Origin of the sequence: Micromonospora sonneratiae (genome assembly GCF_042679305.1) — a bacterium.
GTDB classification, from domain to species: domain Bacteria; phylum Actinomycetota; class Actinomycetes; order Mycobacteriales; family Micromonosporaceae; genus Micromonospora_H; species Micromonospora_H sonneratiae.
In genome coordinates, this window is the sequence record NZ_JBHTMP010000010.1 from 55365 (window position 1) to 162000 (window position 106636).

Sequence of the window (106636 nt, forward strand, 5' to 3'; positions counted from 1 at the left end):
CCACCAGGGCGACGTCCGCAGCCGCGCCACCGTCGACGTAGACGACCTCGGCACCGGTCCGGGGGCCGTGACCGGCCCCGAGCTGCCAGGGCAGCAGCAGGGTACGGTCCAGGTCGAGCGCATCGGCGAGTACGGCGACCACGCGTAGTCGTACCTCGGTGCCGTCGGCCAGCCACACGCGGACCGTCTGCCCGTGTCGCCAGCCCATCGAGCGGCTCACCGCCACCGTGTCGGTGCCGTGCAGGTCGTCGATCGAGCCGGCCACCGTCGGCAGTCGGAGCACCCGGTCCACGCCCGTCCCGACGTACATCGCGGGGAACTCCTCGGGGTAGGTGCCGTCGTTGACGTACACCTCGGTGGTGCGGGTGGGGACGGCGGCCCGGACACCCGGCAGTTGCCCGAGCGCCGCGACCGTCGGGTCGGCGATGCCGGCCGCGCCAGCCGGGACGGCCAGCGTGGTGGCGCTGATCCGGTCCCGGGCCGAGGTCTGCTCGGCCCGGCGGAGGGTCTCGGTGGCGGCCAGGACCGAAGCGGCGATACCGATCGTGACCAGGATCGGAGCTGCGGTGGCAGCGGTCCGTCGGACGGCGGTGAGCGCGCCGGACCGGGCGAGGGTGCCCATGCACCCACGTAGCGGCCAGGCGACCGCCCGGATGATCACCGGGATCAGCACCGGGGCCAGCAGGGCCGCGGCGATCAGCGCCAGTTGCGCGTCGACGAGGATCAGGGCGAGACCGTCCGTGGCACCCAGGGCCGGCATCACCGCCAACAGGACGGCCGCGCCGACGAGGAACAACAGACCGAAGACCCACCGGCCGGGCGTCATCGTGCGCTGGTCGACGGACGCCTCGCGGAGCGCCTCGATCGGCCGGACCCGGGCGGCCCGGCGGGCAGCCACCCACGCGCCGAGCAGTGCGACCAGCAGACCGACACCGGCTGCCGCCAGCAGTGGCCAGAGGATGAACCGTGCGGTGAAGTTCTCCGGCGCGAAGCCGGACCCGGCCAGCCAGTGGGCGAACGGCGGCGCGGTGAGCGCGCTCAGCCCGCAGCCGGCGACCGAGGCCAGGACCCCGACCACCATCGCCTCGCCGAGGACCAGACGCCGTACCTGACGGGGCGTCGCGCCGCTGGTACGCAGCAGCGCGAACTCCCGCCGGCGTTGCGCCACGGCGAAGGAGAAGGTGCCCGCGACCACGAAGATCGAGACGAAACCGGCGAGGCCGGCCGTGGTGCCCAACAGGGAGGCCGTCATGGCCAGCGCGTCGGAATCCGGGTTCGGCTCGGCCGTGCGTCGGGCGTCGCCGGTGAGCACCCGTAGCCCGGTCGTCGTGGCGCGGACCCGCTCGGCCAGCGCGCGGGCCGGCTCGGCCCCGGTGCCGACGAGGGCTATCGCGTCGATCCGGCCACCGGCCAGCTCCGCTGCCGCTTCGTCGGTCAGGTACACCGCCGGTACGTCCGCCGTCAGCACACCACTGACGGTGAAGGTTCGTGCTCCGTCCGGTCCGTGCAGCCTGACGTGGTCGCCCGGTACCCGGTCGGTGGGGCCGGTCAGCACCACCTGGTCGTTCGCCGTCGGTGCCCCACCGGCCAGCAGGGTGTAGGGACGCAGCCCGGCACTGGACCAGGGGGCTGCGGTGGCGGCGGTGCCCTCGACGTCGACCGGGATCCGCCGGTCCACCACCACGCCCGTGACCCCGGGCAGTTCGGCCAGTCGGGCCGGCAGTTCCGCCGGCAGGGACGCCGACGCCAGGGTGACCCGTCGCTCGGTCACCCTGTCCTCGCCGGAGCCGCTGGTCACGGCCACGCTGTTCGTCCCGGCAACCACCACGTCGGCGGCCGGATACCAGAGCGGTGTCCGGGGTCCGCCCCCGATGGTCGAGGCGAGGGTCAGTCCGGTGGTGGCCAACAGACAGACACCCAGGCACAGCGCGACGAAAGTGCCCACGAACGCGGACCAGCGGGCCCGCAGGGTCTGCCAGGAAAGGGTCAGCATGGTGCGCCCAGTTCCAGACCGGTCATCCGTTCGGCGACGGAGTGCGCGGTGGGTGCGCGTAGCTCGTCGGCCACCCGACCGTCGGCCAGGAACACCACCCGGTCCGCGTACGCGGCGGCGACCGGGTCGTGGGTGACCATGATGATCGTCTGCCGGTGCTGATCGACCAGGGTACGTAGCAGTCGGAGCACCTCACGGCCGGTGGTGGAGTCGAGTGCGCCGGTCGGTTCGTCGGCGAACAGCACCTCCGGTCGGGTGACCAGTGCCCGGGCGATGGCCACCCGCTGCTGCTGGCCACCGGAGAGTTCGGCCGGGCGATGCCGGGCCCGACCGGCCAGCCCGACCGACTCGAGTACGGCGTGAACCTCGCCACGTTTCGGCCTACGGCCCGCCAGCCGTAGCGGCAGGGCGACATTCTGTTCCGCGGTCAACGCGGAGAGCAGGTTGAACGCCTGGAAGACGAAGCCGATCCGGTCCCGGCGCAACAGCGTCAGCTCGGTTTCGGACAGGCCACCCAGGTCGATCCCAGCCACGGTCACCGAGCCGGACGTCAGGCGGTCGAGGCCGGCGGCGCACTGGAGCAGTGTGCTCTTGCCCGACCCGGACGGGCCCATCACCGCCGTGAACGTCCCCACGGCGAAGCCGACGGTCACGGCATCGAGCGCGGTGACCGTGTTGTCGCCCGATCCGTACCGCTTGTGGGCGTTGTTGAGCTGAACCACATCCATGGTCCAAGCCAACCCGCGCGGGCGGGCCAGCACATTGCCGCTGGCCGGCCTCTTCCCGGTAGGGGTCTCCCTACCGGGTCCTTCCGCGAGAGGGCAGGGTCAGACGGCGAAGGTGGCCGGGCGTTCGGTGGCCGGCGGAGGCGGGGTTGCCTTCCAGATCTTCGTCTTCTGGGCGGTCAACCGGGTCAGGTAGGCCGGGTTCAGCACGATGTACCGGTGCCAGAGCCGCTTCGGTTCCAGGCCGAGTCGCCAGAGCCACTCCAGGCCGGCACGCTGCATCCACGGCGGCGGCTTGCGCAACAGGCCGGCGTGGTAGTCGAAGGCGGCACCGACCGCCATCATCGGCATGTCCAGCAGCGGGCGCATGGCGTGGGTGAAGATCTCCTGTCGGGGGCAACCCAACCCGACCAGGACCAGTCGGGCACCGGAGGCGCGGATCCGGTTCGCGATCTCGGCGTCCTCGCCGGGGCGTACCGACCGGAACTTCGAGGACTCCACACCAGCGATCTTCAGTGCGGGGAACATCCGCTCCAGGGCCGGGATCAGCCGGGACAGGGTGTCGTCGGTGGAGCCGTACAGGTAGACCGGAAGGCCTTCCTCGGCGAACCGGGCCAGTACGCGCAGCGTCAGCGTGGGCCCGTAGACCCGATCGGTGAGCCCGACGCCGTGCAGCAGGTTGAGTGCCCAGCGGACCGGCTGGCCGTCCGGGGTGACCAGGTCGAAGGAGTTGAGCCGCGCGTTGTGTTCCCGGTCCAGCACACCGGTCATCACCCCGTGTACGGCCAGCGCGGTGAGCGCGAACGGGCGGTGCTGACGCCCAGCGGCCACGACCTGCTCGGCAGCGGCCTCGTAGTCCACCGCGTCGACCAGGACGCCCAGCACGTTCCGCTTACCGTGGGAGATCACGGCATCTCCTCGCTGCGCTCGTCGTTGCCGTGATCTGTGTTGCTGAGCTGGCTGGTTCGCTCGCTCCGCTCGCTCACGGCATCTCCTCGCTGCGCTCGTCGTTGCCGTGATCTGTCTGGCTGAGCTGGCTGGTTCGCTCGCTCACGGCATCTCCTCGCTCGCGGGGCTCGCTCATGCCTGCGGGACCCACTTGTCGACGTTCGCCTCGTAGATCTCCTGGAGGATCATCGGCACGTCGTAGATCTGCTTCCAGTCCGGGTAGTCCCGCTGGAACGCCTCGTTGGACCCGATCCACCACTGGTGGTCGCCGATCCGGTTGGCCTCCCGGTATTCCGTGATCATCTCCACACCGGTGATCTTCTCGGCCAGCGCGAACGCCTCCCGGTTGGAGACGTTGGAGTGCCGTCCGCCGCCCAGGTTGTAGACCGCCGCCGAGCGCGGGTTACGGAAGAACGCCTCGAACGCCGACACCACATCCGAGCTGTGGATTGCGTCACGTACCTGCTTGCCCTGGTAGCCGAAGATCTTGTAGGTCCGGCGCTCCATGTTGCAGCGCATCACGTACGCCAGGAAGCCGTGCAGTTCGGTCGCGGAGTGTGCCGGTCCGGTCAGTGTGCCGCCCCGGAAACAGGCGGTCTTCATGTCGAAGTAGCGCCCGTACTCCTGCACCATGACGTCCGCGGCCACCTTCGAGGCACCGAAGACCGAGTGCAGGCAGGCGTCGATCGACATGTCCTCCTTGATGCCGTTGTAGTACGGATGGCTCGACTCGAGTTCCCAGCGGGTGTCCAACTCCACCAGGGGCAGGCTGTTCGGCCGGTCGCCGTAGACCTTGTTGGTCGAGCAGTGGATGACGGGTACCTCGGGGCAGTGCTCACGGACGTTCTGCAGGACGTTGAGGGTGCCGCCCGCGTTCACGTCGAAGTCGGTGAACGGGTCGCGTACGGCCCAGTCGTGCGACGGCTGGGCGGCTGTGTGGATGACCACAGCGATGTCGCGGCCGTAGTGCCGGAAGATCTCCGCCAGCGCGTCCCGGTCGCGGATGTCCACGTCCCGATGGGTGTACGCCCCGCCGAGCTCGCTGGTCAGCCGGAGCACGTTCCAGGCGGTGGACGCCTCGGCACCGAAGAACTCCCGGCGCATGTCGTTGTCGATGCCCACCACGTCGAGGCCGAGTCCGGCGAAGTGCCGAACCGCCTCGGAACCGATCAGACCGCCAGATCCGGTCACCAACGCGACACTCACACGCCACTCCATGGGTTTCGGGCCGGAAACTATCGGAGCATAGCGCGACGGTCAGGGAGTCCTGGAACGTAGGAAGACCTCGAAAGAAGGAAGGGCTCCGCGTTTCCGCAGGAGCCCTTCGATCTTGGTGGGGAAGGGGGGAGTTGAACCCCCACGCCCTTTCGGGCACACGGACCTGAACCGTGCGCGTCTGCCATTCCGCCACTTCCCCATGTCTTCACATGGTGAAGCCCACCAGCCCATGTCGAGCATGGGTATATCTAAACTTGTGTCCTGAACCTGCCCAACGGCGGGTGCGGGAACATATTACGCTGTACCCTACTGCCGCCGCGAGTGGCTATCACTTGCGGCGGGAGGAACATTAGCACGACGATTTCGGCCCGCAAGGACGGGTCGGCAGTAGGGCGGTCGAGCGGCGTGCGAGCTGCACGGGCGACGGCCGGATACCATCATGTCCTCGGGACCCGAGGAGGAGCCGGTGAGCGTGCTGCAACGCTTCGAGAAGCGTCTGGAAGGCCTGGTTGAGGGGGCCTTCGCAAAGGTGTTCAAGGGTGTTGTCCACCCCGTCGAGATCCTCAACGCGATGCAGCGGGAGGCAGAGGCGCACAAGGCTATCCTGGCCGGCGGGCGCACTCTCGTACCCAACCGCTACGTGATCGACCTGTCGCCGTACGACCACAGTCGGTTGGCGCCGTACGCAGCGGCGCTGGCCCAGGAGCTGGCGCAGTCGCAGGCCGAGTTCATCGGTGAGCAGGCGTGGACGGTCTACGGCGACGTGATCGTCGAGATCGAGCGGGGCGACGGGCTCGACACCGGCATGTTCCGGGTCACCGCCGAGGTCTACACCGGCGGCGAGGTCGCGCCGGCGCCGTCCCCCTACGACGCCCCCGCCCCGGGCGGCTACCCGCACTACGACCAGGGCGGCGGCTACGGTCCGCCCCCGGGACACGTCGGTGGTCGCAACATCCGACTGGTCTCCGGAGACGGTCGGACCTACCCCCTCCAGATGGGCTCGACCGTGATCGGCCGTGGCGATCAGGCCAACCTCCGCCTGCCCGACGTCGGCATCTCACGGCGACACGCCCGGCTCGACTTCGACGGCGCCCAGGTCGTACTCACCGATCTGGGGTCAACCAACGGCACCATGGTCAACGGCCAGCGTGTTTCGGCCGTGGCGCTCAACCCCGGTGACATGATCCAGCTCGGGACGACCACTCTCACGTTCCGAGTGGACGGCTAACCACCTTGCACCCTTTCGTCATCACCGTCGCGCGGTTCGGGTTCATCATCCTGCTGTGGATCTTCGTATTCACCGTGGTCGGCGTGATCCGGCGGGATCTCTTCGCCGGGGCCAGATCCAGCCGCCTCGTCGCCGCCCCCCGGGGAGTCGGGGTGTCGCTGGTGCACGGGAAGCCGGCGAAGGTGAAGAAGGGGCGGGCGGCACGTCAGCTCGTCGTCACCGCTGGCCAACTGGCCGGCACCCGGATCACGCTCGGCGAAGCGCAGATCACTATCGGTCGGGCAGAGGATTCCACCCTGGTCATCACCGACGACTATGCCTCGGCCCGACATGCGCGGCTGGTTCCCCGCGCCGGGCAGTGGTTCGTGGAAGATCTCGGCTCGACTAACGGCACCTATCTGGATCGCGCTAAGGTCACCGGACCAACCCCCGTCCCCCTCGGCGTGCCGATTCGGATCGGCCGCACTTCTCTCGAGTTACGGCCATGACTCTGACCCTGCGCTATGCGGCCCACAGCGACCGCGGTCTGATCCGAGACGGTAACCAAGATTCCGTCTACGCCGGGCCGCGGCTTCTCGCCGTTGCCGACGGCATGGGCGGCATGGCCGCCGGTGACGTCGCCAGCAACATCGTCATCGGTGCGATGGCCCCGCTCGACGAGGACGTCCCAGGTGACGCCCTCGTCGACGCGTTACGGTCCGCCGTCGACACCGCCAACCAACAACTACGGGACACCGTGGATGCCAACCCTCAGCTAGAGGGCATGGGCACCACCCTGACGGCGATCCTGTTCTCCGGCAGCAAGATCGGCATGGTGCACGTCGGTGACTCCCGCGCGTACCTGTTGCGCGACGGTGAGTTCGCCCAGATCACCAAGGACGACACCTACGTCCAAATGCTCGTCGACGAGGGCCGGATCAGCCTCGAGGAGGCCAGCAGCCATCCGCAACGGTCGCTGTTGACCCGGGCGCTCGACGGTCGTGACATCGACCCCGAGTACTCCGTCCGTCAGGTACGACGCAGCGACCGTTACCTGATCTGTAGCGACGGACTCTCCGGCGTGGTCAGCGCGGAGACCATCGCGGACACCCTGCGCGAATACCACGACCCGAGGCAGTGCGTCGAGCGGCTGGTACAGCTCGCGCTGCGTGGCGGCGGCCCGGACAACATCACCGTCGTCGTCGCCGACGCCACCGACCAGGACATCGTCGAGGCAGCACCGATCGTGGGCGGCGCGGCGGCCCGGGATCGCGGCATGGCGACCTCGGCCGACGACTCGACCCCGGCCGCCCGGGCCTCCGCACTCTCCGCGCCCAGGCCGGCGAGTCCGGAGCCGGAAGACGACCCGGCCAACGGTGACGACGAACCCGATCGTCCCCGTCGACGTCCGTTACGTACCGCGGTCGTCCTGGTCGTCCTGCTCGGCATCATCGGTGGCGGACTCTGGGCCGGCTGGGCCTACACCCAGCAGCAGTACTACGTGGGCGCGACCGAGGAAGGACAGCTCGCTGTCTTCCGCGGCGTACCCGGCCAGATCGCCGGGCTGGACCTGTCCACCGTGGCTTCCACCAGCGAGGCCAAGCTCGACGACCTGACCGCCGCCGCGCAGGAACAGGTCAAGCAGGGCATCCAGGCTGACAGCCGGCCCGACGCCGAACGGCGGCTGGCCGCGTTGACCAACGACGATCCGAGCAACCCGAACCTCAAGCCGATCTGCCCGCCGAGTGACACGCCGGCTCCCAGCCAGCCCACCGGCACCCCGGGCAGCCGCTCGCCGGCCGCCGGTACCACCGCGACCCCGACCCTGGAGGCCAGCCGAAGCGCGAGTCCCGCTCCGGAGAACACACCAGAAGCCATGCCCTCCGACACCGTCCCGCCGGTTACCGACCCTGCGGGATGCCGGTCGCCGGAGTGAGCATTAGCTCGAACGATCCGAGGTATCGACTGTGACCGCTCCAGCTGGCTCGGTGGCGTCGCCCGCACGTACGGGCGAGATGCCTCGCGTCCGGCTGCCCAGGTCCAGGCGAAACGCTGAACTGGCCCTGCTGCTGCTGGCCATGGCGTTGGTGGCGACGTACTCGGCCACGGTCGAGGCCAACCTCTTCGACACGGTGACGGCCGACTTCTGGGTGCCGACCGCACTGCTGACCGTGATGTTCCTCGGCCTCCATCTGGTGAACCGCTTCCTGGCCCCGTACGCCGATCCGGTGCTGGTGCCGGCGGTCGCCCTGCTCAACGGATTGGGCGTGGGCTTCCTGCGCCGGATCGACCTGGCCAAGGCCGACCCGGACGATCGCATCAACCTCCCGATCTTCGCCGGGACCGGCGGAATGCAGTTGGTGTGGAGCCTGGTGGCGGTGGTCCTCGCCGCCGTACTGCTGATCGTGATCCGGGACCACCGGTCCGTTTCCCGCTACGCGTACACCCTGGGCCTGGCCGGCATCGTCCTGGTGATGATCCCGGCGGTGCTGCCCCGGGCCTACTCCGAGATCAACGGCGCGAAGCTGTGGATCCTGATCGGCGGCTTCTCCATCCAGCCGGGCGAGTTCGCCAAGCTCGCCCTGCTGGTCTTCTTCGCCTACTACCTGGTCCGCAAGCGCGAGGTCCTGTCGCTGGCCAGCCGCCGGTTTCTCGGCATCGACTTCCCGCGTGGCCGTGACCTCGGCCCGGTCGTGGTGGTCTGGCTGATCAGCGTGATGGTGCTCGTCTTCGAGAAGGACCTGGGCACCTCGCTGCTCTACTTCGGCATGTTCGTGGTCACCCTCTACATCGCCACCGAACGGGTGAGCTGGTTGCTCATCGGTCTGGTGCTCTTCTTCGGTGGCGCGTTCCTGGCGTACTTCCTCGGGGGTGCCTTCCCGGGCAGCCCGTTCGCCAACTTCTACGTACGGGCGGAAATCTGGCTCAACCCGTTCGAGGACCCGTACGAGAAGGGCTACCAACTCGTGCAGGGGCTGCTCGGCCTCGGTACGGGTGGCCTCTTCGGCACGGGCCCGGGCGGTGGCCAGCCGCTTGAGGTGCCCGAGGTACAGAACGACTTCATCTTTGCCGGAATCGGTGAGGAACTCGGGCTCTTCGGCCTCTCCGCCCTGCTGGTGATCTACCTGCTGATCGTCGAGCGCGGGCTGCGGGCGGCAATCGCCGTACGGGACTCCTTCGGCAAGCTGCTGGCCGGTGGTCTGGCCTTCACCCTCGGGTTGCAGGTCTTCGTGATCGTCGGCGGCATCAGCAAGCTCATCCCGCTCACCGGCCAGACCACGCCGTTCATGTCCGCCGGTGGTTCCTCACTGATGGCCAACTGGCTGCTCATAGCGTTTCTTCTACGGGTGTCCGATGCGGCCCGGCGGCCGGTCGCGGGTGCGGAAGCCCGACCTGGTGGTGGGCGGCCGAGTGGGGTGCCGGAACAGTTGCACGGCGCTCCGACGGAGGTGATTCGACCGTGAACGCGCCGCTACGCCGGGTCGGCGTGGTTGTCATGATCTTGTTCGGCCTGCTCTTCGCCAACCTCAACTGGGTTCAGGGCTACAAGGCCGACGAGTACCGCAACAGCGACTACAACGGCCGGGTCCAGGTCGCCGAGTACGACCGCAAACGCGGCAACATCGAGGCCGGCGGTACGGCCGTGGCGGTGAGCAAGGAGACCAGCGGAAAGCTGAAGTTCCTGCGCACCTACCCGAAGGGTGAGATCTACGCCCACGTGCTGGGCTACCAGCCGGTCAACCTCGCGGCGGTCGGCATCGAGCGGAGCGAGAACGACTTCCTTGCCGGCAACAGCGTCCAGCTCTTCGGCGACCGGATCGAGGACATGTTCACCGGCGAACAGACCGCCGGCGGAAACGTGCTGCTCAGCCTGTCCCGTACGGCGCAGGAGAAGGCGTTCACCGAACTGGCCAACAACAAGGTCGGTGCCACCCGGGGAGCGGCGGTGGCGATCGACCCGGCCACCGGTGCCATCCAGGCCCTGGTCTCCATGCCCAGCTTCGACCCGAACCCCCTGACCAGTCACAACAGCGACGAAGCGGAGGCCGCGTACCGGAAGCTGGAGGCTGACCGGAACGGCCCGCTCAAGAACCGGGCGCTGTCCGAGGTACTGCCGCCCGGCTCGACCTTCAAGGTGGTCGTCGCCGCGGCGGCGTTGGAGAACGGCTACACGAAGGACCGGCCGATCCCGGCCGGTCCGGTCTACCGGGCCCCGACCGCCGGTACGGACATTCGCAACGCCGCGCCCTCCATCTGCCCAGAGTCACAGGTGACGCTGATCGACGCCCTCACCGAATCGTGCAACACCGGGTTCGCCCAGCTCGGTGTCGCCCTCGGCTCAGCGAAGATCAAGGAAAAGGCCCGGCAGTTCGGCTTCGAACAGGAAGGCATGACCTGCGGCCGACTCGACGAGGGCGGCCTGCCGGTGGCGGCCAGCCGTACCGGTGCCATGCAGAACCCGGACGGTAGCGAGGACAAGGCCGCGCTCGCCCAGTCGTCGATCGGCCAGAACAACGTTCGCATGACTCCGCTGCAAGGAGCCATGATCGCTGCTGCGGTGGCCAACGACGGCAAGCAGATGCGTCCGTACCTGGTCCAGCAGTTGCTCGGCCCGGACCGGACCACCCGGCACTACACCGCCTCGCCCAAGCAGCTCCGTCAGTCGGTCAGCGACACGGTCGCCCGCGACCTGCAGGAGATGATGATCAGTGTCGTCCAGAACGGCACCGGCCGGAACGCCAAGATCAACAATTACACGGTCGGTGGCAAGACCGGTACAGCTCAGGCCGGCGAGCAGACCGACGACCACGGCTGGTTCATCGGTTTCGTGATGAAGGACGGCAAGCCGATCTCCGCCGTGACGGTCATGTTGGAGTCGGCCGGTGAGGGCGGGAGCGCGGAGGCCGCCCGGATCGCCGGGCAGATCATGCGCGCGGTGATCCAGGACCGGGGAGGCAAGTGACATGCTCAGCCCCGGGGTCGAGCTCGGCAACAGATACCGGCTCGACGAGCGCATCGCGAGCGGTGGCATGGGTGACGTGTGGCGCGGCACCGACCAGGTGCTCGGCCGTACCGTCGCGGTGAAGAGCCTGCTGCCCGCGCTGCTGGACGAGCCCGGCTTCGCCGAGCGGTTCCGGGGCGAGGCCCGCACGATGGCGACCATCAACCACCCGGGGGTGGTCGATGTCTACGACTTCGGCAGCGACCAGCAGGTCGCGTTCCTGGTCATGGAGTACGTCGAGGGCGATGCGCTGTCCCGGACCCTGGGTCGGGTCGGTCGGCTGACCCCGGCCCGCACCATGGCACTGGTAGCCCAGGCGGCGGACGCCCTACAGGCGGCACACGACAAGGGCATCGTGCACCGCGACGTCAAACCGGGCAACCTGCTGGTCCGGCCCAACGGCACCCTGGTGCTCACCGACTTCGGCATTGCCCGGTCGGACATGGTCGGTCAGCTCACCGCCGCTGGTTCGGTGCTCGGCACCGCGTCGTACATCTCTCCGGAGCAGGCATCCGGCGCCGTCGCGACACCGGCTTCCGACGTGTACGCCCTTGGTGTCGTGGCCTACCAGTGTCTGGCCGGCCGCCGCCCGTTCGAGGGTGACAATCCGCTCGAAATTGCCATGAAGCATGTCCGGGACGCGCCTCGGCCGCTGCCCGGCGACATTCCCCCGACCATCCGGGGCATCGTCGAACGGGCACTGGCAAAGGATCCAGCGGCGCGGTGGTCGAGTGCATCCGCGTTGGCTGCGGTCGCCCGACAGGCTGCGGCAGCCAAACCTGGCAGCGCGCCGGTGGTCGTATCCGGTCCGCCGGCCATCCAGCCGCGCCCCGGTCAGCCCGGCACACCGGCCCGGCCCGGTCCGGTGGGTGTTCCGCCAGCGCAACCGGGGCGGGTCGGTCCAGGAGCACCGCCGGTCAGCTCGCCGCCCGGCCGGCCGGGAGCGGGCACTCCGGGTTCCCCGATGGGCTTGCCGACCCAGGGGCGGGCCATCCCGCCGAGGCCGCCGGTCCGGGCTGTGCCGCCGATGTCGGCTCCGCCGGGGATCCCGCCCCGGCCGCCGGCATCCGCGCCGGGCATGGCGCATTCTCCGGCCAGTCCGGTTGCCGGCGGTAGCTACTCGCGTGGCGCGGCGGCGGTGCCGTCCGCGCCGCCCCGGCAGGCGGCCGGTCCGGGATACGCGGCACCGCTGGCAGCGAGTTCCCCGGAACCGGGCGGGTTCGCGAATCGCCCGTTGGTGATCGTCCTCGTAATTGCGTTGGGCGTGCTGGTGATGGTCTGCGCGGGCATGATTTCCTATCGGATGTCGCTCGACAGCAATGCACAGGATCAAAGCTTCCGAGCGCCGTCAACGGTGACAGCTAGGTTGCAGACTGGGAGCGAAGGCGACGATTCGCGGGTTGGGCCGTACCGTCAGGTGGAGCGCACCGTGCAGGCCGGCGGGGTGACCAGATGAGCGAAGGACGAACGACGAGATGACTGGGCAGGCCCGCCTGCTGGGTGGCAGGTATCAGGTCGGCGAGCTGCTCGGCTACGGTGGCATGGCCGAGGTGCACCGGGGTCGTGACCTCCGGCTGGGCCGGGACGTCGCGATCAAGATGCTGCGCACCGACCTGGCTCGGGACGCCACCTTCCAGATGCGGTTCCGTCGTGAGGCGCAGAACGCCGCTTCGCTCAACCACCCGGCGATCGTCGCTGTCTACGACACCGGCGAGGAGATCGCCCCCACCGGCGAGACCCTGCCGTTCATCGTCATGGAGTTCGTCAACGGCCGGACCCTCAAGGAGGTGCTGGCGGCCGAAGGCCGGTTGATGCCGCGCCGGGCGATGGAGATCACCGCCGACATCTGCGCGGCGCTGGAGTTCAGCCACCGACACGGGATCATCCACCGGGACATCAAGCCCGGCAACGTGATGCTCACCCTCACCGGCCAGGTCAAGGTCATGGACTTCGGCATCGCCCGGGCGCTGGCCAGCGGTGCGACGACGATGACCCAGACCAGCGCGGTCATCGGTACGGCCCAGTACCTGTCGCCCGAGCAGGCACGCGGCGAGGCGGTGGACGCCCGTTCGGACGTCTACGCGGCCGGTTGTGTGGTCTTCGAACTTCTCTGTGGTCATCCGCCGTTCGTCGGTGACAGCCCGGTCAGCGTCGCCTACCAGCACGTACGGGAAGACCCGCCGACGCCCAGCGACATCAACCCGGACGTCACCCCGGCGATCGACGCGATCATCCTCAAGGCACTGTCGAAGAACCCGCTCAACCGCTACCAGAGCGCCGCAGAGATGCGGGCCGACCTGCTGCGGGCGGCGGCCGGCCGGCCGGTGATGGCCACCCCGGTCCTCCGTCAGGACGAGACGGTTCCGATGCAGCCGTCCGCGTCCCGTCCGGCGGCTGGCGCCGGTGCCCGTCCGGCCCCGGCCCGGGTCGTCAACAACCGACGGCGTACCTCGGCCTGGGTGCTGGCTACGCTCAGCGGCCTCGGTGTGCTGGCGGTGATCGCGCTGGTTGCCGGCATCGTGCTCTCCCAGCAGGGCGAGAAGGCGGTTCAGGTGCCCACCGTCGTGGGCAAGAGCCAGGCCGAGGCAGTCACCGAACTGGAGAAGGCGAACCTCACGTACAAGGTCGGCGAGGCGGACTTCAACGCCACCTGCAAGACCGGCGAGATCACCCGGCAGGACCCGGAGGCGGGCCGCGAGGTCGACGCGCAGTCCCAGGTCACCATCCACGCCTGCGGTGGCGCACCCCAGGTGGAGATCCCGACCGGCCTGGTCGATGGGCCTTTCGAGTACGTCAAGCGCCAACTGGAAGACCGCAAGCTGGTGGTCAACCGCAAGGACGTGGAGAGCGACAAGCCCGAAAATACCGTGATCAAGATTTCCCCGGAACCAGGCAAGATGGTGGCCGAGGGCACGGAGGTCACCGTCGAGGTCTCCAAGGGCAACCTCAGGACGGTGCCGGACGTGGAGGACATGACCGAGCAGGAGGCCAGGGACGCGCTGGTGCGGGCCGGGTTCAGGGTCAACGTCGAATACAAGAACTCCTCCGCGACGCCGGGAACGGTGATCGACCAGAACCCGAACGCCGACCAGAAGCGACGGGCCAACAGCACGGTCACGATCATCGTTGCCAAGGAGGCCCAGCCGACTCAGGAACCGAGCGGTTCGCCCACTACTCCACCGTCCGGCTGAGCCGGGCCGGTGGCTGTCAGTCCGCTCCGTAGGCCGAGCGGGCTGGCCCGGGAGGGTCCGACCCTCAACGATCCTTCAGAGGCTGGCTGGCCTGATCAGCCGGCCGCGAAGGCGGCCCGCCGTCGGGCGTCCACCTCGGCGGCCAGGGCGGGTGCCCGGTCCAACGCCGACGGTAGGCCACAACTGGCCAGCCAGTTGGCCAGCATGAGATGACCGCCCTCGCTCAACACCGACTCGGGATGGAACTGCACCCCCTCGATCGGCAGCGTACGGTGACGGATCGCCATCACCACGCCGGACTCGGTCCAGCCGGTGACCTCCAACTCGTCCGGCAGGGTCTCCGGCAGTACGGCCAGCGAGTGGTACCGGGTCGCGGTGAACGGATCGGGCAGGCCGGCCAGCACCCCGCCACCCTTGTGCCAGACCTCGGACGTCTTGCCGTGCAGCAGCTCGGGTGCCCGGGTGACGGTGCCACCGAAGGCGGCACCGATGGCCTGGTGGCCGAGGCAGACGCCGAAGATCGGTAGCCGACCGCCGTACTCCCGGATCACGTCGAGGCAGATGCCGGCGCGTTCGGGCGTACCCGGACCGGGGGAGAGCAGCACACCGGCCACCTCCAGCCGGTCGATCTCGGCAGGGTCGATCTCGTCGTTCCGCCGTACGTCACACTCGGCACCGAGTTGACCCAGGTACTGCACGAGGTTGAACACGAACGAGTCGTAGTTGTCGATCACCAGGACGCGCATCGGTTCACCTGTTCGGCGTACTAGGGGGCGGGGCATTGTTCTGGTCGGTGTCGTACGGCAGGTCGTGGTCGTCGCCACCATGGTCGTCACCGTTACCGGGGGCGGTTCCCCCGTCCGGGCCGCCACCTGGACCACCGTCCTGCTGGGTCACCTGCACGTCGTCGAAGGGCAACAGCGGCTCGGCCCACGGGAAGACCACGTACCACAGCAGAGCCACCAGCGCGGTAGCGATCAGCACCGATCCGGCCAGCTTGCCGGGCAGCCCGAAAGGCAGGCGTCGCCAGATCCAGCCGTACATCGTCGGTCAGCCCCCTAGCTCGGCCGGCCGGCCGGCCGACTTCGGCATGGTACGGACGAGTTCGGCATGGATGATCAGACGCTCGTAGTTGTCGAACTTCGGGTTGCAGGTGGTCAGCGTCAACATGGCCTTGGTGGGCTTGGTGCGAGGCTTGCCCGGCACCGGTGCGACCACCTCGACCTGGTGCGGCTTGACGATCCGTGACTGTGAGACGTGGTAGATGTACCAGTTGCTCTTTGACTCCGCGACGATCACGTCACCCTTGTGCAGTTCGTCGAGTCGCCAGAAGGTGGCCCGGTTCCGGTGGCCAGCTACCGAGAAGTTGCCCACCTGGCCGGGCAGGGCACTGTCCGGGTAGTGGCCCGGGGCGTACCGGATGTCCTTCTGCGTGACCCCCTCCACCACGATCCAGTTCTTTTCGAGCTTGGGGATGTAGAGCCCGGCCATCGGCTTGCCGGTCACCGGGGGCTTGGGGGAGGTGCTGGCGGTGGGCGTCGGACCCACCGTCGGATCGGTCTCCCCGCCCCACTCCTGTGCCAGTTGCTGGCCCAGATCGTCCTGGTGGGCGCTGACCGCAGCCGACTTGCCCCAGACCTCGTATCCGGCGAAGAGCAGTACGACGAGACCGAAGGTGATCATCAGTTCGCCGCTGACCCGGATACCGGACCGGATCCGGGAACCGATCGTCGGGCGGGTCAGCTCGGAGTAGACGCTCTTGTAGCCCTCGTCGGTCCGCTCCGGACGAAGCTTGACCACGCGTTCGCCGCGTCGGGGGCGTGCGGCGGGATCGGCTGGCGTCGGTTCTTCGCGTCGACGTCGACGCGGAGTGGTGGCCGAGGCGTCGTCGGTGGCCGGCTTTCCGGCTGGTACGGCCGGGATCAGCGCGGTCGACTCGTCACGGTCGTTCCGGACAGCTGGAATGATCTGGGTGAAGATCTCGGTAGGCGCGGCAGCCGGCGAGGTGTCGGGGCGTCCCGCGTGCCTCGGTTGCGGACCCACCTCCCTGGCCTGGCGACGTGGCGAGTCCGCAGTTGGCCGGCGCGGTGGTTCACCGGTCGACCAGTGCTGTGGCTGCCCCGACTGTCCCGACCTGGGCTCAGGTCCCCGTGGGTGATCGGGGGGCGTGGGGCGCGCGGACTGGACCCGAGGGATCTGGGCGGTCGGTTCGTCGGTGGGAAAGCCGTGGTGACCTCTGCCCCGGTCCGCTGGCGGTTCGTCCCTCATCGGCCTCACCTGGGTACCTTGGCGGAGCGCAGACCGGTCGACCCGTCGAACGCCGGCACGTTGACCGTGGAGATCGTCTCGCGGTATCCGAGTTGGTAGTGCTCGACAGCGTCCCGGAACAACTGGACTCCCTGGGAAGCGGCGAGGGCTCGCTGCATGGCAGCGGGGTCGCCGATTGCTGTGATCTTGAAGGGGGGCGAGTAGACCCGCCCGTGTAGCAGCAGGGTGTTGCCCACGCAGCGTACCGCGCTGGTGGTGAGTACGCGGACGTTCATGATTGACATGGCCTCGGCGCCACCGGCCCAGAGGGCGTTGACGACCGCCTGTACGTCGCTCTGGTGGACGACGAGGTCGTCGTTGGTGGCGCCTTCCGGCAGCGTGTTGTCGCCCTGTCGTGGGGCGTCGTTGAGCTCGACGGTGATGCCCGGCCCGGTCAGCGCGGTGAGGCCAGCCTTCTGCCGGTTGACCGCGGCCCGGTCACGCTGGGCGGCGATGGGCGCGTCGGAGCCGGCCAGTGCCTCGGTCTCGCTCTCGACCTGGGCGCGTAGTTCGGCGGCCCGTGCCTCGCTGGCGGCCAACTGGTCGTGGCGGTTCTGGATCAGTTGAGCGAGCTGTGGCCGACGGTCCTCACGCAACGAGGTACCGCCGGCGCTGGTCGCCGTAGTGGTGAAGAGGAGCCCGGCGGCGAGGGCGATCACCGGTACGCCGATGGACCAGCCGGAACGGCGTTGCCCGGGCCGTCGGGGCAGCAGGCCGACGGCAGCCCGCCGCAGAACCTTGCGCCAGGATGCCGCGCCGGACGTGTACTCCACCGACCCTCCTTCGCCTGAGGCTGCTGAGCCCCTGGACATCACGAGTGCTTAGCCGCTATTGGTCCGATATGGGCGTTTTATCAGCCCGCCGTGCTGTAATCGTGACGCCTATTCTGCTCACCGTACGCACTCGGGTGGCGCTATTCATGGCCTGATCGGTCTGTCGCGACTACGCTAGCTGTCGAACATTATTGGCCATGGACCGTCGCCCCGCGCCCGGTTGTCAGGCCGGACGAGGAATGCCACCCCCCGCAGGAGAGCGTCGTGCCCAAGTCTCAGGTCCGTAAGAAGAAGGTGTACACCCCGCCGACGGATGTCCGCCCGACGGCGACTGCGGCAACGCGTAAGCCTAGCCCCATCTGGGTGCCGATCGCCGCCGTCTCGTTGATCGTCTTCGGCATCGGCTGGCTGGTGGTCTATTACCTGTCCGAGACCGCCTACCCGGTCGCGACCTGGCAGTACTGGAACCTCGCCGTCGGATTCGGAGCGATGGTCGCATCGCTGATCCTGCTGTCCCGCTGGCGTTGACCCGTTCCTCCGGCGTCGTCCGACCCGTCCGTCGGGGTCGTCGACCGACCCGCCGACGTTGACAGCGGCTTCGCGGGATGTCAAAACTGATCTAGCCCGTACCGGCTCGGCGACGTGACCGCAGAGCCGGTGCTCAGGGCTATGTTCGACGCAACCAAGGCTGTTCGAGGGGCAGTGTGACGTAGCTGCGACGTTAGTCACGTTACTGATCGGTAACCTAGCGCGTAGGCTGCACCCAACGACCGGTGCCGCCGGTCACCCAGCCGCTCGCCCCGCAGATCGGGAGGCCAACGCATGGGCAGCCTACAGATTGTCACCACGGTCCTCGCGGCCGCCATCACCGCAGTCGCGGTGTGGCTGGCGGTGCGGGCCGTCCTGCGTATGGTGGCGGTCGTCCGTCAGGGCCAGCCCGACCCGGAGCGCTTCAACGACAAGGGCACCCGGACGAAGACGATGCTGACCGAGACCGTCGGTCACACCCGGATGCTGCGGTGGAGCGTCGTCGGCGCGGCGCACTGGTTCGTGATGATCGGCTTCATCGTGCTGTCCACGCTGGTGCTCGAGGCGTACTTCGAGGTGGTCAGCCCGACCGCCGGACTGCCGCTGATCGGCCACTGGGTCGTCTTCGGGCTGGTCACCGAGATCATCGGGGTGCTGGGCACAGTCGGCATTCTGGTGCTGATCGGGATCCGCCTGGCCAACCGGCCGGCCAACCCCAACCGGCGGTCACGCTTCACCGGGTCGACCATGTGGCAGGGCTACTTCGTCGAGGCCGTGGTGCTGGCCGTACTGGTCTTCGGTTTCGTGATCCGGGGCTTCAAGGTCGCGACCGACCACTTCGAGTACCCGCTCTGGGCCACCCCGGTCAGCCACGCCGTCGGCGCGGTGCTGCCGGCCTGGGAGGGCGGGATCAGCGTCGCCGCCCTCATCAAGATCTGCATCTCGATGACCTGGCTGATCGTCATCGCGCTGAACGTGACGATGGGCGTCGCCTGGCACCGGTTCTCCGCCTTCCCCAACATCTTCTTCAAGCGCAACCCGGGCCAACCCGGCTCCGGCCTCGGCGCCCTCCGGCCGATGATGAGCGACGGCAAGCCGCTCGACTTCGAGGAGGCCGACCCGGAGAAGGACCAGTTCGGCGTCGCCCAGGTCGAGCAGTTCACCTGGAAGGGCCTGCTCGACTTCACCACCTGCACCGAGTGCGGCCGGTGCCAGTCGCAGTGCCCCGCCTGGAACACCGGCAAGCCGCTCTCGCCGAAGCTGCTGGTGCTGTCGCTGCGCGACCACGCGTACGCCAAGGCCCCCTACCTCCTGGCCGGGGGCGGCAAGGACCTCACCGGCGAGGAGAAGGCCACCGCCGCCCAACTCGCCCACGTGGACGTACTCGCCCTAGCCGAGGCCGACCGACCGCTGATCGGTGGGGCCGAGGAGGGCGGCATCATCGACCCGGACGTGCTCTGGTCCTGCACCACCTGTGGTGCCTGCGTCGAGCAGTGCCCGGTCGACATCGAGCACATCGACCACATCGTCGACATGCGTCGCTACCAGGTGCTGATCGAGTCGAGCTTCCCGTCCGAGGCCGGCGTGATGCTGCGCAACCTGGAGAACAAGGGCAACCCGTGGGGCGCGCCGCCCAACACCCGGGAGGACTGGACCAAGGGGCTGGACTTCGAGGTGCCCCGGGTCGGCGAGGTCGAGGACTTCGAGTACCTCTTCTGGGTCGGCTGCGCCGGGGCCTTCGAGGACCGGGCGAAGAAGACCACCCGGGCGGTGGCCACTCTGCTGCACGAGGCCGGAGTCGACTTCGCCATCCTCGGTGAGGGCGAGACCTGCACCGGTGACCCGGCCCGGCGACTCGGCAACGAGTTCGTCTTCCAGATGCTGGCCCAGCAGAACGTGGAGACCCTCAACGAGGCGTTCGGCGACCGTGAACCGGCCAAGCGCAAGATCGTCGCTACCTGCCCGCACTGCTTCAACACGCTGGGCAACGAGTACGGCCAGGTCGGCGGCCACTTCGAGGTCGTACACCACACCCAGTTGCTGGCCCACCTGGTCGCCACCGGCAAACTCACCCCGGTCCAGCCGATCGACGGCGGCGTCACCTACCACGACCCGTGCTACCTGGGTCGGCACAACCGGGTCTTCTCCCCGCCCCGCGAGGTGCTCGACAGCGCGACGCAGGGCGTGACCGAGATGCCGCGTAACAGCGAGCGCTCCTTCTGCTGCGGTGCCGGCGGTGCCCGGATGTGGATGGAGGAGCGGATCGGCAAGCGGATCAACGTCGACCGGGTCGAGGAGGCGCTCTCCACCGGAGCGAAGACCATCGCGGTGGGTTGCCCGTTCTGCACCACGATGCTCAGCGACGGCGTCACCGGCAAGGGCGTCGCCGAAGAGGTCGAGGTGATCGACGTGGCGACCGTACTGCTCCGCTCGGTCAAGCCCGAGGCGCAGAGCCAGCCCGAGGCGGCCACCACCGCCTAGGGCCGGGGTCGAGTCGACATCGAAGCCTGGCTGGCCTGAGGGTTCTCGGGCGAATACTCGGCTGCGGGTGACGCTGCCTCGACCTAGACTCCGTCGGCGGGCCGCTGGCACCCTGTCGGCAGTGGTCGCACCGGACCGAATGGCAGCGACAGCCGTCTCGATCTCGAAGGTCAACCGATCGGAGATGAGCAGCAGAATGACCTGTGAACTCTTTGCGGTCAGCTTCGACGCGAGCCAACCTCAACGTCTCGCCCGGTTCTGGTTCGGGGTCCTGGACTGGCAGCTGATCGACGATCCGGACGGTGCCGCACTCCTGCCCAGTGACGACACCGGGTTCCGGATCCGCTTTCTGCCGACGCAACGGCAGAAGGTCGGGCAGAACCGGATGCACTTCGATCTGACGAGTACCTCCCTGGAGGGCCAGCAGCAGACGGTGGCCAGGGCGCTGGAACTTGGTGCCCGGCACATCGACATCGGCCAAGATCCTGACGATGGCCATGTGGTGCTTGCCGACCCCGAAGGCAACGAGTTCTGCGTCATCGAGCCGGGCAACAACTTTCTTGCCGACTGTGGATTCATCGGAGCGCTGGCCTGCGACGGTTCCCAGGAGGTCGGATACTTCTGGAGCGCGGCGCTGGGGTGGCCGCTGGTCTGGGACCAGGACCAGGAGACCGCGATCCGGTCGCCGTTCGGCGGTCCGAAGATCACCTGGGGCGGTCCACCCCTGATGCCGAATACGGGCAAGCAGCGACTGCACTTCGACCTCACTCCATCTGCCGACAGCGATCAGCAGACCGAGGTCGACCGGCTGCTCTCCCTCGGGGCGACCCGAATCGGCATCGGCCAGGGTGAGGTCGGCTGGGTGGTGCTGGCCGATCCCGATGGCAACGAGTTCTGTGTGTTGACGTCCCACTAGCGCGGCAGGCCGGGTCCTGCGGATCATGGGTGTGCTGACGGGCCGGCCACGCCACCTAAGACAGCGGAGCGTTGCGCCCAGGCGTGATCAGCGACAAGCGGTCAGCAAGATCCGGATAAACCGGGCCGGATGGGTCCTGACGTAGCGTGCGACCGGGTACCGGGCCCGGATGGGTGCGGAAAACCACACCCGCTGACGGCGGGGTCCCCCATGGTCGCCGGAGCGGACCGGCCCTAGCGTCGGTGCCATGATGACTGTCCGGACGAGAATGCCCCGATACCGGCCGGCTCGGCTGACATGAAGATGCTGCACGCCTGGCTCCGTGCGCTCTACCGGATCTGCGAACCGATCAGGGTGTTCACCCTGGCGGCCGGGGTCGCGTTGGGGGCGGCCACCGCGCTGGTCGGCCTGCTGTACCTCGCCGTAGCGGCGCTGGCGTACGCCGTCCTGGGATTCGTGCCACGGGTGCGGCAGCGGATCACCGGGGTTGCCCGCCGACTCGCCGAGTACGACCGGCGCCGGGTCGAACGGTTCCTGGGCGGGGCTCCGGCCGGCGTGGTCACCGACGCCCGGGCGGTGGGCTACCTCGCCGTCCGGGTGCCGCTCGGTGCGCTCGGCGGGACGGTGCTGCTGCTCCTGCTGTACGGCGCGCTGACGGGGTTCGCCGTCGTCGTCGGCTGGATCGTGGGCCGACCGGTCGACGACATCGAAGCCACTCCGTTCATTGTGGTGTACTTCGCGATCCTCGGTGTGGTGCTGCTCTTCCTCGCCGTACAGGGGATCGTCGGGGTGGCCGCGCTCGATCGCCGGCTCACCCGGGCGCTGCTCGGGCCGACCGAGAAGGCGCACTACGAACAGCGCATCGCCGTACTGTCGGCGGCCCGGGCCGAGATCGTCGCCGCCGTCGACGCCGAACGCCGCCGCATCGAACGGGACCTGCACGACGGGGTGCAACAGCGGCTCGTCGCCCTCGGCATGCTGCTCGGCCGGGCCCGTCGTGCCACCGACCCGGTGAAGGCGGACGACCTGCTCCGGCAGGCGCACGAGGAGTCCGCCGGGGTACTGGCCGAACTGCGCGAGGTCGCCTGGCGGGTTTATCCGTCGGCGCTGGATGACGGGGGTCTACCCGCCGCGCTGGAGATCGTCGCCGAGCGGTCCCCGGTGCCGGTACGGGTGGCGTTGGACGTGCCGGTCCGGCCCGACCCGGCGGTCGAGACGGTTGCCTACTTCGTGGTCTGTGAGGCGGTCACCAACGCCGCCAAGCACTCCCGGGCGAGCCGGGTGGAGGTCGGGGTGGCCTGCCTCGGCGACGTCGTACACGTGCGGATCCAGGACGATGGGGTGGGCGGGGCCGATCCGACCGGTGGCGGCCTGGCCGGCCTGCATCGGCGGGTCACCGCCCTCGACGGGCAACTCCATGTCCACAGCCCGGTCGGCGGACCGACCACGATCACCGCGGAGCTGCCATGCGCCTGATCCTCGCCGAAGACTCGGCCCTGCTGCGCGAGGGACTGGTTCGGTTGCTCACCGACGAGGGCCACGAGGTGCTGGCCGCCGTGGGTGACGCCGAACAACTGCTGGCCGCCGTCGCCGCCACCCCACCCGATCTCATCGTCGTCGACGTACGGATGCCGCCCACCCACACCGACGAGGGTCTGCGGGCCGCGTTGGAGATCCGGCGACGCTGGCCCGACGTCGGGGTGCTGGTGCTGTCCCAGTACGTCGAGAAGCGCTACGCCGCCGAACTGCTCGGTGGCACCGCCAGCGGGGTGGGATACCTGCTGAAGGACCGGGTGGTCCAGGTCGGGGAGTTCCTGGACGCGCTGGACCGGGTGGCCGCGGGCGGTGCCGCCTTCGACCCGGAGGTGGTACGCCAACTGCTTGCCCGTACGACGCGGGTGGACCCGCTGGCGGCCCTCACACCCCGGGAACGGGACGTGCTGGAACACATGGCACAGGGATGCACCAACGCGCACATCGCGGCGAAGTTGCACGTGTCGCAGAGTGCGGTCGAGAAGCACGTGAACGCCATCTTCGACAAGCTCGACCTGGCCCACGTCACCGGCTACAGCCGTCGGGTGCTCGCCGTGCTGCGCTACCTCGGCACCTGACGAGCCACCGGGGGCGGTTGGGTTGCCGTGGCCCGGAAACTGGTACTCGTGTCGATGCGTTCCGTCGTGGAACAATCGGCCCGAGGTGAACCGATCATCGACGGCTTGCTATTGACCACCGTATTGCCCCTTGTCGGCTTCGTCCTGCTGACCGGCGGCAACGCCTTCTTCGTGGCGGCCGAGTTCGCGCTGGTGACCGTCGACCGGGCGGAGATCGAGCAACGGGCGGGCAGCGGTGACCGCCGGGCGCGGACGGTCCGCGACGCGCTACGGGAGCTGTCGTTCCAGCTCTCCGGCGCGCAACTCGGCATCACCATCACCGCCCTGCTCACCGGCTATCTGGCCGAGCCGGCGCTGGCCAAGATCTTCGCCCCGGTGATCCGCCCGATCACCGGAGCCGCCACCGACAAGGTCACCCCGCTGCTGGCCCTGGCGTTGGCCACCCTGCTGTCGATGCTCTTCGGTGAACTCGTACCGAAGAACGCGGCGCTGGCCCGGCCGATGCCTACCGCGCTGGCCACCGCGGCACCCATGCGGGCCTTCTCCGCAGCGCTCGGCTGGCTCATCCGGGGTCTCAACAACTCAGCCAACTGGCTGGTCCGGAGGTTCGGGATCGAACCACAGGAGGAGCTGGCCAGCGCCCGGTCCCCGGACGAGCTGGGCCTGCTGGCCGCGATCTCCGCCCGGGCAGGTGCCCTGCCACCGGACACCGCCCGACTGCTCCAACGGACGATCCGGTTCGGTGACAAGCGGGCCGCCGAGGCGATGACCCCACGGGTGGACGTGGTGGCGTTGCGGTCCGGTGCCACGGTCGCCGAACTGCTGACCCTCGCCCAGGAGACCGGCCGCACCCGCTTTCCGGTGTACGAGGAGACCGTGGACCTGGTCACCGGAGTGGTCGGCGTGCCCGACGCGCTCGGCGTACCGCTGAACCGGCGATCGACCACGACGGTGGCCTCGGTGGCCCGCGAGCCGGTCTACGTGCCGGAGAGCCTGGATCTGGACGGGGTCCTGGCGGCACTGCGCGCGGCCGGCGCGGACCTGGCGATCGTGGTCGACGAGTACGGCGGCACCGACGGAGTGGTGACCGTCGAGGACCTGGTCGAGGAACTGGTCGGGGAGATCACCGACGAGTTCGACCCGAATCCGGTGGCCGACAGTGAACGGATGGAGCTGACCGCGCCGGGCGGTGAACGGACCGTCCTGGTCGACGGCGTGCTCCGGGCGGACGAACTGGCCGAGTGGACCGGATTCCGGCTACCCGACGGGCCGTACGAGACCCTGGCCGGCTTCCTGCTGGCCCGGCTCGGACACATTCCGGTCGCCGGGGAACTGGTGGTCGAGGAAGGGTACGAGTTCACCGTGGTGGAGGTGGAACGGCACCGGATCGAGCAGGTGCGGGTGGTCCGGCCGACCGATCCCGGCGGGACCACATGACCGAGCTGCTCGTCACGGTCCTGCTGTTGCTCGGTAACGCGTTCTTCGTGGGCAGCGAGTTCGCCCTGATCGCGTCCCGCCGTACGGTGATCGAGCCATTGGCGGCGACGTCCAAACGCGCCCGGTGGGCACTGTCGGCGATGAACCAGATCCCGCTCATGATCGCCGGAGCGCAGCTCGGCATCACCATCTGCTCACTGGGCCTGGGGGCGATCGCCGAGCCGGCCCTGGCCCACCTGCTGGAAGAGCCGTTCCGCGCCCTGGGGGTGCCACAGCGGGCGGTGCACCCGGTCGCCTTCGTACTCGCCCTGGGGCTCGTCGTCTTCCTGCACACGGTGGTCGGCGAGATGGTGCCGAAGAACATCACCCTGGCCGGACCGGAGCCGTCCGCGCTCTGGCTCGGTCCGGCGATGCTGGCCTTCTGCCTGGCGACCAAGCCGCTGCTGCTGGCGATGAAGTGGGCGTCCCGGCGCGTACTGCGGCTGTGGCGGATCGAGGCGACCGACGCGGTCAAGACGGTCTTCACCGCCGACGAGATGGTCGGCCTGGTCGCCCAGGCCCGCACCGAGGGGCTGCTCGGTTCGGAGGAGCATGCCCGGATCACCAACGCGTTGGCGCTGCACCGGCGGACCGCGGCGGACGCGTTGCGACCGTGGGCGGTGGTGACGACAGTCGCCGAGGACGTCTCACCGGCGCTACTGGAGGTGCTGTCCACCCGTACCGGTCGGTCCCGGTTTCCGGTCGTGCAACGGTCCAGCCGTCGGGTGCTGGGCTTCGTGCACGTCAAGGACATCCTCGGTTACCGGGGACCGGGCCGGCTGGCCCCACTGCCGGCCGGGTTGATCCGCCCGCTGGCCGTGGTGCCGCCGGAGCGTACGCTGGCCGACCTGTTGCTGGTGATGCGCCGGGAACGCTGGCACATGGTGTTGATTAGTGACGGACGTTCGCCGTTGGGTGTGGTAACCCTTGATGATGTGCTCACCGCGGTGGTCGGCAATTCGACCGAGCCGGCTGTGTCGGTGTCGGTACCGACAGTCGCGGATTCGAGTTGAGTCGGATCAGCGGAGTTGACGCCTATCTTGATTCGTCGAGAATCCTTCCCTAATGTGGGGCACCGACCGTTTGCGGGTAGTCGACCTCCCACTTCCCCTTTCAAAGGCGCCCCGGCGGTCGGTCACAAAGGAGTCGCGCCGGTGGCAAGTCGGCCATCCCATTCTCGTACGCCGGAGCAGCCCCATATCCCTCGCAGCGGGATGCGCCGTGCCTTCCATCGCCTGGTGGCCATTGCTGCCGCAGTGTGTGTCGGGCTGGTGCCCGCCGCGCAGGCACAGGCCGCGCCCACCGCGGAGGAAATCGAAGCGCAGATCGACAAGCAGTGGGAACAGCTTGAGCCGGTCATCGAGCAATACAACAAGGTGCGCGTCGACCTGAAGAACAACAAGAAGAAGGCGGAGGATCTGGAGAAGCGGATCCAGCCACTTTCGCAGGAAGTCGATCATGCGCTGGATCAGGTCGGCGTCCTGGCGGTCAAGTTCTACAAGACCGGTCCGTCGGGCAACCTGAACGCCCTGCTGGCCAGTGGGAAGCCGTCCACCCTGACGGACCAGCTCACCTATCTCAGTCGGCTCGCCGAGCACGAACGGCAGCAGGTTGCCGGCGTGATGGCGGTCCGTGACCAGTACGCCGCCGAGAAGGCCCGGCTCGATACGCTGATCGCCCAGTTGACCAGGCAGGAAGCCGAACTGGCCGCCAAGAAGAAGCAGATCGACGCGGAGATCAAGCGGCTTGAGGCGGCCATGCCGAAGACGACCGTCAAGGTCGCCAACTGCCCGACGATCAACGGGATCGAGGGCGACGGTGCCCGGATCGCGATCCAGACCGCCTGCGCCCAGGTGGGCAAGCCGTACGTGTGGGGAGCCGCCGGGCCCAACTCGTTCGACTGCTCCGGACTCACCCAGTACGCCTGGGGCAAGGCCGGAGTGTACCTACCACACTTCACCGGTGACCAGTGGAAGAAGGGAACCCGGGTCAGCGCCTCGGCGGCCAAACCGGGCGACCTTGTCTTCTTCTTCGACGACCTGCACCACGTCGGCCTCTACATCGGTAACGGGCTGATGGTGCACGCGCCCCGAGCCGGCAAACCGGTCCAGGTGACGCCGGTGCGGTACATGCCGGTGGCGGGGTACCGCCATCTGTAGCTGAGGTGTGTCAGGAAGGGCCTCTTGCCATCGCTACTTGGCTGGCAAGGGGCCCTTCCTGACGTGTGGGACGCAGGTCAGCGGGGTGCGCCGACCGGGGACGGCAGGATCAGTACATCGTCGAGGTTGACGAACATGATCCGGTGCCCGAACTGGATCTGGACGTACCGGTTGTCGCCCCGTACCACCGTGAAGTCGCCGGGGGACGTACCGGCGAACGTCGTCGCCCGGTAGTACTCGCCGGGCAGCACGTCACCGACGGCGTACCGCTGACCGGCGGAGAGCGTGTACTGCAACGGAGAGATCGGCTGGTACGGCACACCGGCCGGGTAGGCGGCCTGCTCCGGGTACGCCCGCCCGTAGACCGGGATGGTCGCCCTGCCGGGCTTCGGCGTCACCACGAAACCGACCGACCACTTGGCGGTGGGAGCCGACGCCGGGTTGTGGAACCACGCCTTCTGACCGAGGTACCAGATCGCCGTCCAGTCACCCTGCCGGTCGGCGATGGCGTACGTCTGACCGGCCGAGCCCCGGGCGCCGTGGTCGGAGATCTGCATGGTGTTCGGGGTGCCGTCGGGCCGTAGCGCGATGTCGTTGACCAGCGGTGCGTCCGGGCTGGGTGCGCTGCGCAGGATCACCGACGAGGAGCCACGCGACGGGCACGGCTCGGTCGGCGGGGCCGGCGGCGACTTGGCGCAGCCGTAGAAGTTCGGCCGGTTGGTGGCGAAGTCCGGGTCCAGGGTGACCAGCCCGGTGTGCGGGGTGCCGGTGCCCCGGATGGGGGCCTTCAGCAGGTCGAGGTAGTGCGACCAGTTCCAGTACGGACCCGGGTCCCAGTGCATGCCCCGGACGGTGCCGGCGACGGTGCCGGGGACGTTGTCGTGCCCGATGATGTGCTGCCGGTCCAGCGGAATGTCGAACTTCTGGGCGAGGTAGCGAACCAGCTTCGCCGAGCTGCGGTACATCGCCTCGGTGTACCAGGTGCCCTGGGCGGCGAAGCCCTCGTGTTCGATGCCGATCGCCTTGGCGTTGACGTACCAGTTGCCGGCGTGCCAGCCGACGTTCTTGGCCTTGAGGTGCTGGGCGGTGTGGCCGTCGCGCGAGCGCATCGTGTAGTGCCAGCTCACCCATTCGGGGTCCTGCGCCAGCCGGGTGGTGCTGTCGAAGTAGCCCTCGGCGTCGTGGATGACGATGTACTCGATCTTCTGCTGGGCGGGTCGGTCGCCCAGGTCGTGGTTGCCGTAGTTGCCCGGGTCGGAGCCGTCGCCGAGCAGTTGGTAGGGGGCCGGGAGCCACTCACAGGAGATCGTGGTCGGGCATTCGAGCCCGTCCGGGCGCTCGGGCTTGCGCAGGCCGAGCCGGTCCAGCCAGGACCGGGCCGGGGCGAGCCCGGGGTGCGCGGCGAGGCTGACCCGGTGCCCGTCGTCGGTGACCCGACTTGTCCCCGTACGGATGGTGTCGTACACCTCGTCGGCGAAGACCGCGGCGGCTTCGGTGGTGTCCGCACCGGAGTACCGGGCCACCGCGCCGTACCAGGCCGCAGGGTCGCTGGTGCTTCCCGTCGGTCCGGCCAGGGCCTTCTGGTACGACGACAGCAGCGCTGCGCCGCCCCGGATGTTCGCCTCGGCGTCGGACCGCAGCGACTCCTCGCCGGTGCCGGTGAGCGTGGCGGCGGCGTCCAACGTCTGTAGTGCCGTGCTGCTGGGCGCGCCGACGCTGGGGTGCTGTGCGGTCAGCCTGGGCCGGGAGTCGTCACCCCGGGGGTCCTCGTCCTCGGAGTGGTGATGGCCGTTCGCGGGCAGGCCGGTCACGTACCGGGCGTCGGTGAGGTGCATCGGGCCGTACCCGCCGCCGGTGCTCGGGGTACCGGCGTTGGTGTCCCAACGGGACTGCAGGTAGGAGACGCCGAGCAGGACGCTCTCGGGTACGCCGTACTCGGCGGCGGCTGCCGCGTACTCCTGTTGGCGGGGGCTTGCGGTCGGGGTCGCGGCAGCGGGACCAGCCGGCACCACCACCGTTGCGGCCCCCACCACGACGGTGCTGAGCAGTATTCGCCGGCCTACCGGCACTTTCGGACGGTGCATCGAACCTCCATTCGGTGGATCGTTCTGGCCGTCACCCTCACCCCACACAGGTGCATCCGTCAATAGGTGCCGCAATCTATGGGTGAGTTGCAAGAAACTTTCAGATAGCGAACAGTCCGTGACCAGGGAGTGCACGTAGCGAAGTAGATGTGGTCGCGGGGTTGCGGCCGATGTGCGAAGCTCCCTAGTGTTGAGGATCGTCGAGACGGCGGCAGTTCGCCTAACCGGGGCGGCACCGGCTCGATACCGCCGAATCGTTGTCTGCGCATGAATGAGCCGGGGACCCAGGGCAACACCGGGGTGAATCCGCGATCACGCGGTAGGGCGCATCTCTTCCCGCCCGAACCCGTCAGCTAACCCGGTAGGCGGTAAGGAAGAAGGAGTACGGACGCCCGGTGGCACCTCAAGCCTCCCGGCTACGGCCCGCATCGTCGGCGCACGCCGACGCAACGGCGGCGAAGCCGCGTAACCGCTGGTCCCCCCTCACTGCCGCCCTGGCCGCGATCGTCGGCGTCGCCGTGGTGCTCGTCGGCTCGACGCCGGCGATCGCCGAGCCGTCGGTGACCGAGATCGAACGGCAGATCGACGAGGCGTGGGAGAAGCTCGAACCGATCATCGAGAAGCACAACGCCACCCGGCAGGACCTGGCTGCGAAGAAGAAGCAGGCCGATGCGCTGGGCAGGAAGATCCAGCCGCTGGAAGTCCAGATCGAAGCCGCACTGGGCAAGGTCGGGCAGATCGCCGTACAGGCGTACAAGGGCAACGAGGTCTCCGCGCTCAACGCGATCCTGACCAGTGGTACGCCGACCACCCTGATGGACCAGCTCGGCCTGCTCGACCAGATCGCCCGGGGACAGCAGCGGGACATCCAGGCGGTGGTCGACCTCAGGAACAGCTACGCGGCGCAGAAGGGTCCGCTGGATGTGCTGGTGGCACAGCTCACCCGCACCGAGGCCGAGTTGGCTGCGAAGAAGAAGGAGATCGACGCCGAGGTCACCCGGCTGCAGAAGCTGCGGCTGATCGCGTACGGAAACGGCGCCGGCGGTGCCCTCCGACCGGCACCGTGCCCGTTGGTCTACCCGGGCGGTGCCGTCGGTAAGGTCGTCAAGTTCGCCTGCGCCCAGATCGGCAAGAAGTACCAGTGGGGATCCGACGGCCCGAACACGTTCGACTGCTCCGGCCTGACGATGCGGGCCTGGGAACAGGCCGGCGTCTCCCTGCCGCACAACGCAGCCCGGCAGCGGGCGACGATCCCCAGCGTCAGCCGAGCCAACCTCAAAGCCGGTGACCTGGTCTTCTACAACAACCTGGCGCACGTCGGCATCTACGTCGGCGACGGCTGGATAGTGCACGCCCCGCAGACCGGCGACTGGGTCAGGATGCGCAAGGTCGACGTCGGCAACATCCACAGCTACGGCCGGCCCGGCTGATCCGGGCCAGCCCGCTCCGATCGTGGATCAGGCCCCTTCCGTCGCTCGTCGCGGCCGGAAGGGGCCTGATCCGTTGGCGGGTGGGTGTCGCCTTCGCGGGTGGGCTGTCGGTCTGGCAGGTAGGGTCGCCCTACCGGGCCGCAGGCGGCAGGACCCTCAGCGGGTCGGCCAGGTACGCCAGTTGCGCCAGGACCGGCTCGGCGTCGGTCCGCGTTGCCCCTGGTAGCGCGATCCGTACACCTCCGAGCCGTACGGGTGCTCCGCCGGCGACGAGAGTCGGAAGATGCACAACTGGCCGATCTTCATCCCCGGCCAGAGGGTGATCGGCAGGTTGGCGACGTTGGACAGCTCCAGCGTGACGTGGCCGGAGAAGCCGGGGTCGATGAACCCTGCGGTCGAGTGGGTGAGCAGGCCCAGCCGGCCGAGGCTCGACTTGCCTTCCAGGCGGCCGGCAAGCTGGTCACCGAGGGAGATCACCTCCAGCGTGGAGGCCAGTACGAACTCGCCGGGGTGCAACACGAACGGCTCGCCGTCCGGGACGTCGACCACCGAGGTCAGGTCGTCCTGTTGCCGGGACGGGTCGATGTGCGTGTAGAGATGGTTGTTGAACACCCGGAACAGCCGATCGAGGCGTACGTCGATGCTGGACGGCTGAATCAGCGCCGGCTCGAACGGATCCAGCGCCAGGGCGCCCGCCTTGATCTCGGTGACGAGGTCACGGTCGGAGAGCAGCATCGTGTCACCTTAGCGACTCCCCAGCTGACGACCTGTGTCGCACTACCGATCTCGAACATGTGTTCGATAGAATCGTCGCATGGCTTCCTGGTCCGAATTCGCCGCCGACGATCCCCGACTCGCCGAGGCGATCCGAGCTCTCATGCAGCAGTACGGGCCAGGCTTCGGCTATCTGGCAACCGTGCGAGCCGACGGTGGCCCTAGGGTGCACCCGGTCTCCCCGGTGATCACCGACGACGGGCTCTACTGTTTCATCATCGACTCGCCGAAACGGCGTGACCTCGAACGCGACGGACGTTACGCGTTGCACTCGTTCCCGCCCGAGGAGAGCGACGACGAGGCGTACGTCGCCGGGCGCGCCCGGCCGGTGACCGACCAGGCCAAGGTGGCTCGGCTGGCTGACACACTACGGGCCGGGTCGCATGTGGACTGGCGCCTGTTCGAGTTCACCGTCGACGTGGCGATGCTGTCCCGGCATGGTCACGCCGAGCGTCCCGCCGTGCAGGTGTGGCTCGACCCGGCCGGTGCCGCCAGTCGCCCGAGTTCCGCCGGCACGCTGACCCGACGCATTCGTGGTTCCTGGCGGCACGCCGCTGTGGAACACGAACCGGTGCCGGTCCGCTGAACCGGACCGGCACCGTTCTGCCGTGCTTGCTGATTTCGGTTACGGGGCGCGGTAGCTGTTCCAGGCGTTCAGCATCCGGGTCGCCTGCCCGGCGGTGAACTGGTACATGCAGGAGTCGTACGTGTAGTCCATGAAGTTGTTGATCGGGTCCAGCCCCGGGGAGGAGCAGGTGTTCCGCCCGGTCGGGCACTGGTACGCCGGGGACGCCTCGGCCGGCGTGTCGGAAACCTGGTCACCGGAGCCGGAGCAGCCGCCCTGGAAGGTGTGGTACAGGTTCAGCCAGTGGCCGACCTCGTGGGTGCCGGTGTCACCCTGGTTGTAGTTGGTCGCGGTGCCACCCGGCAGCGACTCGTTCAGCACCACGACGCCGTCGTAGCTGTCCAGGTTGTTCTTCGGGAAGGTCGCCCAGCCCAGCAGGCCGTCGCTGAGCTCGCCGAGGTAGATGTTCAGGGTCTCCTTGCCGCCCCGCCGCAGCTGGCTCTTCATCTGACGTTCCGCGGAGGAGCCGTCGACGATCGGGTACCAGGCCGGGTTGGTGACGCGGTTGATGCTCTGCAACTGGAAGGCGAAGGCAGTGGCCGCACCGCCGGTCGACCCGGCGTACGCCTGGTTGAGCACGCTGATCTGCGAATTGATCATCGAGTCGGGGATGTTGCCACCGGCCCGGGTGCTGTTCTCCTGGATCACGTGCACGACCACCGGGATGGTGACCGTGGCCTGGATGGTCGGACCCATGGCAGCCTTGCTGGCCCGGGTACGCATCGCGGCGGCGAAGTCCGCCTCGCGCTCGCTGATCTGAGCGGCGGTCAGGTGGTTGGGGTCGTGCTTGCCGGGCGCGCCTGGCTTGGCCTTGGCGGTCGAGTCGTGGACGTCGACCGGCTCTGCGCACTCGACTTGTGGGCTGCTGCTGGCCATTGCGGCGGTCGGGGCGATGGTTGCCGCCGTCGCGCTGATCAGCAGGGCGAGAGAGGTGGATGCGACTCCGGCTTTGCGCCAGGTCAGCGGGTTGGAACGCAGCCCCATAGGTCTACCTCTTCCTCCCAGCGGCGTGACCGGGGGTATGTCACGCCGGGCTCTTGAACGTGGGGAGGACCGTAACATCTTCATCGATAAACTTGAAGACATGGATTTGTTTCGGAAACGTGAACGGTTGGCAGGCAAAGTGCCGTGGGCCGGTCCTGGTTGGGCAGACATCACCGTCAGGGGCGGGCGGACCGCCTACGTCATGGCCCGGTCCCTCTTCCGATGCGGGCAGCAAGCCGCCGTGAGGGTCGGCCATCACAGCCGGCCGGCCCTCACGGAACCCTGAAACGGATCTCTACCTGAGTGTCGGGGCGGCTAATTTCCCTAGGACGCCTGGCGGATGGGCATGTCGGCCAGCCATGCGTCGGCCAGGCTGCCGAGGGGGACGTCGAGGGCCTGGCTGAGGCAGACCACAGTGCCGAACGCCGGTGCGGGAAGGCGGCCCGCCTCGATCTTGCGCAGTGTCTCGGGGGAGATGCCGGCTGCCAGGGCCACCTCGACGAGGCTGCGGCCGGCCCGCGCGGACCGGAGGGCGACTCCGAGGCGCTGGCCCGCTGCGATCTGTTCGGCGGTGAGTGGTTGGCGAACCATGTCAGCAGGATACCCCTCCTGAGGTTCCGACCTGGCGTGGTATAAAAATACCCGAGCGTGGTATAAAAATACCGCACATGGAGGGGGAGGCTGTCGTGATCGAGCTCAAGTCCGCCGAGGAGATCGGCCGGATGGAGGTGACCGGCCAGTTCGTCGGCGAGCTGCTGGCCGAGCTGAGCAGCGTCGCCGCAGTCGGCGTCAACCTGATGGACCTCGAACACCACGCCCGCCGCCGGATCAAGGAACGCGGCGCCGAATCCTGCTACTGGGACTACGCCCCTTCGTTCGGCCGCGGCCCGTTCCGCAACGTGCTGTGCCTGTCGGTCAACGACGCGGTGCTGCACGGCCTGCCACACGACTATGTTCTACGCGACGGTGACCTGCTCAGCATCGACATGGCGGTCGGCATCGACGGTTGGGTCACCGACTCCGCGCTCTCCGTCATCGTCGGTACCCCCGACCCGGCCGATCTGAAGCTGATCGAGGCCACCGAGGTTGCGCTGGAGGCCGGCATCACCGCCGCCCAGCCCGGCGGCCGCCTCGGCGACATCTCCGCCGCGATCGGTGAGGTCGCCCGCTCCTACGGCTACGGCGTCAACGCCGAGTTCGGCGGCCACGGCATCGGCCGCACCATGCACGAAGCCCCGCACATCCCCAACAACGGCCGGGCCCGCCGGGGCCTGAAACTCCAGCCCGGCCTCACCATCGCCATCGAGCCCTGGTTCTGCCGCTCCACCGACAAAATCAAGTTCGACAACGACGGCTGGACGATCCGCTCCGCCGACGGCTCCCGCACCGCCCACTCCGAACACACGGTCGCCATCACGGCTTCCGGCCCCCAGATCCTGACCCGCCGCCCCACTCACGGCGTCGTTTCGGCCGACTCCACCAGCAAGCCCGCTACAGCCTCCTGACCCACTGCCGGCGTTCGGGCGCGCCCCAGGGCTTTTCGGGGATGGGCCTGCCGCACCTTCCTGAGCAGGTCCCAGCCGTACGCCTCAGTCCACCACTCAGGCATGCGCGCCGTCCGGCTCGACCGTGTTTCCCAACTCGCCGAACAGCTCAGACCGTCACTGGGCGTCCACTCTGTAGGCGGTAGCCACGGCCGTATCCCGGGTCCACGATTTTCGATAGTCAGCGGTCACCCTCCTGATGTCCACGGACATCAGGAGGGTGGCCGCGAGGCCACCGACCAGACCGCTCCGCCACGGATCTCCCCGGGTGCAGTACTAGCGTGCGCGGAACGCCCGCCACGCCTTGACCATGCGCTGCACCTGGCCGGGGGTGAACTGGTACATGCAGGAGTCGTAGGTGTAGTCCATGTAGTTGTGAATCGGGTCACGGCCCGGCGCGGCGCAGGAGTCCTGCCCCTCGGGGCAGGCAAAGCTCGGCTGCGCCTCGGCCGGGGTGTCCGTTACGGCGTCACCGCTGCCTTCACAGCCGCCCTGGAAGGTGTGGTACAGGTTCAGCCAGTGGCCGACCTCGTGAACGGCGGTGTCGCCCTGGTCGTAGGGAGACGCCGTACCGCCGGGCAGGGACTCCGCGAGCACCACGACGCCGTCGTACTTGTCGAGCCGCTTCTGCGGGAACGTCGCCCAACCGAGCAGATTGTCGTCGAGATCCCCGGTGTAGATGTTCAGCGTGCGGGCACCGCCGACCCGCAACTTCCTCTTCATCTGCTGCTCGGCTCGGCTGTTCACGACAATCGGGTACCAGCCCGACTTCACCACCCGGTTGATCTTCTTGAGTCGGAACCTGAACGGTGACGGGGCGCTATTGGTGCCCTTGCCGCCGGTGTATGCCGTGTTCAGTGCCCGGATCTGGGCGTCGATCATGGCACGCGGGATGTTGCCACCGGACCGGGTCCGGTTCTTGGCGATGACATGTACGACCACCGGGATCGTGTAGATCGCCCGCTCCGCAGGAGCGTACGGACCCGGACCCATCAGGCGCGCGTACTCCGCATCCACCTCGTGGTCGCGCCGCGCTGCCTCTGCCGGGGGCAGTTCGTTCGGGTCGTGGGCGTCGGATCCGCCCGGCCGCGCCCTGCCGTTGGCAGGCGCTTCGACCGGGTCGGTGCAGGTCTGCCCCGAAGCGTGGGACAGGTCCGGGGGTACGGCTTCTGCCGGGCTGATGCCCATGATCGTCGACGTGGCCAGCAGTACGAGAGAAGCGCCCGCCGCGAAAGTCGGACGTAGTGGTAGTCGGATACCTTGCCAGTCCATTAGTTCACCCCTTCGATCCCGTGAAGCGACACGAGGGGTGAACGTGGCGCAACTAGGCGTGTGGCGGACGTTACTCGCCGTGGCTCCCTTGCTCAACGACGTACCTCGGTGTGGCCTCCCGTGGCCTGTCGTGATCCGGATGGGCTCCACAAGCCGGGGGTACGTGAGTGCGCTCCCGGCAAGGACGAGGTACAGTGGGGACCGCTTGCGGGTGTAGTTCAATGGCAGAACATCAGCTTCCCAAGCTGACAGTGCGAGTTCGATTCTCGTCACCCGCTCCAATAGCTGAGGCCCAGTGTCAGGAAGTATTTCCCGACACTGGGCCTCAGCTTTTATCGATCCCTATTTGGCCGCCGTGCCCCCTGCGTGCCCCTCCGGCTCAGCGTGCCCTTCCGTGCCCCCGCGTGCATCCTCGACGAGCTTGCTCAACGCATCCGCGATCTTGCGATCCCGCCCGGCGGTCTTGTGCAGGTAGATCAACGCCGCCCGGGTGGTCGAGGCTGGTCCATTTAGTCCGCTAAGTCGCCTTGCTTCTCCAATCTGAAGCGGCGATGTAGGTGCCTTTTGGGGTGAGTAGCGAAGTAGGCGGCATGCTTGACCACGGCGAAGATCGAGAACCCTTCGGTCATGCCTGACCTCAACTAACCATTCACATTTGCATGCCCGCAGCGGCTATCTCCATGTTCGGTCGATTCAGGTTGTCTAGTTCGCCTGGGATGTGCTCATTTGACGACGTGAAAGTCCGGGTGAGCATTCCAGGCGAGCGTCGCCGCCGCATCGAGGTAGACAGCATCGCTGACGCGGATGCCGCGGCCCGCGTTGCTTAGATGATCAAGTAGGTCTGCGGTAGGTGGGGTGTGGAACTCCACGAACACCCATCCGTCGGTTTGCCGCGCCACTCGCTGAGCCATCCGTCCCAAAGCCGGGCGGCCAGTGACGTCGCTGACAAAGATGTGAAGCCCGATGTCGCAACGCATCGTCACCCCAGCAGCCCGCTCGACAAGCTGTAGCTCTTCGGGATCGGTCTCAAAACCTGCTTCGTCGATGGAGTAGCCGTAGGGCAGGCCAGCGGCGGAGTACCAGGAAGTCGGGTCGGCTTCATGCGGGGCCAACCCCTCGCTGATCATTGCCCCTACCACGATCGGCCCGACGCGTTCGGGAGCGTACGGACTCAAGATGCTCAACGCTGTTCCACCCATAGCCGAGGAGTAGACAGCATCGGCTCTTCGGGGCCACGCCTGACGCCTCGGCTACCGATCGGAGAAGCACCAGATGCGGACCGACCGCCACCAGCAACTACGGCAGCAGGGATCCCAGGGCGTGTGCGCGGGCTTCGATGATGCGCATGCGGGCGGCGTGTTCAGTGGGTTCGCGGTGGGTGGCTTGGCCGGTCATCTGGCCGGGCCACTTGCGGTAGAGGAGCCCTGGTTCGGCGGTGAAGTAGCCTTCGCTGACTGTGCTGGCGGCGAGCAGTAGGCCGGTGTCTTCGGAGGCGGGGAGGGCCATCCAGCCGCCGAGGGCGAGGAGCAGGTCACGGCGCATACACAGGGTCGCGGGGTGCACCGGAGCCCGGTAGTCGTTGGCTTTCCAGAAGGCGAGCACGGCACCTCGGCCGATCGGCCCGTCGGGTGGGTCCATGTCCCAACTGTGGGTAGTACCGTCGGGGAGCAGGTCGAGCACCCGCGACGTGGTCCAGCCAACCTGGGGATTGTCGGTGAGTACGGCGATGTCTCGGGCGAGCGCACCGGGTGTTAGCTGGTCGTCGGCATCGAGTACCTTGACGAACTCACCTTCGGCACGGGCCAGAGCGAGGGTACGGGCCACGCCTGGGCCGCCTGGTCGTCCGCTGCCAGCGCTGATACGTGGGTCGGCATCGGGTAGCCGGTCGATGAGGAGGCCGTCTTGCCCGTCTTCCTGGACCAGCCATTGCCAGTCCCACCCGTCCGGTAGTTCCTGCCCGGCCAACGACTCGTAGGCGTCGGCGAGGTAGCCGACGCTGGGCCAGTGCACGGGTGTGATTACCGAGACGAGTCGGGTCAAGTTGTCCACCGTTTCAGGTCGGTCGTGTAGACAAGCTCGGTCCGGTCACCGGGAAAGACGATGTCGGCGACTTCCACGACCCGGTCGGTGATGTCGATCGAGGTCTTGCGTAGGGCCAGGACCGATACCCCGGGTTCGATGTCGAGTAGTTCGGCCTCGTCCGGCGACGGCGGTCGTGCCCGTACCTCGTCGACGATGCGGGCCAGTTCGACGCCGACGGTGAACAGTTGGTGTTGTGTCCCGCCCGGCCAGGGTTCGTTCTCTGCGTCGAGCAGCTCAGGGTTCGCCGCCACCAGGTCGTACGGCAGGTATGAGTACGACACCGACAGCGGAGCGCTTTCATGCCGGGAACTCGTCCAGTACAGGCGACGCAGTAGCAGCGTGCCGGTCGGCAGGTCGAAGGCGTTGGCCATGTCGTCGTCGGCGGGCACCTGGGCGTACTCGGCGTGGAACTTCAGGTCGTCAACGGTCAGACCGGTGTCGTGTTCAGTTCCGCCGGTCTTACGCCGCTGGCCCTCGTCGAGCAGCGCCCGGTCCTTCTCCCACTGGTACCGCTCTGTGTTATGCCGCCGTATCCGTTGGCGGGGTGCACGTACGTAGGTGCCGCGCCCCTGTTCTGCTCGGACCAGGCCCCATTCGCGCAACTGGCGGATGGCGTTGCGGACGCTGGTACGCGACAGCCCGGACGACTCAGCCAACTCGGTCTCACTGGGCATGGCAGCGCCCTGAACGAGCTTTCCACTCACGATCTGGGCGCGCAGCTCCTCAGCGAGCTGTAGGTAGCGCGGACGCCAGTCACGAGGGATCACGCCGCTAACGCTACCGCCTAGACGTTGAGACGTCTGCCGGGTGGTCCCTTTCCGGCCCCGGTCAGCCATCGGTCCGCCCTGACCCACCTCGTTGACCGCCCGACGTCGTACACATGGCCTCGACCCCGGACGTCAGTTCTTCGATCACCTGGGCTGCTTGCGCGGCGGACAGCACCACCGTCTGGGTCGCGCCGTACCGGGTGGCGTCGAGCCTGAGCCAGGGCTGTCGTCCAAGGAAGCGATCCACGACCAGGTGGAGACTCAGCCACCCCGTGCCTTCCCGCCCCACGGTCACCGGTGCGCTTCGATGCAGCGGATCATTGGGACCGCAGCCCCGACACCAGGGCGGACAGGTAAACGACGGCTGTGAAGCCCTTGGCGCATTGGACGCGTGGCGGTCATCGGCGGCCATCGTCGGCCACTTCCTGAGCAGTAAACCCTGCCTGGGTCAGCAGCGCATCCAGGTGCCGAGCAAGCTGCCACGCCTCAACGAGCCGCAGTTCCGCCAAGCCGTGACCACAAGCCCGTGACACGGTATGCACCGCGACCAACGGCGGCTCATTGATCGTCCCAATCAGGTGGGTTACCGCGATGCCGCCAAAACGGAGATTCCCGGCACGGCACAGCACTCCACGATGCCACGGCAACATGCTCGTCAGCCGTGGCGGCACGACGTAGCCGCATCGTTCCTGTACGCACCACGAAGGATGGTCGACCACCTGTGGCCACCGACCAGCATTGTTAGCCATCACAGCCACCGTCCGGCGGTGCATCGACGTTCCTGCCCGAGCGTCAGCAGCGGAGCGCTCTGCAAGAAGGGATACGCGCGAGTCGGGCACAGCGCCCAGGGCGATGTGGCGACCTCGGACCGCGCCATGCTCCCGGGCGCCCGACCAACCGCAAATCCAGAGGTACGACTGCGGCGACGACAGGGCCGCCAAGACAGGACCAGTCGGAAACGTGAACGGACCACTGCAACCTCCACGCCAGACGGTGGAACCGGTGGTCGACCCTCCGCCCCCTCAAACTCGAAGAGCCAACCACCGGTCCAGCGAAGGCACGGCGAACCTCACGGGGGAGAACCTGGTACGCCGTGCCGATCCAGGCCCGCGTGGGTGACCGCCTCGGACTTGCCGATCCGAGGGCACGCGGGACTGCCGGTGTGCGACCGAGGCCAGCGGGGTGCCAACCCCTTGTCACGGTCCGCTACCTCGGCCGCACACCGAGAAACGTATCTACAACTAGAAGACTCGTCTAGATGTCTCAAGGACTCAGATTGGTTGTCGGTTGAGAACCTGACAGACAGGTACGGTGACCCAGTGCCAGCCCCGCACTACGGTCAGCCTCGCTACCGCTCGATCGCCGACGAGCTACGCCGCCGCATTGCCGTCGGCGCGATACCCCCGGGTGCCCTCCTTCCACCGGAGAGCACGCTCAAGTCAGAGTTCGACGTCGCCCTAGGAACCATCCGGAGTGCGCTTGACGTGCTCCGCGCCGAGGGCCTGGTCGTCACCGAACACGGCAGAGGCACCTACGTCCGCCCCACCTACCCAGTACGCCGGCTTGGCCCCGACCGGTACTGGCTCCAACCCCAGCACCCAGCTGACGACCATGCATCAGCGAAGCCGAGTGACGGCGCCAGGCCAGAACCCGTCGACCAGGTCGACGCCGACTACCGCGAGCGGCCTGCTACGGCAGAACTCGCCGAGATGTTCGGCGTTCAGCCCGGAACGATGCTGCTCGAACGCCGCTTACTCAGCCGCAGCCATGGCATACCGCTGCAACTGACCACCTCGTACTACCTGCTCGACATGGTCGCCGCTACACCCGTAGCTGACCCCACCCTTGAGCCCTGGCCCGGCGGCCACGTCGCCCAACTCGCATCCCTCGGAATCACCGTTACCAAGATTCGCGAAGTCATACGCGCCCGAATGCCCACCACCGACGAAACCAGCGCCCTGCGCCTACCGGCCGGCGTACCAGTCGTCACCGTTAGCCGGAAGACCTATGTGCGTGAACGCGTCGTCGAAGCCGCTACCAACCTCGTACTACCCGCCGACCGAACCGAACTTGAGTACGAGACACGACTCTGCCTCGGCTAGTCGGTCACCCCGATTACTGTCGGTGACGATAAAATGATGATGTTGACGCACTCACATGCCGAGATGAGAGTGTCGTTCAACGATTGGCTTGTTGTTCAGAATTTCTGATGCTCTTGTGTGTCGAAGGCGAGGCGGGATCTTTCGATCTCCTCAATATTCTCGTGTGCCCAGGAGCGCACCGCGGCCAAAGCTTCCAGCACCGAGTGGCCCAGTGGTGTGAGCATGTACCAAACCTGCGGCACTTTTTCCGCGTCCGACCGGCGGGCGACAAAACCGTCACGTTCCAGACTTCGCAATGTTTGGGTGAGCATTTTCTCGCTGATCCCGTCGGCCGCATCGCGCAATTGCCCGAACCGCAGCGGTCCGTTCTCCAGCTGGCCTATCAGTACTACCGTCCATCGATCGGCCAGCCGGTCGAGTGTTTGGCGCGTCGGGCAGGTCAGAGTCGGCGGCGCAGCATCGGATCGACTACGAGCCGACCGGCGACTGCCTGGCCGCGGTCGGGTTCTCGGCTGTGGCGACATGGCGTGAGACTAGCGCGCACTTACAAGTACGTACTTGACCCAGTGGCTCTGCTTGCCGACCGTAGAGACGACCGTGGACACCAAACATAGGAGAAGTCGTGGCGGAGCCCGCACCGCGCAGTAGCGTCCAGTTCGGTGGGACCACCGTTACCTACCTTCCTGATGGCGTGGTGCGCGCGAATCCGCTCGCAGCGTTTCCAGGTACGACGCATACCGACTGGGACTCATATTCGGATCTACTCGACAACGACGAGTGGCTGGTAGTCAGCGTGGGCTCGTTCCTGATCCGCAACGACGCCGGCGTGACCCTGATAGACCTGGGCTTGGGCGAGGTGCACTTCGAGGTCCCCGCTGCTGCCACCTACGACGGTGGTCAGTTGTTGACGAACTTGAGCGCAGAACACCTGTATCCGGCCGACGTCGACTTCGTCCTGTTCACCCATCTACACCGTGACCACGTCGGCTGGGTCAGCGATGGAGCGGGTGGGTTGACTTTCCCCAAAGCCCGTCACATCGTCAATCAGGAGGAGTGGAACCACTGGTGGTCCTTCGGTGACCCGACCGGGCCGGATCCGGAGACGGTCCTCGCGCCGCTGACCCCGGCAATCGAGTTCTTCGGCACCCAGCCACCTGTATCCGGGATCAGCGCGCTGCCGACACCCGGCCACACGCCCGGCCACACTAGTTTTCTCATCACCGATCCGGCGACCGACGATAATGTGCTCATCCTGGGCGACGCGATACACACCCGTGCCCAGCTGGAAAACCTGGACTGGACGTTTCGATCCGACTACGATAGCCGCCTCGCGCTCAAGCGTCGCACCGACCTGCTGTACCGACATGGCGAAAGCGAGCCCTTAATTGCGAACGGCCATTTCTCCGGTAGTGTTTTCGGTCACTCATGTGTCCACAGATAATGGCAAAGTCCGACAATAAAAGGAGAATCGACGAAGGTGAACGTGCCCTCTTGACCCGTTCCCAGGCGCGGCGCAGCGGCCGGGACCGGTCGCGGCCCAGCTCGGCGGCCCGCAACGGGGTCGCCGTCCGCCGGATGAGTTCGGCGTCGCGGGTGCCGGGGAACTTCTGGGCCCGGAAATAGTGCTCGGAGGTCGTCCACCAGTGGCCGTCGAGGTCGAAGCCGTGGCCGGAGAATTTGGAGAAGCAGCCGTACCGAACCTCGTTGGCACCGTAGAAGTAGATCGTCATCTGGGCCTCGGAGCAGGGGTCGGGGATCTGCACCGTGTCACAGACATCGATAGAGCGGCAACCGAGCTCGCTGGCCACCATCCGAATCTGCCGCGATCCGCGCGTCGATTGCGGACCGTAAGCATCCTGCCCAGCCCCTTAAGGATCATGTCAAGCATCCGGTGGGACGCGCCTGTCAAGCATCTACCGGGATACGACACATCGGGCGCAGGTGTGTTGCCGAATAGCTCTGTATTGGATCAAGACGCCGCGCGGAGCGCGGCGTGTGAGCGGTAGGCCGCCCGGCGGAGAGCCGCCCCGGACCGCTACGCGGCCGGGGCGGGAAGCCACCGACACCCGCCGGGTGCCGCTCACACGCCGCGCCAGTTGTCACCGCGCGGCAGCGATCAGGCCAAAGTGAAAGCCCGGCGCATTCACGGGATTTGGTCAACTCCGAAGCCAGCAGCGGGGCGAGCCGGGGGTGCTGGTTGGGATATCAGGATGACCGCTGGGATCCTGGTTCTCGATGCGAGATGTGCGTCTGGAACCAGGCAGCCGCTGCGACCGCTGCGTCGTACGGACCAAGGTCGTCGAGGTGTAGACCCTCCGGAGATGCGGTGCTGATCAGGGCTTCTTCGGCCCGTACGCCGTCATCCCAGTTGAGGCAAGCGGGGCTCCATCCGCCACGTAGCTTTTGTCCGTCGTAGTCGACGCGGAGTGTGGCGCACACGGCGTTGTTGGCGGTGAAGTCGTAGGAGGCCATCATCCACAGACCGCCATCGTCGTCAGCGTGATACCAGTCATCGAGTCCGGGCACGAGTGCGGACAGGTGGTGGAAGAAGGTCGTCTCGTCGGGCGTTGGCTCGCTGTCGCGCATAGCTGGGAGTGTGCCATTGTTCCACGTATGCGCTTCGGCGTGTCAGGGCTCCGACGGGCAACGACAGCCGGACGCTGGACGGGTTGTTGTCCGGCCGCCGGTCGGGGCGGTACGGAAGCCGGCGGGGTTGGCCGCCGTCGTGGTCGGGGCTTCCGTCTGCCGCGCCAGTGCAAACCCCGCACTGGCTTGCCACCGAGTCGCCCGGTCGCCGTCCGTCGTGGCCGTCCAGACGTACCCGGCCGCCACGCGTGCCCCTACGTGCCCGTAACACGGGGAAGCATCGGGCAACCGCGACCAACCACAGGCACCGCCACCAGGAGCGCGACCGTCTGAACTGGTCAGGAGCGGATGCCCGCGCGAGTTCCCAAGCTGACAGTACGGCTTTAACCCATTGTCACCTGCCAAGAGAGAAAGCCCAGGAAAAGGCCGTAGCCCGTAACAGGGTGAGGAGTGTGGCGACGTGTCAGATTTGGCGGTCGTGGAAGTAGACCGTCGCGGACCACCAGTCGCCGTCCGCCGTGACTTCGTTGTGGAAGACTACGTCTTGAACCTCGATTGGCCCGATCGCCTCCAGGGTGTCGGCAAGCCGCCGCAGTAGCGCCGGAACGTTGTCCTGCCCTTGCCCAGCCGGGTTGGCCTGTGAGAGGTGCCGGACAGTCCAAGATTCGGCTCCTGATGCCATCAGGCGAGCGTGCCAGAGGAGTGCCGGGCGACACGGGCCGGGCCATCCGCAGGCCACAAGCCGGTGTAACGCCAGGCCAAACCAGGCCACCTGAGACCGTGCCGACCAGGCAAAACGCCGTGACAGGGCCCGGTCTTGTGCAATTCCCAAGCTGACAGTGCGAGTTCGATTCTCGTCACCCGCTCCAATAGCTGAGGCCCAGGTCAGGAAGTACTTCCCGACACTGGGCCTCAGCTTTTATCGATCCCTATTCGGCCTCAGTGCCCCTGCGTCCCCGGTCGAGTACGACTCGACGTAGCCCTGTTCATCACCGGCCGAACCCGTGCCCACCGCCGTTGAGGAAGGTGAGAACGGCGAGGACCCGGCGGTGGCCGCTGTCGGTGACGGCGAGGCCCAGCTTGTTGAAGATGTTGCCGATGTGCTTGTGCACGGCATTGTCGGTGATGACGAGCCGGTCAGCGATGGTGCTGTTGTCGTGCCCCTGTGCCATCAGCGCGAGTACCTCGCGTTCACGGGGGGTGAGGACGGCAATCGGGTCCCTGCGGTGGGCGAGGAGTTGGGCGATGACTTCGGTGTCCATGGCGGTGCCACCGGCGGCCACCCGGCGCAGCGCGTCGATGAATTCGTCCACCCGGCTGACGCGGTCCTTGAGGAGGTAGCCGACGCCGCCGCCGGTGGTGGCGAGTAGTTCGGCGGCGTACTGCTGCTCGACGTACTGCGACAGGACCAGGACCGGTAGACCGGGGTGTTCTCGCCGGGCCTGTAGGGCGGCTCGGATGCCCTCGTCGCGGAACGACGGCGGTAGCCGGACGTCGACGATGGTGACGTCGGGCCGATGGTCCCGTACGGCGGTGAGGAAGCCCGCCGCGTCGTCAGCGATGGCTGCGATCTGGAAGCCTGCGCGGGTGAGCAGCAGTTCCAGTCCGGTGGACAGCAGCACGTTGTCCTCGGCGATCACTACCCGCATGGCAGCTCCATGGTGATGGTAGTCGGGCCGCCGGACGGGCTGTCGACGTCGACGGTGCCGTCGAGCGCGAGCACCCGGCGGCGGATCCCGGCCAGGCCGGTGCCTCGCCGATGGTCGGCGCCGCCGGTGCCGTTGTCGGTGATCGCCACCGACAACCGGTCTGCTGTCCGACTCACCTGGACGCCGGCCGTGGTCGCGTGGCTGTGCCGGGCGACGTTGGTCAAGGCTTCGGCGACGGCGAAGTAGACGACGGCCTCCACGGCCGCTGGTACCCGGTCGAGGTTGCCGATGTCCAGTCGGGTCGGCACCCCGCAGCGGGCGGTCACCGCGGTCAGTGCGCCGGCGAGGCCCCGGTCGGCGAGGATCGGCGGATAGACGGTTCGGATAACGTCGCGTAGTTCGGTCATCGCCTCCTCGGTTCCCTCGTGTGCGTCCCGAAGAAGTCCTTCCAGGAACTGGTCGTTCCGCGGATTGTCGGACAGTGCCTGCCGGGCCACGGCCAGCCGCATGGCGATGGCCACCAGCCGGGCCTGGGTGCCGTCGTGCAGATCGCGCTCGATTCGGCGCAGTTCCGCGCCGTGTGCGTCGAGCACGTCCGCCCGGGTGCGGGTCAGGACGGCGACCCGGTCGGTGAGCTGTTCGGCCGCCGAGGGCGACAGCGTCGCCAGGCAGATCCGGGCGTGGGCACGTGCCATCGGCGGAAGGAAGAGGTACGTCAGCGCGGTGAGGAGGAGGATCTGTAGGGGGCCGAGGGTGAGGGCGGTAGTCCAGCCGGTTACCGGGATGTCGATGAACAGCCGTGGCCGGTCCGCCGGCTCGAATGCCCACCACAGTGGTGTGGCGACCGCGGCGGGCAGCAGGTTGCCTATGCACAGCAGTGCGGCGAGGCCGAGCGTTACGCCGGTTGCCGCGTTCACCGGTAGCCATAGCAGGGCCCGGCGGGTGGCCGGATCGGCCCAGGCCTGACGTGCCGTGGCGGGCGGGGCAGAACGTGGTGCGCTGGGCAGGTCGAGTAGCCGCTTGGCGCGGTTGCGGTGCCGGTCCGCCCAACGCCAGGCAAGCCTCGGATGACAGAGCAGCGGCAGTGCGAGCACCGTGACGATCCCGGAGCCCAGTGACCCCAGCAGGTAGACCCCGCCGCGCCACGCCTGCGACCACCGCCGACCCGACGTCACACCGCGCCCCTTCGCGTACCCGTTGCGGCCTGGGCCCGCCGCGTGTCCCGACACGAGATCAAGTCTGCGGTACGGCCGACCTTCGGGCACTACAGCCAGCTGTAACTCACATCCGGTGGTACGTGGTATCGGCATCCGACGACGTGGAACCTAGCGTCGGGCGCATGAGGTTGAGCAGCAGAAACCCATCGAGACGACGCATGGCGCTGGTCGGGGCCACCGCGACCGGCTCACTGTCCCCAGGTTCGACATTTGCGACACAGTCGTACGCAGTGCAGTTGGATTCGGTGTCGAAAACATACGGGTCGGGGAAGAACGAGGTACGTGCTCTCGACGGGGTGACGGCTGGATTCCGGCGCGGTACGTTCACCGCTGTCATGGGCCCGTCCGGCTCCGGCAAGAGCACGTTTCTGAACTGTGCGGCAGGTTTGGACCGGCCGACGTTGGGCCGGGTCGTGCTGGGTGACACCGAGCTTTCCGGCCGGTCGGAGACCGAGTTGACCGAGCTTCGGCGGGACCGGATCGGGTTCGTCTTCCAGGCGTACAACCTGCTCGGTGCGCTGACCGTGGCGGACAACGTCACGTTGCCCGCCCGGTTGGCGGAGAGATCGGTCGATTCCGCGCAACTGGCGAGTGTCCTTGCCGCAGTCGGGCTTGCTGAGCAGCACGACCGACGCCCGAGTCAACTCTCCGGTGGCCAGCAGCAGCGGGTGGCGATCGCCAGGGCGCTCATCAACCGGCCCGACCTGGTCTGCGCGGACGAGCCGACGGGCGCGCTGGACAGCCGCAGCGGCCGTCAGGTCCTGGCACTGCTCAGGAAGATCGTCGATGACCTGGGGCAGACCGTGCTGATGGTCACGCATGATCCGGTCGCGGCTGCGCAGGCCGACACCGTGGTGTTCCTCGCCGACGGCCGGTTGGCCGGCGAGATGATCCGACCGTCCGTCGAGCAGATTGCCGAGCGGATGACTCACCTGGGGGAGCCGTGACCCGCCGCGTGATGTCGAAGCGCATGCTGGCGCTGGCCTGGAGCACGGTCAAGGGACGGAAGGGCGGGTTCGTCGCGGCGTTCGTCGCGGTGCTGTTCGGTTCGGCGGTGATCACGGCCTGCGGGATTCTGTTTGAGAGCAGCCAGCGCTTGGGCGTGCCGACCGAGCGCTACCAGGCTGCCGACGTGGTGGTGGGCGCCCCGCAGGCACTGCCGGTGGCCGACGACGTGGACCCCAGGTTCGGTGAGCGGGCCACCCTGCCGGCCGACCGGGTCGGCGACATCGCGCGACTGCCCGGCGTCCGGGCGGTGATCGCCGACGTCAACGTCCCGGTTAGCATCGTGACAGCGAACGGCGAGGTGCTCGCCGGGCCGGACGGCACCCCCGCGCTCGGGCATGGCTGGCGGTCGGCCGCGCTCGGTCCGTTCACCATGAGCGCCGGCCAAGCCCCGACGGGGCCGGACGAGGTGGTGCTGGACTCCGCGCTGGCCGAGCGGGCCGGCGTCACCGTCGGCGGGTCGGTTCGACTTGTGGTCGGCTCGAACACGTCCACCTACCGGGTGACGGGCATCGCGAGTCTGTCTGGAGGCAAGCTCGCGCGGCAGTCCGTACTGTTCTTCACCGATGACCGGGCTCGGGAACTGACCGGCCAACCGGACCGGGTGGATGCGATCGGCGTACTGGCCGCAGCCGGTGTCAGCACCGACGAACTGGCGAGCGCCATCGAGGCGGCAGTCTCCGGTGTGGTCGTCTACACCGGCGGTGACCGAAGCGAGGCCGAGTTCCTCGACATCGGCAGCACGCGGTCGTTCGTCAGCGAGCTGTCCCTGGCGTTCGGCAGCAGCATGGTTTTGGTGATCATGGTTGTCGTGGCGGGCACACTCGCGCTGTCCGTTCGGCAGCGGCTGCGGGAACTGGCGCTGTTGCGGGCGATCGGCGCGACCCCGAAGCAGGTGCTCGGCATGATTGCCGCCGAGACCATGGTGGTGGGCACGCTCGGGGCAGTGCTCGGGGTGATCCCCGGCATCGGGCTGAGCTTCCTCCTCCGCGAAACCTTCGCCCTGGTCGGCGCGATACCAGACGACTTCGAACTGTCGATCAGTCCGCTGCCGGTACTCGCGGCGATGGTGCTGTGCCTGATCGGCGCCCGTCTGGGTGGCTGGATAGCCGCCCGACGCGCGGCGAGGCTCAGGCCGGTGGACGCGCTCGGTGAGGCCGCGGTGGAACCGCCCAAACTCGGGTGGCTTCGGTCGACTGTCGGTGTGCTGCTCGTCCCTGCCGGTCTCGCCACCGCATTCGTGCTACCTCTTGTGCTGCCCGGTGAAGGAGCCGCTGAAAGCGCGGCCTTCTCGGCGTTCCTACTCGTCTTCGCCGTCGCGCTGCTGGGGCCACGGCTGCTCGGTGGTGCCGTCACCGTACTTGGCCCATTGTTGAACCGCAGGTCGGGCGTCAGCGGGTTCCTCGCGACCGCGAACGCGTACGCCAACTCGCGGCGGCTCGCCGCAGCGACCACTCCGCTGATCATGGGTATCACCCTGGCCGCCGGGCAGCTCTTCAGCGGGACGACCGCGAGCGCGGCGGCACGGGATCAGGCTGAGGACGGCCTGCGCGCGGACTATGTCGTCACGTCCATGTCCGCCGGCGTGTCGCCCGAGGTCGCGGACGTGCTCCGGGACGTCCCCGGCGTCTCGGTGGTGTCCCCGGTCGTCCGCACCCGGACGTTGGCGACCTTCACCTCCGAGGACAGCCTTCAGATCAGGACGTACGCGGCGCAGGGAGTCATCGGCGACCGGCTTGCTGAGACCATGGATCTCGCCGTTCTCGAGGGCGATGTCGCGGACCTGCGGGGCGACACGGTGGCGTTGAGCCGGATCGCGGCCGGCACGGTAGGCGCTGCTCTCGGTGACACCGTCGACCTCCGCCTCGGTGACGGCACGCCGATCAGACCCAGGGTGGTGGCGCTCTACGAGAGAGGGCTCGGCCTCGGTGACGTCACGCTGCCGCACGACCTCGTCCTCGAACACACCACCGACCGGCTGGACTTCGCGGTGCTGGTCACAGCGGCCAGCGGGACCGACGTCGGAGCACTCGGCGATGCATTGCGATCCGCCGTCCAACACCTCCCGACCGTCCAGGTCGACAACCGCGAGTCGTTCGTCGCCGCACAGCGCGACGCCGCCGCCGGTGAGTCGGCGGTCGGCCTCATCCTCAACGCGGTCCTGCTGGGCTACCTCGCGATCGCCGTGGTGAATACCCTGGTGATGGCGACCGCCGCACGCTACCGCGAGTTTGCCCTGCTCCAACTGGTCGGCGCCACCCGTCGGCAGGTCTTCGCGATGATGCGCAGCGAGGCGCGGATCATCGTCGTCGCGGCTGTGCTCATCGGTACCCTGGCCGCGATCCCGTCGTTGGTCGGTACCAGCATCGGACTCACCCGGACGCTGATTCCGTCCATCCCACCGCTCGGCTACCTGGGAATCGTCGCGGTCGCCGCGCTGCTCGGCTGGGCCGCCATCATGTACTCGACCCGGGTCGCCATGCGTTCGCAGCCGGTCGACGCGATTGGTGTTCGCGAGTGAGGCCGGCGGCACTACAGCCAGCTGTACCACATATCGGGTGGCACGAGGTATCGGTCCGCGTCGACGCGGAAACTAGCGTCGACCGCATGAGGTTGAACAGCAGAAACCTATCGAAACGGCGGGTCGCGCTGGGTGTGGCAGCGGGACTCGTTGCCCTCACGGTCACGGTCACCGGGCTCGATCCGGCCGGAGGATCGGTGACCGGCTCCGACCCCGCCGCCACCCGGTTGCAGCGGGACACCGACGCGATCCACGCCCTCGGGGTGACCGGCGTTCAGGCCCGGGTGACCACCTCCGACGGCCGGCAACTCGTCGCCACCAGCGGCCTCGCCGACCGTGGCACCCGCCGACCGGTGCCGCCCAACGGACGCTTCCGGATCGCGAGTACCCGTAAGGCGTTCGAAGCCACCGTCATCCTGCAACTGGTCGGGGAACGCCGACTGTCCCTCGACGACACTGTCGAGCGGTGGCTACCCGGGTTGGTCCGCGGCAACGGCAACGACGGCCGACGGATCACCGTACGTCACCTCCTGCAGAACACCAGCGGCATCCACGACGACCTGCCCGGCTACACGACGCCCGAGGAGTATCTTCAGCAACGATACGAGGTGTACACCCGCGAGCAACTCGTGGCACGGGCGATGAACCACCGGCCGGACTTCGAACCCGGAGCGGGCTGGGCCTACTCCAACACGGGCTTCGTCCTGGTCGGCATGATCATCGAGCGGGTCACCGGTCGGTCCCTGCAACAGGAGGTCACCGACCGGATCGTCGGTCCGCTCGGGCTGCACCACACCACCTGGCCCGGGACGTCGCCGTTCCTACCCCAGCCGCACGCTCGGGCGTACCAACTGTTCGAGACCGGTGAGCTGGTGGACGTCACCGAGCAGGTTCTGGTGGACCCGGATTCCATGGTCTCCAGCACCCGGGACCTCGACCGGTTCTTCCGTGCGCTGCTGGGCGGCCGGCTGCTGCGCCCCGCGCAACTGGCCGAGATGAAGCGAACGGTCGAGATCAACGAGGACATCAACGTGATCTGGCCGGGTGGCCGCTACGGGCTCGGCCTGGCCAGCCGTCCGCTGCCCTGCGGTGGCGTCTACTGGGGCCACGACGGCGGCGACGGCGGCTACATCACAGTCAACGGCGTCACCGACGACGGGCAGCGCAGCGCCGTGGTGTCCATGTCCGCCTCGCTCGGTGATTCGCTGGAGAGTCAACTCCAGCAGCAACGTGGCGCTGACACGCTGATCCAGAACGCTCTGTGCGGCGGGGTGTAGCCAAGCCGTACGGCGTGTAACGAACGAGAGCCCTGACCGGCGATGGCCACTCCGGTCAGAGCCGTTCCGGAGGAAAAACCCGGCAGGACGCCTCTTCGTCGAACGGTGCCAGAGGGGCGACTGCGCAGGGCGGGCCGGATTCGAGCCTGGCCGGCGTCAGGGCTTCCACCGTTTCAGCTCGGCCGGGTAGACAAGCTCGGTCCGGTCACCGGGGAAGACCACGTCGGCGACTTCCACGATCCGGTCGGTGATGTCGATGGAAGTCTTGCGGAGGGCCAGGACCGACACCCCGGGTTCGATGTCGAGGAGTTCGGCCTCGTCCGGGGATGGTGGCCGTGCCCGTACCTCGTCGACGATGCGGGCCAGTTCGACGCCGAGGGTGAACAGTTGTGCTGTGTCCCGCCCGGCCAGGGTTCGTTGTCGGCGTCGAGCAGGTCAGGGTTCGCCTTCACTAGGTCGTACGGCAGGTAGGAGTAGGACACCGACAGCGGTGCGCTCTCCTGCCGGGAGCTGGTCCAGTACACCCGACGTAGTAGCGGTGTGCCGACCGGCAGAACGAAGGCGTTGGCCATGTCGTCGTCGGCCGGCACCCGGGCGTACTCGGCGTGGAACTTCAGGTCATCGGTGGCCAGGCCGGTGTCGTGTTCGGTCCCGCCGGTCCCGCGCCGATGGCCCTCGTAGAGCAGGGCCCGGTCCTTCTCCCACTGGTACCGCTCGGTGTTACGCCGCCGTATCCGTCGGCAGGGTGCGCGTACGTAGGTGCCGCGTCCCTGTTCTGCTCGGACCAGGCCCCATTCGCGCAACTGGCGGATGGCGTTGCGGACGCTGGTACGGGACAGTCCGGACGACTCGGCCAGCTGGGTCTCACTGGGCATGGCCGCGCCCCGGGCGAGCTTGCCACTCATGATCTGGGCGCGCAGCTCCTCAGCGAGCTGTAGGTAGCGCGGACGCCGGTCGCGAGAGACCACGCCGCCAACGCTACCGCCGGGATGTCGACCTGTCTGGCGGGTGGGAACAGGGGGTACGGCGGTGTGGGCTGGTCTGCGGTCGCTGGCGGCCTGCGCACCTCGACTCCGTGGCCCGTGACTCGTGACCGAGGCGGGCCGCCTCGTGGGTGCCGTACGGGCCGACGGGGCGGCAGCATCCCCGGCCCGGCAAAACGAGGTATTGACGATCGTGTGTGCGCTCTATAGCCTGCACTGAGCGCAGTCGTACAGCTACTTACCGTGATCATCGTTCGATGTGGAGGTCAAGTTGGCAGACTACCAAGTTCAAACCAAGACCGGTGATGTCCACAATGGCGGTACGAACGCCAATGTCTTCATCACCTTCCACGGCAGTGACGGTGCCAGTGGACCCTACGAGTTGGACACCCCCGGTGAAAACAACTTCGAGCAGGGCGACCTGGACGCCTTCACGCTCCACGTCGACAACGCTGGTGCGCTCGAGAGCATCGACATCCAGATGGACGACACGGGTACGGCCAGTGGATGGTATCTGCAATGGGTCAGGGTCACCGATCCCAGCAATACCCAGTTCTGCTTTCCCTACGGCGGTTGGATGGGCGGCGGTGACGGGCCGACCCAGGTCAACCTGAAGCCGTCCGACTCCGGCGACTGCAACTGATTCTGCTGTTCCGACAATCGGTCGTACGCGGAAGTCAGCCCGTAGCGCGTACCAGCGTTACGGGCTTTCCTGTTCTGTGGCCCACCCGGTCCCGGGTTGAGCGTGAAGCTTCCGATATGCGGCTGCCAGACGGGTGGCGCGGGATGGTCTCCGTTTTGTTGTGTCGTCACCGATCCGTGATTCGCTTCGCCATGCTGGCATCCGGCTTTCTGGGCTACCTCGTTGACGCGGGGCTGAGTTACCGACACGTACCGCGACCAGGCCCATCGCTGTCGCAGACGGGAACGTCGCCGTAGGCGGCGCTTGTGCTGGTTTGGTCTGTCTAGCCCGCGCAGGCGTCCTAGCACATCTGTCCACAATTGCAGAAGATCCCGTTCCGGCAGGATCTTCGGCCGCCACGCTTTTGATCAGGGCTGACCGGGCGGAAGTTGGTTCCGAATGATGCGATTCGCCGTTTGAGCTGGCAGGCTGCTGCGACGGCCAGGTCAAGTGTCACACTGGGCGGCATCTGAGGCACGGCCCAGCGTCTCGGAGTGAATATATTGCCATCGTGGAAAGGAGCGTCAATGGTTGCGGAGCCTCACACCCTGCCCCTTGAGGCGATGGTTGTCGGGGACGCATCCTTCCGACGCAAGCTCAAATCCACAATGGACGTATTGACGACTGTAGGCTACCGCCCGATCGGCTCGGACCCGGGGGTGGCCGGACCCGGGGTTCGCCGTCAGTCGACGGTCGACATGCGGCCCGGAGCCGGACGAAGTGGTTGTCACCGCCATCGTGGCGGTGCACGGTTCCGGTTGCAGGTGATGATCGATCCAGACGTACGGATCATCGAAGACTGCTGTGCGGCCCGGCCTTCGATGTCGTCTCGTGATTCCGCTGGGCGAGGCCAACTTCGGGAAGGCTCGTCTCTCCGTCAACTCCTCAAGGTACGTGGGGGTACGGTCGGGATGAACCGATCCGGATCGTGCGGTGCCACCCGTGGTTAAATCTGGCCGGATCCGCGCATTATCCAGTGCTGCCATGAAGCTACTGCGTGGCACGGATGCGACAGCTGTGCAATCGGGCGACGATCAGCCGGATCAATCGACCAGCGACATCATCATAAGTAGTGAGGAACAAGTGTCCGACATGAGTCTCTCTCAGATCGTCATCAACGCCGTCAAGAGCTTCCGCAGTTCCGTACCTGACTGCGTTGCTGCTGGTGTCGTCGACATGTCAACCGGCATGCTCCTGTCCGTCGAGACGACGGACAGCCACCCGCAGGAGGTCCTGGACCTACTCGCAGCGGCGACCTTCGACCTCTTCCAGGGCCGGAACGTCACGATGATCGAGGACATGTTCAAGGCCCGGCGCGGGGTGAGCGGTGGGGGACACTACTTCCAGGAAATTCTGGTGAACAGCCAGAACCTGACCCACCTGTTCCTGCGCAGTACGGTCAGCCCCAACATCGTCGCTGCGATCGTCTGCCGACGCTCGGTCAACATCGGCATGATGTTTGCGCAGGCCCGACTCGTGATGCGACAGATGGAAGCCGAGGGGGTGTGAGTCGGCCGGTACGTGCACACACGTAGGGCCGAGACGATCCACGAGGCCGTGGCGCTGGGATGGAGCGTTCGCAGACATCCCTGACGCCTGGGCGTCGCCGCTGCTGTGCGATAGGTAGCTCGAAGGGCGCACGAAGATGTCCGGGCGGTTTGATGTCCTCCGCAAGGCCATGCAGATTCTCGGGGCGCGTTCGGTCACGGTGTTCTCGATCGCGCCAGGATCCAAGGTTTGGTCGGTAGCCGAGAATCGGGCGACGATCGGCGATGAACCTGCCGCTGCCGCGGCCGATGTGGTCGCGACAGCCCAACGTCTGGTGGAGTTGGCCGACCCAGGCAGCCCGCTGGACGAGGTTTTCGCGCTGGACGAGGCCTGGTTTCATGTGCTGTATCTCCTTGGCAGCCAGGAAACCGGGCCTCAAGTGGCACACATCCTGCTCGACCGGAACCTGGCGAATCTCGCGGAGGCCCGCCGCGAGTTTCTGGCGCTGGTCGAGGCCGAGCGGGCGGCGCAGCAGGACACCGAGGAGTCAGGGCAGCGCGACGCCGACGAGCCGGCGCAGCAGGACACCGACGACTCGGGGCAGCGCGACACCGACCGGTCGGGGCAGAGTATGGCCGACCGGGCGGTGCAACCGGACACCGACCAGTCGGCGCAGGACGTTCCGATGCTCACGCCCCACGAGGTGCAAGGGGCATCGGCTGAAGCGGAAGCGGCACCTTCCGTAGCCGGACGGGTCGACTTTCCAAGGCGGATAGCGACGGTACGGAGAAAGCCGCAACCGCTACCCGGGGACGGAGCACCTGCCGGCCCCACCGTGTGGATGAACCATCTTGCGGGGCCGTTCGTATCAGATGAGCCGACGCTGCGTCGTGTGCTTGACGCGCTGCGCCGGCTGTAGTGGGCGCACTTTGAGACCAGACCCTTCCCCGCCGGGGAGGGGCAGGCACAAGGGATCGGCGTGTATCTGGACGAGGAGAGCAGTCGGGCCATGCTTGCAGAGCTGGCCGCACTGCGTGATCGGGTGTCGGGCGTACTTGGCTGCGTTCTTGCGGGCGTCGACGGACTCCTGATTCTCAATGATGCTGGCCCGGGCATCGAGCCGCACGACGTCGCCGCGATGGCTGCGGCGACCGTGGGCCTCAGCCGGCAGTTCGGCCGGGCACTACATCAGGGGGTGTTCCAGGAGTGCACCGTCCGCAGCACCCAGGGACACTTCGCCGTGTACAGCGTCGGTGAGTGGGCGGTACTCGCCGTACGGGCCACCGAGGGGTTGAACATCGCGCGGCTCCATCTGGAGGCACGTGCCATGGCGTCCCGCCTCGCCGACGCGCTGCCGACCAACCAGTGGTACGCCCAGACCTGGCCACCGTCGTAAGGCATCCCACCGCTCGGAGCACCGCTCGGTCTACCGCTCAGGCCTCGGCTCGCTGACCGCGTAGCACCGACCGCGTACGAATCGAGGTCGAAAAGTCGGCCGCGTCCGGGTACCGTCCGGGCGCACAGTGGACACGAGGGGTGAGGACGGCATGGACGGTGGCGACGGGACGACGATGCTGTGGCGTCCGACGGGCCCCGAGGAACTGGAACTCGTACGCCAGTCGGGCTGGCTGCGCTGGCCGCCCCGCCTCCCCGACCAGCCGATCTTCTATCCGGTCCTCAACGAGGACTACGCGATCATGATTGCCCGGGACTGGAACGTTCCGAGTTCCGGCGTCGGCTACGTGACCAGGTTCCGGGTCGAGTCGGAGTTCCTGCGCCGGTACCCGGTACGGCAGGTCGGCGGCAAGGCCATCCGTGAGCTGTGGGTGCCGGCGGAGGAGTTGGACGAGTTCAACCAGCACATCGTCGGACTGATCGAGCTGGTGCACGAGTTCCGCTAGTTGGCCCGTGCCCGGGCCGGTACGCGCCGGTACGCCGATCCGGGGGCGATGGTCGGGGGCGGAACGGTGGCCGACCGAACACGGCGGGATCCGGCAACTAGGCTCTGATCATGCGCGTGGGGATCGTGATTCTTGCTGACCAGCGGTGGTCTGTTGGTGAGCGCCGTTGGCGCCAGGCCGAGGAGTGGGGTTTCGACCACGCCTGGACGTACGACCATCTGGGCTGGCGGGACCTGGTCGACGGCCCGTGGTTCGACTCGGTGCCCACATTGACCGCTGCGGCCATGGTCACCTCGCGGATCAGGCTGGGTACGCTGATCGCCTCTCCGAACTTCCGGCATCCAGTGCATTTCGCCCGGCAGGTGACCGCCCTCGACGACATTTCGGGTGGGCGGCTGCTGCTCGGCCTCGGAGCGGGCGGGATCGGGTTCGACGCGCATGTGCTCGGCAACGAACAGCTGTCGCCACGTCGCCGCGTCGACCGGTTCGGTGAGTTCACGGAATTGCTGGATCTGATCCTCAGCGGGGACCGGGTCACCTGGCGGGGGGACTACTTCGCGGCGGTCGACGCCCGGAGCAACCCGGGCTGCGTACAGGATCCACGGGTGCCGTTCGTGCTGGCGGCGAACGGTCCACGGTCGATGCGGCTGGTCGCCCGGTATGGCCAGGGGTGGGTGACGACCGGCGACACCTGCGAAGAGCTCGACGACTGGTGGCGTTCGGTGGCCAGACTGCGTGACCGGATGGACCGGGCCCTCGACGATGCCGGTCGTGATCGTGCCACTCTTGATCGTTACCTGTCCCTTGGCTCCGCCCCGGTCTTCTCCCTGTCCAGCGTCTCGTTCTTCACCGATGCGGTCGGCCGGGCCGCCGAGTTGGGTTTCACCGACGTGATCACCCACTGGCCACGTCAGTCGAGCTGGTACGCGGGGGACGAAGCCGTACTGGAGAAGGTGGCGGCGGACGTGTTGCCCCGGTTGCCGGGGCGCGGCTGATCAGAACCAGAACCAGAACCAGGGACGGGAGCAGGGCCGGGAGCCGGCGCCGGAGTCAGGCGCGGGAGCAGGACCAGGAGCAGGGGCGGGAACAGGGCCGGGGCCGGGATCAGGACCAGACCGGGGTCGGGGCGGACCGTTCACGGTCCGAGGTCGTTGCCGGCGAGTATGGCGCGTACCCGTAGCTCGGTCGCCAGCTCGGCGGAACAGTCGGCGACGACCGCAGCGGTGCCGACCGGCTCGGCGGCGCGGGCGGAGATTACCTGATAGAGGGCGCGGAGCTGGGCGCCGGTGGCCACCCAGTCGTCCACCACGAGCACCCGGTCGCCGGGGCCCAGGTGCCGGTCCCGTACGCCCAGCGCCAGCGTCCGGCCCCGGTAGTCCGGGGGCGTGGTGCCCCAGGTGGTCGGTTCGGCGATCATCCGTTCACCCTGACCCTTGTACGCCGGCACGAAACCGACGCCGAGCGCCACCGCCACCAGCGGGCCGAGCATCAGTCCGGTCACCTCGGGGGCGACGACCACGGTCGGGCGCTCGGCCCGGAAAAGTTCGGCCAGCGCGGGACCGACCCGGGCCAGGATCTCCCGGTCGCGCCACCAGCCGGAGACGTCGCTGACCAGGTGGGTCGCCTGCGGTCCGGGGTCGATCCAGCGGAACTGTTCGAGCAGACGTTTCCTCAGCTCATCGGCCATGTTGACCATCGTCCGACAGGGGGAACGATCAACCCAGCTCGGGTCGGATGATCGGCTACACGTTTCATGGCAAATGCGGGCGAAGCGGATTGATCACGTTGACCTCCGAAGCGCGTCGCTGGCTACGGTCCGCACCGGTCTCCTAGTCGATCGAAGGGACGGGTCGGTGACTGGCAAGCATTTCCGAACTCGGACAGGCAGGCTGCGCGTCGGCCTCGTCTCCGGTGCGGCGGTGGCCGTCGTACTCGCGGTGGGTGGCACGGTGGGGGCGGTGCAGCTCGCGGCCCGGCCCACAGCGGGAACGCCCGCCGGGAACGGGACGTCCCTGTCGACGGCCGGCACTCCCGTCGAGGCGTCACCCAGCCCGTCGGCGGTCTCCGCCGAACCGACCGGCTCGCCCACGGCCAGCCCGACGGCGACGAAGTCGACGCAACGCGCCTCCCGGAGCAACACCCGGACCGCCGCCCCGAGCCCGACCAGTGCCAAGAAGACGGCGGCCAGCCAGGTGGTCGGTAGCGGTAGCTGTGGCGCTTCGTTCTACGCCGAGGGACAGCTCACGGCCAACGGCGAGACCTTCGACCCGGAGGCGCTCACCGCCGCCCACAAGACCCTGGCCTTCGACACCAGGGTACGGGTGACCAACCCCGCCAACGGCAAGTCCGTCGTCGTACGGATCAACGACCGGGGGCCGTACATCGACGGTCGGTGCATCGACCTGTCCCGGGCGGCCTTCCGGGCCATCGCCTCGCTCGACCTTGGCGAGATCAACGTGCGGTACGAGATTCTCGGCTAACTGTTGGACCGGTCGACCGGTGACCGGCTGGCGGGTATCCGATGTCCAATGCGCCGGGTGGCCAGAACCGTATCGGACGAGGGGCCAACTTCGTTCAATCGCCGTGCTCGATCATGCATGCTGTTCGGCGTACCCATGCAACTTTTGTCGCCGGGCCGACGCCCGCTGAGCCCTGGATCCCGCGCCGGCCTCGGCGCGGCCATTGTGGTGCTTGCACTCGTCTCCGCGGTCGAGATCGCGGACGGTCCGAGCGCCAACTATGTCGGCCTGGTGGCGGCGGCCCCCCTCCTCGCCGCCGCGTTCGCGTCCTGGCGCATCGTCGCGTCGGTGGGGGTGCTGGCGACCGGGCTCGGCGCCGCGTTCGTGTTGAAGGGCGGCCTGCTCACGTTGGCGATGGTGGTCAACGTGGTGGGTATCGCCCTGGCCGCGGGCATCGCCGCCGCCGTGGCGGTGATCCGTCAGCGGCAGGCTGAGCGGATCGCCGAACTGTCCAAGCTCGCCTCGGTGGCCCAGCAGGCGATCCTTCGGCCGCTCGGACCGCAGGTCGGAACGCTGGCGGTGGCCGGGCACTACATCTCGTCCACGGCCGCCGCCGACATCGGCGGTGACCTCTACGAGGCGATCGACACCCCGTACGGCGTACGGATGATCATCGGCGACGTACGGGGCAAGGGGTTGGACGCCGTACGGCTGGCCAGCATCGTGCTCGGCTCCTACCGTCACGTCGCGTACGAGCGGGCCGACCTGCGGGCGATCGTCGCGGACCTGGACCGGGCGGTCGCCCGTAGCGTCGGTGACGAGGACTTCGTGACCGCCGCTCTGGTGGAGGAGCGTGGCGGCACGCTGACGATCGTCAACTGTGGCCATCCGGCGCCGCTGCTGCTGCGGCGGGGCAAGGTGATCCCGCTGGAACCGCCCGCACCGGCACCGCCACTCGGGTTCATGCCGGTCGTCGCGCCACGGGTCGAGCGCCTGGAACCGGGTGACCGATTGCTGCTGTTTACCGACGGTCTTGGCGAGGCTCGCCGGGATGGCGAGTTCTTTCCCACTGCTGATCGGGCCTGGCAGTTGCTGGGGCACGGTACGGTCGCCGACGGGCTCGCATCGCTGGAGACCGCACTGGTCGAGTGGGTGCACGGGCAGCTCGACGACGACATCGCCCTGGTGTTGATGGAGTACTCCGGTCCGCAGCCGGTGACGACGGCGGCGGTGCCCAGCTGGGAGGTCGGCACCCCGGGCACCTGATCCGGGTGCCGCACCGGTGGGTCCACCGACCCCGCACGTCGTCGGCGTGTCCTCGATATGTCACTGGTTAGTTTGGCTACGGACTTGTTGCTACCTACCCACGAGTAATATAGTTCGGAGTTACTGATCGGTAACTGGTGTGGAAGCGGGGCCAGCGAGCATGACCCACTACAAGAGCAATCTTCGGGATCTTGAGTTCAACCTCTTCGAGGTCTTCGGCGCAGACCGCACGTTCGGGCAGGAGCCGTACACCGAGCTGGACGTCGAGACCGCCCGGAGCATCCTCGCCGAGGTGGACCGGCTTGCCCGCGAGGATCTCGCGGCAAGCTACGTCGAGGGCGACCGTAACCCGCCGAAGTTCGACCCGGCGACCCACTCCGCGCCGCTACCCGAAGCGTTCAAGAAGTCCTACAACGCCTTCATGGACTCGGAGTTCTGGCGGCTCGACCTGCCGACCGAGCTGGGCGGCACCAGCGCCCCGCGGGCCCTGTGGTGGTCGCTGGCCGAGTTGGTGCTCGGATCGAACGCCCCGATCTGGATGTACGCTTCCGGCCCGTCCTTCGCGCACACGCTGAACCTGGAGGGCACCGAGCGGCAGAAGCGCTGGGCCAAGCTCTTCGTGGAGAAGCAGTGGGGCTCCTCGATGGTGCTGACCGAGCCGGACGCCGGTTCCGACGTCGGTGCCGGTCGCACCCGGGCCATTCCCCAGCCGGACGGCTCGTGGCACATCGAGGGCGTGAAGCGCTTCATCACCTCCGGTGAGCACGACCTCACCGACAACATCGTCCACTACGTCCTCGCCCGCCCCGTCGGTGTCGAGGGCGTCGGGGGTCCGGGCACCAAGGGCCTGTCGCTCTTCATCGTCCCGAAGTTCCACTTCGACGAGGAGACCGGCGAACTGCTCGACCGCAACGGCGTCTACGCCACCAACGTCGAGCACAAGATGGGCCTGAAGGTCTCCAACACCTGCGAGCTGACCTTCGGCGAGCACGGCGTACCGGCCAAGGGCTGGCTGATGGGTGACGTGCACGAGGGCATCCGTCAGATGTTCCTGATCATCGAGTACGCCCGGATGCTGGTCGGCACCAAGGCCATCGCCACGCTCTCCACCGGTTACCTGAACGCCCTGGAGTACGCGAAGAACCGGGTGCAGGGCGCCGACATGCTCCAGACCGACAAGTCGGCCCCCCGGGTGACCATCACCCACCACCCGGACGTACGCCGGTCGCTGATGCTGCAGAAGTCGTACGCCGAGGGGCTGCGTGCCCTGGTCTGCTACACCGCGACCTGGCAGGACCGGGTCAACCTGGCGGTGGCGGCCGGCGACGAGAAGGCGGCGAAGATCGCCAAGAAGGTCAACGACCTGCTGCTGCCGCTGGTCAAGGGCGTCGGTTCGGAGCGGGCCTACGAGTTGCTCGGCCACGAGGCGTTGCAGACGTACGGCGGGTCCGGATTCCTCCAGGACTACCCGCTCGAGCAGTACGTCCGGGACGCCAAGATCGACACCTTGTACGAGGGTACGACCGCGATCCAGAGCCTCGACCTGTTCTTCCGCAAGATCGTCAAGGACGGCGGCAAGGCCCTGATGACGGTCGCCGGTGAGATCCAGGCATTCGTCGAGTCCGAGGCCGGAAACGGGCAGCTCAAGGAGGAGCGGCTGGCGCTGGGCAAGGCGCTCGTCGAGGTGCAGACCATCCTGGGCGTCATGACCGGCTGGCTCGGTGAGGTGCAGGCCGGCGAGCCGCGTGCGCTCTACAAGGTCGGGCTGACCAGCCGTCGGCTGCTGCTGGCCGTTGGTGACCTGGTCGTCGGCTGGCTGCTCCAGCGGCAGGCAGAGATCGCTCTGGCCGCGCTGGCCGGCGAGGTTTCCGATGCCGACCGGTCGTTCTACACCGGCAAGGTCGCAGCTGCCCGGTTCTTCGCCCACGAGATTCTGCCCCGGATCGGCGCTGACCGACGCATCATCCAGTCGACCACCCTGGACCTGATGGACCTGTCCGAGGACGTCTTCTGACCTCCCACCCGATCCTCGTGATCAAGATCCTCGTGATCGGGGACTGACCCGCGTGTCGACGGCGTGGTGCGGGGTATACCCCTGGTCACGAGGATCTTCGTAGACGCTGGCGGTCGGCGAGCGATGCTGCTTGCCGACCGCCGAGCTATTCTTTGAAGAGGAGTGGTTCGCCCGATTTGAGAAGGAAGCCTTGCTTCGGTTGTCAGGAATCTGGTGACAGGAGTCCTTGGTAATCGGAAGCCCAGAAGCCATCGCACAGGGGGAGTGCAGCGGACATGGGCATCGGCAGCGGAATTTTCCTTATCACAATAGGTGCGATTCTGACATTTGCCATCAGAGCGAACGTCTGGTGGATCGATCTACGTGCGGTTGGCTGGGTCTTCATCCTGGCGGGATTGGCCGTACTACTGACGACCCTGTGGTTCTGGCAGGACCGTCGACGTCGCGCCCGTACCCTGATCGTCGAAGAGAACCGGCTGTCCCATCCGACGGCGATGATGCCGCCACCGCCGGATCCGCCACCGCCGAACGCTCCACCAAGCTGACAGTCGTCAGCTGAGGCGGTGAGCTGTGCGGTGGATCTGGCGATCAGGCGAGGGTCGTGGGGTGGCGATCGATGACCGGCGCCCCACCCGAGGCCAGGTCAGACCAACCGCCGGGCACCCGGTGTACGACCATCTCGCTGGTGCCCAGCCCGTCCGAACCGGGGCGCGCCGGGTCGAGCAGGTACGACAGCTGCGAAATGCTCGGATTGTGCCCGATTAACAGCAGTGTTCCGGGCCCGGAGTCGACGGTACGGAGAAGTTCCAGCAGTTCTTCGGCTCGGCTCTGGTAGATGACGGGTTCATAGCGTACGTCCGGGGCGTCCGGTGTCGACGATGTCGAGCCGGACGCCCCGGTCTGCGTGTCGGGTGGTGTCACGCCGGCCAGGCCCAGCGCCACCCCGTGCCAGGTCTGCCGGGTGCGCCGAGCGGGAGAGCAGATTACGGCCGTTGGGGCGTACCCCTGTTTGGCCAGCCACTCGCCCGCGGCGAAGGCGTCAGCTTTCCCGCGGGCCGTGAGTTGGCGCTCGAAGTCCAGCAGGCCGGGGGCCTGCCCTGCCTGGGCGTGGCGCAACAGTACGACTGCGTGCTCAGCCGATGGAGGATGCTCGATCTTGTCGCCCGGTTCAAGCCGCTCGGTCATTCGCTCAGCTTGCCTGATTGGCGGCGGAACCACCTGGGTAAGTCGATGGATGCCACAACCTCACATAGCTGGCGCGGCAGGTGGATGCCAGCTGACAGCCAAGGAGGCGACAAAGTGGGCATCGGTGGAAGCATCTTCCTAATCGCCCTGGGCGCGATCTTCGCATTCGCGGTGGAGTTCGAATTGGGGTGGCTCGATCTGAGTGTCGTCGGCTGGGTGCTGATGATCGCTGGCGTGGTCGGGCTGATCATGACCACCTGGTTCTGGAACCGTCGCCGTACGGTCGTCACCACTCCCGTGAACCAGCGGCCGACGGTTCCGACGCAGGATGCGCGGGTGGTCGAGGAGTACCGCGAGGTGCGGCACCCGGGTCAGCAGGCCCGTTGACGTATGCACCCCGTCCCCGCCGGTTCTCGTACCTTTCAGGATCCGTGATCAGGGGCCCGGCGTCGCGACTCGCCGTCGACACGCCGGAGTTGGTCCCTGATCACGGGGATCCTGGGGCGAGGGGTCAGGCGAAGAGGGCGAAGTAGATGGCGATGTGGTGGCAGATCGCCGCGACCAGGGTGCAGGCGTGGAAGAACTCGTGGTGACCGAAGACCGTGGGCCAGGGGTTCGGCCGGCGCAGGGCGTAGAAGACCGCTCCGACGCTGTAGACGGCACCGCCGATGATCAGCAGGACCAGTGCGGTTACGCCACCCTCGCGCAGGATGTCCGGCAGGACCGCGACCGCGACCCAGCCCAGTGCCAGGTAGAGGGGCGCGGAGACCCAGCGGGGCGCGTGCGGCCAGACGAGCTTCAGCGCCACGCCCGCCAGCGCTCCACCCCAGACGATCGAGAGCAGGATCGTCGCCTTGCGGTCCGAGAGCAGCAGTAGGCAGAACGGGGTGTACGTACCGGCGATGAATATGAAGATCATCGAATGGTCGAGCCGGCGCATCACCTGATAGCCGCGCTCGGTCCAGACCCGCCGGTGGTAGAGGGCGCTGGTGCCGAAGAGTCCGCAGACGGTGAGGCTGTAGATGACGCAGCTGACCAGCGGGGCCCAGCCGGACTGGGCAGCCGCGAGCGAGCAGAGCACGATGCCGCAGACGGCGGCGACGAAGAAGGCGTAGGTGTGGAGCCATCCACGCATCCTCGGTTTGCCGATGTCGACCGGCTTCATCCGTAACGGGGCAGAGGTGGTCACGCGACCAGGTTACGGCACCGTAGGTTACTTCTGAGTAGTGGAGGGCGTGGAACGCATCACGCCCGCGAGAGACCCGACCGGCCGCGAGGTCCCACGGCAGGCAGGTGCTGTCCTATTCGTACTCCGGTGACCTTTCCCACTACGATTGCCCCGTGGTCACCCCGTGGGATCCCGCCGCCACCAAGACGTTGCGCCTGCCATCCGGACGGCTGGTCAGAGGCCGTGGGCTGCGACATCCGCTACCACCCGGACCGACCCCCACCTTTGCCGTCTACCTGCTCGGCGAGGAACCGCCGGCCGTCGACTGGGAGACCCGCTGGTTGCGTTGGCCCGACTTCTGGCTGCCCAGTGACCGGGCACGCGCCCGCGAAGTCCTGCACGAGGTCTGGGAACGCGCTGCCACCGAACGGGTCGAGATCGCCTGTTCCGGTGGCCGGGGCAGGACCGGTACCGCCATGTCCTGCCTCGCCATCATCGACGGAGTGCCGCCGAAGCAGGCCGTTGCCTACGTACGGCAGCACTACGACCGGCACGCCGTCGAGACCCCCTGGCAGAAGCGATACGTCACCCGGTTCACAGCGGACGCTCCCCGCCCCGCCAGCAGCTGAAACTGGCGGTCGGCCAGGTCGGTCGGGCAGGATCCTGGGCCATGCGAGTACGGCCGTTCGGCAAGCACAGCCTGCTCCTGGAGTGCGCCGACGCGTCCCAGGTGGAGGCGTGGCGGGCGGAACTCTGGCGGCGGCGGGCAGCCGGCGAACTGGCCGCGCTCGAGATCGTCCCCGCCGCACGTACCGTGCTGCTCGACGGGGTGCCCGATCCCGCGGCGACAGCGGAGCTGATCGCAAGCTGGGTTCCCCAGCCGGTGACCAGTGGCGGCGACGGCGTGGAGGTGGAGATCCCCACCAGGTACGACGGTGAGGACCTGCCCGATGTCGCCGCGCTCTGGGGTGTCACCGTCAGCGAGGCGGTCGAACGGTTGTCGGCCGTCGAGTTCCGGGTCGCGTTCTGCGGGTTCGCGCCCGGCTTCGCCTACCTGACCGGCCTGCCTGACGCCTGGGCGGTACCCCGGCTGGCCAGCCCGAGACCGAAGGTGCCGGCCGGCTCGGTCGCCCTGGCCGGGGCGTACCTGGGGATCTATCCGACCGCCTCACCGGGCGGCTGGCGGCTGGTCGGACGTACCGAACTGCCCCTGTTCGACGTGCACGACGACCCGCCCGCCCGACTCGTCCCCGGTGCCCGCGTCCGACTGGTCCGCGAACCGTGATCGGGATCGTCCGTGCCGGTGCGCTGACCACCGTCCAGGACCTTGGCCGCCCCGGCTACGCCCACCTGGGCGTACCCCGATCGGGTGCCCTCGACCCGTCAGCGTTGCGGCTGGCCAACCGGCTGGTCGGCAACCCCGAACAGCACGCCGGCCTGGAGACCACACTCACCGGGTGCACCGTACGGCTGCGGTCCGCTGGAACGGTCGCCGTCACCGGGGCGGACGCGCCGGTACGCGTGGCGGGGCGGGCCGCCGATGTGGGCAAGCCGATCGCCGTACCGGCGGGTGGCCTGGTGGAGGTCGGACCGGCCCGGTGGGGCGTGCGGTCGTACCTGGCCGTTGCCGGGGGCGTCGCCGTCGAGCCGGTGCTCGGCAGCCGGGCCACCGACATGCTGTCCGGCCTCGGTCCCCGACCACTACGCGACGGCGACGAACTGCCGACCGGACCGGTCACCGCCCTGCCCGCCCCGGTCGACTTCACCCTGTCGGCGGCGCCACCGACCGTCCTGCACCTGCCGGTACGCCTCGGACCCCGGGACGACTGGTTCACCGACGAGGCCGTCGAACGGCTGCTCGGTACGACGTACACGGTGACCCCGGTGAGCAACCGGGTGGGCGCGCGGCTGGCCGGCGCGACCCTGCCCCGCGCGGAGGCCGGCGAACTGCCCAGCGAGGGAATCGTGCTCGGGGCGGTACAGGTGCCGGCCAACGGCCAACCATTGATCTTCCTCGCCGACCATCCCACCACCGGTGGATACCCGGTGATCGCCGTGGTCACCGACGTGGCGCCGCTGGCCCAGGCCCGCCCGGGGACTACCGTGCGATTCCATGGACCTCAACGCTGACCTCGGAGAAGGCTTCGGCATCTGGCAACTCGGCGACGACGAGGCGCTGCTCGACGTGATCACCTCGGCCAACGTCGCCTGTGGCTTCCACGCCGGTGACGCCCCCACCATGCGACGGATCTGCATTGCCGCAGCCAAACGCGGGGTCGCCGTCGGGGCCCAGGTCGGCTACCGGGACCTGGCCGGATTCGGCCGGCGGCGGATCGAGTACGCCTTCGACGAACTGCGCGACGAGGTCATCTACCAGATCGGTGCGCTGGACGCCTTCTGCCGGCTGGCCGGCACCGCCGTCCGGTACGTCAAACCGCACGGCGCGCTCTACAACACCGCTGCCCGGGACGAGTCCCAGGCGGCGGCGGTGGTGGCGGCGGTGGTCGACTACGACCGGAACCTGCCGGTGCTCTGCCCGCCCGGTTCGGTGCTGGCCCAACTCGCCACCGGTGCCGGGCTGCGGGCCGTCGCCGAGGGGTTCGCCGACCGGGGCTACCAGTCGAGCGGGGCGCTGGTGCCGCGTACCGCCCCGGGGGCGCTGGTCACCGACCCGGACGAGGCAGCCGACCGGGCCGTACGGATGGCCGTCGAGCAGCGCATCGTGGCCGTGGACGGCACCTCCGTACCCGCCCCGGTGGAGTCGATCTGCCTGCACGGCGACACCCCGGGTGCGGTGACGGCAGCCGGCCGGGTACGTGCCGCCCTCACCGGTGCCGGGGTCACGCTCGCCCCGTTCGTGGGTCAGGAAGGCCCCTTTCGTATGGAGGGCCCTTCCTGACCCCCAGTGCTTCAGGCGTCGAGGCCGCGCAGGATCAGCGGTAGACGGTTCAGGCCGTCGGCGGTGACGCGTACCGGCACTCCCCAGTCCTGACGGGTCAGGTGGCAGGCCGCGTGTTCCTCGTCGACGTCGCAGGTCGCCGCCTGGGCGGTCACCTGGAGCACACCGGCGGACACCCCGGTGTTGATGACCAGGCGGCGGGACAGGTCGGTGGTCACCCCCAGACCGTCGAGCAGCAACTCCGGCGGGGAGGCCGACACCTCCAGCCGGGTGGACGGCCCGAACGTCTCGTCCAGCTTCTGGCCGGGCGCGGGCGTGAAGATGACGTCCAACGTCACCTCGCCGGGGGCGAGATCGGTCGGTGGGCGCTCGACGCGGTGGCGGTCACCGTCGACCGTCGTCGCCCCGGCGGCGGTCAGCGCGCCCGGGGCGAGTCGGGTCAGCCGGTGTGCCGCCGATTCGACCACCAGCACCGAGCCGTCGGAGGTCAGCACCAGGTCGCTGGGTTCGGCCAGGTCACGGGCCACGGTGGAGACCAGTCCGGTCTGCGGGTCGAACCGGCGTACGGCACCGTTGTAGGTGTCGGCCACCAGCACCGAGCCGTCGGGCAGCGCACAGACCCCGAGCGGGTGCTGGAGCAGCGCGTCGGCGGCCGGGCCGTCGACGTGACCGAAGTCGAACAGTCCCTGCCCGACCGCCGTCTGCATCACCCCGTCCTCGACGTAGCGCACGGCGCTGGTCTCGCTGTCCGCGATCCACAGGCGAGTGCCGTCCGACGCGACGGACAGGCCGGACGGCTGGGCCATCCACACGTCCGGCAGCGGTCCGTCGCGCAACGCCTCGACGGTGGTGCCGGCGTAGGTACCGACGGTGCGCTTCACCGGGTCGAACCACCAGAGCTGGTGGATGCCGGCCATCGCGATGATGACCCTGTCGTCGTACCAGGCGAGGTCCCAGGGGGAGGAGAGGTCGATCGAGAGCGCGTCGTGTGAGTGGTCGTCGACCGTCGAGCGCCACTGTCGGCCCGTACCGGCGACCGTCGTCACCTCGCCGGTGGCCAGACGGACGCCGCGCAGCAGGTGGTTGACGGTGTCGGCGACGACCATGTCGTAGCCGGCGATCCCGGCGACGTGTTCGGGCAGCAGGCACAGACCCTGCGGCTCCGAGAACGTCGCCCGGTCGGCCGGGCCGTCGGACCGGCCGCGCTCGCCGGAGCCGATCCGGCTCAGCACCGTCTCGCCGTCGGCGGCCAGCTCCACCAGCGAGTGCCGGGCCGAGTCCGACACCAGCAGGTTTCCGCTGGCCAGTGCCACCGCCTTGCCGGGGAAGCGCAGGGTGGTCGTCGGTTCGGCCGGTGGGACGTACGGCCCGCCGCCCCGGTGCAGGGTGCCCTTGGCCTCGTGCACCTCGATCAACTCGTCGAGGAGTCGGGCCAGTCCCTCGGCGTGACCCTCGCCGGCCATCGTGGCGACGACGTAGCCCTCCGGGTCGATGACGCACAGGGTCGGCCAAGCCTTGGCGGCGTACTGCTGCCAGGTCTTCAGCTCCGGGTCGTCCAACACCGGGTGGTGGACGCCGTACCGCTCGACGGCAGCGACCACGGCGGCGGCGTCCCGCTCGTGCTCGAACTTGGGTGAGTGCACGCCGATGACCACCAGCACGTCGCCGTACTTCTCTTCGAGCGGACGCAGCTCGTCGAGTACGTGCAGACAGTTGACACAGCAGAAGGTCCAGAAATCGAGAATCGTCAGTTTGCCGCGGAGGTCGGCGAGCCTGAGGTCCTGTCCGCCGGTGTTCAGCCACGCGCGGCCCTGGAATTCGGGTGCACGTACCCGTGGTGATGCGTCCATGCCCGCTAGCCTGCCACGACGGCCGCCCGGGCTGCCGGGGTAGTCCCTCGGCAGAAGCCGTGGGACCACCCCGGGTGGGCCGGTTTCCGACCTCGGTGGGTGGGCCGGTTCACCGTGCGGCGGGGCCTGTCGAGCTGCTGGCGCCAGCGAGGCGCAGGTAGGGCGCGGGTCAGGCGCAAACGGGCCGCGAGAACGGGCCGCGAGAACGGGCCGCAGGTGACGCGCAAACGAGCGGCAGGTGCGGCACGAACGAGGCAGGTTCGCTCGTGTCGACCTGCCCTGACGCCCCTCGGGGTCCTTCTACCGGGCGTCGGGCCGGGCGAGTTGGGCGAGGCAGATCCGAGCCTGACTGAGTCTGTGTTCGGCGGTGAGCGTCGCGTCGCCAACGGCGGTCAGCCGCCTCTGCCAGGTCGGGAACTCGGTGACCATGAGGTCGGCCAGTATGCCGATCAACTGCTGGGTGAGCAGGTACGCGGCCAACGCCTCGTGTTGCGCCTGCTGGATCGTCGCGCGCACGACGCCGGTCGGGCCGGGCAGCGCTGTGGCTGGGCCCGGGACCTGATCTTTCGTACGCGCTGCGTGGCGACGGCGACGAACCGACTGCATCCGGTCGAGGGATCTTGCCGCCAGGTGCAGAGCCTCGACGGCCGCATGGGCGGCTAGCTGGTCGTGGCGGGTGGAGCGGGTCAGACTCGCGGCGTTGCGGGCGTGGCTGGCGGCGAGTCCGGCGTGGTCTACCAGTCGGGCGAGTACCCCGGGCAATGGTGACGCTGTGAGGCTGCCCGGAACTGGTCGGCCAATGGTGGTGAGAAGTCGGGGTCGTTTCAGGTAGAGCACGAGACAGAGCCCTTCAGGGGAACGGGCAAGGTCAGGGGGGACAGCGGTGGTGCGGCCGGTCGCCACCTCGGGTGGATGGTGTGCCGGCTGGGGAGGGGATCGGCTCGGGGGTGCTGGTGACGAAAGGCGAGTGGTCTTGTTGCTGGTACGCGGCCGGGGCGGGATACGCCCGTACCGGTGGAACCACACAGCGGCTGCGGTTATGCCGCCATTGTTATCAGTGATGACGTCGATTTTGCCGAAGAAGAGGGCGTGTTCGACCCGGATTCGGGCTACCCCGGTCCGCATGGCGGCCTATTGCCCCAGGGGGTATCAGCCAGGTGACGATGGGTAGTTCCGAACAGTGTCGTCTGCCGGCAAATTCGATGGCTCATCGATCTTGTGCTGTGGCACGCTCCGGTCATGGCCAGCCATCTCACGCGTGACGTTCTCCGGGATCCGCTCGTCGCGAACGACGTGGCCTACGCCGTCCTGAAGCCGGACGGATGGACACGCGACGAACGACTTCCACTGATCGTCCTTCTGCACGGTGCGAATTCGTCCAGCGAGGTATTGGCCGCTTTCCAGCCACTCATCGACAGCATGTGGGATGACGGTTCGCTGCCCCGGTCGATCATCGCCAGTGCCTCGACCCCTACGACGGGCGGCTTCTACCTCGATCACGAGGCCGGCGACTGCTGGGAGAGCTTCATGGCCGTCGCGTTCCTCCGACTGTTGGAGGACGAGTACGGAGCCGATGGGAGCCGGGTCTCGCTGCTGGGCTCCTCGATGGGAGGCTACGGCGCGCTCAAGATTGCCTTTGCCGACCCGGCGCGATGGCAGGCGGTCGCCGCGATTGCTCCGGCCCTCCTGCCCGCGACGACGCCCGAGCAGCTCCGACCGCGTAACACCCTCGGTGTGCTGGCACAACTCGGCGAGGAGATGGCGGGCGACGGCACCGACCAGCGTTTCGCTGAGAACAGCGTCCTTCACCGGCTGAGGGTCAACGCCGATGCGATCCGGGCGAGTGAACTGCCCATCTTCCTGCGCTGCGGCGACAGCGACGTGTTCAAGCTGCACGACGGCACCGAGCAACTGCACCGAGCGCTGTGGGATCTGGACATCGGCCACGAGTACCACCTCGTCTTCGGCGGGGACCACATCGGACCTGAGGCGATGGCCGCGCAACGGGCCGCTCTGGCGTTCATCGGCGCAGCACAGCGGGCGCGGGCCGGCGAGGACCGGACAGCGGCCGACCGGGAACTAGAAGCGGCCTGGCTGAGCTGGTCTGCCGGGGGACGAAAGGGAACTCCACCAGCACTCGACGCTCACGGCATCACCGGTCCCACTGCCCTTCGCGTGCTGCTGGAACCGGAGTTGGCCGAGGCGGCACGGCGCGATCCGACCGCACTGCGCAGATACGGAATCATCTCCCCGGAGTAGCCAGCGTGGGTCGCGGTGGGTGGCAGGGGGCCGTGCCCACCGACACCTGTGCCGAAGTCCTAGACGAGTAGTTCGAAGTCAGAGGTCGATGTTCGGGCAGGGAGAGGCCTGTCGAGCTGGGCGCACAGGCGGGGCAAGCCGTTGCGCCATCGGTGGTCAGGATTCGCACGAGGCGGCCGACCGCTACGGGATCGACACCGGGGCCGGCTGCTGGCATCGGCGTGCGTCGTCTCGGGAGGTTCCTTGTCCAGGGCGATGTCCGTCCGCGAGAGTGCCCGCCAGGTGCCGGGGCAGAAAGGCGGGAGCGTGGGCGAGGCAACTCGACAGCCTCTGCGGCGGCCTCCCCTGACCGCCGGGAACCGGCCAGATTTCGGAACTACTCGTCTGGTGAACTCCGCTGTCAGGTCGCGGAGCCCTGGTAGCTGCCGGTGGCGATCATGAACACGATGATCGCGACCGAGAGCAGAGTTCCGATGCAGCCGAGCACCAGGGCGATCCTCGACATCGTGTCCTTCGCCTTCAGCCCCGGCAGACTCAGGGCAATCCCGCCGAGACCGAAGAGGACCCCCGCCCCGAGGCAGATCGACAGCGCTATCGACACGGCGGAGAGGGTCAGCGCGACCTGGGACATCGGGTTGCGTTTGCCGGTCACCAACTGTGACGCTGGCGGGGGAACCGGAGCGGGCTGATGCTGCGGCTGCCACCGGAACTGGTGCGGCAGGTCGGCCGTCTGGCCGGTCAGGTCCCCGACGGTTCTGGCCGACTGGATGGCCGCCATCCGGACTTCGTACTCGCCCAGCTCGATGTATCCCTGCTCCAGGGCACGGGAGAGCAGGTCCAGGACAGCGGTCCGCTGGGCCGTACCCACCCGCTCGGTCGACGGGACCTGTGGTCCCCCTGCGGGACCAACACCGTAGTTCACCATGCGCCTCGCCAATCCCAGTGCCGCCGGTGGCAGAAGGCGCTCATTGTAGAGCGATCCGCGAAGCCTGGTCTGTGTGAATGTCCGGCTGGACGTGTCGTGGCCGACCTTGCCAGGGCTTCTCGCTAGTCGAGGCGTAATCCTGCGACGAGGAGCCCGACCATGCGGCGCGCGTCGTAGCGCGGGTCGCGGCCCGCGCCGATGCAGAGATTGCCGACGCCGCGCATCAGTTCGTAGGCCTCCACGCCGGGGCGGATCTCACCCGCGGTGGCGGCGGCGTCGAGTAACCGGGTGCAGACGGGGACGAGGCGGTCGAGGAAGTAGGCGTGCAGGGCCTCGAAGGTGGCATCGTCGGACTGGAGTGCCTCGGCGAGGCCGTGCTTGGTGACCAGGAAGTCGACGAAGAGGTCGATCCATCGAGCCAGGGCGGTGTGCGGGGTGCCACTGGTCGCCAGCAGGGCTGGACCTGCCTCGGCGCAGGCCTCGACCTGGTGCCGGTAGACGGCGACGACGAGATCGGCTCGGGTCGGGAAGTGGCGGTAGATCGTGCCCACGCCGACGCCGGCCCTGGCGGCGATGTCACGTACCGGCACATTGACGCCGGCGGCGAGGAAAGCCGCGCCAGCGGCGTCGAGCAGGGTCTGCTCGTTGCGCCGGGCGTCGGCGCGCTTCCGTGAGGCTGACGCCCCCGATCCGCTGTCTGTTCCGGCCACTGCCGTCACTACCTCCGTCGCACAACTTGCTAAGCGGAACAATGTTCCGTATCGTCTTAACGGAACGCGGTTCCGCTTGTTCATCATGTCAGGGCAGGCGTCGCATGTCCAAGCCGCGCATCACCAACTCGGTTCACCCCTCAAGGAGACACCCATGTCCCACCCCAACGAAGGCGTCGGCGCGCCTACCCCGGTCGTCTCGGTCAGTCCGGTGGTGCTACCGGCACCCGGCCGTGGCGAGGACCTACAGGTACGGGTGTCGGCCCCCGTGGCCGGGCATGAACTACCCGTCATCGTCTTCTCGCACGGCTTCGGCTGGTCGATGAACGGCTACGCCCCGCTGGTCGACTTCTGGGCGGCCTGCGGCTTCGTGGTGGTTCAGCCCACGCACCTCGACTCCAGGACGCTGAACATCACGCCCGACGATCCCCGCCACCCCGAGATCTGGCGGTTCCGTGTCGCGGACCTGAGGCGCATCCTCGATCAACTCGATGTCGTCGAAGCTGCCGTTCCCGGTCTCCGTGGGCGCCTCGATCGAGGCCGCATCGCCGCAGCCGGACACTCCTGGGGTGGCCAGACGGTGAGCGCGCTGCTGGGCGCACGGGTTCTCGATGCCGACGGCGTCCCCGGCGAGGACATGTCCGACCCACGGGTCAAGGCAGGTGTGCTGTTGTCCACGACCGGCACGGGTGGAGCCGACCTGAGTCCGTTCGCCGCCGAACACTTTCCTTTCATGAGCCCGAGCTTCGCCGACATGACCACGCCGGCTCTCGTCATCGCAGGGGACCGGGACCAGTCCGCCCTGACCCTCCGGGGACCGGACTGGTTCGCCGACCCGTACCACTTGAGCCCCGGCCCCAAGAGCCTGCTCACCCTGTTCGGGGCAGAACACTCCCTTGGCGGAATCGCCGGTTACACCGTCACGGAAACGACCGACGAAAACCCCGAACGCGTCGCCCTGATCCAGCGGATCACGTGGGCCTACCTGCGCAGTGCGCTCTATCCCACGGACGTCAGTTGGGCCGTGGCAAGCACCGAGTTGATGCAGAGCGCTGATCCACTGGGCCGGATCGACTCCAAGTGAAGCGCTGATCCGGCCACGGGCCGCCCGGTCGGCAGCAACGGTTCGGCCAACGCCCACCCTGCCCGGTCGGCGGAACCCAGCTTCGACGGGACCGGCACCATCCGGTGCCCGTCGTGCGCATACCGCGTTCGTAGTACGTAGCAGCCCCGGTCGATTCGTACAGTTCCGTCATGCGGCGGTGGCTGGTGGACGTGGCACTCGCGGTCGGGGCGGGCGGCATCACGGTGTACCGGGTCTCGGTGGCGACGGTGACGGGGGTGGACCGGCCGCCGGACGAGTGGGCGTACCTGATCGGCGTGCTGATGGCCCTGGCCCTGTTGGCCCGGCGGCGGTGGCCCGCCGGGGTGCTGGCCCTGGTCGGTGGTCTGTTCCTGCTCTACCACGTGCTCGAATACCCGGGCGGTGCGCCGGCGGTGCCGCTGTGGGTGGCGCTGTACTCGGTGGCGGTGGCACCCCGACGCCGGGCCGGCCTGGTGCTGGCCGGCACCCTTCTTGTGATCGACGCCTACAGCCGGATGCTGATCAATCGGGTGGGACTGCTCGACACGACACTGGACAGTTCGACCATTCTCTTCGTGTCGATGCTGCTGCTCGGCGAGGTGGTACGCGGTCGGCGGGCCCGGCTGGCGTTGCTGGCCGCCGATCGGGACCGGGTCGCCGAACTTCGGGTCAGCGAGGAACGGATGCGGATCGCCCGGGAGTTGCACGACGTCACCGCCCACACCCTGGCCGTGGTCAACGTGCAGGCCGGCGTGGCAGCAGAGGTGTTGGACGACGATCCGGCCCAGGCCCGGGCGGCCCTGGAGAACGTACGTCGGGCCACCCGGGAGGCGATGAACGAACTGCGGGCGGCGGTAGCGACGATCCGCGACGGGCCACCACCGACCGGCGAAGCGATCGCGGACGGGGCACCACCCGAGCCGCCCGCACCGACCCTCGACCGGCTGCCCGAGTTGGCCGCGTCGACCGGAGCGGTGGTGGTGTACGACGGACAGCCCCGTCCACTGTCCCCGGTGGTGGAGTTGACGGCGTACCGGATCGTGCAGGAAGCGGTGGCGAACGCGCTCCGGCACGCGGACGCCCAGCGGATCGACGTACGGCTGAACTACCGGCCGGCGGGACTGCTGCTGACGGTACGCGACGACGGGCGGGGTGCCTCCGGTCCGCCCGGAAACGGGTTACGTGGCATGGCGGAACGGGCGGCCGGGCTCGGCGGGTGGTTGCGGGCGGAACCGGTCGTCAGGGGTGGTTTCCAGGTCCAGGGGTGGCTGCCAGACTGCCGGACCGATGGGACGACGGACCGACGAGATGACGAGATGACGAGATGACGAGATGACGGTACGGGTTCTGCTGGCCGACGATCAGACCCTGGTCCGGGCCGGTTTCCGGGTGCTGTTGGAACGTGCCCCGGACATCGAGGTGGTCGCCGAGGCGGCTGACGGGGACGAGGCGATCGCGTTGACCCGGGTGCACCGGCCGGACGTGGTGTTGATGGACGTCCGGATGCCCGGCACCGACGGGTTGACCGCGGCCCGGCGCATTCTCGCCGACGACCGGTTGCCGAGCGTACGGGTCGTCATGCTGACCACGTTCGAACTCGACGAGTACGTGTACGCCGCGCTTCGCGCCGGTGCCAGTGGCTTCCTCCTGAAGGACCTGGAACCGGACGAACTGCGGCGTGCGGTCCGGGTGGTGGCCGCCGGTGATGCCCTGCTGGCCCCGGCCGTGACCCGACGGCTGATCGCGTCCTTCACCGGCGGACCGCCCGTTCCCGGGGTGCACACCCTGACCTCCCGGGAGCGGGAGGTGGTGGCCCTGGTCGCGGACGGCCTGTCCAACGCCGAGATCGGTGACCGGCTGGGGATGAGTGCGGCGACGGCGAAGACCCATGCCAACCGGGCGATGGTGAAGCTCAGCGCCCGGGACCGGGCCCAACTGGTGGTGTTCGCCTACCGCAGTGGGCTGGCGGGCCTACCGCGTCCGCGGTAGTCGACCGTCCGTAGCTGACGGATTTCCCGGGCGTCAGTTGTTCGTAGCTTCGGATCATGTTTCTTATCTTGGGTCCGGCGATCAATCTACTCGCCGGCTTCTTCTGGGAAGACGACAGTCAGGGCATCGTCGCCGGCACGCTCATCGTGCTCTCCAGTGGGCTGTGGCTCATCGGCCTGATCGGACTGTACGACCGGCTGAAGGTCAACGCGCCGAGATACGTCGCGGTGGCACTGCCGGTGGCCGTATTCGCGACCGTCGGCGGACTCGCATTCGGATTCCAGGGCATCTACGAAGGCCTATTCGATGTGTCGCACGCCGAAGCCATTGTGCAACTGAACCAGCATCCGCTCACGGCCGTGTCGCTGTACTGGATTCCTGGACCACTGTTTCCCGCCACCCTGTTCGCGCTGGGGTTCATGGTGGCCAGGCTTCGCCACGCCCCGAGGACCGTAGGGGTATTGATCATGCTTGGCGCGCTGGCGTTCCCGCTGAGTCGGATCACCCGCGAGCCGCTGATCGCGCACGTGGCGGACGTTCTCCTGCTGCTCCCGTTCCTCTATCTGGGAGTGCGGTCGTCGTGGCCGCGCCGGGCGATCCGCCGATCGGAAGAGCCGTCAGTGTCAGGGTGATCCCCTAGCGCGCCGTCCCGGAATTGCAATGGGGGTATGCGGGGTGAATGCGACCTCAGCACGATGTGGCGGCGGTCGATGGCTGACAGGGTCGTCCGGGACGGCCGGAATCCCGGCCGTGGGGGAAAGGAGTTTCTGTTGGCGTCACGAAGTCGTACCAGAGTGGCGGCGTTCGCCAGCGCGACGATGCTCGGAATGGCAGCGGTCCTGGGCGGTGCGCCGGTGGCGGCAGCCGCGCCGGAACCTGCCGTCGTACCCGGCAACACCGGGCTGGACGAGCGCACCGCGACCCGGGTGGACTGGCAGCCCTGCGCCGATGCGCCGGGCGTGCAGTGCGGCACGCTCACCGTACCGATCGACTGGAACCGACCCGACGGTGGAACCATCGACCTGGCGTTGGCCCGTCGGCCCGCCACCGACCCGGCCCGCCGGATCGGTTCCCTGGTCATCAACCCCGGTGGGCCGGGGGGCTCCGGTGTCGACGTGGTCAAGTACGACCACGCGTTCCCCTCCGCCGATCTCCAGCAACGCTTCGACATCGTCGGTTTCGACCCGCGTGGCGTCGGCGCCAGCAGCCCGCTGCTCTGCCCGGCGGTGCCGTCGCTGCCGGCGCCGGCCGAGTTTCCCACCACGCCCGCCACATTCGCGGCGCTGAAGCGCTTCAACCAGGTGTACGCCGAGGACTGCCGGCGACTGACCGGGCCGGTGTTCGGCTACCTGGACACCCTGAGCGTGGTGCAGGACCTGGACGCGATCCGGGCCGCCGTGGGCGACTCCAGACTCACCTACTACGGGGTCTCCTACGGCACCCTGATCGGCCAGCAGTACGCCCAGCGCTACCCGAACCGGGTCCGCGCCCTGGTGGCGGACAGCAACATGGACCACAGCATCAGCTCGGCATGGCGGTTCATGCGTACCGAGGCCACCGGTGTGGAGGAGAGCTTCGACGAGTTCGTCGCCTGGTGCCAGCGCTCGACCGAGTGCGTGCTGCACGGCCAGGACGTACGACAGGTCTTCCGCCAGGTCCGGGCGAAGGTCGCGGCCGGTGGTGTGGTCTACCCGGGTACGGACCTCACCGTGACCCCGATACTGCTGCTCAGGGTGGTCACGAGCGCGCTGTACGGGCCGGAGTGGCGCGGCCTGGCCGAGTTGCTCGTCGTGCTGCGCGACGATGCTGCACCGACCGCCGCCGTTGCCAGGTTGGCTCCGGAGTCGACGCCGACCGTCACCGCCCGGGGCGGGCAGGCGGCGGTTCCCGACCCCCTGCTGATCCTCTGCCACGACTGGCGGTTGCCGGTACGCAGCGCGGCGGAGCTGGCCGGCTACCGTGCCGCGTTGCGGCTGGTCGCACCGGACATGACCCTGTCACCGCTGGGCTGGCTGGTGCCGGTCTCCTGCGTCGGGCTGGAGGACCTGCACCGCAACCCGCACGGTCCGCTGAGCCTCAGCGGCAAACCGTCGGTGCTGATGCTGACCAGCCGCTACGACCCGTCCACCCCGTACGAGTGGACGATGACCGCGGCCCGGCAGAGCGGGGTGCGGGTACTGCACTACGACGGGTGGGGGCACGGCGCCTACTTCAAGAACAGCTCGTGCGTGGTGTCGGCCACCGACAATTATCTGATCACTACTCGGTTGCCCAGTTCCGGTACACACTGCCCGGCGGTGGAACCGGCTAACGGGTTGACAAAGCAACTTCCAGTCGTTCCGATCGCACCCCGCATGTGGGGTTAATTGATTGACCGGAGTGGAGGTTGGAAGTCATTCCAACCTCCACTCTCCGTATACCCGTGAGTAGCCGGGAATTCACGTTGATCTCCTCTTGCCTGACCGGTCACCGGTCCGGAAAACTGACGGCGTCTCCTCTTTCGGGCCGACCACGACGAGCGGCCCGGACGGTGGGTGCGAAGGAGCTGAGTCAGGTGCGGACCGGGGTAGCGGGGCGGAGAGAGCCCGATGACAGCTGGTAGCGTCGGCGCAACCGGCACCATGTTCGCGATGCTCACCCGGGGAGCGGTCGCGGGCTTCTGGCGGATGACCCGCGAGCCGTTGTTCACCCGACGACGGCCACTGGCCGAGACCGGCCCGTCCTGGACCGCCGCCTGCGCCACCATCCACCGTCAGGCGTTCCGGAGCCTACTGCTCGGCGCGCTGGCGTTCCGGGTGCTCGTGCTGCTGGCGATGCCCGTACTGCTGGCGTTGCCCGCGACCCTGGCGGCCGACGTCGACCTTGCCACGCTGGCCTGGCTGCTGCCCGCCGGGACACTGCTGCTGGCCGGCAACCTCGCCGCGCTGGCCTCCGCGTACCGGCACCCGACCGTGGACTTCGGTCGGGTACGCGGTGTCGTGCTCGTCGACCTCGGCCTCGGGTACGCGGTCAGCGTGCTGATCAGCGCGACCACGCCGTACGCCGAACTCTTCCTGGCCTACCTGGCCGGCACGATTGCCCTGGTGACCGGGGCGTACGGCCTGCTCGGCGGGCTGGCTGCGGCGCTGCTGTCCGTACCGGTGCAACTGGCCGCCGCCACGATCGGCGCGGGCCCGTCCGGGGCTGCGGTGGTCGGCCGGATCCTCTGGCTCGGTCTGGCCTCGGTGGTGGCGGTGGCGGCGCTCGTGGTCTGCGGGCTGAGCGTCCACCTGGCGATGCTGTACGGGATGCGGGCCGGTCGGGACGCCGAGCGGGACCGGTTGCTGCGCACCCTGCACGACACGGTCCTCCAGACCCTGGAGGCCATCGCCCTACAGAGCGCGGCCGACGAGACCGAACCGCGTGCCGCCCTGGCCGAGCTGCGCGGTGCCGCACGTGCCCAGGCCGCCCGGCTGCGTCGGATGCTCACCGAGACCGGTGGACCGGACGACACCCCGCTGGCCGGGGCGTTGGCCGAACTGTCCGAGGAGTTGGCGACCCAGGGGCTCCGGGTCGAGTTGACGGTGGCGGCGGGAGCCGGTGGGGGTCTGTCCCGCCTCGCCCGCAACGCCGTCCTGGCAGCGGTACGGGAGGCGCTGGGCAATGTGGTCAAGCACGCCGGAGTGGGGGACGCGGTGGTCCGGGTCGTCGAGGACGACGCTGGTGTGGTCGTGGTCGTCCGCGACCACGGACGTGGATTCGACATGCTGACCTGCCGGCGTGGTTTCGGCATCCGGGAGTCGATCGCGGCACGACTGCGTGACATCGGCGGGGAAGGGACCATCGAGTCCCGGCCGGGCCGGGGCACCCGGGTCACCCTGCGGGTACCGGCGTGACCCGGGCCGGGCGCTCGCGGCCGGCGCCGCTCCGAGCCGCCCTACCCGGGGCCGTACTCGGCTGTGTCGGCGTACTGGCCTGGACCGCGATCGCACCCGCGCCGGTCCTCGCGGCTACCCCCGTTCTGGCAGCTCCGGTGTCGGCGGCTGCCCCGGTCCTGGCGGCTGCCCCGGTCCTGGCGGCTGTCCCGGCCGGCTGCGCCAGGCCGGTCGGTGTGCACACCACCGGTACCCCGTGGGCGGTGGAGCTGCTCGGCCCACGCCGGATCTGGCCGCTGACGACCGGACAGGGCGTACGGGTGGCCGTACTCGGCACGGGGGTGGATGCCGACAACGCCCAGTTCCGTCCCGGCCAGGTGGAGACCGGTAGGGATGTGCTGGCCGGACGGCGGGGGGCGGACGACGACTGCGACGGGCGGGGCACCTTCGCCGCCGGTCTCATCGCCGCCGTACCGAACGACCAGACGACCGTCGTCGGGCTGGCACCGGGCGTGTCCGTGCTGCCGGTGCGCTACACGCAGGCCACCCGGCAGGGCGAGAACGCGGTGGACCCGGGCCGGCTGGCCGACGCCGTCGATGCTGCGGTCTCCGGCGGTGCCCAGGTGATCTGTGTGGTCGTACCGGCCACGACCGACAGCCCCGGACTGCGGGCCGCGGTGAATCGCGCACTGGCCGCCGACGTCGTCGTGGTCTCGCCGGCCGCGCCCGGGGCACAGAACCCGGGCGGCATCAGCTATCCGACCGCGCAGCCCGGCGTGCTGGCGGTCGGCGCGTTCGGTCCGGACGGTGCGGCGATCTCGCCCGAGGCCGGCGACCATCTACGGGTGGCCGCACCGGGGCGGGGACTGGTCAGCCTGGCAGCCGGTACGGACGGAAAGGTCGGCCATGCGGCACCGGTCGACGACCCGGCGTACGCAGCGGCGTACGTGGCCGGCACCGCGGCACTGGTCCGGTCGTACCGGCCGGGGCTGAGCGCGCCCGAGGTGGTGACCCGGATCGAGCGGACCGCCAGCCGGGTGGCGACCGCCGGCCGGCATCCCCAGCTCGGCTGGGGCATGGTGGACCCGTACCGGGCGGTCACCGAGGAGGGCGTCGGCCGTACCGCCGGCACCGGGGAGGATGCCCCGCAGCTGGTGGCTGCCGCCCGCCCGACCAACGAGAACGAGCTGGACGGCCGCATGGTTGCCCTGGTTCTGGCCGGACTCGGTGCTGCTCTCGCCGTCGGCATCGGTACGGCTGTCGTGCGCCGGGGCCGGGCTCGTGGCTGGCGCCCCGGACCGTAGGGGGCGGCCCGGTGCGGGGCGACCCCACCGACTGCTAATGCCAGGCGATGCCCGTGCCGTACGCCTGGATGAAGTGGTCGGCCGAAAGGGGACTGTTGAATGCGTACTTGTTGCCGATGAACCGTACGCCGACGACAGCGTGGAAGCCATTGCTGATTGCCGCGTCCGTTATTCCCTGGTAGGCCTCGGCGATCGAACGCGCTGGATGTGAGCAGACAATTCCGCTGTGTGCCACCGTGCGACCTGACATGTGCGGAATGGTGTCCGTGGTGGACATCGGAACAGGAGGCTGATTCACGTCGGTGACGCTACCCGACCACGGCCCAACCGGCGGGCGACATCCGAGATCAATACTGTTGGGTGGTCGGTACGCAGCGGCTGGAGCCGCCCACGACCACGTCCCCGGTCTCGTCCCGGGCGATGTGCACACCGAGGTTGGCCCCGTCCCGCTGGAACTGGTAGGCCACCTCGGCATCGCTACTGCGGTCGGTGCTCCGCCAGCCCTCCGCCACCAGCGCGGGAACCACCTCGGTCAGCAGGAGCTCGATGGCACCGGGTGCGGCGGCCACCCGCAGGTTGTATTCCCAGCGCACCGACTCGCTCGGCGTACCCGCTGGTCGGAACGGGTCGCATTCCATCTGCTCGTCCCGGCTGATCCGGGATTCGCCGAAGTGGGCGGCGATGCCGTCCAGTACGGCCCGCAGCGGTGCGGCGACGGCGGTCAGCGGCTCGAAGTCGATCGGTGGTGGCATCACGGCGTCGACGCTACCGGTACCACAGCGCCACCCGTGAACACGTTGTAGATGTTCCACCAGGCGTCGGAGTGGTAGATCAGCACGTCGGAGTGGGCCGCCTTACCCTCCAGCGGCCGGCCGTCGGGGTAGTTGCCGGTCTCCAGCCGGACCACACCGGGAAACTCGTCGGGATCGGCGCCGTGGCCCCAGTTGAAGATGTTCACGTCCCGTACCCAGGCGATCGGGTCGCCGGGTGCGGTCATCGAGTACCGCTGGACGTTCGACTGGGCCGGACGCAGATCCTCCGGACCGTCCACGTTGTGCCCCATGCCCGCCGACTCGATGTGCAGTACGCGGTTCGCGTCCAGCCCGAACTGCTCGGCCGTGCCGACCACCGCGCCGCCGTACGAGTGGCCGGCGTAGGTGACCTGGATGTTGTTGCCGGCCGCCGCAGAACCGCCGATCTCCGTCCGCAGCTCGCGGGAGAAGTCGGCCAGGCGTGGTCCGAGGTCGTCGGCGAAGCGGGCCGAGGGGGCCTGGGGGAACAGGTTCGACGGAAGGTCGCCGTCCATCCACAGGACGACCGCCAGGTCCCGCTTGGGGGCCGCGTCGACGAAACCGGCCATCGTGTCGTGGTAGCGCTCGAAGGTGGCCAGCTCGGAGTAGGTGCCCGGTACGAACACCGCGACGTTGCGGGTGTTGGGCCCGATGTCGCCGACCAGTTCGACCATCGAGCCGTCACCGGACGGGTCGAACGACAGGATCTTGCGATGTTCGGAGAGCACGTTCTCGTACAGGTCGATGCGGGCCTGCGACTTCTCGATGTCCTCGCGGATGAAGCGCTCGGCGGCGGGGTCCCGGTGGTACGGCGGGCCGTCCAACTGTGCCTTGAGGTCGGCCAGGCGCTGCCGTTCGGCGGTCAGCGCGTCGCTGATTGCCTGACGGTTGGCGGCGATCCGGTCGGCGAACGGGGCTGATCCAGCCGGTGCCGACCCACCCCGGCTGGCCTGGGCCTGCGCGTTCGCTCCGCCCAGCAGGCTCAGGAAGTTCTGGCTGACCCGGGCGTCACCCTGCCGGTAGTTGGCCACCGAGGCGGTTATCCCGGCCGCCAACCGGCGGGTGCCGGTGGTGGCGGCCTCCATCTCGGCGGTGCTGGTCTGGAGGCTGGTGCCGTGGGCCTGCAACGCCCGCTGGGACTGTGGCAGCAGCCCGAACGCCTCGGCGGCGACGACCGGTGTGGAGAACCTGGACCGTACGGCGCTCAGCTGGTCCGCTCCGCCGGTCAACTCGGAGGCGGCCGTGTCGAGTGCGGCCGGGACGGCCCGGAAACCGGTGGCGGTCATGACCAGGGCCGGTTGTTCGTCGGGTTCTGGGCCGGCTCGATGTCCTCACCGATGACGGACGGGGTGACCATCGACTGCTCACCCCAGACGTCCTCGGTCTCGATCAGCCAGGGGGGAATCCGCCGGCCGCCGGCCGCGTCGGCCGCGCCCATCGGGGCGAACGGCATGGCGGGCATGAAGCCGCCGGCCATGCCCTTGGCACCCGCTGCGGCAGCCATCCCGGCGGCACCGGCGAGTCCGCTGGCGACCGGCGCGTTCGGCTGTCCGGCCAGTGCCTGGTTGGCTACCGGTGTCTTGTCGGGGCCACCGCCACCGCCGAACCCTCCACCGCCACCACCGCCGCCTGCGCCGCCGGTGCCGAGGGAGGTGTCCTTGAGGTTGGTGGCGGGCTTCTTGTCGTCGGTCTTGTTGCCCGGCAGCAGCCTCGGCAACATGCTGGTGAACCGGCCCCCGAGCGCCGCCGACGCCGCCGCGAGGCCGGCGGTGAACATCGTGCTGAAGAGTGGCGGGGTGGTCGGGGTGACCGGCTTGGTCGGATCCGGCGTGGTTCCGTCCGACGGGAGCACCCCGGGCTGGGGAACCGGTGGCAGCGTCGGCGACCCCGGCGCGGGCTGGGTGTCCGGCGGTACGGTGGTCGGCCGGCTGGCGGCGGTCGGCGCGACGGGCATCGAGTCCTCGGCGACCGTGTACTGCCCGGCCAGCGTGGTCATCACCTGTACCGCCTGCTGGTGGGCCGCGTTGGCGGCGGCCTGGGCCTGCTGGTGGGCCTTGACCTGGTTGATCGCATCCGACTGCTGCCGGTGCAGCGCCTCGACGGTCGCCGGCGGGGTCTCCACGGGCAGGATGAGTGGGGTCGTCGCGGCGGCGATCACCGACGGGGCGAGATCGGGTACGGCCTGCGGGGCGGGCATCGCCTTGCGGGCGGTTTCGAGCGCGTCGGCCGAGGAGTAGGTCAGGTCCCGGACCGCGAACGCGGTGTCGGCCACCCGCCGGATGCCCGAGGTCAGGTCGTTGATCATGCTCTTGTACTGGCGGGCCGCACCGCCGTCCCACCACTCCTCGAACTCGCGGAGTTGGCGTTCGACGTCCCCGGCCCGGTCGTGCAGTGAGTTTCCGGCGGCGTCCCAGGCGCGGGCCGCTGCCACCACCGTCTCCGGCTCGCTGGCGTAGAGCATCCGGACCAGTTCCTGGTGACTGTGCTGACTGAAGTCGCTGCGAACCCGGCTGTGGTTCTGGTTGCCCGGCATCGTCTCAGCCCTTTCCGTGCCCGCGGAAGGAGGTAGCCACACCGCTGTCGTAGTCGGAGTAGCCGTGCGCGATCATGCGGGTCACGTCGTTGGCGAACGCGATGGCCTCCCGCACGGTGTGCAGCAACTCGTGCATCTGTTCCGCTGCTGCCCGGTGCCGGCCGCTCAGCGAGTTCGCCTCGCCGAAGTCGCCCAGCAGCACCGGCTGTACGCGCAGCGCTCCCAGACTGTCGGTCGGCTTGCGCATCGCCTCAAGCTGGGTTTCCAGCTCACGGGCGAACTCCTGCAGCGATTCCAGGTGGACCCGGAACGACTCCTCTTGGGACATCGTCGCGCTCTCCTGTCTCGGAGCCCATCGGCAGGACCGTCATCGGGCCGATGCGTGGTCGACGGTGGCGCGGAGTGGGAGGGGGCCCAACCCACCCCGCGCCACCGCCAGGCTTGCTCAGGCGAAGTAGCTGGCGTTGCGGTTTTCCAGCGCCAACTGGACGTCGTGCGCCTCGTTCACCTTCGCGGAGAACTGCCCGATGATCGTGATGATCTCGGACAGCGCGGCACGCAGCCGGGTCTCGGACTGCTCGGCGGACTGACCGGCCGAGCTGCCGGAGGCGTACCAGGTCTCCTTGATCGGGCCCAGGCTGGTGTGCAGCTGGTCCATGTGGCTGTTCAGCGACTGAGCCTTGACGTGCAGCGAGTCCGCTGCGGCGCGTAGCCCCGCGAACTCGACGTTGATCACATCGGCGGTCATCTCACATCACCCCATCCGGGCAGGTCAGGCCGGCCCACCGGCGAGACGGTTGAGTACGCTGCTGCCCTCGCCGACGGCGCCCGCGAGGCCCTTGAGGGAGTCGGCGACGGTCCAGTCGCCGGTGTCGTAGTTGCGGAAGCTCTGGTTGACCAAGCCGGACATGGTCTCCAGTTCACGGGCAGCGACCCGCATGCTCTCCTGTAGCCGGTTCTGGAGCTGCCAGAACGCGGTGGCCTGGTTGCCGGAGTACCGGCTCAGCACCGAAACGAGTTCGCTCTCCAGCTCGGTCATGGTCCGGGCCGCGTTCGTCGCGGCCTCGTCGAACCCACTGACCGCTCGCGTCATCGCAGCGGCATCGCTCTTGAATCCGGGACTGGCCACGTCGGTTCACCTCCTTCAGGCGGAGTGGCGCGCCGGCTCGCGGCGCCGTACACGCTGGGGATGTTAGGTACGCGTGACCCCCTGTTAGTACGGCACAACTACCCGCCGAGGACACGGCACTATTACCCACACGGCCCAGAGAAAAAATCCAGCCGGCCCGGCGTCGGCGGCCGGGCGGCCCGGACGGCAGCTCCGGACTGACTGGTCAGGCGGTGGGTGTCGGTCATGCCGGGTCCGGTCCGGTCCAGGCGACCTGGACCAGCGAGACACCGGTACGCCGGTTCACCAGTTGCCCCCGGCCGGGCGGCTGGATGCTCGGCTTCACGTCCGCCAGCAGTGCGCCCTCGTCCCGGGGACCGGAGAGCAGCAGACCCGGGGTACCCAGGTCCCGCAGGCGCTGCATGCCCGGCTCGTAGAGGGCACGACTGGCACCGCCGGTGCGTCGGGTCACCACCAGGTGCAGCCCGACGTCCTTGGCCTGCGGCAGGAACTCCAGCAGCGGGGCCAACGGATTACGTGTCGGCGTCACCACCAGGTCGTAGTCGTCGACGAGGACGAACAGCTCCGGTCCGGTCCACCAGCTCCGGTCGCGTAGCTGCGCCGCGGTCAGCTCGGGGCCGGGCATCCGACGTTGGATGCCCTGGGCGGCCTCGGCGATGAGCTGCGTGAGGACCGGCTCGCTACCGGCGTAGCCGAGCAGGTGTGGACCGCTGAGCGCATCGAGCAGACCGCGTCGGTAGTCGGCGATGACGATCGCGGCGTCGCTCACCGGATAGCGTGCCGCAATCTGCTGGGCCAGCACCCGGAGCAGGTTCGTCTTTCCGGACTCCACGTCGCCGAAGACGATGAAGTGCGGGTCGGCGTCGAAGTCCACATAGCTCGGCCCGAGGTCGGCCTCGGCCAGGCCGATCGGCACCCGCCGGTCGTCGGACGCCGGTCCGGGCAGGTCGGTGGCGGGCACCAGCCGGGGCAGCAGCCGTACCTGCGGGGCGCGGGTCCCCCGCCAGGCGGCGTCGACCTGTTTGACCAGGTCGGCCGCGCCGGAGGGCAGGTCGCTCACCGAGTTGCCCGCGTCGATCCGGGGCAGGGCCCCGAGGAAGTGCAACTTCTCGCTGGTCAGGCCACGACCCGGGGACCGCTGCGGGACGCTGGCGGCGGCCCTGCGGTCGTACGCCGAGTCGGCCGGGTCGCCGAGCCGCAGCTCGATGTGGGTGCCGATCAGGTCACGCAGCGCCGGGCGGATCTCCATCGCCCGGTTGGCGGAGAGGACGACGTGGATGCCGAAGCCGAGGCCCCGGGCGGCCAGCGTGGTGACCGTCTCGTCCAGCGGTTCGAACTCCTGCCGTAGCGTCATCCAACCGTCGACGACCAGGAAGACGTCCCCGAAGGCGCGACCGTCGGTGGCCGGTGGCGGCTGCCGACGGAAGGTGGACATCGAGTCGATGCGGTGTTCGGCGAACAGCTGCTCCCGTTCGGCCAGCAGCACGGTCAGCTCGGCAACGACCCGGCGTACCTTCTCGGTGTCCATCCGGGTCGCGTAGCCGCTGACGTGCGGCAGGCCGGCGACCGTGGACAGCCCGCCGCCGCCGAAGTCGAGGATGAAGAACTGCAGCTCGGTCGGGGTGTGGGTGAGGGCGAGGGCGGAAACCAGGGTACGCAGCAGCGTGCTCTTGCCGCTCTGCGGTCCGCCCAGCACGAGGGCGTGCCCGGCCGCGCCGGACAGCTCCGCCCAGAACAGGTCCCGGCGCTGCTCGTACGGCTTGTCCACGATGGCCAGCGGCACGGTGAGCTGACCGTTTCCGGCCCAGCCGACCGGGCAGAAGCCGCGTTCCGGGTCGAGGCCGAGCGGGGGCAGCAGTTGGTCGAGGCTGGGCGGGTCGGCCAGGGGCGGCAGCCAGATCTGGTGGGCGGCGGGACCCTTGTCGAGCAGCCGGCCGACCATCGCGTCCAGCACGGTCTCACCGGCCGGTGCGGCCAGCCGCCCGGTGGGGGTCGCGAGGTCCGCCGTCCCGGATCCGGCGTCGGCGGCCGACTCGGCCAGTTCCAGCGGGGCCAGCCGGTACGGCAGGATGCGCCGCTCGTACGGGACGTCGGTGGTGCCGGTCGCGGCCTGCTCCGGGGGCAGTTCGCCGGAGACGTACGCGGCCTTGAACCGTTGCAGGGTGGTGGTGTCGTGCTTCAGGTACGCCGAGCCGGGCACCGAGGGCAGTTCGTACGCGTCGGGCACGCCGAGCACCGCCCGGCTCTCCGAGGCGGAGAAGGTCCGCAGCCCGATCCGGTAGCTGAGGTGGCTGTCCAGGCCGCGTAGCCGGCCCTCCTCCAGCCGCTGTGAGGCCAGCATCAGGTGGATGCCGAGGCTGCGCCCGAGTCGGCCGATCATCACGAACAGGTCGATGAACTCGGGGCGGCTGGAGAGCAGCTCGCTGAACTCGTCGATGATCACCAGTAGGGACGGCAGCGGTCGGAGCTGGGCACCCTCGGCGCGGGCGCGCTCGTAGTCGCGTACCGATGCGTAGTTGCCGGCGGCCCGGAGCAGCTCCTGCCGGCGGACGGTCTCGCCGCGCAGCGCGTCACCCATCCGGTCGACCAGGGTCAGGTCGGCGGCGAGGTTGGTGATGACCGCGCAGGTGTGCGGCAGGTCGGTCATGCCGGCGAAGGTCGCGCCGCCCTTGAAGTCGATGAGCGCGAGGTTCAGCGTCTCCGAGGAGTGGGTTGCCGCCAGGCCGGTGACCAGGGTACGCAGCAGTTCGCTCTTGCCGGAGCCGGTCGCGCCGATGACCAGGCCGTGCGGGCCCATGCCGCCCTCGGCCGACTCCTTGAGGTCCAGGTCGACGGGACGGCCGTCCGGGTCCACGCCGATCGGGATCCGCAGCCGGTCGCGGGGTGCGCGGGGCCGCCAGGTGACGGCGGTGTCGAGGTGGCGCGGATCGCCGATACCGAGCAGGTCGGACAGGCCGAACGTGGTGGCCAGTGGCTGGTCGGTACGGATCGGCGCGCCGGTGTGCAGCGCGGTGAGCTGGCGGGCGACCACCTCGGCGCCGGCCACGCTGAGCCGGTCCGGCTCGCCGACCAGGGAGACCCCGTCGGCGGTACGCATACCGAGGTGCTTCTGGGCGATGACCAGGTCGAGCGTGCCGGCCCCGTCGCCCGGGGAGCCGCCGAACTCCAGGACGGTCGTGCCGGCCAGGCCGCCGGCCGGGTCCAGTCCCGCGTCGGGCAGCGTCGACCCGCCGTCGATCAGGATCAGCAGGTGCGGTGCCTCGGGCCGGGCACCGGGCCGGAACGCACCCCGGGATCCCGGCTCGGCGGGGTCGTCGGCCAGCAGCGCGGCCAGTCCGGCGAGGGTCGGCGCGGCTAGTCGGGTCGGTCCGCTCGGGTCGGCCTGGCCCGGGTGTACGGAATGCGGCAGCCACTTGAGCCAGTCCCAGGCGTCCTGCCGGTCCGGCGCGACGCAGACGGCGACCCGCAGGTCGTCCGGGGAGTGGAAGGTGACCAGGTGGGCCAGCATGGCCCGGACGAGGTCCAGGCTCTCCGGCCGGTCGCCGGCCAGGGTGATCCGCCGGAACGAGCGTAGGGAAACGGCCACCGGCAGGTCGGCGACGGTGGCGTAGGTCCGGATGAAGTGCCGGAGCGAGGTGGAGGCGACCGGGTCGAGGTCCTCCAGCGGGGCGGTCTGCGGGGCACGCAGTGCCGTGGCCAGGCGCTGTGGTCCGGTGCCGACCCGTACCCGTCCGAAGTCCGGGTCGGTGCGGGCCCGTTCCCACAGCCGTTCGGTGCCGGCGTACGACCACAGGTCGGCCGGTTCGGGCAGGGCGGCGAGGGCGGCCTCCCGTTGCCGGGTCGCCACCTCCCGGACCTGCCCGCGCAGGCCGCCGAGGTAGCGCAGGTAGTCGCGCCGTTCGTCGTTGATCTGTGCCTTCTTGGACGCACCGCCCCGGGACAGGCCCATGACCAGCATGCCGACCATGGCGCTGAGGTAGAGCGCGCCGAAGATCCAGGTCATCGCGCCGCCGGACCGTCCGATGTAGACGAACGACATGGCGCCCATGCCCAGCATCATCGGCAGCATGAACATCAGCTGCATGCCGCCCTGACCCGAACCCCGGGGCAGGGCCGGTGGTGCCTGGAGCATGATCTCGCCGCGCGGGGGTTCGGGCAGCACGGCCCGGCGACGGAACATGTCGATCGACATCCAGCCTCCTCGGCAGGGCGTGTGTCGGTAACTCGTGGTTACTTCGACAGGGCATGTCGTGGGTAGTTTTGCCGTACAGAGCGTCGCGCGCACCAACCTACGATGGCCCGCAACCATCCGGAAACCGTGCGGACGCAGGGATTTCGCCCCGCCCCGTACGGCTGGTCCGTGTGATCGGGAAGGTGCGAACGATGACGGCAGGCTCTTCGTACAACGTGCGGCCCGATGCCGTACGCGGAGTTGTCGGCAATGTCGTCGGCATCCTGCTGCAGGTCTACAGCACGGTGATGGAGTTGGAGGCGCTGACCCTGGCGCCGACGAAGTTCGCCAAGATCGGTTCGCCGGTCGCCTCGGCGAACATCGCGATGCAGGGTCAGCTCGTCGGCACCATGCGCACGCTGCTGCAGCTGCTGCAGGAGGTCAACGACCTGGTGCACCGCAGCGCGAACGACTACGAGGCTGCCGACCGGGCGGTCGCTGCGGCGCTCGGTGGCCGGGTCGGCGAACTGGCCGGGCCGGTGACCAGCGGCGGCGAGCCGGCCGGGGCGGCACTGGCCGGATACGCGATCAACGACAGCGCCGGGGCGAACGGTGAACCCGGTTCGGTCGGCAACGTGCTCGACTACCTGACCCACGCACGACTCGGTGACCTGGCCAACCGGCCGCTGACCGAGGTCACGTTCACCGATGCCCGCGACTTCGCCGACTGGCTGGACCGCAGCCCGGCCAACCAGGAACGCGTCGGTCTGCTGGCGGTCTACTCGGGCAGCGGGCGGGACGTCTCCGGCGTGGTGAACACCGGGGACGTGGTGGTCGTGCAGCCGTACGTCGGCGACTCCGGCCCGGTGATCGGCGTGGCCGGCGCGAACGGCCAGCTCTACAACCATGGCGCGGTCGGCTCGGCCGCGCAGTTCGGGCGGGTACGGGTCTACCGGCCGATGACCGACGCCACCCCGCTGTGGTGAACGACCATCCCGCTGTGCCGACCAACCACAGCGACGACGTGATGCCGAGAGAGGTGCGCCGTGTTTGACATCCCCAACTCGGGCGCGATGGACGCCGCAGCCGGGGGCCGTGGGCCCAGCACCGTCGCACTGCCCTCGATCGTCGGTGGTGACCCGGCGGCGATCCTCGCCCACGCCGCCGCGCTGACCACCCGGGTCGCCAAGCTGATCACCCTCCTCGCCGACCTGGAACGGGCCCGCGAGCAGTTGCGCGACGTGTGGTCCGCCGGCTCGGCCAGCGAGTCGGTGCTCCAGAAGCTCACCAAGTCGTTCGGCACGTTCCAGCAGATCATCCAGACGGTGACCAACGGCATCCGTGAACTGGAAGGGGCCGCCGCCCAGATCACCACCGCGCAGGCGGCGTACCGGGCCGTGGTCAGCGCGATCAACCCGACCGTCGCGGCGTTGATGTCCAACCCGTACACCCGGGCGGCCGGACGGGCCCTGGCGGTCAGCACCACCGGCATCCTCAAGGCGTTCCTCACCGGCATCGGCGGCATCCTCACCGCCATCGGCGCCACCAACCTCGGCCGGATCCTCACCGGCCTGGCCACCATCGTCACCCAGGTCGAGGAGCTGTTCTCCAAGAACAACGACAGCGGATCGTCGACCGGCGCCACCGTGCCGACCGGAATCGCGAACGCGCCGGTGACCTCGCCGCCGCCGATGAGCAGCGTCGCCACCGGCGCCGGGCAGTGGGCGCTCGGCAGCGGCAGCGGAACGTCCGGTGGGGGCGGGATGCCGAACTTCTCCGGCGGCGGCTACCCCGGCGGGGGGTCGCTCACGAACTACCTGCCCCCGGCGTTGGGCGGCGGCAACGACCAGTGGGTCGCCGTCGACCGGGGCCAGTCGACGCTGCCGAACACCCCGGCGGGCAACACCCCGTCGAACGGCGGGGTGAACGTCGTACCGACCCCGGGGGACACCGGCGGGTCGACGCCGGCACCCGGCGGCTCGGACGGCGACAACGACGTCACCATCACCGCCAGCAAGGGCGACCTGAAGGTGACCGTCGAGGTACCGGTCGACACCGGCCGTGCCTTCGACATCGAGGTGTCGGCCAGTTCCGGCGGGCAGACCGTCGAAGCCGACGTGAGCGTGGACGCCGACGGTTCGGTCAAGGTGGGCTGACCGGTGGGCACCGCGTCGCTTTCGGGCAGTCTCGTCCTGGACCTCTCGGGTGCGCTGTCCGGGCTGCTCAACCGGTACGCCGAGGTGCTCACCGAGTACCGCCGCCGGATGACCGGGGACCCCACCGGGCTGTGCGCGGTGGCCCAGTCGTACCGGTCGATCGCCGACCAGGCGGCCGGGGTCTCCAGCGACCTGCACCGGCAACGGTCCCAGCTGGCGACGCACTGGTCCGGGGCGGCGTACGACGCGTACGGCACTGCCACCGTCCGGGTCACCACCGGGCTGGACGGCACCGAGGCCCGGCTGCGCCGGCACGCTGCCGCGCTCGACGACGCGGCCGGTGCACTACGGTCGGCGGCCAGCGGTACCGACGGCGTCATCACCCAGTTCCGTAACTCGGCCCAACTGCTCGTCGCCTACGCCCGCGCGGTGCCGCGCAACCAGATGATGGCCCTGATCCGGCAGGCCCGCCAACTCGGTGAGCAGGCCGTGGCCGCCGTCCGGGGCCTGTACGACACCCTCGGCACCGCACTGGTCCGGGTCGCCGCCGAACTCGACGCACCCAGCGCCCAGGCCACCCCGGCCCAGATGACCGCATCGACCGAGCAGGGGCGGGCTGCCGCCCAGGCCGTACGGGCGGCGTTGGACGGCGACTCCTCGCCGGACGGGTTCCGGCAGGCGATGGCCCAACTCGGTACGGTCACCGACCGGCTGCGCAGCAGCAACCCGCCGTCGGCCGCGGACAAGGCGTACCTGACCGCGTTCTACGCCGAACTCGGCGACCGGCTGTTCGACCTGCCCGGCTACATCAACGCGTCGGAACACCGCTACCAGACCAGCCTGTTCGGGCTCTTCGGCGAGACCGCGCCCGGGTTCAACGCCACCGACCGGCAGGCGATGCTCGGTACGGTCGGCAACGGCATCCTGGCCCTGTCGCAGCAGTCGGCCGACCTGCCCGCCGCCGTACGGGACCTGGTGTTCACCCGCGCCGCCACCGAGACCAACATCGGCACCGACTCGTTCGGGTTCACCCGTGAGGTCTCCGGCGGATCGGGCCAGCCGCTGACCGGGGTGCTCGGTGGAACGGTCTACACCAACCGGCTCGACGTGCCGCAGTATGCCCAGTGGGAGGCGTTGTCGCAGTTCACCAGCGCCGCAGACCGGAACATGGTGGGCGGCGCCGACTTCTCCGCTGCGATGACCCGCCGGGTCGGCGAGATCGCCGACGTCACCCAGCGGCTCGATGACATTTCCAGACTCAAGCCCTCGGACCCGGGGTACTACGTGTCGACCAACGACGCCGTGCTCTGGGACAAGCCGCGGGTGGACGCGACGTTGTCCTCCATGCTCGACGTGTCCACCCGCAACCACGTCGCCAATGCCACGCTGGCAGGCGACTCCGCCACGCTGAGCCACCTCAGCGGCTTCGCGTGGGCGGATGATGGTCGCGCCGCGGGCCGGGTCGTCGACTGGATCGGTGCCGGGACCGCCGATCCGACCCGACACGACCTGGCCCGCGGCGCGTACGTCGACCTCACCCAGACCATGACCGACCCGTCCGTGTACCAGCAGATGATGGCCGGGATGCGGGAGAACCCGCACTTCTCCGAGGCGGTCGCCCGAGCCACCGTGCCCAACCTCGACCTGTACGCCCAACCACTGGACGGACTGGACACCGATCCCCGGGCCGGGCACATCGGTGGCACCGACGCCCGACACATGTTGATGCTGGCCGAAACCACCCAGGGCGGGCGCGACCAGATCAGCGCGGGTGCCGACCTCTACAAGGAGTACCTGCTCCGCCAGGCCGACGCCGGGACGATCCCGATGGAACAGGCGGGCCGGTACGCCGGCAACGTCGACGGGCTCACCAACGCGGCGGCGGCCAACGCCATCTGGTACGCCAACGTCTCCGACGCCGAACAGGCCACCAGGGTGGCGCAGGAGGCGTACACCCGGCAGATGGCGATCGCCAACGCGGTCAAGGACGTGGTCGGCTTCGGCGCGGGTACGGTTCCGCAGGTCGGCTTGTTCGCCGGCTTCGCGGTCGGCCAGGCCGGCAACCTGATCACCGGAGCCATGCAGGCACCGGCCGTGGTGCACCCGACCAGCCTGCCGACCGACGTCTTCCACCATCCACAGTTCACCGGGAACGGGGCCGTGTACACGGCCGCGAGTGACCTGGCCGGGTACGAACTACGGAACGGCGGCAACGCGCCGAACGTACCGGTCGGGTCGATGCACGGCGCAGCCGCCGAGGAAGCCGTACGGTGGGCTCGCGCCGATGCCGGGCGGGCCGACTACCTGGACGCCTACAACACCGCGGCGCACTACGTGTACCTGGAGAACCTGGCCACCCAGACACGCGAGTCGATCCAGTACGACGTGCAGGGGCGGCGACCGTAGAACCGGAGGTAGGAAGGCATGGAACCGGCGATCGAGGAACTGATGGCGCAGGTGCGGGAGCAGCAGCAGCGCATCGAGGACATCCAACGTTCCGTCGAGGCGATGGAAATCACCGGGTACGCCGGCAACGGTGACGTCACCGTGAAACTCAAGGGAGACGGCCGGTTCACCGACGTGTCGATCGACCCGCAGGTGCTCCGCCGGTACGACGCGCAGACCATCGGCCAACTGGTGCTGGAAGCCGTCAACAACGGGCTGGCCAAGTTGGCCGCCGCCAGTGAGGCGAAGTACGGGCCGCTGCTGACCGAGGCCGAGTAGTGCTCTCCACGATCGCACCCCGACGGGTGACGGTGGTGGCACCGCACTCCCGCCTGGACGTGTCGTTGCCGGTACAGAGCACCGTGGCCGAGCTGGTGCCGCAGCTGGTCCGGTTGCTCAGCACCGACGCTGACCGGGGAGGTGGCGCAGGCTGGGAGCTGCGTCGCCTGGGTGGGCCACCGCTGGACAGCGCCGTCACGGTGACCGGTGCCGGGATCCGCGACGGCGAGGTGCTCTACCTCAGCGTCGTCGACCGGCGGGCCACCCCGATGCTCTTCGACGACGTGGTCGACGCGATCGCCAGTGCCGCCGCCGATCGGCCCGGTGTGTGGCGGGCGACGGCGTCCCGCAACGTCGGCGGTGCGGTCGGTGCACTGGCGTTCACCGCCGTCGCCGTGGCGGTGGGCTTCAGCGGGCTGTCCGCGTCGACCGTCGCGCTGCTGTCCGGGGCGCTCGCCCTGGCACTGCTGATCGCCGGTGGAGCGCTGTCCCGGGCCTTCGGTGACCGGGGGCTCGGTGCGGTGGTGACGATCGGTGGCCTGCCGGCCGCGCTGGTCGCCGGGCTCACCGTACTGGCCCCGGACGGCCAACCGGCACTGGCGTTGACCTCCGGCCGGCTGGCCCTGGCCGGCACGGCGGCCACCGTGTACGCCGCGCTGGCCGCAGTGGTGGTGGCCGAACAGCGGTTCGCGGCAGCCGCCGTCGCCGCCGCTGTCGGTGGTCTCGGTGCCTTCGCGATCCTGCTCACCGGGGCCGGGCCCGCCTCGGTCGCGGCGATCGTCTGCTGTGCGGCGGTGATGGCCAGCCCGGTGCTGCCGATGCTGGCCCTGCGGCTCGGCCGGTTGCCGCTGCCCAGCGTGCCGACCGACGTCGAGGCGTTCCGCCGGGACGAGACCCCGACGCTGGGGCCGGAGATGGTCGGTGACACCGATGCCGCCGAGCGGATCCTGACCAGTCTGTTGTGCGCGTTGGCGGCCATCGTGGCCTGCTGCGCCGGCGTGCTGCTGATCACCGGTGACCGGTGGTCGTGGGCGCTGGCCGGGCTCGCCGGTACGGTGCTGGTGCTGCGGGCCAGGGCCTACGTCGGGATCGGCCAGCGGGCGGTGCTGTTGCTGGCCGGGGCCACCTCGATACTCGGTGCCGGGGTCCGGGTGGGCCTGGCCGGGGACTCGGGTACCCGGCTGCTGCTGGCCGGACTGCTGGCCTTCGTGGGCGTGGTGTGCGCGACGTACGCGGTCCGCGCACCGGCCGGCTCGCCGTCGCCGTACTGGGGTCGGCTGCTGGACGTGGTGGAGTTCCTGGCACTGGTCAGCCTGGTTCCGGTGGCGGGCGCGGTGCTCGACGTCTACGGCGCGGTACGCGCGTGGGGTGGCTGAGGCTACGGCGCGGTACGCGCGTGCGACGGTTGGGTCGGCCGGTCCGGTTGGGCCGGCTGGATCGGCCGGGTCGGCTGGGGCAGCCGCAGGCCGGCCAGTGGCAGGGTCTCCCAGGCTGCCACGGCGTGTGCGCCGTGCAGGGGCACCAGCTTTCCCCCGAATCCGGCCGTGGCCTGCCGTACCACCTCGGCGACCGCCTCGGGAGTCGGGCCGGCGGGCACACCGAGGCGGACCAGCATTCGGGTACGGGTGCCACCGCCGCGCTGCCGGTCCAACCGCACCGAGACCGCGCTGACCAGGGCGGGTGCCTGGCCGTGCTGGCGCAGCAACCGGCCCACCTCGGTCCAGCCCCGGGGCGAGCGGCGGGGCCGGTAGCAGACCTGGTGCAGCATGCCCAGCGACCAGTAGCGCCAGTGCTCGGTGCTGGCCTCGTCCGCCCGGCGGGGGTCGACCCCGAGCGCCACGGCCCATTCGTCGCGCAGTTGGGTGCCGTCGGGCAGCGTCGCCTGGTGACCGGCGGCCCGCAGTTCGGTGGCGATGCGCAGTGCGGCCGTGCCGGTGGCCCGGACCAGGCCGGTCGGCCCGCCGCCACGGGCAGCCACGGCCCGGGACGCGTGCTCGGGGTCCATCCGGATGGCCAGCCACCGGGCCGCCTGGCCGGTGATGGGCGAGGTCCAGTCGACGAGTTGCAGCCCGGACAGGGGCAGGTCGGGGTCGTCGTAGCCGGCCGACAGTTGGCGCACCAGATCATCGAGGTCGCCGGTGGGGTCGACCCGCAGCAGGGCACTCCAGGACCTTCCGTCGCCGGTCAGACCGGCCCGATTGCCGGCCCGGTCGGCATGCGTACGGGTTGCCAGGGCAGGCAGCACAGGCAGCGCATGCCGGGTCCGACGCCGGAAGCGGCGGCGTACCAGCGCCCACTCCGGCAACCATCGGCCCTGGACCCGTACGCCGGTGCCGGCCACGACGAGTGCGGCCAGCCCGGTGGCGGTGCCACCCACCGCGTCGAACGGGCCGCCGGCGGCGACCGCACCCAGCGCCGCCGTCTGCCACAACGCGACCTGTCCGGCGTGTACGCCCAGCCAGCGACGCCGCCCGACCGGCGGCGCCGGCAGCGGTACGGGTCCGGGGCGGACGGTCGGCTCGGACGAACTGGCCGGTTCTACGGCCGGTACGGCAGTGGGCATGGCACGGTCCTCTCGGCGACTCATTGCCGGCTGGCTATACCTTGCACCCGTATTTCTAGTGCACCGGACGGGTGCCACACCACCCGGGAGACGATCTGATGTGGACGCAGCGGGACCAGTTGCAGGCGTACCAGTTCCTGCGTCGCCGGCTCGTCTCGGCGTTGCAGGTCGGCGACGCCAACCATCCCGTGTCACCCAGCCGGCGGCTGGTCATCGGCTGTGCCCTCGGGGCCGCCGCGGCGCTGCTGGTGACCGCCGGATTCGGCGTGTACGGGTTGTTGCGTCCCGGCGCGAACAGCGACTGGCGCAAGCCCGGCCAGGTGGTGATCGAGAAGGAGACCGGTGCCGCGTTCGTGATGGGTTCGGACGGGCTGCTGCATCCGATGCTCAACTACACCTCGGCCCGGCTGTTGGCCGGTGGTGACGGCACGGCCACCCGCCAGGTGTCCCGCAAGTCCATGGCGGCGGCCCCGCGCGGGGTTCCGTTGGGCATTCCGGGGGCACCGGCCTCGTTGCCGGCGAAGGAACAACTGCTCACCCGACCGTTCACCGTCTGCGTCCAGGCGGTCCAGGGGCGGCCGGCGGGCACCCCGCCGACCACCACAGCCCTGGCCGGAGTGGCTCCGACCGGCGTACCGGTCGATTCGGGGGCGGCCCTGGTCGTGGTCGAGCCCGGCGGCATCCGGTACGCGGTGGTGGCCGGTCAGCGGCACCGGATCACCGACGCGGTGACGGCGATGGCGCTCGGGTACGACGCTGTCCGCCCGCTGCCGGTCAGCGCGGCCTGGTTGAGTGCCGTGCCGGTGGGGCCGGACCTGCGACTGATCACGGTGCCGAGGGCCGGTACCGACGGGCCGCAGGTCGGTTCCCGGAACACCCGGGTCGGGCAGGTGCTGGCCGCGACGACGGTCGGTGCGGAGGACCGCTACTACCTGGTACGCGCCGACGGCATCGTGGCCATCAGCCAGACCGAGGCGGCACTGGTGCTGAGCAACCCGGCCAACCGGGCGGCGTACACCGGTGGACCGGCCCGTGAGGTGCCGGTGCCCGCCGTCGACCTGGCAGAGGTGGTCATCGCCGGCAACTCGGGTTCCGGTTCGGCCACCGCTTCGGAGTCCGGTACGACCACCGGCTATCCGGCCCGGTTGGCCCGACCGGTCGAGCCGGGTGACGGGGCTGCCGCCTGCACCACCCTCGACGGTGGTCGGGCCGTGGTCCGACTGGCCGGCTCGATCGGCGTACCTGCCGGGGCGCAGCCGGTCACGGCGGGCGGTGGGGCACGGGCCGACGCGGTGTACGTACCGGCGGGCCGGGCCGCGGTGGTCCGGGAGCAGCCGTCGCCACAGGCCGGCCTCGGCACCGTCTATCTCCTGACCGACCAGGGAATACGTCATCCGGTGCCGAACGGCGACGCGCTGAAGGCGCTCGGCTACGGGGCGGTACGACCGACCCCGGTGCCGGCGTCCGTGCTGGCGCTCTTCCCGACCGGCCCGGTTCTGGACCAGGCGGGTGCCCAGCGGGTCGTGCCCGTGACGACGGCGACGGGAGGGGGACAGTGACCGGGACGTCGACCATCGAGGTGTCGGTGGTGGAGGATCATCCGCTCTACCGGGCCGCGCTGGTCCGGGCGCTGGGGGACGCGCCGGACGTACGGGTCAGTGTGACGGCGCGCTCGGTGGAGGAGTTCACCGCCTATCGGCAGCCCGCTGGCGGGGTGGTGATCCTCGATCTGAAGCTGCCGGGGGTGCACGACTCGGCGGCGGTCGTCACGGTCACCGGCATGGGCCACCGGGTGCTGGTGGTCTCGGCCCACGGTGACCAGGCCGACGTGCTGGGCGCGATCGCGGCCGGTGCCCGGGGCTATCTGACCAAGGACTCGGATGCCGACGAGATCCTGCGGGCCGTACGCGAGATCGCCGCTGGCAACACGTACGTCTCGCCGACGCTGGCGTCCATCCTGTTGGACTCCGCCCGTAACCGGGGCACGGTGTACCGGGTGCCGTTGTCGGACCGGGAGCGCCAGGTGCTGTCGCTGCTGGCCGCTGGCGAACGGGACCAGGACATCGCCGACGCGCTGGCGATCAGCGTCCGTACGGTCCGCTCGCACCTGGACCGGATCCGGGAGAAGACGGGCCGGCGACGGCGGCCGGAGTTGACCCGGCTGGCCATCGAGGAGGGCATCGTCGCGCCCGCCCCGGACCGCTGACCGGCTGTTACGTCCAGGATCGCTCGCTGTGCCGTCTCCGGGACCGGGGACGGCGGCCGGCACCGCCCGGCTCAGCCGGGTCGGACACCGTCGAGGACGAAGCTGACGGTACGCCGGGCGAAGTCCTCCCCGACCGGTGTCTGACGCAGGACCACCCGTACCCACACGGCCCCGGCGAGTAGGTCCACCAGCAGGGTCGGGTCGGTGTCGGGTGGGAGTTCGCCCCGGGCGGCGGCACGTTCGAAGACAGGGTTCTCCCGGGCCAGCCGGTCGGCGAAGAACGTACGTGCGGTGGCGGCGAGTTCGGGGCTGTGCGCGGCGGCGGCGAGGGCCGCGACCGCGATGTCGGCGGCGGGGGGCTTGGTCAGCAGGGCCAGGATCGCCTCGACCAGGGCTTCCAGGTCGCCTCGCAGACTGCCGGTGTCGGGTACGTCGAACCGGAGCGTCGGTGTCCCCATCAGGGCCGCACCGAGCAGGGCCGCCTTGGACGGCCACCACCGGTAGATCGTGGTCTTGTTGACGGTCGCGCGTTCCGCGACCGCTTCGATGGTCAGTCGTTCGTAGCCGTTCTCGGCCAGCAGGCTGAGCGCGGCGTCGAAGATCTCCCGCTGCCGGCGCGGGCCGTCGCCACGCTGCCGCTCGCGCTGCCCGGTGCCCGGTGCGCCCTTCCCGGTGCCGTCGATCACCTGGTCACCCTAGTACTCCAGCGCCGCTCGGCTTCGAGTCGGCGCTGGAGTACCAGGTGATCCTTCGAGTAGTGGCGTCAGCCGCGCGTCTGGCGGAAGCGCTGCACGATTTCGCTGCCGGCGACGACGAGCACGCCCAGCACCGCGACGGTGTAGAAGGCGTCCGGCACGGTCCAGTCCTTGTTGAAGCTGGCCAGAAACTCCGGGTTGAAGAACTTCTGCTGGTAGAGGATCCAGGCCAGCGGTAGCGCGAAGACAACCTGCGCGACTGCGTGCAGCGTGGCCAGCGGGACGGTCCACTTGCGGGTGGCGAACCAGACCAGATCGAGCACCACGAGGGCGGCCAGACCGGCCAGGATGGGCCAGATCCAGCCCGACCACAGCGCCGGGTCGAGCACCTGGAGTCGGTCACCGTCGTCGGTCCGGTACGGCTTGGCGGTGGACTGCCAGACGATCAGCCCGATCAGCGCGGTGTGCCACGCTGCGGAGGCAACTGCCTCTACCCCGCCCTTGTCCGTCTTACGGATCTCGGGCAGTTGGTCGGGCGTCCACTCCTCGGTGCTCTTGAGCACCTCGTTGCGGTGGCGGGACCGTTCGATCAGGGCGAACACCACGGTGAGCCAGGCGATCATCTGCGCGCCGACGGTGAGCAGCGCACCGATGCCGCTGCCGATCGCTGAACCCAGGTCGTTGTTGTCGAGTACGTCGATCACCACGATGACGGCGGTGACCACGGGTAGCACGGTGGAGAGCAGGAGCCTCAGCAGGCGGACGTACGCCGGGTAGAGCTCGGGTCCGATCAGCGCGAGTGGCCGGCCGGCGTAGCGGGCGGCGAGCCGGATCGGGTCGCCCATCTCGGTGAGCACCTCGCGCTCGGCTGCCGCCGGGTCGGCCGAGTCGCGCGCATCGACGGTGTCGGCGATGGTGGTACGCAGTTCTTCGGCGACGTCGTCGCGCTGGTCGGCCGGAATCCGCCGTACGACCTCGTGCACGTACCGCTCGGTCAGCGTGTTCGTGCTCATCAGTTCTCCTTGGTCAGTCGTGAGATCGAGGTGACGAGGTCCTGCCATTCGCGTACCAGGCCGGCACGTACCCGGGAGCCCTCTGGGCTGGCCCGGTAGAACTTCCGTGGGCGGGACTCGTCCGTGTTCCACTCGCTGGTGAGCAGGCCCTGCTTTTCGAGGCGGCGTAGCAGCGGATAGAGGGTGTTGCCGTCGACGGTGACCCCGGCGTCGTTGAGCGTCTCCAGCAACGCGTAGCCGTACTGCGGCTCGTCGAGTAGGGCGAGGCAGGCCAGCACGACCGTGCCGCGACGCAGCTCTTGAGCCTGACTGAGGATCAGTTCTTCTGCGGTCACAGGAGACACGATACTGTGTGCTGCACACTAATGTCTAGTGCGATTTGCTGTGCGAGATCCATTAGTTGGTCAGGAGTCGAGGATGGCCAGGTCGAGCTGGCGGAGCCGGTCGGGGTCGGCGAGGATGTCGATCGCGCTGATCCTTCCGTTCGTGATCGTGAAGCTCATGACCGAAACCGGCTGGCCGTCGGCGGTGTTGACCAGCCCGGCGACTCCGTTGACCAGCGCCGGTGTCGAGCGGAATTTGCCGAACCGCCGGAAGGTGATCGCCTGCCCGGCCACTGTCGTCGCCCCGCGGACCACCCGCAGTCCGGCGCCGGACCGGCCGGTGTCGGCGCGCAGCACCACGTCGGGGTCGAGGACGGCGACCAGCGCGTCGAAGCCACCACCGTGTGCGGCGGCCAGGAACGCGTCGACCACCTTGCGCTGCCGGTTCAGGTCGGGGTCCGGGGCCGGAGCCGCCCCCTGCACCCGGCGGCGGGCGCGGCTGGCCATCTGCCTGGCGGCGGCCGGGGTACGCCCGACGATCGGAGCGATCTCCTCGAAGGGCACCGCGAACATGTCGTGGAGTACGAACGCGAGTCGTTCGGCGGGATTGAGCGTCTCGAGTACGACCAGCAGCGCCAGCCCGACCGCGTCGGCCAGCAGGGCCGTGTGTTCGGGGTCGACGGCGTCGGTGTGACTGATGAGCGGGTCCGGCAGCTGCTCGGGTATCGGGTCCTCGCGCCGTGAGCTGCGGGAACGGAGCATGTCGAGGCACACCCGGCCGACGACGGTGGTCAGCCAGCCGGCCAGGTTCTCCACGTCGTCGGTGTCGGGACGGCTGAGGCGTAGCCACGCTTCCTGGACGGCGTCGTCCGCCTCGCTGAGCGAGCCGAGCATCCGGTAGGCGACCGCCTTCAGGTGGCTGCGGTGTGCTTCGAACCGGTCCGCCAGGAAGTCGGGTTCGTCCATCGGTCGCATCTCCTTCGTCGGGTCCGTCAGTGCAGTGACGAACGAAAGCCGGTCGGTGTGACGAGCCTTGGTGGATCACAACGCAACGTTGCGTTGCAATTCGGCTTTCCCGTCGCTACGGTCGAAGCAGCAGAACCCGTCGGCGGGGGAGGAACGGATGGATGTCGAGGCAGGCGCTCAGCTGCCCGTGGTGTTCGTGCACGGCCTACGGGTCAGCGGCACCATGTGGCAGCCACTGATCCGGGTGGTCGGGCAGCACCACCCGTCAGCCGCACCGGACCTGCCCGGACACGGGCGTCGACGTGGTGAACCGTTCACCGTCGAGGCGGCGGTCGAGGTCGTGGCCGACACGATCGACCAACTCGGCGGCCGGGCCCTTGTCGTCGGGCTGTCCCTGGGCGGCTACGTCGGAATCGCCACGGCTGGCCGTTACCCGGACCGGGTGGCGGGACTGGTCGCCGTCGGCTGCACCGCCCGTCCGGTCGGGGCGTTCGCCGTACTGTTCCGCCAGGTCGCCCGACTGGCCGGCTGGTACCCCGAGGTCGGCAACCGGCTCAGCGTACGGGCTTTCCGCCGGGTGTTGCCCGCGCCGCTGGCCGGGGCGATGGTCGCGGGTGGACTGTCCTGCGAGGTGCTGCCACAGGTCGTCGACGGGGTGACCCGGCTGGACGTGCTCGGCCTGCTGTCCGCGTACCCGGGTCGGGTCTGCCTGGTCAACGGCGCGCGCGACCACTTCCGGGCCGACGAGCGACACTTCCTGGATGCCTGCCGGGACGGCCGTCTCGTGGTGCTGCCACGTCGTGGGCACATCGACTGTCTCGTCGAGGTCGAGGCCCTCGCCGGGATCGTGACGGAACTGGCCACCCCGCCTGTCAGATCATGACCGGCCCGGTGGTTCCAGGCCAAGGCGTACGAAAATCGGCCGTCGCTCTACTGCGTCCCCGGCTGCGTTGAGCTGGTATCCGTCGAGCCAGGTCCAGCCTCGGTAGGTGGGCCAGTCGTGGGTGTGGTTGTCGGCGGTCTGGTTACGGTGCCGTCCGTTCTCAGGGCGGTCATGGAGACGTAGTACAGCCGTGGGCCGGACGGGTAGGGCGGTGGTTCGTCGTCCCAGCCGCCCACGAGGGCCATGATTTCCCCGTCGATGACGGTGATCGATCCGGTGTCGTGTACCCGTAGGCGTAGGACCCTGGGCGGGTGGTCGTAGTCGGGGCCGGTGTCGCGGTACTGCCCCTGCGGTACGACGATCGTGTCGCCGCGTTGGACCAGTTGGGTCAGCTCTCGGCGTAGCTTTTCTGCCTCGTGTGGGGGTTGGCTGAACACCTGCACGAAGGTTGGTTTCATTTCGTGGCTGCCCTGATCGAGCGTGTGATTGCGTCTCGCTTTACCCGTATCTCGACGCACGGGGTGTGGTTTTCGGTGTCCGGGCTGGTGCATTTCAGTTCGTGTCCGACGATCCACACGGAGGTTTCTGTCGCGGTGGCGGTGTCGGTGTGGGCTACCGACACGATTACGTATCTGAAGTAGGTGGGGTCGTTGCCGTTCGGGTGGTACCAGTCGTCGGGGTGCAGATAGAGCCGGGTACCGGCGGGGATGTCGGTCGTGGGTTCCTCTTTGTCGGCCGGGTCGAGTGGCACGAACTCGAAATCACCGCTGAACACGTCGCCTCCTGATCATGGAATAGGAAGGGCCACCGCGCGGACCAATGGGGTAGGCGGGCAGTGGCCCCAACCCGGATGCATTTCTTGTGGCGTTGCCGCGCCCTCACATCCGATAGAGACATGTTGGTGTCCGAACGGCTACTCTCGGAAGTCCTGTGCGCTAGTGGTGCCGTTGGAGCGCTCCGATTGTGCTGCGCTACACGCCACGCCGACGAATTTCGTGGTCCCGTGTGGACACATTGTGGAGAGGTTGTAGAACGTGAGCGAAAAACGAACTCCTGAACGCGGCACCTCCAATGCCACATCCAGCGATTTTCTTCGATTCGAGCTGCGGCATGCCCGCCAGCGTGCCGAGCTGACGCAGGAGGAACAGGGGCGGCGGATGGGCTACTCGTCGTCCCTGGTGGCCGCCGTGGAGGCCGGTACGCGGCGACCGCCGCACGGCTATCTGCCCAAGGCGGATGAGGCACTGGGGACGGGCGGACTGCTGGCGCGACTGGCCGAGCAACTACAGGCTGCGGCGAATCTGCCACCGCTGTGGGTGCAGGACTGGGTAGTCCACGAGCAGGCCGCGCGGATGCTGCGCTGGTTCGAGCTGGCGCTCGTGCCCGGCCTGCTTCAGGTCGAGGGTTACGCCCGCGCCATTTTCGGGGTCAACCCACGCGTCAGCGCAGAGCAGCGGGAAGCCCGGGTGGCCAGGCGACTGGCGAGACAAGGGGTCTTGACGAGCGACGATCCGCCGTACCTCTGGGTGGTGCTGGACGACAATGTCCTGCGTCGTGGCGTAGGCGGGCGCAAGGTGATGCACGATCAGGTGCTGCACCTGGCCAACCTCGCGACCAACGCGCCACGGGTCAAAATCCAGATCGTTCCACCGGGCATCGAGGAGTATCCTGGCCTGGAGGGGCCACTCGTCATCGCCACCAGTTCGCATGGCGACGATGTGGCCTTCCTGGACAACCGTCGCAAGGGAGAGTTCACGGACCACCCGGACGACCTTCTGGCCGCACGCAACGACTGGGAGAGCATTGTCGGCGAGGCCCTGACACCAGCACAGTCAATCGAGCATCTTCTAGGGGCGGCAGAGACATGGACCTGACCGACGCGCAGTGGCGCAAGAGCACCCGCAGCGGATCTAGCGAGGCCACCTGCGTCGAGGTTGCCGACAATCTGCCCGGTGTGGTGCTCGTCCGGGATACCAAGGACCGCGACGGCGGCACGCTGACCTTCGGCCCGACGGCCTGGCAGGCGTTCGTCGAGCTGGCGAAGCAGCACTGACAACAGCACTGACAAGAGCCTCATAGCGCCCCCGGACCGGTCGACCGGAACGGGGGCGTTTTCGTGTGACGGACTGACGGTGGCTCCGTCACTGTTACTCGCCTGGTCCCGATACCGCTGATTTACGGATCTTGGTTGTCGGGTACGCGAGTGCCACTGAAGAGCGAGTGGGAGCCGCTAGCGCAACACAACCCGGGTAGCACGCCTGGATCGGTAGGTTGCCCATGCTTTGGTGGCCTCAACCAGCGGACCCCGCCACCCCAACGGCACCGCATTCTGACGCTCACGCCACAACCTGTGCAGGGCGACCGCGAACTCGGCCACCGCCTCCTTCGGGGCCGCACTCCACGCCGGCACCCGAGACGCCCACGCCTCTGCCTCCGCCGGACTGTGCCCATACCGCACCAGACGCATCACCATCAGCGCGGTATCAATCCACGCAGCACCAGTTGCCGGCGTCGACCAATCCACCAACCGTGCCCGTCCGCCGTCAACCAGCCAGTTCCGCCGTGACATGTCGGTGTGCACCAGAACCTCACCGTCAATCACCTCGGGCGCGATGCGTCCCTGCCAACGGGCTGAGAACGGGCGCACTGGTGCCGACGGCACGAAGCCAGAAAGGAGGCTCAGGGTGTCGGCGACCGTCACCAAGTCGGGGGAGCCGGGGGACAGGTCCGCATGCCGGCCCGGCACCAGGTCGAACCCGGCGAGCAACCAGCCGTCGGCCTCGACCTGCCATAGAACACGGGGGGCCACGCCAGCCGGTAGGAGAGTGTTGACGCGGATCTCGTTCCGCAGCATCCAGGTGTTGCCGGCATCGGTTCGTACGCCCTTGCAGAAGATCGGACCTTGCCTGGTGTGCAAGATCTCTGCGAGCTGGCAAGTCGAACCTGCGCCGACCTGCGAAGCCGACCGTATGTTGCCGGTCTGCTCGGTGACGGCGACGCGGACCGGTTCGGAAAGGGCATCCCAGCAGGTATGCAGCATCATCTGGGTCTACCACGCGACACCCGGGACACGAAGTGGGTCGCGCCCCGAGTGTCTGTCTACGCGCTAGTCGGCCGCCGGAATTCGACCCCGAGATCTACAAGCAGCGCCATGGCGTGGAGTGCGGCATCAACCGACTCAAACGCCACCGAGCCGCGGCCACCCGCTTCGACAAACTCGCAGCACACTACGAAGCCACCATCCACCTCGCTGCCATCAACGAATGGCTGTAACCGACTTCGACGCAGGCCCTAACTGAAATATTAGCGGCTCAACCTTCGACTGAAAGAGCTTCGCGCCCAGTTGGCAATGCCATACCAGCGTCGCCGACGGCTAGGCGGAATTCCGCTTATGCTTCTAGTGTCGCGTAATTCGTTGTCGCTTTTCTCAAGATCGGCTTTGAGTGCCCGAACAGGTGGCGGCCACCCTTGGCCTGCTGCCCTGAGCATCCTGTCGAGCTGCCCCGCTT

102 protein-coding genes, 2 tRNA genes, 2 pseudogenes and 1 riboswitch (1 of these 107 running past the window's edge) are annotated in these 106636 nt (G+C 68.8%); of the genes and pseudogenes, 57 read left to right on the forward strand and 49 right to left on the reverse strand.

All coding sequences use genetic code 11. The annotated features are described in order from the left end of the window. The 5 genes from ACFQ4H_RS08855 to ACFQ4H_RS08875 form a co-directional block, all read right to left on the reverse strand. Positions 1 to 1993 carry the 5' portion of an FtsX-like permease family protein gene (locus tag ACFQ4H_RS08855; RefSeq protein ID WP_377569106.1) on the reverse strand. The gene continues 476 nt to the left of window position 1, outside the view, so only the first 1993 of its 2469 coding nucleotides appear in the window; its start codon is at positions 1991 to 1993; the stop codon falls past the left edge of the window. Beyond that, on the reverse strand, positions 1987 to 2721 hold the full coding sequence (locus ACFQ4H_RS08860; protein WP_377569107.1) for an ABC transporter ATP-binding protein: 735 nt from the start codon (positions 2719 to 2721) through the stop codon (positions 1987 to 1989). Before ACFQ4H_RS08860 ends, ACFQ4H_RS08855 begins: the two co-directional genes overlap by 7 nt. A gap of 99 nt (positions 2722 to 2820) precedes the next feature. Continuing rightward, entirely contained in the window at positions 2821 to 3627 is an 807-nt protein-coding gene (locus tag ACFQ4H_RS08865; protein WP_377569109.1) for a WecB/TagA/CpsF family glycosyltransferase, read from the reverse strand. A 171-nt stretch (positions 3628 to 3798) separates the two neighbouring features. Continuing rightward, a complete protein-coding gene (locus ACFQ4H_RS08870) occupies positions 3799 to 4872 on the reverse strand; it encodes an NAD-dependent epimerase/dehydratase family protein (protein ID WP_377569111.1) in 1074 nt (357 codons plus the stop codon). Positions 4873 to 4997: 125 nt separating this feature from the next. Next, positions 4998 to 5083 (reverse strand) — tRNA-Leu (locus tag ACFQ4H_RS08875). A 240-nt stretch (positions 5084 to 5323) separates the two neighbouring features. Here ACFQ4H_RS08875 and ACFQ4H_RS08880 point away from each other — a divergent pair. From ACFQ4H_RS08880 to pknB, 7 genes are all read left to right on the forward strand, one after another. Beyond that, positions 5324 to 6112, forward strand: a complete 789-nt coding sequence (locus ACFQ4H_RS08880) for an FhaA domain-containing protein (RefSeq protein ID WP_377569113.1) — start codon at positions 5324 to 5326, stop codon at positions 6110 to 6112. A 5-nt stretch (positions 6113 to 6117) separates the two neighbouring features. Continuing rightward, positions 6118 to 6600, forward strand: coding sequence for an FHA domain-containing protein FhaB/FipA (locus ACFQ4H_RS08885; protein ID WP_377569115.1), 483 nt, complete (start codon positions 6118 to 6120; stop codon positions 6598 to 6600). Then, entirely contained in the window at positions 6597 to 8027 is a 1431-nt protein-coding gene (locus ACFQ4H_RS08890) for a BofC C-terminal domain-containing protein (RefSeq protein ID WP_377569117.1), read from the forward strand. Before ACFQ4H_RS08885 ends, ACFQ4H_RS08890 begins: the two co-directional genes overlap by 4 nt. Before the next feature lie 79 nt (positions 8028 to 8106). Beyond that, a complete protein-coding gene (locus ACFQ4H_RS08895) occupies positions 8107 to 9555 on the forward strand; it encodes an FtsW/RodA/SpoVE family cell cycle protein (protein WP_377569275.1) in 1449 nt (482 codons plus the stop codon). Then, positions 9552 to 11054 (forward strand): peptidoglycan D,D-transpeptidase FtsI family protein, encoded by a 1503-nt coding sequence (locus ACFQ4H_RS08900; protein WP_377569118.1) that lies wholly within the window; start codon positions 9552 to 9554, stop codon positions 11052 to 11054. Before ACFQ4H_RS08895 ends, ACFQ4H_RS08900 begins: the two co-directional genes overlap by 4 nt. Before the next feature lies 1 nt (position 11055). Beyond that, entirely contained in the window at positions 11056 to 12549 is a 1494-nt protein-coding gene (locus ACFQ4H_RS08905; RefSeq protein WP_377569120.1) for a serine/threonine-protein kinase, read from the forward strand. A gap of 19 nt (positions 12550 to 12568) precedes the next feature. After that, a complete protein-coding gene (gene pknB, locus ACFQ4H_RS08910; RefSeq protein WP_377569122.1) occupies positions 12569 to 14284 on the forward strand; it encodes a Stk1 family PASTA domain-containing Ser/Thr kinase in 1716 nt (571 codons plus the stop codon). 95 nt (positions 14285 to 14379) lie between these two features. Here pknB and ACFQ4H_RS08915 read toward each other — a convergent pair whose 3' ends face one another. From ACFQ4H_RS08915 to ACFQ4H_RS08930, 4 genes and pseudogenes are all read right to left on the reverse strand, one after another. Further along, positions 14380 to 15030, reverse strand: coding sequence for an aminodeoxychorismate/anthranilate synthase component II (locus ACFQ4H_RS08915; protein ID WP_377569124.1), 651 nt, complete (start codon positions 15028 to 15030; stop codon positions 14380 to 14382). Positions 15031 to 15034: 4 nt separating this feature from the next. Next, positions 15035 to 15328, reverse strand: coding sequence for a hypothetical protein (locus ACFQ4H_RS08920; RefSeq protein ID WP_377569125.1), 294 nt, complete (start codon positions 15326 to 15328; stop codon positions 15035 to 15037). Between the two features lie 6 nt (positions 15329 to 15334). Then, positions 15335 to 16291 (reverse strand): annotated as a pseudogene (locus tag ACFQ4H_RS08925) (class E sortase); the annotation flags it as partial. Between the two features lie 266 nt (positions 16292 to 16557). Continuing rightward, a complete protein-coding gene (locus tag ACFQ4H_RS08930; RefSeq protein WP_377569128.1) occupies positions 16558 to 17364 on the reverse strand; it encodes a DUF881 domain-containing protein in 807 nt (268 codons plus the stop codon). A 264-nt stretch (positions 17365 to 17628) separates the two neighbouring features. On the opposite strand from ACFQ4H_RS08930, the gene ACFQ4H_RS08935 reads away from it, so the two are divergent. The 8 genes from ACFQ4H_RS08935 (at position 17629) to ACFQ4H_RS08970 (ending at position 27035) form a co-directional block, all read left to right on the forward strand. After that, entirely contained in the window at positions 17629 to 17892 is a 264-nt protein-coding gene (locus ACFQ4H_RS08935; RefSeq protein ID WP_377569130.1) for a cell division protein CrgA, read from the forward strand. Between the two features lie 294 nt (positions 17893 to 18186). Beyond that, positions 18187 to 20373, forward strand: coding sequence for a (Fe-S)-binding protein (locus ACFQ4H_RS08940; RefSeq protein ID WP_377569131.1), 2187 nt, complete (start codon positions 18187 to 18189; stop codon positions 20371 to 20373). A 184-nt stretch (positions 20374 to 20557) separates the two neighbouring features. After that, positions 20558 to 21289 carry a VOC family protein gene (locus ACFQ4H_RS08945; RefSeq protein ID WP_377569133.1) on the forward strand — a complete coding sequence of 244 codons (732 nt, stop codon included), beginning with the start codon at positions 20558 to 20560 and terminating at the stop codon, positions 21287 to 21289. Between the two features lie 297 nt (positions 21290 to 21586). Beyond that, on the forward strand, positions 21587 to 22765 hold the full coding sequence (locus ACFQ4H_RS08950) for a sensor histidine kinase (RefSeq protein ID WP_377569135.1): 1179 nt from the start codon (positions 21587 to 21589) through the stop codon (positions 22763 to 22765). Next, entirely contained in the window at positions 22756 to 23400 is a 645-nt protein-coding gene (locus ACFQ4H_RS08955) for a response regulator (RefSeq protein ID WP_377569137.1), read from the forward strand. The genes ACFQ4H_RS08950 and ACFQ4H_RS08955 overlap by 10 nt, the downstream gene beginning before the upstream one ends. Before the next feature lie 96 nt (positions 23401 to 23496). Then, positions 23497 to 24837, forward strand: coding sequence for a hemolysin family protein (locus ACFQ4H_RS08960; protein WP_377569277.1), 1341 nt, complete (start codon positions 23497 to 23499; stop codon positions 24835 to 24837). Further along, entirely contained in the window at positions 24834 to 25889 is a 1056-nt protein-coding gene (locus tag ACFQ4H_RS08965) for a hemolysin family protein (RefSeq protein WP_377569138.1), read from the forward strand. Before ACFQ4H_RS08960 ends, ACFQ4H_RS08965 begins: the two co-directional genes overlap by 4 nt. A gap of 141 nt (positions 25890 to 26030) precedes the next feature. Beyond that, entirely contained in the window at positions 26031 to 27035 is a 1005-nt protein-coding gene (locus ACFQ4H_RS08970) for a C40 family peptidase (protein ID WP_377569140.1), read from the forward strand. Positions 27036 to 27112: 77 nt separating this feature from the next. Here ACFQ4H_RS08970 and ACFQ4H_RS08975 read toward each other — a convergent pair whose 3' ends face one another. Next, the gene (locus ACFQ4H_RS08975) at positions 27113 to 29119 is read right to left on the reverse strand and encodes an N-acetylmuramoyl-L-alanine amidase (RefSeq protein WP_377569142.1); all 2007 of its coding nucleotides are present in this window, start codon (positions 29117 to 29119) and stop codon (positions 27113 to 27115) included. Between the two features lie 237 nt (positions 29120 to 29356). Continuing rightward, positions 29357 to 29501: riboswitch (cyclic di-AMP (ydaO/yuaA leader) on the forward strand. 13 nt (positions 29502 to 29514) lie between these two features. On the opposite strand from ACFQ4H_RS08975, the gene ACFQ4H_RS08980 reads away from it, so the two are divergent. Further along, complete coding sequence (locus ACFQ4H_RS08980) at positions 29515 to 30549, forward strand: C40 family peptidase (protein WP_377569144.1); 1035 nt, start codon at positions 29515 to 29517, stop codon at positions 30547 to 30549. A gap of 156 nt (positions 30550 to 30705) precedes the next feature. Here ACFQ4H_RS08980 and dcd read toward each other — a convergent pair whose 3' ends face one another. Next, positions 30706 to 31284: a dCTP deaminase gene (dcd, locus tag ACFQ4H_RS08985; RefSeq protein ID WP_377569146.1), complete on the reverse strand. Its 579-nt coding sequence runs from the start codon at positions 31282 to 31284 to the stop codon at positions 30706 to 30708. Between the two features lie 79 nt (positions 31285 to 31363). On the opposite strand from dcd, the gene ACFQ4H_RS08990 reads away from it, so the two are divergent. Next, entirely contained in the window at positions 31364 to 31909 is a 546-nt protein-coding gene (locus tag ACFQ4H_RS08990) for a pyridoxamine 5'-phosphate oxidase family protein (protein ID WP_377569148.1), read from the forward strand. A 39-nt stretch (positions 31910 to 31948) separates the two neighbouring features. Here the strand turns inward: ACFQ4H_RS08990 and ACFQ4H_RS08995 are convergent, their stop codons facing one another. Beyond that, the gene (locus tag ACFQ4H_RS08995) at positions 31949 to 32932 is read right to left on the reverse strand and encodes a zinc metalloprotease (RefSeq protein WP_377569150.1); all 984 of its coding nucleotides are present in this window, start codon (positions 32930 to 32932) and stop codon (positions 31949 to 31951) included. A gap of 324 nt (positions 32933 to 33256) precedes the next feature. After that, complete coding sequence (locus ACFQ4H_RS09000) at positions 33257 to 33523, reverse strand: helix-turn-helix domain-containing protein (RefSeq protein ID WP_377569152.1); 267 nt, start codon at positions 33521 to 33523, stop codon at positions 33257 to 33259. 95 nt (positions 33524 to 33618) lie between these two features. On the opposite strand from ACFQ4H_RS09000, the gene map reads away from it, so the two are divergent. After that, positions 33619 to 34437 (forward strand): type I methionyl aminopeptidase, encoded by an 819-nt coding sequence (map, locus tag ACFQ4H_RS09005; RefSeq protein WP_377569153.1) that lies wholly within the window; start codon positions 33619 to 33621, stop codon positions 34435 to 34437. Positions 34438 to 34752: 315 nt separating this feature from the next. Here the strand turns inward: map and ACFQ4H_RS09010 are convergent, their stop codons facing one another. Further along, positions 34753 to 35748: a zinc metalloprotease gene (locus ACFQ4H_RS09010; protein WP_377569155.1), complete on the reverse strand. Its 996-nt coding sequence runs from the start codon at positions 35746 to 35748 to the stop codon at positions 34753 to 34755. Positions 35749 to 35955: 207 nt separating this feature from the next. Between ACFQ4H_RS09010 and ACFQ4H_RS09015 the strand changes: the two genes are divergently transcribed. Further along, a tRNA-Gly gene (locus ACFQ4H_RS09015) sits at positions 35956 to 36029 on the forward strand. Positions 36030 to 36470: 441 nt separating this feature from the next. Here ACFQ4H_RS09015 and ACFQ4H_RS09020 read toward each other — a convergent pair. From ACFQ4H_RS09020 to ACFQ4H_RS09035, 4 genes are all read right to left on the reverse strand, one after another. Beyond that, a complete protein-coding gene (locus ACFQ4H_RS09020; protein ID WP_377569157.1) occupies positions 36471 to 36875 on the reverse strand; it encodes a hypothetical protein in 405 nt (134 codons plus the stop codon). A gap of 169 nt (positions 36876 to 37044) precedes the next feature. Next, positions 37045 to 37797 (reverse strand): glycosyltransferase family 2 protein, encoded by a 753-nt coding sequence (locus ACFQ4H_RS09025; RefSeq protein WP_377569158.1) that lies wholly within the window; start codon positions 37795 to 37797, stop codon positions 37045 to 37047. Continuing rightward, the gene (locus tag ACFQ4H_RS09030) at positions 37785 to 38597 is read right to left on the reverse strand and encodes a GntR family transcriptional regulator (RefSeq protein ID WP_377569159.1); all 813 of its coding nucleotides are present in this window, start codon (positions 38595 to 38597) and stop codon (positions 37785 to 37787) included. The genes ACFQ4H_RS09025 and ACFQ4H_RS09030 overlap by 13 nt, the downstream gene beginning before the upstream one ends. A 398-nt stretch (positions 38598 to 38995) precedes the next feature. Continuing rightward, positions 38996 to 39346 carry a hypothetical protein gene (locus ACFQ4H_RS09035; protein ID WP_377569161.1) on the reverse strand — a complete coding sequence of 117 codons (351 nt, stop codon included), beginning with the start codon at positions 39344 to 39346 and terminating at the stop codon, positions 38996 to 38998. A 570-nt stretch (positions 39347 to 39916) separates the two neighbouring features. Between ACFQ4H_RS09035 and ACFQ4H_RS09040 the strand changes: the two genes are divergently transcribed. After that, complete coding sequence (locus ACFQ4H_RS09040) at positions 39917 to 40699, forward strand: GntR family transcriptional regulator (protein WP_377569162.1); 783 nt, start codon at positions 39917 to 39919, stop codon at positions 40697 to 40699. A gap of 95 nt (positions 40700 to 40794) precedes the next feature. Here the strand turns inward: ACFQ4H_RS09040 and ACFQ4H_RS09045 are convergent, their stop codons facing one another. Continuing rightward, positions 40795 to 41223, reverse strand: a complete 429-nt coding sequence (locus ACFQ4H_RS09045; RefSeq protein WP_377569164.1) for a winged helix-turn-helix transcriptional regulator — start codon at positions 41221 to 41223, stop codon at positions 40795 to 40797. A 98-nt stretch (positions 41224 to 41321) separates the two neighbouring features. Here ACFQ4H_RS09045 and ACFQ4H_RS09050 point away from each other — a divergent pair, with 98 nt between their 5' ends. Then, positions 41322 to 42140 (forward strand): MBL fold metallo-hydrolase, encoded by an 819-nt coding sequence (locus tag ACFQ4H_RS09050; protein ID WP_377569166.1) that lies wholly within the window; start codon positions 41322 to 41324, stop codon positions 42138 to 42140. Here ACFQ4H_RS09050 and ACFQ4H_RS09055 read toward each other — a convergent pair. From ACFQ4H_RS09055 to ACFQ4H_RS09075, 5 genes are all read right to left on the reverse strand, one after another. Then, a complete protein-coding gene (locus tag ACFQ4H_RS09055; RefSeq protein ID WP_377569167.1) occupies positions 42034 to 42510 on the reverse strand; it encodes an NADAR family protein in 477 nt (158 codons plus the stop codon). The two genes, ACFQ4H_RS09050 and ACFQ4H_RS09055, sit on opposite strands and share 107 nt — an antisense overlap. 394 nt (positions 42511 to 42904) lie before the next feature. Next, a complete protein-coding gene (locus tag ACFQ4H_RS09060; RefSeq protein ID WP_377569169.1) occupies positions 42905 to 43285 on the reverse strand; it encodes a hypothetical protein in 381 nt (126 codons plus the stop codon). A 463-nt stretch (positions 43286 to 43748) separates the two neighbouring features. Beyond that, on the reverse strand, positions 43749 to 43967 hold the full coding sequence (locus tag ACFQ4H_RS09065) for a hypothetical protein (protein ID WP_377569171.1): 219 nt from the start codon (positions 43965 to 43967) through the stop codon (positions 43749 to 43751). A 307-nt stretch (positions 43968 to 44274) separates the two neighbouring features. Continuing rightward, positions 44275 to 44934 (reverse strand): LuxR C-terminal-related transcriptional regulator, encoded by a 660-nt coding sequence (locus ACFQ4H_RS09070; protein WP_377569173.1) that lies wholly within the window; start codon positions 44932 to 44934, stop codon positions 44275 to 44277. Next, the gene (locus ACFQ4H_RS09075; protein WP_377569175.1) at positions 44925 to 46109 is read right to left on the reverse strand and encodes a sensor histidine kinase; all 1185 of its coding nucleotides are present in this window, start codon (positions 46107 to 46109) and stop codon (positions 44925 to 44927) included. The genes ACFQ4H_RS09070 and ACFQ4H_RS09075 overlap by 10 nt, the downstream gene beginning before the upstream one ends. A gap of 287 nt (positions 46110 to 46396) precedes the next feature. Here ACFQ4H_RS09075 and ACFQ4H_RS09080 point away from each other — a divergent pair, with 287 nt between their 5' ends. The 3 genes from ACFQ4H_RS09080 (at position 46397) to ACFQ4H_RS09090 (ending at position 50954) form a co-directional block, all read left to right on the forward strand. After that, a complete protein-coding gene (locus tag ACFQ4H_RS09080) occupies positions 46397 to 47098 on the forward strand; it encodes an ABC transporter ATP-binding protein (protein ID WP_377569176.1) in 702 nt (233 codons plus the stop codon). Then, positions 47095 to 49677, forward strand: coding sequence for an FtsX-like permease family protein (locus ACFQ4H_RS09085; RefSeq protein WP_377569178.1), 2583 nt, complete (start codon positions 47095 to 47097; stop codon positions 49675 to 49677). The genes ACFQ4H_RS09080 and ACFQ4H_RS09085 overlap by 4 nt, the downstream gene beginning before the upstream one ends. A gap of 86 nt (positions 49678 to 49763) precedes the next feature. Beyond that, a complete protein-coding gene (locus ACFQ4H_RS09090; protein WP_377569179.1) occupies positions 49764 to 50954 on the forward strand; it encodes a serine hydrolase domain-containing protein in 1191 nt (396 codons plus the stop codon). Between the two features lie 156 nt (positions 50955 to 51110). Here ACFQ4H_RS09090 and ACFQ4H_RS09095 read toward each other — a convergent pair whose 3' ends face one another. Both ACFQ4H_RS09095 and ACFQ4H_RS09100 read right to left on the reverse strand, forming a co-directional pair. Then, positions 51111 to 51365, reverse strand: coding sequence for a UTRA domain-containing protein (locus tag ACFQ4H_RS09095; RefSeq protein ID WP_377569279.1), 255 nt, complete (start codon positions 51363 to 51365; stop codon positions 51111 to 51113). A 401-nt stretch (positions 51366 to 51766) separates the two neighbouring features. Next, positions 51767 to 51859: pseudogene (locus ACFQ4H_RS09100) on the reverse strand (GntR family transcriptional regulator); the annotation flags it as partial. 337 nt (positions 51860 to 52196) lie between these two features. Between ACFQ4H_RS09100 and ACFQ4H_RS09105 the strand changes: the two are divergent. From ACFQ4H_RS09105 to ACFQ4H_RS09130, 6 genes are all read left to right on the forward strand, one after another. After that, a complete protein-coding gene (locus tag ACFQ4H_RS09105; RefSeq protein ID WP_377569180.1) occupies positions 52197 to 52580 on the forward strand; it encodes a PLAT/LH2 domain-containing protein in 384 nt (127 codons plus the stop codon). A gap of 1023 nt (positions 52581 to 53603) precedes the next feature. Beyond that, the gene (locus ACFQ4H_RS09110; protein WP_377569182.1) at positions 53604 to 54128 is read left to right on the forward strand and encodes a hypothetical protein; all 525 of its coding nucleotides are present in this window, start codon (positions 53604 to 53606) and stop codon (positions 54126 to 54128) included. Between the two features lie 136 nt (positions 54129 to 54264). Beyond that, positions 54265 to 55026 carry a hypothetical protein gene (locus ACFQ4H_RS09115; RefSeq protein WP_377569184.1) on the forward strand — a complete coding sequence of 254 codons (762 nt, stop codon included), beginning with the start codon at positions 54265 to 54267 and terminating at the stop codon, positions 55024 to 55026. 60 nt (positions 55027 to 55086) lie between these two features. Then, positions 55087 to 55503: a roadblock/LC7 domain-containing protein gene (locus tag ACFQ4H_RS09120; protein WP_377569186.1), complete on the forward strand. Its 417-nt coding sequence runs from the start codon at positions 55087 to 55089 to the stop codon at positions 55501 to 55503. A 151-nt stretch (positions 55504 to 55654) separates the two neighbouring features. Beyond that, positions 55655 to 56008, forward strand: coding sequence for a hypothetical protein (locus tag ACFQ4H_RS09125; RefSeq protein WP_377569187.1), 354 nt, complete (start codon positions 55655 to 55657; stop codon positions 56006 to 56008). A 104-nt stretch (positions 56009 to 56112) separates the two neighbouring features. Next, entirely contained in the window at positions 56113 to 57003 is an 891-nt protein-coding gene (locus ACFQ4H_RS09130) for an LLM class flavin-dependent oxidoreductase (RefSeq protein ID WP_377569281.1), read from the forward strand. 140 nt (positions 57004 to 57143) lie between these two features. Here the strand turns inward: ACFQ4H_RS09130 and ACFQ4H_RS09135 are convergent, their stop codons facing one another. After that, positions 57144 to 57695, reverse strand: a complete 552-nt coding sequence (locus ACFQ4H_RS09135; RefSeq protein WP_377569189.1) for a phosphoribosyltransferase family protein — start codon at positions 57693 to 57695, stop codon at positions 57144 to 57146. A 166-nt stretch (positions 57696 to 57861) separates the two neighbouring features. Between ACFQ4H_RS09135 and ACFQ4H_RS09140 the strand changes: the two genes are divergently transcribed. From ACFQ4H_RS09140 to ACFQ4H_RS09155, 4 genes are all read left to right on the forward strand, one after another. After that, complete coding sequence (locus ACFQ4H_RS09140) at positions 57862 to 58488, forward strand: septal ring lytic transglycosylase RlpA family protein (protein WP_377569190.1); 627 nt, start codon at positions 57862 to 57864, stop codon at positions 58486 to 58488. Between the two features lie 117 nt (positions 58489 to 58605). Further along, positions 58606 to 59733: a PP2C family protein-serine/threonine phosphatase gene (locus ACFQ4H_RS09145; RefSeq protein WP_377569192.1), complete on the forward strand. Its 1128-nt coding sequence runs from the start codon at positions 58606 to 58608 to the stop codon at positions 59731 to 59733. 160 nt (positions 59734 to 59893) lie between these two features. Then, a complete protein-coding gene (locus ACFQ4H_RS09150; RefSeq protein ID WP_377569193.1) occupies positions 59894 to 61747 on the forward strand; it encodes an acyl-CoA dehydrogenase in 1854 nt (617 codons plus the stop codon). A gap of 275 nt (positions 61748 to 62022) precedes the next feature. After that, positions 62023 to 62292: a DUF6458 family protein gene (locus ACFQ4H_RS09155; protein WP_377569194.1), complete on the forward strand. Its 270-nt coding sequence runs from the start codon at positions 62023 to 62025 to the stop codon at positions 62290 to 62292. Between the two features lie 43 nt (positions 62293 to 62335). On the opposite strand, the gene ACFQ4H_RS09160 is transcribed toward ACFQ4H_RS09155, so the two are convergent. Further along, positions 62336 to 62932, reverse strand: a complete 597-nt coding sequence (locus ACFQ4H_RS09160; RefSeq protein WP_377569196.1) for a SixA phosphatase family protein — start codon at positions 62930 to 62932, stop codon at positions 62336 to 62338. A gap of 114 nt (positions 62933 to 63046) precedes the next feature. Between ACFQ4H_RS09160 and ACFQ4H_RS09165 the strand changes: the two genes are divergently transcribed. Then, positions 63047 to 63319 (forward strand): DUF6458 family protein, encoded by a 273-nt coding sequence (locus ACFQ4H_RS09165; RefSeq protein WP_377569198.1) that lies wholly within the window; start codon positions 63047 to 63049, stop codon positions 63317 to 63319. Positions 63320 to 63443: 124 nt separating this feature from the next. On the opposite strand, the gene trhA is transcribed toward ACFQ4H_RS09165, so the two are convergent. Next, entirely contained in the window at positions 63444 to 64121 is a 678-nt protein-coding gene (gene trhA, locus ACFQ4H_RS09170; protein ID WP_377569200.1) for a PAQR family membrane homeostasis protein TrhA, read from the reverse strand. A gap of 152 nt (positions 64122 to 64273) precedes the next feature. Here trhA and ACFQ4H_RS09175 point away from each other — a divergent pair, with 152 nt between their 5' ends. From ACFQ4H_RS09175 to ACFQ4H_RS09190, 4 genes are read left to right on the forward strand one after another with little or no spacing between them, the layout of a single operon-like run. Continuing rightward, the gene (locus ACFQ4H_RS09175) at positions 64274 to 64729 is read left to right on the forward strand and encodes a protein-tyrosine phosphatase family protein (protein ID WP_377569202.1); all 456 of its coding nucleotides are present in this window, start codon (positions 64274 to 64276) and stop codon (positions 64727 to 64729) included. A 41-nt stretch (positions 64730 to 64770) separates the two neighbouring features. Next, positions 64771 to 65385, forward strand: coding sequence for a 5-oxoprolinase subunit B family protein (locus tag ACFQ4H_RS09180; RefSeq protein WP_377569204.1), 615 nt, complete (start codon positions 64771 to 64773; stop codon positions 65383 to 65385). Then, complete coding sequence (locus ACFQ4H_RS09185) at positions 65382 to 66230, forward strand: 5-oxoprolinase subunit C family protein (RefSeq protein WP_377569205.1); 849 nt, start codon at positions 65382 to 65384, stop codon at positions 66228 to 66230. Before ACFQ4H_RS09180 ends, ACFQ4H_RS09185 begins: the two co-directional genes overlap by 4 nt. Then, positions 66214 to 66999: a LamB/YcsF family protein gene (locus ACFQ4H_RS09190; protein WP_377569207.1), complete on the forward strand. Its 786-nt coding sequence runs from the start codon at positions 66214 to 66216 to the stop codon at positions 66997 to 66999. Before ACFQ4H_RS09185 ends, ACFQ4H_RS09190 begins: the two co-directional genes overlap by 17 nt. 11 nt (positions 67000 to 67010) lie before the next feature. Here the strand turns inward: ACFQ4H_RS09190 and ACFQ4H_RS09195 are convergent, their stop codons facing one another. Together ACFQ4H_RS09195 and ACFQ4H_RS09200 are read right to left on the reverse strand one after the other, a co-directional pair. Next, positions 67011 to 68849, reverse strand: a complete 1839-nt coding sequence (locus ACFQ4H_RS09195) for an NHL domain-containing thioredoxin family protein (protein ID WP_377569208.1) — start codon at positions 68847 to 68849, stop codon at positions 67011 to 67013. A gap of 300 nt (positions 68850 to 69149) precedes the next feature. Continuing rightward, entirely contained in the window at positions 69150 to 69611 is a 462-nt protein-coding gene (locus tag ACFQ4H_RS09200) for a hypothetical protein (RefSeq protein WP_377569210.1), read from the reverse strand. A 477-nt stretch (positions 69612 to 70088) separates the two neighbouring features. On the opposite strand from ACFQ4H_RS09200, the gene ACFQ4H_RS09205 reads away from it, so the two are divergent. Beyond that, entirely contained in the window at positions 70089 to 71108 is a 1020-nt protein-coding gene (locus ACFQ4H_RS09205; RefSeq protein ID WP_377569212.1) for an alpha/beta hydrolase-fold protein, read from the forward strand. Between the two features lie 400 nt (positions 71109 to 71508). On the opposite strand, the gene ACFQ4H_RS09210 is transcribed toward ACFQ4H_RS09205, so the two are convergent. Further along, positions 71509 to 72033 carry a DUF1707 SHOCT-like domain-containing protein gene (locus ACFQ4H_RS09210; RefSeq protein WP_377569214.1) on the reverse strand — a complete coding sequence of 175 codons (525 nt, stop codon included), beginning with the start codon at positions 72031 to 72033 and terminating at the stop codon, positions 71509 to 71511. 122 nt (positions 72034 to 72155) lie between these two features. Beyond that, a complete protein-coding gene (locus ACFQ4H_RS09215; protein ID WP_377569216.1) occupies positions 72156 to 72743 on the reverse strand; it encodes a TetR/AcrR family transcriptional regulator in 588 nt (195 codons plus the stop codon). Positions 72744 to 72897: 154 nt separating this feature from the next. On the opposite strand from ACFQ4H_RS09215, the gene ACFQ4H_RS09220 reads away from it, so the two are divergent. From ACFQ4H_RS09220 to ACFQ4H_RS09250, 7 genes are all read left to right on the forward strand, one after another. Then, a complete protein-coding gene (locus ACFQ4H_RS09220) occupies positions 72898 to 73827 on the forward strand; it encodes an alpha/beta hydrolase family protein (protein ID WP_377569218.1) in 930 nt (309 codons plus the stop codon). 170 nt (positions 73828 to 73997) lie between these two features. Continuing rightward, entirely contained in the window at positions 73998 to 75155 is a 1158-nt protein-coding gene (locus ACFQ4H_RS09225; RefSeq protein WP_377569219.1) for a sensor histidine kinase, read from the forward strand. Positions 75156 to 75159: 4 nt separating this feature from the next. Next, positions 75160 to 75816 (forward strand): response regulator transcription factor, encoded by a 657-nt coding sequence (locus ACFQ4H_RS09230; RefSeq protein WP_377569221.1) that lies wholly within the window; start codon positions 75160 to 75162, stop codon positions 75814 to 75816. 68 nt (positions 75817 to 75884) lie between these two features. Beyond that, positions 75885 to 76448, forward strand: a complete 564-nt coding sequence (locus ACFQ4H_RS09235; protein WP_377569223.1) for a hypothetical protein — start codon at positions 75885 to 75887, stop codon at positions 76446 to 76448. Between the two features lie 138 nt (positions 76449 to 76586). Then, a complete protein-coding gene (locus tag ACFQ4H_RS09240; RefSeq protein WP_377569225.1) occupies positions 76587 to 78182 on the forward strand; it encodes an alpha/beta fold hydrolase in 1596 nt (531 codons plus the stop codon). A 222-nt stretch (positions 78183 to 78404) separates the two neighbouring features. Further along, a complete protein-coding gene (locus ACFQ4H_RS09245; protein WP_377569227.1) occupies positions 78405 to 79691 on the forward strand; it encodes a sensor histidine kinase in 1287 nt (428 codons plus the stop codon). Further along, on the forward strand, positions 79688 to 80974 hold the full coding sequence (locus tag ACFQ4H_RS09250; protein WP_377569228.1) for a S8 family serine peptidase: 1287 nt from the start codon (positions 79688 to 79690) through the stop codon (positions 80972 to 80974). The genes ACFQ4H_RS09245 and ACFQ4H_RS09250 overlap by 4 nt, the downstream gene beginning before the upstream one ends. A 34-nt stretch (positions 80975 to 81008) precedes the next feature. On the opposite strand, the gene ACFQ4H_RS09255 is transcribed toward ACFQ4H_RS09250, so the two are convergent. The 8 genes from ACFQ4H_RS09255 to eccCa form a co-directional block, all read right to left on the reverse strand. Then, positions 81009 to 81224, reverse strand: coding sequence for a hypothetical protein (locus ACFQ4H_RS09255; protein WP_377569230.1), 216 nt, complete (start codon positions 81222 to 81224; stop codon positions 81009 to 81011). A 97-nt stretch (positions 81225 to 81321) separates the two neighbouring features. After that, positions 81322 to 81729: a hypothetical protein gene (locus ACFQ4H_RS09260; protein WP_377569232.1), complete on the reverse strand. Its 408-nt coding sequence runs from the start codon at positions 81727 to 81729 to the stop codon at positions 81322 to 81324. After that, positions 81726 to 83051, reverse strand: coding sequence for an alpha/beta hydrolase (locus ACFQ4H_RS09265; protein ID WP_377569234.1), 1326 nt, complete (start codon positions 83049 to 83051; stop codon positions 81726 to 81728). Before ACFQ4H_RS09265 ends, ACFQ4H_RS09260 begins: the two co-directional genes overlap by 4 nt. Further along, positions 83048 to 84298 (reverse strand): PPE domain-containing protein, encoded by a 1251-nt coding sequence (locus ACFQ4H_RS09270; protein ID WP_377569236.1) that lies wholly within the window; start codon positions 84296 to 84298, stop codon positions 83048 to 83050. The genes ACFQ4H_RS09265 and ACFQ4H_RS09270 overlap by 4 nt, the downstream gene beginning before the upstream one ends. Positions 84299 to 84302: 4 nt before the next feature. Next, positions 84303 to 84626, reverse strand: coding sequence for a hypothetical protein (locus ACFQ4H_RS09275; RefSeq protein ID WP_377569237.1), 324 nt, complete (start codon positions 84624 to 84626; stop codon positions 84303 to 84305). 117 nt (positions 84627 to 84743) lie between these two features. Continuing rightward, a complete protein-coding gene (locus ACFQ4H_RS09280; protein WP_377569239.1) occupies positions 84744 to 85046 on the reverse strand; it encodes a WXG100 family type VII secretion target in 303 nt (100 codons plus the stop codon). Positions 85047 to 85070: 24 nt separating this feature from the next. Further along, on the reverse strand, positions 85071 to 85427 hold the full coding sequence (locus tag ACFQ4H_RS09285) for a WXG100 family type VII secretion target (RefSeq protein ID WP_377569241.1): 357 nt from the start codon (positions 85425 to 85427) through the stop codon (positions 85071 to 85073). 223 nt (positions 85428 to 85650) lie between these two features. Then, positions 85651 to 89619, reverse strand: coding sequence for a type VII secretion protein EccCa (eccCa, locus tag ACFQ4H_RS09290; protein ID WP_377569242.1), 3969 nt, complete (start codon positions 89617 to 89619; stop codon positions 85651 to 85653). A 191-nt stretch (positions 89620 to 89810) separates the two neighbouring features. On the opposite strand from eccCa, the gene ACFQ4H_RS09295 reads away from it, so the two are divergent. From ACFQ4H_RS09295 to eccD, 5 genes are read left to right on the forward strand one after another with little or no spacing between them, the layout of a single operon-like run. Then, a complete protein-coding gene (locus ACFQ4H_RS09295) occupies positions 89811 to 90584 on the forward strand; it encodes a WXG100 family type VII secretion target (protein ID WP_377569244.1) in 774 nt (257 codons plus the stop codon). A 60-nt stretch (positions 90585 to 90644) separates the two neighbouring features. Beyond that, the gene (locus tag ACFQ4H_RS09300; protein WP_377569245.1) at positions 90645 to 91754 is read left to right on the forward strand and encodes a hypothetical protein; all 1110 of its coding nucleotides are present in this window, start codon (positions 90645 to 90647) and stop codon (positions 91752 to 91754) included. Positions 91755 to 91757: 3 nt separating this feature from the next. Next, complete coding sequence (locus ACFQ4H_RS09305; protein ID WP_377569246.1) at positions 91758 to 94160, forward strand: TPR repeat region-containing protein; 2403 nt, start codon at positions 91758 to 91760, stop codon at positions 94158 to 94160. Between the two features lie 18 nt (positions 94161 to 94178). After that, positions 94179 to 94478 (forward strand): YbaB/EbfC family nucleoid-associated protein, encoded by a 300-nt coding sequence (locus ACFQ4H_RS09310; protein ID WP_377569248.1) that lies wholly within the window; start codon positions 94179 to 94181, stop codon positions 94476 to 94478. Continuing rightward, entirely contained in the window at positions 94478 to 95854 is a 1377-nt protein-coding gene (gene eccD, locus ACFQ4H_RS09315) for a type VII secretion integral membrane protein EccD (RefSeq protein ID WP_377569250.1), read from the forward strand. Before ACFQ4H_RS09310 ends, eccD begins: the two co-directional genes overlap by 1 nt. 2 nt (positions 95855 to 95856) lie before the next feature. On the opposite strand, the gene ACFQ4H_RS09320 is transcribed toward eccD, so the two are convergent. Continuing rightward, a complete protein-coding gene (locus tag ACFQ4H_RS09320; RefSeq protein WP_377569252.1) occupies positions 95857 to 97041 on the reverse strand; it encodes a type VII secretion protein EccE in 1185 nt (394 codons plus the stop codon). A gap of 98 nt (positions 97042 to 97139) precedes the next feature. Here ACFQ4H_RS09320 and eccB point away from each other — a divergent pair, with 98 nt between their 5' ends. Then, complete coding sequence (gene eccB, locus ACFQ4H_RS09325; RefSeq protein ID WP_377569253.1) at positions 97140 to 98600, forward strand: type VII secretion protein EccB; 1461 nt, start codon at positions 97140 to 97142, stop codon at positions 98598 to 98600. Beyond that, positions 98597 to 99247 carry a LuxR C-terminal-related transcriptional regulator gene (locus tag ACFQ4H_RS09330; protein WP_377569254.1) on the forward strand — a complete coding sequence of 217 codons (651 nt, stop codon included), beginning with the start codon at positions 98597 to 98599 and terminating at the stop codon, positions 99245 to 99247. Before eccB ends, ACFQ4H_RS09330 begins: the two co-directional genes overlap by 4 nt. Before the next feature lie 71 nt (positions 99248 to 99318). Here the strand turns inward: ACFQ4H_RS09330 and ACFQ4H_RS09335 are convergent, their stop codons facing one another. From ACFQ4H_RS09335 to sigJ, 4 genes are all read right to left on the reverse strand, one after another. Beyond that, positions 99319 to 99933, reverse strand: coding sequence for a TetR/AcrR family transcriptional regulator (locus tag ACFQ4H_RS09335; RefSeq protein WP_377569256.1), 615 nt, complete (start codon positions 99931 to 99933; stop codon positions 99319 to 99321). Positions 99934 to 100010: 77 nt separating this feature from the next. Beyond that, positions 100011 to 100955, reverse strand: coding sequence for an HAAS signaling domain-containing protein (locus tag ACFQ4H_RS09340; protein ID WP_377569257.1), 945 nt, complete (start codon positions 100953 to 100955; stop codon positions 100011 to 100013). Then, positions 100955 to 101290: a PadR family transcriptional regulator gene (locus tag ACFQ4H_RS09345; protein ID WP_377569258.1), complete on the reverse strand. Its 336-nt coding sequence runs from the start codon at positions 101288 to 101290 to the stop codon at positions 100955 to 100957. The genes ACFQ4H_RS09340 and ACFQ4H_RS09345 overlap by 1 nt, the downstream gene beginning before the upstream one ends. 69 nt (positions 101291 to 101359) lie before the next feature. Next, positions 101360 to 102244: an RNA polymerase sigma factor SigJ gene (gene sigJ / locus ACFQ4H_RS09350; RefSeq protein WP_377569259.1), complete on the reverse strand. Its 885-nt coding sequence runs from the start codon at positions 102242 to 102244 to the stop codon at positions 101360 to 101362. A 157-nt stretch (positions 102245 to 102401) separates the two neighbouring features. Here sigJ and ACFQ4H_RS09355 point away from each other — a divergent pair, with 157 nt between their 5' ends. After that, positions 102402 to 103127, forward strand: coding sequence for an alpha/beta fold hydrolase (locus tag ACFQ4H_RS09355; protein ID WP_377569260.1), 726 nt, complete (start codon positions 102402 to 102404; stop codon positions 103125 to 103127). Positions 103128 to 103174: 47 nt separating this feature from the next. Here ACFQ4H_RS09355 and ACFQ4H_RS09360 read toward each other — a convergent pair whose 3' ends face one another. Both ACFQ4H_RS09360 and ACFQ4H_RS09365 read right to left on the reverse strand, forming a co-directional pair. Next, positions 103175 to 103585 (reverse strand): hypothetical protein, encoded by a 411-nt coding sequence (locus tag ACFQ4H_RS09360; RefSeq protein ID WP_377569262.1) that lies wholly within the window; start codon positions 103583 to 103585, stop codon positions 103175 to 103177. Beyond that, on the reverse strand, positions 103582 to 103902 hold the full coding sequence (locus ACFQ4H_RS09365) for a hypothetical protein (RefSeq protein WP_377569264.1): 321 nt from the start codon (positions 103900 to 103902) through the stop codon (positions 103582 to 103584). The genes ACFQ4H_RS09360 and ACFQ4H_RS09365 overlap by 4 nt, the downstream gene beginning before the upstream one ends. 259 nt (positions 103903 to 104161) lie before the next feature. Here ACFQ4H_RS09365 and ACFQ4H_RS09370 point away from each other — a divergent pair, with 259 nt between their 5' ends. Both ACFQ4H_RS09370 and ACFQ4H_RS09375 read left to right on the forward strand, forming a co-directional pair. Then, entirely contained in the window at positions 104162 to 105001 is an 840-nt protein-coding gene (locus ACFQ4H_RS09370; protein ID WP_377569266.1) for a helix-turn-helix domain-containing protein, read from the forward strand. Next, on the forward strand, positions 104998 to 105180 hold the full coding sequence (locus ACFQ4H_RS09375) for a DUF397 domain-containing protein (RefSeq protein WP_377569283.1): 183 nt from the start codon (positions 104998 to 105000) through the stop codon (positions 105178 to 105180). Before ACFQ4H_RS09370 ends, ACFQ4H_RS09375 begins: the two co-directional genes overlap by 4 nt. Before the next feature lie 177 nt (positions 105181 to 105357). Here the strand turns inward: ACFQ4H_RS09375 and ACFQ4H_RS09380 are convergent, their stop codons facing one another. Further along, complete coding sequence (locus ACFQ4H_RS09380; RefSeq protein ID WP_377569268.1) at positions 105358 to 106170, reverse strand: hypothetical protein; 813 nt, start codon at positions 106168 to 106170, stop codon at positions 105358 to 105360. Between the last annotated feature and the right edge of the window lie 466 nt (positions 106171 to 106636).

Excerpts from the sequence above, each read along its gene's own strand:
- ACFQ4H_RS08860 (WP_377569107.1), bottom strand. The coding sequence starts at position 2,721 with ATGGATGTGGTTCAGCTCAACAACGCCCACAAGCGGTACGGATCGGGC.
- ACFQ4H_RS08880 (WP_377569113.1), top strand. The coding sequence starts at position 5,324 with ATGTCCTCGGGACCCGAGGAGGAGCCGGTGAGCGTGCTGCAACGCTTC.
- ACFQ4H_RS08890 (WP_377569117.1), top strand. The coding sequence starts at position 6,597 with ATGACTCTGACCCTGCGCTATGCGGCCCACAGCGACCGCGGTCTGATC.
- ACFQ4H_RS08895 (WP_377569275.1), top strand. The coding sequence starts at position 8,107 with ATGCCTCGCGTCCGGCTGCCCAGGTCCAGGCGAAACGCTGAACTGGCC.
- ACFQ4H_RS08905 (WP_377569120.1), top strand. The coding sequence starts at position 11,056 with ATGCTCAGCCCCGGGGTCGAGCTCGGCAACAGATACCGGCTCGACGAG.
- pknB (WP_377569122.1), top strand. The coding sequence starts at position 12,569 with ATGACTGGGCAGGCCCGCCTGCTGGGTGGCAGGTATCAGGTCGGCGAG.
- ACFQ4H_RS08915 (WP_377569124.1), bottom strand. The coding sequence starts at position 15,030 with ATGCGCGTCCTGGTGATCGACAACTACGACTCGTTCGTGTTCAACCTC.
- ACFQ4H_RS08920 (WP_377569125.1), bottom strand. The coding sequence starts at position 15,328 with ATGTACGGCTGGATCTGGCGACGCCTGCCTTTCGGGCTGCCCGGCAAG.
- ACFQ4H_RS08940 (WP_377569131.1), top strand. The coding sequence starts at position 18,187 with ATGGGCAGCCTACAGATTGTCACCACGGTCCTCGCGGCCGCCATCACC.
- ACFQ4H_RS08945 (WP_377569133.1), top strand. The coding sequence starts at position 20,558 with ATGAGCAGCAGAATGACCTGTGAACTCTTTGCGGTCAGCTTCGACGCG.
- ACFQ4H_RS08950 (WP_377569135.1), top strand. The coding sequence starts at position 21,587 with ATGAAGATGCTGCACGCCTGGCTCCGTGCGCTCTACCGGATCTGCGAA.
- ACFQ4H_RS08955 (WP_377569137.1), top strand. The coding sequence starts at position 22,756 with ATGCGCCTGATCCTCGCCGAAGACTCGGCCCTGCTGCGCGAGGGACTG.
- ACFQ4H_RS08965 (WP_377569138.1), top strand. The coding sequence starts at position 24,834 with ATGACCGAGCTGCTCGTCACGGTCCTGCTGTTGCTCGGTAACGCGTTC.
- ACFQ4H_RS08975 (WP_377569142.1), bottom strand. The coding sequence starts at position 29,119 with ATGCACCGTCCGAAAGTGCCGGTAGGCCGGCGAATACTGCTCAGCACC.
- dcd (WP_377569146.1), bottom strand. The coding sequence starts at position 31,284 with ATGCTGCTCTCCGACCGTGACCTCGTCACCGAGATCAAGGCGGGCGCC.
- ACFQ4H_RS08990 (WP_377569148.1), top strand. The coding sequence starts at position 31,364 with ATGGCTTCCTGGTCCGAATTCGCCGCCGACGATCCCCGACTCGCCGAG.
- ACFQ4H_RS08995 (WP_377569150.1), bottom strand. The coding sequence starts at position 32,932 with ATGGGGCTGCGTTCCAACCCGCTGACCTGGCGCAAAGCCGGAGTCGCA.
- ACFQ4H_RS09000 (WP_377569152.1), bottom strand. The coding sequence starts at position 33,523 with ATGGTTCGCCAACCACTCACCGCCGAACAGATCGCAGCGGGCCAGCGC.
- ACFQ4H_RS09010 (WP_377569155.1), bottom strand. The coding sequence starts at position 35,748 with ATGGACTGGCAAGGTATCCGACTACCACTACGTCCGACTTTCGCGGCG.
- ACFQ4H_RS09020 (WP_377569157.1), bottom strand. The coding sequence starts at position 36,875 with ATGATCAGCGAGGGGTTGGCCCCGCATGAAGCCGACCCGACTTCCTGG.
- ACFQ4H_RS09035 (WP_377569161.1), bottom strand. The coding sequence starts at position 39,346 with ATGGCTAACAATGCTGGTCGGTGGCCACAGGTGGTCGACCATCCTTCG.
- ACFQ4H_RS09045 (WP_377569164.1), bottom strand. The coding sequence starts at position 41,223 with ATGTCGCCACAGCCGAGAACCCGACCGCGGCCAGGCAGTCGCCGGTCG.
- ACFQ4H_RS09055 (WP_377569167.1), bottom strand. The coding sequence starts at position 42,510 with ATGGTGGCCAGCGAGCTCGGTTGCCGCTCTATCGATGTCTGTGACACG.
- ACFQ4H_RS09060 (WP_377569169.1), bottom strand. The coding sequence starts at position 43,285 with ATGCGCGACAGCGAGCCAACGCCCGACGAGACGACCTTCTTCCACCAC.
- ACFQ4H_RS09065 (WP_377569171.1), bottom strand. The coding sequence starts at position 43,967 with ATGGCATCAGGAGCCGAATCTTGGACTGTCCGGCACCTCTCACAGGCC.
- ACFQ4H_RS09070 (WP_377569173.1), bottom strand. The coding sequence starts at position 44,934 with ATGCGGGTAGTGATCGCCGAGGACAACGTGCTGCTGTCCACCGGACTG.
- ACFQ4H_RS09090 (WP_377569179.1), top strand. The coding sequence starts at position 49,764 with ATGAGGTTGAACAGCAGAAACCTATCGAAACGGCGGGTCGCGCTGGGT.
- ACFQ4H_RS09110 (WP_377569182.1), top strand. The coding sequence starts at position 53,604 with ATGAAGCTACTGCGTGGCACGGATGCGACAGCTGTGCAATCGGGCGAC.
- ACFQ4H_RS09115 (WP_377569184.1), top strand. The coding sequence starts at position 54,265 with ATGTCCGGGCGGTTTGATGTCCTCCGCAAGGCCATGCAGATTCTCGGG.
- ACFQ4H_RS09125 (WP_377569187.1), top strand. The coding sequence starts at position 55,655 with ATGGACGGTGGCGACGGGACGACGATGCTGTGGCGTCCGACGGGCCCC.
- ACFQ4H_RS09135 (WP_377569189.1), bottom strand. The coding sequence starts at position 57,695 with ATGGCCGATGAGCTGAGGAAACGTCTGCTCGAACAGTTCCGCTGGATC.
- ACFQ4H_RS09145 (WP_377569192.1), top strand. The coding sequence starts at position 58,606 with ATGCTGTTCGGCGTACCCATGCAACTTTTGTCGCCGGGCCGACGCCCG.
- ACFQ4H_RS09150 (WP_377569193.1), top strand. The coding sequence starts at position 59,894 with ATGACCCACTACAAGAGCAATCTTCGGGATCTTGAGTTCAACCTCTTC.
- ACFQ4H_RS09155 (WP_377569194.1), top strand. The coding sequence starts at position 62,023 with ATGGGCATCGGCAGCGGAATTTTCCTTATCACAATAGGTGCGATTCTG.
- ACFQ4H_RS09160 (WP_377569196.1), bottom strand. The coding sequence starts at position 62,932 with ATGACCGAGCGGCTTGAACCGGGCGACAAGATCGAGCATCCTCCATCG.
- ACFQ4H_RS09180 (WP_377569204.1), top strand. The coding sequence starts at position 64,771 with ATGCGAGTACGGCCGTTCGGCAAGCACAGCCTGCTCCTGGAGTGCGCC.
- ACFQ4H_RS09190 (WP_377569207.1), top strand. The coding sequence starts at position 66,214 with ATGGACCTCAACGCTGACCTCGGAGAAGGCTTCGGCATCTGGCAACTC.
- ACFQ4H_RS09195 (WP_377569208.1), bottom strand. The coding sequence starts at position 68,849 with ATGGACGCATCACCACGGGTACGTGCACCCGAATTCCAGGGCCGCGCG.
- ACFQ4H_RS09205 (WP_377569212.1), top strand. The coding sequence starts at position 70,089 with ATGGCCAGCCATCTCACGCGTGACGTTCTCCGGGATCCGCTCGTCGCG.
- ACFQ4H_RS09210 (WP_377569214.1), bottom strand. The coding sequence starts at position 72,033 with ATGGTGAACTACGGTGTTGGTCCCGCAGGGGGACCACAGGTCCCGTCG.
- ACFQ4H_RS09220 (WP_377569218.1), top strand. The coding sequence starts at position 72,898 with ATGTCCCACCCCAACGAAGGCGTCGGCGCGCCTACCCCGGTCGTCTCG.
- ACFQ4H_RS09225 (WP_377569219.1), top strand. The coding sequence starts at position 73,998 with ATGCGGCGGTGGCTGGTGGACGTGGCACTCGCGGTCGGGGCGGGCGGC.
- ACFQ4H_RS09230 (WP_377569221.1), top strand. The coding sequence starts at position 75,160 with ATGACGGTACGGGTTCTGCTGGCCGACGATCAGACCCTGGTCCGGGCC.
- ACFQ4H_RS09245 (WP_377569227.1), top strand. The coding sequence starts at position 78,405 with ATGACAGCTGGTAGCGTCGGCGCAACCGGCACCATGTTCGCGATGCTC.
- ACFQ4H_RS09255 (WP_377569230.1), bottom strand. The coding sequence starts at position 81,224 with ATGTCAGGTCGCACGGTGGCACACAGCGGAATTGTCTGCTCACATCCA.
- ACFQ4H_RS09265 (WP_377569234.1), bottom strand. The coding sequence starts at position 83,051 with ATGACCGCCACCGGTTTCCGGGCCGTCCCGGCCGCACTCGACACGGCC.
- ACFQ4H_RS09270 (WP_377569236.1), bottom strand. The coding sequence starts at position 84,298 with ATGCCGGGCAACCAGAACCACAGCCGGGTTCGCAGCGACTTCAGTCAG.
- ACFQ4H_RS09275 (WP_377569237.1), bottom strand. The coding sequence starts at position 84,626 with ATGTCCCAAGAGGAGTCGTTCCGGGTCCACCTGGAATCGCTGCAGGAG.
- ACFQ4H_RS09280 (WP_377569239.1), bottom strand. The coding sequence starts at position 85,046 with ATGACCGCCGATGTGATCAACGTCGAGTTCGCGGGGCTACGCGCCGCA.
- eccCa (WP_377569242.1), bottom strand. The coding sequence starts at position 89,619 with ATGTCGATCGACATGTTCCGTCGCCGGGCCGTGCTGCCCGAACCCCCG.
- ACFQ4H_RS09295 (WP_377569244.1), top strand. The coding sequence starts at position 89,811 with ATGACGGCAGGCTCTTCGTACAACGTGCGGCCCGATGCCGTACGCGGA.
- ACFQ4H_RS09310 (WP_377569248.1), top strand. The coding sequence starts at position 94,179 with ATGGAACCGGCGATCGAGGAACTGATGGCGCAGGTGCGGGAGCAGCAG.
- ACFQ4H_RS09320 (WP_377569252.1), bottom strand. The coding sequence starts at position 97,041 with ATGCCCACTGCCGTACCGGCCGTAGAACCGGCCAGTTCGTCCGAGCCG.
- eccB (WP_377569253.1), top strand. The coding sequence starts at position 97,140 with ATGTGGACGCAGCGGGACCAGTTGCAGGCGTACCAGTTCCTGCGTCGC.
- ACFQ4H_RS09340 (WP_377569257.1), bottom strand. The coding sequence starts at position 100,955 with ATGAGCACGAACACGCTGACCGAGCGGTACGTGCACGAGGTCGTACGG.
- sigJ (WP_377569259.1), bottom strand. The coding sequence starts at position 102,244 with ATGGACGAACCCGACTTCCTGGCGGACCGGTTCGAAGCACACCGCAGC.
- ACFQ4H_RS09355 (WP_377569260.1), top strand. The coding sequence starts at position 102,402 with ATGGATGTCGAGGCAGGCGCTCAGCTGCCCGTGGTGTTCGTGCACGGC.
- ACFQ4H_RS09360 (WP_377569262.1), bottom strand. The coding sequence starts at position 103,585 with ATGAAACCAACCTTCGTGCAGGTGTTCAGCCAACCCCCACACGAGGCA.
- ACFQ4H_RS09380 (WP_377569268.1), bottom strand. The coding sequence starts at position 106,170 with ATGATGCTGCATACCTGCTGGGATGCCCTTTCCGAACCGGTCCGCGTC.